This window comes from Salinicola sp. RZ23 (assembly GCF_003206675.1).
In the GTDB taxonomy this organism is placed as follows: domain Bacteria; phylum Pseudomonadota; class Gammaproteobacteria; order Pseudomonadales; family Halomonadaceae; genus Salinicola; species Salinicola endophyticus.
On sequence record NZ_PZJK01000017.1, the window covers coordinates 1 to 114,094 of the forward strand.

Sequence of the window (114,094 nt, forward strand, 5' to 3'; positions counted from 1 at the left end):
AGCTTCGATCCGGGCTCGGCGTTCGATCGTCTGGGCGCAGGGCAAACGGATACTACCCAGATCGGCTACACAGTCAGCGATGGTCAGGGAGGCACGGCTACCTCGACGCTGACCGTCACAGTGACCGGCACCAACAATGCCCCGGTGGCAGTCGCTGATACCGGCAGCACGGGCGAGAATGACACCCTCAATGTCGCCGCCGCCCAGGGTGTCCTGGCCAACGACAGCGATGTCGACGGCGGCACGCTGAATGTCAGCGCGGTCAATGGCAACGATGCCAATGTGGGCACCGCCATCGCCGGCTCCAACGGCGGTACCTTCACGCTGAACGCGGATGGTTCCTACAGCTTCAATCCGGGAACGGCGTTCGATCACCTGGCCGCGGATCAGCAAGACACCACNNCAGCGATGGTCAGGGAGGCTCCGATACTGCCACCTTGACCGTGACAGTCACCGGTACCAACGATGCCCCGGTGGCACGGCCGGATGCTGCTGAGGTCACGGCCAAGCCGGACTTTGTCTATATCGCGACCGCAGAGGGTACGCTCGAAACCTGGAACTTGACCACGGGCAGCCAGACCAGCGTCGCGATCAGGGATGACGCCGGCAGTGCTATCCGCAATCTGGGGGATATTTCCAGCAGCGGCACGCCGGGTACGTTGTACGGTGTGGCTTTCACCGACTCGTCGAACGCTTCGACTCTCTACAGCATTCATGCCACGACGGGAGTGGCAACCGCGTTGGGATCCGTGTCAGGTCTCTCTCAGATCAACTCGCTGGCATCCATGCCGGATGGCAAGCTGGTTGCCGCCAGCGCTGTCACACCAGGGCTGTTCTCGATCGATCCGACAACGATGACCGCTACCAAGATTGCCGCGACCGGCTTCACCGCGGGCGGCGATCTTCAATATATCGGTAGTGACCACCTCTATGTCTCCGACTCGAGCGGACGGGTGCTCGAGGTGGCGCTGAACGCTGATGGCAGCATTCAGACCGATGTACAAGGCAATGCTTCCACGACCGTGGTGGCAAGCATGGGTAGCGATGTCTATGGGTTGGCACAGGGCGCCAGCGGTGACTTGCTGATCGTGACGACCGATGGTCGTGCCACTCCCATGAACGTGGAAACACATGCGCTCGGCACGCCGACCACACTCACGGCACTGAATGGCGGCACTATCTACGGCAGTGCCAGTGTCATCGATCCCGGTTCGACGTTGGCCAGCGGTAACGTTCTGGCCAACGACAGCGATCCGGAGAGCGATCCGCTGACGGTGACCAGCGTTGCCAATACGCAAGCGGGCACACAGTCCAGCGTTGCCAGTGGCGAGAGTGTGACCCTTCAGGGCGTCTATGGCACGCTCACGCTCGAGGCGGACGGTAGCTACAGTTATGCTCTGGATGCCAACCGTCAGGCGACCCGCGGGCTGCCTGAAGATGGCCGGAGCAGTGACGAGTTCACCTACACCATCAGCGATGGCCAGGGCGGTACCGACACATCCACCCTGACCGTGACGGTCATCGGCACCAACGATGCACCGGTCATCTCTGGGGTCGACACCGGCTCGGTGATTGAAGACACCAACGTCAACGCCGCGGGCAATCTGACGACCAAGGGCTCCTTGGCGGTCAGCGACGCTGACGATGGTCAGAGTGCCTTCGTGCCGGGCAATGCCAGTGCCGCCGCCGGCACACTGGGTACGCTTGCCATCACGGCCGGTGGCAACTGGAGTTACAGCGTTGCCAATAGCGCCGTGCAGTATCTGAAGGCCGGTGAGACCAAGGTCGAGAACTTCACCGTGACCACCCTCGATGGCACCGCGAAGACGATCTCGGTGACCATCGCGGGTACCAACGAGCTGCCTGAGGCAAGGGATGTCAGTGTCACCGGTACCGAAGATCCCTCCCCGCTGATTGCTGTCGACCTGTCCGGTACGGACGTGGATGGTTCGATCGCGAGCTTCCAGATCACATCGCTCGGGTCCAATGGCAAGTTCTACAGCGATGCAGCCGGCACTCAGCTGTTGACGACCGGAGCGACTCTCGCAGCCAGTGACAATGGGGCGACGGTCTACTTCAAGCCCGATGGCAACTGGTCGGGTACCACCTCGCTCAAGTACACGGCGACCGACGACCAGGGTGGCCAGGATTCGACGCCGGCGACGGCCACGATCAATGTCACGGCAGTGGCCGATGCGCCCTCGCTGACGCTGAGCGGCAACAGCGCCAACGGTAGCGGGTTGCTCAAGGAGACCTTTACCGGTCTACCCTTGGGCACCAGCGGCGACGGCGCCAATCCGGCGACACTACAGTCGACGATCGACGCGGCCGACACGCCGGCGACCAGTGGTAACACCACTGACGCCGCCAATGGCGATGTGCCCGTGGGAACCGCGACTCATATCTCCGGCCTGATGTATCTGGAGGCGGGCAAGACCTACACCTTCAGTGGAGTCGGCGATGACAGTATTCGTCTGCTGGTCGGCGGCAACGTGGTCGCCCAGGCGACCTGGGGGGAAACCAATGGCACTGGTGAGCCCAAGGGCGCTTACTCGGGCTCCTTCGTGCCAAGCGTGAACGGTTACTACACGCTCGATCTCTACCAGCACAATCAGAATGGTCCGGGGCACTACAGCCTCAATGTCGGTGTCGACGGCGGCGCGCCGGTACCGCTCAATACCACCAACTATGTGCTGATGCAGGATGTCAGCGCACTCGACGCCGCCAACGTCAACCACTCCGGGTTGCTCGGCAGCGATGGCCATGGCAACGGCTACTACCAGCTCTACGCCATGAACGAAGGCGATGAGGACTCGGTCATCCACCTGTCCAAGATCGCCGCGGCGTTGACCGATACCGACGGCTCGGAGACGCTTGGCGCTGTCACGCTGAGCGGGATTCCGGCAGGTGCCACCCTGAGCGATGGCAGCCATACCTTCGTCGGCAGCAGCGGCAGTGCCAGCGTGGATCTGAGCGGCTGGAACCTCGATACGCTGACGCTCAAGCCGGCGGCCAACTACAACGGCACGATCGATCTGACGGCTGCGGTCACCTCGACCGAGAAAAGCAACGATGACAGCGCCACGACCAGCGTGGCGATTCCGGTCACCGTGCATGCGATCAACGACGCCCCGGTAATCGTGGATCAAGGCTACAGTGCCACGGTTTCCGAAGAGGGCCTGCCGGGTGGTGTACCCGATACACAGGGCACCTCCGATACCACGGATTCCGCGACCGCCAGCGGTCGCGTGGTCGCCACCGATGTCGATGGCGACACGCTGACCTATACGCTGACGGCGCCCACCACGGCATTGACCTCGGGGGGCACCGCGATCACCTGGAGTGGCAGCGACAGCGGCACGCTCATCGGGTCGGCCGGCGGCAAGGAGGTGATTCGCGCCACCATCGATGCCAATGGCCAGTATCAGGTCACGCTGAAAGCCGGGGTCGACCATCCACAGAGCGGCGAAGATACCCTGAGCTTCGACCTCGGGGTCAAGGTCAGCGATGGCAGCCTGAGTGCCAATAGCCGTATCGGCGTCACCGTGGAAGACGACTCGCCGGTCGCAAAAACGATCCCGATTGACATCTCTCAGGGGGTAATCAACACCAACGTACTGCTGGTGGTGGATACCTCGTCCAGCATGAACGACAGGGTCGTGGTGGATGGCGTCGAGCAGACGCGGCTACAGGTTCTGCAGCAGTCGATTCGAGAGATGCTCGGTCGTTACGACGACATTGGCAACGTCAAGGTGGCGCTGGCGCCGTTCTCGGACCAGCTCGACAGCTCACCCAAGCAGTGGATGACGGTCGCCGATGCCCTCAAGGTGGTCGATGCGCTGCAGGCCAATGGCGGCACCAACTACGACTATGCGCTGAGCAATGCCCAGCATGCCTGGAACGGCAGTGGCAAGCTGACCGGTGATGTGCAGAACGTGTCGTACTTTTTCTCCGACGGTGCGCCGACGCTCTCCAGTCAGTACCCGACCAACTATACGCCGGTCGGCAATGATCACTACGTCTACAACGACGGCTCAACGACGGACGTTGGGCTCGGCGATGGTATCGATGCCAATGAAGAGGCGGCCTGGAAGGCGTTCCTGGGCAACAATTCCATCGACTCGCTGGCGCTGGGGATCGGCGGTGACGTCAGTCAGACCTATCTCAATCCCGTGGCCTACGATGGCCGCACCGGTGACGACACCAACGCGGTGATCATCCGAGACCTCAATGGGCTCGACGATGTCGTCGCGGGGACGGTGCAGATGCCGCTGCTGCAGGACGGGCTGCTGAGCGGTAGTGCGCACGGGCTGTCGCTGATGGGCGGGGATGGTGGCTTCGTCAAGAGCTTGGCGGTCGATGGTGTGATCTTCACCTTCGACAAGAGCAGCGGCGCCGTCACTGCCTCGTCGAGCGCTGCCACCTATACCTACGACAGCAGTTCGCACAAGCTTGGCGTCACCACGGAGCTGGGTGGCAAGCTGGTCATGGACATGGACGATGGCAGCTACCGCTACACAGCGAAGCTGGGCAGCTACGGTACCGACGCCATTCGCTATACCCTGAGCGATGCCGATGGCGACACCGCCAGCGGGGTGATGAACATCAACGTCAAGAACGGCGTGACCTCGGCGCAGGACGATCACATCATCACCAATATCCTGAGCCCGAGCCTGAGCATCGGCGCCGATGTGCTGCTCGCCAATGACGCCATCGCGGCGGGTACCACGGCGACCACCGACGGGTTGACGCTGACCACCGGCTGGAAGGATCGTGCATCCGATTTCACTGCGACCAGCGTACAGACCCAGGACAAGCGCAGCGTCGATGCTTTCTCACTGGATCGCAGTAGCTTCTCGACAGTGGGGCAGGCGGCCAACACCGCGGCAACCGTGGTGCGTGGGTACTTGGCGGGGGCTGGCCTGCTCGGCTTTGGCAGCAACGCCAACGATCTCATGACGTTGACCCTGCGCGCCGGTGAATCCCTGACCCTGGCGACCAATGTCGCCGGCAGTGTGGAACTGGCCTACAAGGGCTCGAATGACCATTACTTCACTGGGCTGGCCAATGGCGGCACTTTCACCAACACGAGCGGTGCCGACAAGAGCTATACCGTTGCGGTCATGAACGTGAAGGATAGTGGCTCCGGGGTGCTGGACGGTTATGGCGCGGAGACCTACGACCTGTCGATGAAGGTCGGTTATGCCAACGCCGCTGACATGACCACGACGCTGAGGACTGACTACACGCTCACCGATAGCGATGGCACTACCGACACGGCGGCGGTGACTGTCGACTACCATCGCGGGCAGACGCTGACCGGCACCGACGGCAACGACACGCTGATGGCCAACGACAGTGGCACGACGCTCCAGGGTGGCAAGGGTGACGATGTGCTGGTCGGCGGCAAGGGCAACGACACCCTCGTCGGTGGCGAAGGCAACGACGTTCTCATGGGGGGCGATGGCAACGACATCCTCACTGGTGGCGACGGCAATGACATCCTGCGCGGCGGCGAGGGCAACGACACCCTGAGCGGCGGTGCCGGGCGTGATACCTTGATCGGGGGTGCCGGCAACGACATCCTCGATGGCGGCCCGGGGGCCGATCGCCTCGAGGGAGGCAAGGGCAACGATATCCTCACTGGGGGCGACGGCAGCGATACCTTCGCCTGGATGCGTGGTGACCAGGGCTCTTCGAGTACCCCGGCGGTCGATCGCATCACCGACTTCAAGGGCGGTGACGGCGGTGACCGGATCGACCTCTCCGACATGCTCGACATCGGCAGTTCGAGTCTCTCCAACGCCGATCTTGCCTCATTGGCGGCGCAGCAACTGCACTTCGTCAAGGGCGAGGCCGGCGGTGCGCCGGGCAACGCCACCAGTGGCGGCTCGACGCTGGAGATCAAGACAGGTGGCCCGGAAGGGGCCGTGACCCAGAAGATCGTCTTCAGCAATGTCGACATGACCAGCCTGGGCGGCTCCGATACCGAGATCATCAAGACGCTGCTGGATCACGGCAACCTGAAGACGAACATGGACGGTTGAGGGGCGACAGCTTGAGACGCACCAGAATGAATAGCCACGACCATGGCATGGCAGGAGAGCACAGGTTTGGTTGATGAACCGACACCCCTTCGTCCCGATCCGCTAGGCGAGAAGGAGAGCGACCCGCTACTGGGGTCGCTCGTGTTCCTGTCGCGCCATCATGGCGTCCCGCGCTCGGGCGACGTGATCAGCGATGGATTGCCGCTGGACGAAGGGCGTCTGACGCTCGCCCTGGTGCCGCGCGCCGCACATCGTGCCGGGCTATCGGCCAAGCTCGTCAGCCAGCGTCCCGATCGGGTCGCCGACATCCTGCTGCCGTGTATCGTCGTGCTCCAGGGGCGCCGTGCTGCCGTGTTGCTCGAGCGCGATGCCGAGCGCCAGCAGGCGACGGTCTATCTCCCCGAGGCGGATGGCACCCAGGAGGTCGATATGGCCTCGCTGTGCGAACAGGCCACCGGGCAGATCATCTATGTGCGCCGCGAGCATCGCTTCGATGCGCGCGCGCCGGAGACGGTCAAGCTGGCCGACGGCCACTGGTTCTGGTCGACGCTCAAGCTCTCCACGCCGATCTATCGCGATGTCCTGATCGCGTCGCTGCTGGTCAATCTGTTCGCCCTGGCCGCGCCGCTGTTCACCATGAACGTCTATGACAAGGTGGTGCCCAACCTGGCCTTCGACACCCTCTGGGTGCTGGCGACCGGGATGGGCATCATCGTCGGTTTCGACCTGTTGATGCGCCAGGTACGCGCCTGGTTTCTGGACACCGCGGGCAAGAAGTCGGAAGTGCTGCTGTCTTCCAAGATATTTGCCAAGGTAATGAATCTGCGCATGGATGCCCGTCCGGTCTCCGTGGGGGCTTTCGTCAAGCACCTGCAGGAGTTCGACTCGGTGCGCGACTTCTTCACCTCGATGACCATGACGACCCTGGTGGACCTGCCATTCGCGCTGCTGTTCCTGCTGGTGGTATGGATCATCGGAGGCCCCCTGGTCCTGGTGCCGCTGGTCGCGCTGATCATTCTGATCGGCTACTCGATCGCCATTCAGTGGCCGCTGAAGCGCTCGATCGAGCTGGGCTCGCGCCTGGCCACCGAGAAGCACGCGCGGCTGGTCGAGAGCGTGGCCGGGCTGGAGAGCATCAAGCTCGCCAACGCCCAGGGCGAAACCCAGCGACGCTACGAGCGCGCCGTCGGCGAGATCGCCAAGTGGGGCGTCAAGAGTCGCAACCTCTCGACCTCGGTCTCGTCGTTGACCACCACGATCAACCAGCTCTCTACGGTGTGTCTGGTGGTGCTCGGGGTCTACTTGATCGGTGAAGGCAAGCTCTCGATGGGCGGTCTGATCGCTGGCGTCATGCTCACCGGGCGCGCGCTGCAGCCGCTGGCGCAGATGGCGCTGCTGATCACCCGTTTCGGTCAGACCCGCAGCGCCATGGCGGCGATCGACCAGATCATGCAGTTGCCCGACGAGGTCGAAGCGGACAAGAACTATGTCCATCGTGACCGCCTCAACATGCGGATCGAGTTCGATCATGTCGGCTTTCGCTACGGCGACGACTCCCCCGAGGTGCTCAGCGACGTCTCGTTCACCATCGAGCCGGGAGAGCGAGTCGCGATCATCGGCCGCATGGGCGCGGGCAAGAGTACCGTGCAGCGGCTGATGAGCGGCCTCTACCGCGCCTCCGAAGGCAGCGTGCGTATCGATGGTCTCGATATCAATCAGGTCCATCCGGCGGACATACGCCGGCATATCGGTTTCGCCGGTCAGGACAGCACGCTGTTCTTCGGCTCGATCCGCGACAACCTCATTCTCGGCCAGCCTTATGCCAGTGATGAAGCCATCCATCGCGCGGCTGACATCAGCGGGGTGTCCGATTTCACCCGGCGCGATCCGGACGGGCTCGACCGTCAGGTGGGTGAGGGCGGGCGGCTGCTGTCGAGCGGCCAGCGCCAGTCGGTGCTGCTGGCCCGGGCCATCCTCAGCAATCCGGCGCTGCTGCTGCTGGACGAGCCCGGCTCGTACATGGACAACCGCGCCGAAGCGCTGCTGCGGCGCACACTGCGGGAGCTACCGCGCAGCCAGACCCTGGTGCTGGTGACGCACAAGAGTGCGATGCTCGAGGTCGCCGAGCGCATCATCGTGCTCGACAGCGGCCGCGTGATCGCCGACGGGCCCAAGCCGACGGTGCTCAAGGCGCTCAACGAGGGACGTGTGCAGGCGCCATCCGAGGCGGCCTCGGCGCGGACGTCGGAGGCCAAGCATGGCGGGTAAGGTGCTCAAGTGGCCGCGGCCGACGGCCAAGGAGCTGGAGCTGGCCGACGACGCCAGCGCTGCGACCCTGCTGGCCACGCCCTGGCGTTCACGCATCCTGATCTGGGTGCTGCTGGCGTTCTTCGTCGCCTTCCTGGTGTGGGCGGGGCTCTCGAGTATCGAGGTGGTGACCCGCGGCATGGGGCAGGTAGTGCCCTCGTCGCGGCTGCAGACGATCCAGAACCTCGAGGGCGGCATCGTACGCGATATCTACGTGCAGGAAGGGGATCTCGTCGATGCCGGTCAGCCGCTGGCGCGCATCGACCCGACCCGGGCCAGCTCCGATCTCGCCGAGCGCGAGTCGACCCTGTCCGGGCTGCAGGCGACGGTGGCGCAGTATCAGGCCGAGATGGCGTCGGTGACGGTGAAGCCCAAGGCCGAAGACTGGCGCGATCAGGTTGCGGTGTCGACCCAACCGCTGCCGGTCAGCGACACCTTCCGGAAGACCAACCCGGACATCTACTCCGCCGCCGAGAATGCTTACAGCGCACGCCTCAGCAGTCTGCGCTCCCAGCTCGACCAGGCCTCGGCGCAGATCGAACAGCGTCAGCAGGAGTTGCAGGAGTTGCGCTCCAAGGCGCAGTCGCTCTCGCGCAGCTACCAGCTCTCGCGCCAGCAGCTCGGCATTACGGCACCACTGGTCAAGGAGGGCGTGGTGTCGCGGGTGGACCTGCTCAATCTGCAGCGCCAGGTCAACGACCAGCGCGGCGATCTGGAGTCTGCGCAGCTTTCCATTCCGGCCAAGCAGTCGGAGTTGCAGGAGGCGATCAGCAAGCGGCGCGACGTGGCGCAGCAGTTCCGCTCACGCAGTGCCGACGCCCTGAGCGAGGCGCGCGGCAAGCTGGACAGTCTGCAGCAGGGGCGCGCCAGCTTGCAGGACCGGGTCGACCGCACCCTGATCACCTCACCGGTGCGTGGCAAGGTGCAGTCGATCAACGTCAACACCATCGGCGGTGTGGTCGAGCCCGGCGCGAGCCTGATGCAGATCGTGCCGATCGAGGACAAGCTGTTGGTGGAGGCCAAGGTGGCACCGCGGGATATCGGCTTCATCCAGCCGGGGCAGCCGGCCACGGTCAAGCTCTCGGCCTACGACTTCACCATCTACGGTGGGCTCAAGGGCAAGGTGCTGCGGATCAGCCCGGACACCGAAGAGGACGACAAGGGCAACATCTACTACGTGGTCACCGTGCGTACCGACAGCAACCATCTCGGCAAGAACAGCGACGACCTACCGATCATTCCCGGCATGCAGGCCACGGTGGACATCATCACCGGCCGCCAGACCATCCTGCAGTATCTGCTCAAGCCGATTCTGCGGGCCCAGCAGAGCGCGATGCGTGAACGCTGAGGGGCCAGGAAGGGAACATTACAACGGAGAGACATGATTACCATGAGGCAATGGATCCTAGGCATCGGGGTGGCCGCGCTGGCGGGCAGCGTGCAGGCGCAGAGCCTGACTGAGGCCGTGACCCAAGCGGTCATGCAGTACCCCACCACGCGCACCGAGATGGCGCGTTACCAGCAGAATCTGGAGGACGCTCGGGCGCAGCGTGGGGCCTATCTGCCGTCGCTGAGTCTCGAGGGACGTGTCGGTTACGGTGCCAACGAGAGCGAGAGCAGTGGCGTCTCCCGCGATAGTGACGCGCACAGCTATCGGCGTGCGCAGCTGACGCTGTCGCAACTGATCTGGGATGGCAACACCACCGTCGAGCGGATTCGCCAGGCCGACGAAGAGAGCAACTACCAGCGCTGGCAGGTGGCGGCGGTGGCCAATCAGGTCGGGCTGACCACGATCCAGGCCTATCTCGATGTGCTGCGCAGCCAGCGGCTGGTGGAGCTGGCCCAGCGAAATGTCGATACGCACCAGCGCATCGCCGCCGATATCCGCCGCCGCTCCGAGCTGGGCGCGGGCACGGCCGCCGACACCATCCAGGTGGACGGCCGCATGTCTCAGGCGCAGGCGAGCCTGATCGCTGCCCGCAACAACCTCGACGATGCGACCTCGGCTTTCCTGCGCTACGTCGGTGAGACGCCGCGTAACCTGATGCTGCCGCCAGCGGTCGACATGAGCCGGGTACCGCAGTCCTTTGATGCCGCCATGGCCATGGCCACGGCGCAGAATCCACTGGTCGTCGCGGCCTCTCACTCGATCGCCGCGGCCCATCATGAAGTGGCCGCCAAACGCGGGGATTTCCTGCCCACCTTCCGCGCCGAGGCGAGCCGCCTGGCCAGCCGCGATTATGATTTCAAGGGCGACAGTGCCGACGACTGGAACGCCGATCTGGTGATGTCGTGGAATCTCTATCGCGGCGGTATCGACCTGGCCCAGTTGCACTCCCGGGAGGATGCCCTGCGCGCAGTGCGTTACGACAGCGACCGCTCGCTGCGCGAGGTTCGCGACGAGCTGCGACTGGCCTGGAACGCGCGCGACTACGTCTCCAGTCAGTTGCCATTTCTGAGCCGCTACGTCGAAGCCAGCCAGCAGACTCGGATCAACTACCGCAAGCAGTTCGATATCGGCCGGCGCACGCTGCTCGATCTGCTCGACAGCGAAACCGAACTCTACGACGCCGAGCGCTCCCAGGTAGATGCCGAATTCTCGCTGCGCCGCGCCAACTATCGGCTGCTCGCCGCCACGGGTCAGCTGCTCGATACGCTCCAGGTGGATGTCGGCCTGATCGCCGATGCCGGGGAAAGCTATCCGAGCACCACCCCGCCGGGGCCCCAGGGTTGAACAAGGAGAGGATGCTATGAGCCTGTTTCGGCGCTCGGTTGCCATCATGGTGGGGTTGCTGCTGCTGTTCTCGGCGGGCATTTTCGCCATCGAGGTCCGTCAGACCCGCGCCTCGCTGGCCGAGCGCCAGCAGGCCGATGTCGACAATATGGCCCAGGCGCTGAGTCTGTCGCTGGTACCGTTCGTCGAGATCGGTGACTGGACCAGTGCAGAAACCCTGATGCGCGCCGCCGCCGATGGCGGCGCGATGCGCCTGTTGCGACTGGAGGCGGTGGGGCGTGATCAGCCGCTGGTGATCTCCACCGATCGGGTCAGCAACACGCCGGCGTGGTTCCAGCGGGCGGTGTCGCTGCCCAACGCGGTCAGCGAGCGGGAGATCAGCGGTGGCTGGTCGGCGCTGGGCAGTATCCGGGTGGTCTCCGACAGCGCTGGCGCCTATGACCAGTTATGGTCGCTGGCGTTGAGCCTGCTCAGCTGGTTGGCGGTCGGCATGCTCGTGGTGGTGGTGCTCTGCGTGATCGGTGTCAAACGGCTGCTGGGTCCGCTCAACCGACTCTCGCGGCGCATCTCCGACATGCAGATCGACGGTTTCGACGAGCCGCTGCCGCCGAGCCGTGTCCATGAATTGCGGGGGATCACCGAGGCGGTCAATCGGCTCGGGGAGCGTCTCAATCAGCAGTTCGATCAGCAGGCCGATCAGGTCGTACGGCTACAGCGCATGACCGAGCAGGATGCGGTCTCGCAGCTCGGCAATCGCGCCTATCTGACCCGGGTTCTCGATGAGTGGCTGTCGGCCCCCGAGGGCGGCGCCCTGGTGATTCTGCGCATCGACCATCTCCAGGAGCTCTATCGGCGCGACGGTTTCGAGGCGCGCGACCAGGCGATCCGGGCGATCGGTCACGGTCTCAGGGGCGCGCAGCTGGGCGGGCGCGAGGTTCAGGCAGCGCGGCTCTCGGCCGAGGAGTTTGCGCTGGTGCTCCCCGACTGCGGTGACGATGTGCGCGAGCGTTGGCTGGCGGACACGCTCGACCGGGTGGACGATCTGGTCGATGCCAATCCGCTTTCCGAGACGCAGCAACACTATACGCGTGCCGGGGTGGTGTTGCGCGACGCGGGCATGAACCGCGAGGGTGTGCTGGCACGGGCCGACAGTGCCCTGCGCGATGCGATCGAGCTGGGCCAGCGCTGGGTGGTGGTGCGCCCGGAGAACACCCTCGCCGCGCGTGGGCGTCAAGAGTGGCGGCAGGTGATCGAGCGCGCGCTGGTGGAGCGCGACTTGAGCCTGGTGGCACAGCCGGTACTGCTGGCCGATGGCAGCGAGCTGCATCGGGAAGTGTTCGTGCGCCTCAACGAGGGCGACAAGCAGCACCCCGCTTACGTCTTCCTGCCGGTGCTCAATCATTTCCGCCTGGGCGCACGGCTCGACCGCAGCGTGCTCGACACCCTCGATGGCCTGGTCGGCAAGATCGCGGGGCGCCTGGCGGTCAACCTTACCGCGGATTCGCTGGCCGACCCCGAGGCGTATCGCGCCCTGGTCGCCTGGCTCGAAATGCATCCGCGGGTTGTTGCCATGCTCGATCTGGAGGTCAGTGAGGAGATCGCCCTGGAGCATCTCGACGTGGTACAGCAGCTGTTCCGCCTCGCCCACCGGCTGGGTGCCCGGTGTGGGGTCGATCGCTTCGCGCGCAACCTCCAGGCGATGGCCTATCTGTCGCGGCTGCGGCCCGACTACGTCAAGATCGACCAGGGGTTCTTCGTGCGAGACGAGGTCGATACCGAGTTCCTGCGCAGTCTGTGCATGGCGGCGCACCAGGTGGAGTCGCGGGTCATCGTGACTCGTGTCGAATCCGACGAGCAGCGTCAGCGGGTCAGCGAGGTGGGGGCCGACGGCTATCAGGGATACCTGGCGCCGACCGCTCCGCTCGCACTGGACTGAGCCGTGGTGACAAGGTGGGCGGTTTGGCGCCATCGGCGCAGTGAGCGGCGAAGCCGGGGCATGGCGTGCGCGCTCCGCCGGCCCGGTAGCGTGGCCGCCTGGCTGGTTCTGGCGTGCCTGGTGGCGCTGCTCGGCGGCCAGACCGCGGTCGAGGCGTTGCCGCGACTGCCGCCGAAGTCGGAGGTCGTCAGGCTCTACGGCGCGGCGGGCTGGCAGCGGATCCAGCAGTGGCCGGTGCTGATCGATCGGCTGCAGGGGCGGTCGGTCGGTACCCAGCTCAAGGGTGTCAACGACTTCTTCAATCAGCTGCGTTTCCTCGATGACATCGACGTCTGGCACGTCAAGGACTACTGGGCCACGCCGTTCGAATTCCTGGGAGTCGGTGCCGGCGACTGCGAAGATTTCGCCATGGCCAAGTATCTGACGCTGCGCGAGCTGGGGGTGCCGGAAGACCAACTGCGGTTGCACTACGTCAAATATATTCCCTACGACCAGTTCCATATGGTCGTGACCTGGGCACCCACACCGACCACGCCGCCGGTGGTGCTCGACAATATCGACAAACGGATCGAGCCGGCGTCGCAGCGCAACGATCTGCTGCCGATCTACAGCTTCAACGGTAGTCATCTGTGGATCAGCAAACTCAACGGCAGCGGGCGCCAGGTCGGTGACGCCAGCCGCCTGAGCCTGTGGCAGAACTGGCAGCAGCGCCTGGAGCAGGGCACGCTGCGCGATCCGCGGCACTGACCCCCGCCTGGTGCTGGAGCCAACGCATGTTTTTAGGGAGAAAACGATGAACAAGGGAACGAATCGGTCTTGCTGGGCCAGCCTGGCGCTGGTCTCTGCCGCGGGCCTGCTGAGCGCCTGTGCCGCGCCGCAGGTCGGCCACGATGTCGTGGTCGAACGTCCGTCGGTGCAGGGGCCGGTGATGGTCAGTGCCGACCAGCTGTTCGATGCCGCGGATCATGATGGCAACGGCTATCTGACCCCGCTCGACGTCGAGCCGCTGGGGCTCGGCGGCAACTGGCATACACTGGATCTCAATGGTGATGGTCGCCTCTCACGCCAGGAGTTTCGGGCTCAATTCGCCACGCCACTCGTGCAGTCGGCGCTGACGCTGCCCAATGACTTGCGCACCACCCGGCCGGTAGTGGATGACAGTTACCGCCTGCCCCCGCAGCCGTCGTCCGAGCGTTATCAGCCCGCGTCGAGCGATGCGCCACCGCCGGCGACCATCAGCGTGCCGGACAATGCACCCATCGACTTGCCGGTGCTGATCGACAACGACTCGGCAGCGGGCGGTCTGGATGGCGCTGGCATGGATGATGGCGCTGGGATGGATGAGGGCGCTGGGATGGATGAGGGCGCCACCAGCGGCAGTGCCAACTGATCCCGAGCCGGGTCCGTTGGCCAGTGGCGTGCTATAGGGCTGTCGTAGACGGGCAGTCAGCGGCTACGCTATCGCAGGACGGCGACAAGATGCCGGTCAGCGATGGGAAAAAAGATGTTCGAATGGATCAGGAGGCGGCTGCAACCCATGTCTGCGACGATAACACGCTCGGCAGAAGACCAGGCGGCGGTGGACGAGGCCGCGGCGCAACTGGCGCTCTACCACTTCCAGCGCTGCCCTTTCTGTGTGCGCGTGCGTCACCAGATCGAACGCCTGGGCGTGCCGATCGAGCTGCGCGATATTCAGCGCGACCCCGACCATCGACGCGACCTGATCGCCGGCGGCGGGCGCGGTATGGTGCCGTGTCTGCGCATCGTCCACGATGACGGCCAGGTCGAGTGGATGTACGAGTCAGCGGATATCAATCGTTACCTCGAGCAGCGTTTCGGTGGCTGAGAGGGTGCTTACAAAATGCCTGCGCTCGGCAATACTGCGTTGAAATCGACCTCAAAGTACTCATTTACCCCGTGTAAACTCCGTCTTTTCGGCCGATTTCGACTTGCCTTGCCTTAGCTCGCCGAATTTGTAAACACCCTCTGAGTGCGCAATCGGGCGGTGACGCGGCGCCTCGGCTTTCCGTAAAATGAGCGATCTTCATTCATTGTTCCAGGAGTGACCGCATGGCACAGGCCAGCGCCCGCCACATTCTCGTCGACAGCGAGCAGCAGTGTCTCGAGCTCAAGCAGCAGATCGAAGCCGGTAGCGACTTCGCGGAAGTCGCACGCCAGCACTCCAAGTGCCCCTCTGGCCGCCAGGGTGGTGAGCTGGGTACTTTCGGCCGTGGCCAGATGGTCAAGGAGTTCGATGAGGTCGTCTTCAACGGCGCCCTCAATGAAGTGCATGGCCCGGTGAAGACCCAGTTCGGCTATCATCTGCTGGAAGTCACCTCGCGCGGCTGATCACGGCGCGTTCCGCCGGGCGAGGTGCCTCTCCCGGCGGCGATGTGGCGGCGATGGAGCGGCACAAAACGTTACGCGTATTTCCCCTTGATGACGGCCAGACCGGACTATCTTCAGAGAACGTGAGGCAGCGAGCGAGTCGCGGCCCGCGGGGTGAAAGGGAAGTCCCACGTCAGCGAGGTGAATGTCATGACACAGCGTTCGAAAGCCGACAAGGCGGAAGGTACCGTCGATAAGGTCGCCGGCAAGGTCAAGGAAGTGGCAGGCAAGGCCACCAAGGATCGCGAGCTGGAGGGCAAGGGCAAGGCCCAGCAGTCCAAGGGGCATCTCAAGTCCGCCAAGGGCGATCTCAAGGACGCCGCCAAACCGCGTCACTGATCCGCCCCAGCATCAGCACGGCCCCGACATCTGTCGGGGCCGTTGCGTTTCTGGAAGGTGTTCGTGAAAGGTCTATGTGACAGGCAGGCGTTGCGCCGGGTGCCCGCGCGTCAGAGACGGTTGTCGCTGTTGTAGATGGCCAGGTCCAGCTCCTTTTCGCTCTTGCCGACCAGCGTGGTGACCATCAGGTCGCCGGCCACGTTGACGCTGGTGCGCGCCATGTCGAGGATACGGTCGACCCCGGCGACCACGCCGATCGCTTCCAGCGGCAGGCCGATCTGGGCCAGCACGATGGAGAGCATGATCAGTCCCGCGCCGGGTACCCCGGCGGTACCGATCGAGGCCAGGGTGCCGGTGAGGATGATCATGCCGTAATCGGTCATCGACAGATCGACCCCCACCAACTGGGCGACGAACAGCGCCGCGACCCCCTGATAGATGGCGGTGCCGTCCATGTTGATGGTGGCGCCCACCGGCAGCACGAAGCTGGAGACCCCTTCGGAGACGCCGAGATTCTTCTGCGCGCAGCGGATCGAGACCGGCAGGGTGCCCGACGACGAGGCCGAGGAGAACGCCACCACCAGTGCATCGACGATCCCGCGCAGGTAGCGGCTCGGGTTGAGCCGGCCGAGCAGCGCGATCATGCCGCTGTAGACCACCAGCACGTGCACCACGCAGGCCAGATAGACCACACCGATCACCTTGGCCAGCGGCAGCAGCACGTCCAGCCCGTACTGCCCCGAGACATTGGCGATCAGGCCGAACACGCCGAACGGCGCGAACGCCATGACGATCGCGGTCAGCTTGTACATCGCTTCGGCGAAGCTCTCGAACACCCGCACCACCGGCTCGCCCTTGTCGCCGATCAGCATCAGCGAGATGCCCAGACCGATGGCGAAGACGATGATCTGCAGGATGTTGCCTTCGATCATCGCCTGCAGCGGGTTCTTGGGTACCAGACCGACCAGGATATCGATCAGCGAGGGCGCTTCACCCGCCTGCGGTGCCGCGCTCATCGAGGCGTCGGCGCCGACACCGGGCTGGAACAGGGTCGCCGCGACCAGGCCGATGGCGATGGCGAAGGCGGTGGTGATCAGATAGAGGGCGATGGTGCGGGCACCCACGCGGCCCATCTTCTGCGGGTCGCGCATGCCGGTGATCCCCACTACCAGGGTGGAGAACACCAGCGGCACGATCAGCATCTTGATGCCGTTGATGAAGATGTCGCCGAGGGGCTTGAACAGGCTGGCGTCCTTGCCCATCAGGGCGCCGGCGAGGATACCCAGCAGCAGACCGGCGATGATCTTCTGCCATAACGGAGTACGTCGCCACAGGTTGGGGCGGGACGGGGTCGTTGTCATTTACGTGTTCCTTGCGCAGGCCAGATTGTCGGAGGCAAAAGCGCGCATTCTACCCATCCCGCAGGCGTTTGCGATCCGACCATTCACAACCGGGATGAGGTATAACACGATTACGACCAAAGTCGCGTATGGCGTCCGCTGCCGCCACGCGGCGCCTGGCGGCAGCGGCGTCTTCACACCTCGCGGTAGAGCTCGCCGCCTTCCCGCTGGAATCGCTCCGCCTGCTGCTGCAAGCCGGCCTCCCGCTCGGCGGCTGATGCCTGGTCACCGAAGCGTTCGCGCACCTCCTGGGTGATCTTCATCGAGCAGAACTTGGGCCCGCACATGGAGCAGAAGTGCGCCACCTTGGCGGATGCCTTGGGCAGGGTCTCGTCGTGGAAGGCCCGCGCCGTGTCCGGATCGAGGCCGAGATTGAACTGATCCTCCCAGCGGAACTCGAAGCGCGCCTTGGAGAGGGCGTTGTCGCGGCGCTGCGCGCCGGGATGACCCTTGGCCAGGTCGGCGGCGTGGGCGGCGATCTTGTAGGTGATGATGCCGGTCTTGACGTCATCCTTGTTGGGTAGGCCCAGGTGCTCCTTGGGGGTGACATAGCAGAGCATGGCGCAGCCGTACCAGCCGATCTGTGCCGCACCAATGCCGGAGGTGATGTGGTCGTAGCCCGGGGCGATATCGGTGGTCAGCGGGCCCAGGGTGTAGAACGGCGCCTCGTCGCAGCAGGCGAGCTGCTTGTCCATGTTCTCCTTGATCAGTTGCATCGGCACGTGGCCGGGGCCTTCGATCATCACCTGGACATCATGCTGCCAGGCGATCCGGGTGAGCTCGCCCAGGGTCTCCAGCTCGGCGAACTGGGCGGCGTCGTTGGCATCGGCGATCGACCCCGGACGCAGGCCATCGCCCAGCGAGAAGGCGACGTCGTACGCCTGCATGATCGCGCAGATCTCTTCGAAGTGGGTATAGAGAAAGCTCTCCTGATGGTGGTGCAGGCACCACTTGGCCATGATCGAACCGCCGCGGGAGACGATGCCGGTGACGCGCCTGGCGGTCAGCGGCACGTGGTGCAGGCGCACCCCGGCGTGAATGGTGAAGTAGTCCACGCCCTGTTCCGCCTGCTCGATCAGGGTGTCGCGGAAGATCTCCCAGGTCAGGTTCTCGGCCACGCCATCGACCTTCTCCAGCGCCTGGTAGATGGGCACGGTGCCGATCGGTACCGGCGAGTTGCGCAGGATCCACTCGCGGGTCTCGTGGATGTTCTGTCCGGTGGAGAGGTCCATGATGGTGTCCGCCCCCCAGCGGATGCCCCAGGTCATCTTGTCGACCTCCTCCTCGATCGACGAGGTCACCGCCGAGTTGCCCAGGTTGCCGTTGATCTTCACCAGGAAGTTTCGCCCGATGATCATCGGCTCGCTCTCCGGGTGGTTGATGTTGGCAGGGATGATGGCGCGCCCGGAGGCCACCTCCTGGCGTACGAACTCCGGGGTGATCTCCGCCGGCAGATGGGCGCCGAACGCCTCGCCGGGGTGCTGGTGATCCAGGCCGGGGTCGGCGGTCGTGCCCTGGCTTTCGCGCCGGCGCTGGTTCTCGCGAATGGCGATGAACTCCATCTCCGGGGTGACGATGCCGCGGCGAGCGTAGTGGAGCTGGGTCACGTTGGCACCCGGGCGGGCGCGGCGCGGGGTGCGTGCGAGCTGAAAACGCAGGGTCGAGAGTCGCGGATCCTCGGCGCGGCGTTTTCCGTAGGCGGAGCTGGGGCCGTCGAGCCACTCGGTATCGCCGCGCTCGTCGATCCAGGCACGGCGTACCTCCGGCAGCCCGCGACGAATATCGATCGGGATCTCCGGATCGGTATAGGGACCGGAGGTATCGTAGACCGCGAGCGGGGCATTGGGCTCGAAGCCATCGCGGGTCGGCGTCGGTGACAGCGCGATCTCGCGCATCGGCACGCGAATGTCCGGGCGTGAGCCGGCGACGTAGATCTTGGTCGAGGCGGGCAGCGGGGCGATGGCGGCGCTGTCGACCCTGGCCGTATCCGAGAGGAACTGGGGAGATTTCATGTCGAGCGTGCTCCAGTGCATGACTCAAGTCAGGCCGGCGCACAGCGTAGGCGGGGGGAGGTTGGGTGGAGCGCGAGCACGGACCGAGGACACCGACCTCCGCTTGATCCCTACGCCGGTACTAGCCGGATCAGGTTCGTCGGGATCCGCCGTGGCGCAAGGCCCGGGAGGGCACTGCGCAGGACGATCTCAGCCGGTTCCACCGGCACCCCGTCAAGCGTCGATGCTGCCGCCCGGCGAGTGGCCGGACGCAGACATCTCGGCCAGTCTGGGGTAGCGCAGAGGGTGGGTCAAGCTGGCGCGTTGGCCCGCGCCAGCCTGCCACCGGGCTGTGGCGCAGCCACGCCGGTGGTGAGCGGAAAGCTTAGCGGCAGGCCGCGCAGCGAGCGCATGGCCAGGTAGGCGAAACACTCGGCCTCGATTGCGTCCCCGCGCCAGCCGACGGTATCGGCAAGCTGCACCTCGGCACCGGTGCGGTGGGCGAGTTCGCGCATCAGCGTGGGGTTGCGGCGCCCGCCGCCGCACACCACGATCCGTTCGGGCCGTTGCGGCAGCAGGGACATCGCCCGGTCCACGGCAGCGGCGGTGAAGGCGGTCAGGGTGGCGGCGCCATCTTCCAGCGCCAGCCCCGCGGCCATCTCCGCCTGGAAGTCGAAGCGATCCAGTGATTTGGGGTAGGGCGCGGCGAGATAGGGGTGCTCGAGCAGCGCCTGAAGCCGCGGCTCATCCACCTGCCCGCGGGCGGCGATGAGACCGTCGCGATCCATCGCCGCGCCGGTATGCTGGCGCACCCAGTCATCGATCGGCGCGTTGGCGGGGCCGGTATCGAAGGCGATCAGACGCCCCTGGTCGGACGGCTCACCATCCCACCAGGAGAGATTGGCGACGCCGCCGAGGTTGAGCACCAGGCTGTCGGCACCGGCGCCCAGGCGCTCGAGCAGTGCCCGGTGATAGACCGCCGACAGCGGTGCCCCCTGGCCGCCACTCTCGACGTCCGCGCTGCGAAAGTCATAGACCACGTCGCTGCCAACCAGGCGCGCCATCAGCTCGCCATCGCCCAACTGGCGGGTGGCGCCACGGCGGCCGGCGACCGGGGGCCGGTGGAGTACGGTCTGACCGTGGAAACCGACCGCACCGAGCTGTTCGGGGCGGAAACCATGGCGGGCCAGGAAGTCGAGCACGGCAACGGATTGCGCTTCGGTCAGCGCGGCCTCGGCGCGGCGGAAGATCGCCGGCTCGGGGCCCTCGAAGTTCCATTCCCGGGCGGCCTCCAGGGCCTCGGCCAGCAGCGGGCGGATATCCTGGGCGTAGGGCACCAGCTCGTAGGGACCGAACTCATCGATGGTCTCGCCATCGCTGCGCAGCATGGCGATATCGATATTGCCATCGAGCACGGTGCCGGTCATGAGACCGAGGCTCCAGCCGGATTCCATGTCGGCGTCTCCTGTGGGTATGAAGAGGGTCTGACCAGGGTGTGGCGATCACGTGACGTCTGGACGGCGTGGCGCCAGCGGGTCTGGCGCAGACTCTACCGGTTGCGGCCGGTGGCGCAAAGCACCGGGGAGGCGAGCGCCCTGGCTCAGTCGGCGATGGCCTCGCGCACGAGCTGAATGAAGTGCTGCGCCTGCGGCGTCAGGTGGTGGCGCGCATGGGTCAGCCATACCTCGGAGCGCGCATCGGCATCACTGATCGGACGGTAGCGCACGTTGTCGATGTGGATATGGCGAAACGACTCGGGCAGCAGCGAGACCCCCAGCCCGCTGGCGACCAGGCTGATGATGGTATTGGGGCCGCCGACCTCCTGGACCAGACGCGGCGTCAGCCCGCGCTGGGCGAACAGCACGTTGAACTGATCGAGCAGACCGGTACCGGCGGCGGGCGAGAAGTAGACGAAGGGCTGGGTGGCCAGTTCGGCCAGACTCAGCGGGGTATCGCTCGCGCCCAGCTCGCTCTGGGCATTGACCACCGCCACCAGCGGTTCGCGGATCAGGGTGAAGGCGGAAAGCTCCGGTGGCAGCGTGGCTCGGCGCATGATGCCGATATCCAGATCACCCTCCAGCAGCGGTGTGATCTGGCGCTGGCTGTTGAGCTCGTGCATGCGCAGGTCGACATCGGGATAGCGCTGGCGATAGTGCATCAGCGTTCGCGGCAGCAGCGAGGTCAGCGGCACCGAGGTGGTGAAGCCGATACGCAGCTGGCCGCTCTCGCCGCGGCCGAGGCGAGAGACCAGGCGTGAGGCACGCTCGGCGCGGGCGAGCACCTCCCGCGCCTCGTCGAGGAACAGCGTGCCTGCGGCGGTCAGCGCCACGCGACGGTTGGTGCGCACCAGCAGTCGGCCGCCCAGCTCCTCCTCCAGCGCCTTGATCTGCTGACTCAGCGGCGGCTGGGAGATGCCCAGGCGGGCTGCGGCACGGCTGAAGTGCAGCTCCTCGGCCACCGCCACGAAGTAGCGCAGGGTTCGCAGTTCCATGGTGTCGTCCGTCGTAATGATATGCATAGCGTATCAAAAACTACGAATCATATATTCGAAATAATGCCAAGGCCGGCTTATGCTGAGGCCTGCACCGGCGCGCGGCAGGAACCGCGCGGCCGCTTTCACCAGGAGTCTTGACTTGCCCCGCCACCGCACCACCGCGCCGCTGCGCGATGCCACTACCGATCTCACTAGCGATGCCAACCGGACACTGAACGACGGCGCCGAGCACCTTGAAGCGGCGCCGGCCGAGCAGGCCTTCATCGAGCGCGGCCGGCGCGGCTATCGACCCACCATGCTGGCGCTGTTCCTGGGCGCCTTCTCGACCTTCGTGCTGCTCTACTGTGTGCAGCCGATCATGCCCATTCTCTCCGAGGCCTTCGGTATCGACGCTGCCACCAGCAGTCTGTCGCTCTCGGTGGCCACCGGCATGCTGGCGATCGGCCTGCTGATCACCGGGCCGATCTCGGATGCGGTGGGGCGCAAGTCGATCATGTCGGTGGCGCTGCTGGCGGCCTCGACCTTCACGCTGCTGGCGGCGGTGATGCCGAGCTGGTCCGGGGTGCTGGTGATGCGGGCGCTGGCGGGGCTGTCGCTGTCGGGGCTCTGCGCGGTGGCGATGACCTATCTCAACGAGGAGATCCATCCACGCTATGTGGGGCTGTCGATGGGACTCTACATCAGCGGCAACAGCATCGGCGGGATGAGCGGACGCCTGATCAGCGGCGTGATGGTGGACTGGGTGCCGTGGCGCTGGACGCTGGCGATCATCGGCCTGGTCGCACTGCTCGCCGCGCTTTTGTTCATGCGTTGGTTACCGCCGTCGCGGCACTTCACGCCACGGCCGTTCAACGCCCGCAGCGTGCTCTCCGGCTTTACGGTGCACTTCAAGGACCGCGGGCTGCCGTTGCTGTTCCTCGAGGCCTTTCTGCTCATGGGCGGCTTCGTCACCCTCTACAACTACATCGCCTACCGCCTGCTGGCGGAGCCCTATCAGGTCAGCCAGGCGCTGGTCGGGCTACTCTCCATCGCCTATCTCTCGGGTACCTACAGCTCGGCCTGGGCGGGTTCGCTGGCCGACCGCCTGGGGCGTCAGCGGATCTTCTGGCTGTTCATCGTGATGATGCTGGTGGGGCTGGCGATCACCCTGTTCGAGCCGATCAGTCTGATTCTGGTCGGCATCCTGATTTTTACCTTCGGGTTCTTCGCTGCCCATTCGCTGGCCAGTGGCTGGGTCGGGCAGCGTGCCCGGCAGGCCAAGGGGCAGGCGTCATCGCTCTATCTCTTCAGCTACTACCTGGGTTCCAGCGTCGCCGGCACCCTGGGCGGCGCCTTCTGGTACTGGGGCGGCTGGCACGGCGTGGCGCTGTTCATCGGGGGACTGCTGCTCGTGGCGTTGATGGTCGGGGTGTTCGCGCTACGTCACCTGGAAGCGCCTAGCGCGACCGGGTGATACCCACGCCGAGCGCCGATCGATGACCGGCGCTCGGTTGTCTGGGTTGGTTGTCTGGATTAGATGCCTGGATTGGCTGTCTGGCTTGGGTGGTCACCGATGCGGAGCGCTCTCGGTGAAGCTCAGGCGCCGAAACTCACTCTTCGACGTTCATTTGGCGAACAGCTGGCTCATGTCCTTGAAGGCCTTGAACTCGAGCGCGTTGCCGCAGGGGTCGAGCAGGAACATGGTGGCCTGTTCGCCGACCTGCCCCTTGAAGCGCACATAGGGCTCGATCACGAACTCGGTACCGAAGCCCTTCAGACGCTCGGCCAGGGCTTCCCACTCCGGCCAGCTCAGCACGATGCCGAAGTGCGGCACCGGTACGTCGTGGCCGTCGACCGGGTTGGTGTGTGCCGCCTGCTGAGAAGGCGTCTGCGGATGCTCGTGGATCACCAACTGGTGGCCGTAGAAGTCGAAATCCACCCACTGCTCGCTGGAACGACCTTCGCTCAGGCCGAAGGTCTCGCCGTAGAACTTGCGCGCGGCGGGCAGGTCGTGAACCGGAATGGCGAGGTGGAAGGGGGACAGTGCCATGGTGTGCGCTCCTCGTGTTGTGTGTCGCCACAGTTTGATGGCGAAAAAAATCGATGGAAAGCGGATAATATTGCAGTCTGATATCGATAATTTTGGATTCATGGCGACATCATGCTGCGCGAACTCAAGACCTTCCTGGCGGTCGTGCGCCACGGCACCTTTTCGGCCGCCGGTGGTGCGGTGGGGCTGACCCAGTCCGCGGTGAGCGCGCAGATCCGCAACCTGGAGGCGGACATCGGCGAGCCGTTGTTCGAACGTACCGGGCGGGCTGTGCGCCTCAACGCAGCAGGTCGGCGCCTGCTGCCACAGGCCGAAAGCATGCTCGAGTTGGCCGCGCGCATTCGCGCTTCCAGCGGCGACGAGTTGAGCGGCGACTGGCATCTCGGCGCCATCGCTAGCGTCCAGAGTGGGCGTCTGCCGGCGATTCTCGCGACACTGGCAGCACGCGCCCCGGGGGTGATGACGCGGGTGGTGCCCGGGGTGTCGCTGGCGCTGCTCGATCAGGTCGACAAGGGCGATCTGGACATGGCGCTGATCGTCAAACCGCCGTTCGCCCTGCCGCGGGACCTCCACGCCTGCCTCATCGCCCGCGAGCCCTTTGTGCTGATCGCCCCACTGACCAGTCAGGAGACGACCCTGGAGGATCTGCTGACGCGGCATCCTCTGGTGCTCTACGACCGGGGCTCGTTCGGCGGACGTCAGGTAGTGCGCTTTCTCGAGCGTCAGGGGCTGCGCCCGGAGATCCGTCTCGAGCTCGACGAGATCGACGCCATCGCGCGGCTGGTGGCCTGTGGCCTGGGCGTGGCGCTGATTCCGCGTACCGGCATGTGGTGTTTGCAGTCGCCGCTGCCGGTGCGCGTGCTGCCGCTGGGCGAACGGGGCTTTCACCGGGAGCTGGTGATGGTGTCGCGCCTGCCGCCGGAGCAGTCCGCGCTGGTGGCGCTGATCGAAGAGGCACTGCTGGGGAAGGCCGCGCATGCGGTTGTCGACGACCCTATGCAATGATTGGGCTGAAATCATTCGCTTTTTTCGCGGCATGTGTGGCCTAGACTCCCTTCTAACATCAGTCAGGAGCCTCTCATGTCTACCACCACACCACGCGGCGTCATCGCCCAGCACCCGGCCATCCGCGACGATATCGGCGATCTGACGACTCGGCGCCCACTGCCGGGGCCGCACCTGTCGCAGCTCGATCCCTTTCTGTTTCTCAATCATCACGGCCCGCAGGTCTATCCGGCCAACAACCGGGGCCTGCCGTTCGGCCCGCATCCGCATCGCGGCTTCGAGACGGTGACCTTCATCCTCGAAGGCTCGCTGGCCCACGCCGACAGCGCCGATCATCAGAGCGTGATCCACGCCGGCGGCGTGCAGTGGATGACCGCCGGCAGCGGCATCGTCCATGCCGAGATCTCCCCTCCCGAGTTCCTGCGTGACGGTGGGCCGCTGGAGATTCTGCAGCTGTGGATCAACCTGCCGGCTCATCTGAAGATGAGCGAGCCGCGCTATATCGGTCTGCAGCAAGCATCGATTCCGGCGATTGCCCTGGCCGGTGGCGGGGAGCTCAACCTGATAGCCGGTGAGTTCGAGGGTCAACGCGGGCCTGTCGAGAGCCTGACCGATGTGTTCATGTCGACGCTGACGCTAACGGCAGGCGCTTCCCCTACGTTGCCGGTTCCGACAGGGCGGCAGGTCTTTCTCTATCTGGTGGACGGCGAAGCCAGCGTCGGCGGCGAAGACGTCAAAGCGCAGCACCTGATCGAGCTGGAGACGCAGGGCGATCGCGTCGAGTTGACGGCAACCACCGGGTCGCGGCTGATTTTCGGCCATGCGGCGGTGATCGATGAGCCCGTCGTCTCCCATGGCCCGTTCGTGATGAACACCCGGGAGGAGATCGTGGCGGCCATCGATGACTACCAGGCCGGGCGCTTCGGCGGGCTGGCGTGATTGGCATGGCGGGCGACCCGCGGGCTGTCTAGGCTCGAAGAAGGGTAAGACCGAGGGTCGGCATCGCTTGCCGATCCTGCGTCAGGTTGCGGTCGAGTGCCGGGTTTCGGTCGTACGCCAGATTCAAGCGTCTATCGCGCTTCAATCCGTTTCAGGAGACAGCAATGAAAGTGGGTTTTGTGGGTCTAGGGGCCATGGGCCAGGGGATGGCAGCGCAACTGCTCAAGGCCGGCCACACGGTGACGGTGTGGAATCGCTCTCCCGCGCCGGCGGAGACGCTGGTGGCAGAGGGGGCCACGGCGGCCAAGTCGGCTCGGGCGCTGGCCGCCAAGTGCGACGTGCTGATCAGCATGCTGCCCGACGATCACAGCGTGCACGAGGTGCTGGTGGCATCCAAGGCGCTCGAGGCGCTGCCCAAGGACAGCGTGCACATCAACATGGCCACGGTCTCTCCGGGCCTGGCACGGGCACTGGGGGCGCTGCACGACGGTCTCGGCTCCCACTATGTCTCGGCACCGGTGCTGGGGCGTCCGGATGTGGCCGCCGCGGGCAAGCTCAACATCATCGTGTCCGGCGCACCGGCGGTGCAGGAGCGGGTGACGCCGGTACTGGAGGCACTGGGGCAGCGGCTGTGGCCGGTGGGCGATGCGCCAGAGCGCGCCTGCGTGGTCAAGATCGCGGCCAACTTCATGCTGGCCACGGCGATCGAGTCGATGGGCGAGGCCTCGGCGCTGACGCGTGCCTACGGTATCGATGCCGATACCTTTCTGGAGATCGTCACCAGCACGCTGTTCGCCGCGCCGGCCTATCAGGGCTACAGCAAGATGATTCGCGAGGCGCGCTACACCCCCGCGGGCATGAAGATGGCGTGGGGCTTCAAGGATGTGAGTCTGGCGCTGGCGGCGTCGCAGGAGCGCCAGGTGCCATTACCGTTCGCCGGCGTGCTGCGTGACAGCCTGCTCGATGCCATGGCCCATGGTGACGCCGACAAGGACTGGGCGGCGCTGGCCGAGACCGCAGCGCGCCGCAGTAATCTCGACGCGCGCTAGGTACTGGCTGAAAAGCGCGGGGCTCGCCCATGCCCCCGGCGGAGCCCAGGCCAGGAACGGCGCGTCAGTGCTGGCGCTTCAGTGCTTGCGATAGAGCCGAAAGCGGCGGTAGCCGGGCACGTTCTGCTCCTCCTCGGGGGTCTTCTTCCAGCGCTTGTATTCCCACTGATACTGCACCGGGTCGAGGCCGATGGCGGCCTCGACGCAGGCGTTGACGCCGGTCGCCGAGATCGTCTCGTCGCTGGCGTAGACGCGCTCGTCGGCGGCCAGAAAATGGATCGCGAACCCTCGCCCTCCCGGCAGCCGCCGCGCCACCCCGGTGACCACCCGCGCCTGGGTGCGGGCCACCAGCTTGGGCAGCAGGGTCGCGGTGTAGGCCTGGCGGCCGAAGAAGTCGGCGAAGACGCCGCTGCCCCAGTTCGGCTCCTGGTCCGGCAGAATGCCGATCGCTTCAGCGCGTTTCAGCGCCTTGAGCAGGGCAGCCACGCCGCGCGGGTTGGTGGGTACCAGCTCGGCACCCATACGCTCGCGGCCGTGACGAATCACCGGGTCGAGATCGGCGATCTTGGGCGGTTCGTACATGGCGGTGAACGGGAAGTGGCTGGAGAGCCAGAAGTTGAGCACCTCCCAGTTACCGAAGTGGGGCGCCAGCACGATCACGCCGCGGTTCTCCGCCCGCGCGTCATCGAGCAGTTCGCGCCCGTGTACCTCGATGATCGCCTCATCGACGCGGCGTGGCGCGCCGATCCAGGCAAAGCCGAGTTCGAGCATGGTGGCCGCCGAGTGGTGCAGGCTCTGCCGTACGCGCTGGCGGCGATCGGCCTGGGTCGCGTCGGGGAAGGCGACCTCCAGGTTGCGCCGCGAGACGTGGCGCTCGCGCCGCGAAACGGCGTAAAGCACCCGGCTGGCGATGCCCGCCAGGCGCCACAGCGTGGCCAGGCGCCAGCCCGACAGCAGACGCCAGAGCCCATGAATGGCCGTGGCCTTGAACGATCTCTTCATCCGGATAGCAGTCGATCTTCTCGGCGAGTGTCGCCGTGCATTTTGCCTGTGGCATCGCCTGGGTTCTAGGGCCTGGCGAGAATACCCACGCGAGCCGCAACGCAAAAAACCCAGCCGGCGGCTGCCGGCTGGGTGGTCTGGGCGGGCTGTGTGAGCCGGGCTCAGTACTGGGTGACGTTGGCCACGTTGCCGACACCGTTCTGCATGGTCTGGGCAAAGTTCTGCCAGCCGCCGGACTGGGTGTGGTTGACGCGGTTGGAGAAGCCATCCTGGCTGACGTAGGAGTCGTGGCCGTAACCGGACTGCGACACGACTGCCTGGTTGAAGCCGCCATCCTGCAGGATATCGCTATCCAGCTGGTCGCCCTGCTGGTTCACGTTTGCCCGGTTCGCCCAGCCTTCCTGAAGGATGTAGCTGTCGTTGAGATCACCGTTCTGCATCACGTGAGCGCCGTTGTAGGCGTGCCCCCAGTGACCTTCCTGGCTGACGATCGAGTCATTGCGATAGCCAGCCTGGCTGACCTTGGCCAGGTTGCCGTCGTCCTGCTGGCTGATGACCGATTCGTTATCGGTGCCGCTCTGCTGACGCACGCGGGCCAGGTTGCCATCGTCCTGCTGGGTGACGCGCGACCACTGGTTACCGCTCTGCACGACGTTGGCGTTGTTGCTGTCGCCGGTCTGGTCGATGAACGACTCGGCGGCGTTGCTGGCATTGCCGTTGAAGCCGGCCATGGCGTCGATTGCGTCACGCGAGGACTGGAAGGTGCTGGACGGGTTGGTGTTGCCGCCCGGGCTCTGCTGCGTTGCGTCTGCCATCACGGCTGCGCTCATGGCCATGGCGATGGAAGCTGCGAGTACCGACATTTTAATTTTCATGATTTTCCCCTGGTTCTCTGAGTACTGCCTTGCGTTCCCCTGTACGACTGCCGAGGCAGCCATCAGTAGGTCACTATGGTGGCCGTTGCGCCGCTACCCGACCGGGACATCTGGTCGACGGTGATGGCTCGGTGGCCTGTTCCCGACTGTTGAATATTCACGGCGCCGTTGGCGCCGCGCTGAGTGATCTTGGCGTCGTAGCCGCTGCCCCGCTGCAGCAGCTTGGCATCGAGCGAGTGCCCGGTCTGATCGATGGCGCCGTCGTTGAAGCCGCCGCGCTGGTCGATGAGCGCATCGTTGGCGTAGCCGGACTGGCGGATGCTGGCCATATTGGCCGCTTCTCGACGGGCATTCTGCTGCACGATGCGGGCGCGATTGTCGCTGCCGAATTGCACCACCGAGGCACGATTGGTACCGATCGAAGCACTGGCGTCGTTACGCGATTCTTGCTGGAAGAGAATATGTTTCTCGTAACGATCGCGGGACGAATCGCCGTCGACTTCACTCGCCTCGGATGCCAGCGAGATCGCCGGTGCTGCGGTCAGTATCAGCAAGGAAGAAGCGCTGAGAAGGGGGCGAATGATAGAGGCTGGAGAACGCATGGTGACACCCTCGGTCGACTTGCTTTCCCGTACGAATTGGCGTGAACCTGTAGGGGTAATATTGCTGCAAGTCGGCAAGCGATACATCGGGATGCGGAGGGATTCAGCGGTATGATAATCCTGATGCCAACGATGGCGGTGGTTGGGGGTAATTTATGGTTAATGATAATAAAAAAGCCGCCAGGTGGCGGCTGTCAATACTGTGTCATAAAAAACAGATAGCAGAAGGGAGGTTGAGGACTTTCATGATGCATTATAGGTGTCGATTTTCTTGGTTAGCCCTGTTGCTGACGCTTGGTGATGAGTCGCAGCAGATGCCTGTCCTGATTTACATCATAGGCACGCTCTCGTTCAGGTAGTCGGCGAGTACGGTCTTCTCCATTGGTACGCCGTCGGCGAGATTCCAGAGCCGGTCTTGCACGCCTTCGGCAATCAGATGGATGACCGCGGACTCGATCGCCGACATCACCGCCATCTGCACCGGTTCGTTGGTGGTCAATCCGGCCTCCGCCTCGAGCAGACGGCGGAAATCGATGAAGCGAAAGACGCCGGCGCGGATCTCCTTGGAGTAGATGGTCTTGGTGGTGGTGACATTGGCCAGCACCTCACCGCTGGAGATCTCCACCGCGCGCAGATTGATCGTCACCTGATCGACCTGATACTGCCCCGAAGCGCCGATGCCGAAGTACTCGGCGCCCAGCCCGCCGGTACGCACGTTGGATTCGTAGGCGATGATTCCGCCCTCCAGCAGCACCGAGGCGGAGCGTAGCGAGGGCAGGTTGTCCGGTTGGTTGAAGCGCTCCTGCTCGGCGCGGATGATGCGCCGCTCGGTCAGCAGGTTCTGCAGGCCGACCCGCTCCAGCGGCGTGAACCAGCCCGAATCGGCCAGCGCACCGGTCAGCATCGCGGCGGCGCCCTGGGTGACGGCGGTAGAGAAGGTGCTGGCGGGGGCTGGCCGGTACTGCCCGGTCTGATCGCGAAAATCGTAGACCGCGGCGAGAATCTTGCCGGAGGGGCGGGGTAGCGCCTTGAGATCCTGCCAGGTGGCCCCGCGGGGCGTCAGTGTGGGCGGTTTGCCCTCGAGACCGTCGACATTGGCGACCATACCGGCGCAGCCGGAGAGCATGGCGGCAGTCGCCACCGCAGCGATGAGCTTGTACATGTTGTGGTTCCCCTGCGTCGTGTCGCGATGGCTCAGAATCCGCCAGCCGACAGCCCGCCCACGTTGATATTGGTAATGTCCCCGGTGGCCTTGTCGGTGACCGTGATCACCAGTTGCCCACCTTCGTCGCTGACCACGACCCCGAAATCGTTGCTGTCATAGGAGCCGGTGCTGACGTCACCCGAGCTCACATCCGAGAGCAGCTGCGAGATCAGCCGGCTCTGCAGGCTCTGCACCAGACGGTCGGTGGGCGACAGGCTCCCGAAGTCGTCGAGGCTGGGGTCCTTGTGGGTATCCTGGGCCTGAGCCTTGCCGAGCAGATAGCTGCCGTTGAACGGGTCGCCGCCGAATGACGGGTTGATCGGGCGATAGATCAGCTCGCCGGCACTGCTCGTCGAGGTGACCGAGAGTGCGCCCAGCGCCAGGGCGAGAGAGAGCGGAACGAGGTTGCGCATGTCACAACTCCTCATCTGAGAGGTCGAGGCTGGGTTGGAGCGATTGCGCGATGCGACGGCGCAGTATCGCCTCCTGGACGACACGCACCGCGTCGTCGGCGTAGCGATCCGCTTCGCTGATCCGTGGCGAAAGCTGGGTGCTGAAATAGGTCTGATTACGCTCGGATATCCAGAGCTGGCTGCCCCAGCGCGGGTCCGGGCGCTCGGTGACGGTGAGTTCGGCGCTGGCGACGATCGGGTCGCGCATGGCCGCCTGGGAAAAGCTGCGGTAGAAGGTGCGACCCGCCATGGTCAGGGTGCGATCGATGATGATGCCGGAGAGCTCCGGGCGCTGCAGGTTGAACTGCTTGTCGAGCGCACGTTGCGGGTTCTTCTCATCGATGTTGACGGTGGGGGTATCGGGAGCCTTGGCGGCGCCCGGTTCGACCCCATCCTGGGCCAGACCATCAGTACTCAGCGCGAGCAGCACCAGCAGGCCCAGGAGACGAGCTCCGGGAGCGTGACGATAGGCGTTCATGGCGCCGGCTCAATGCTTGGTTCGCGGGCGTGACAGGTTGGGCAGCGCGCCCAGATGATCGCGCGCCCAGCACACCACCTGGACCCGGTTCTGTGCGCCGATCTTCTTGAAGATGTTGTAGATGTGCGTCTTGACCGTGTGCTCGCTCAGAAACAGCTTCTCGGCGATCTGCGCGTTGGTGGCACCCAGTCCGACCAGCCCCACCACCTGGCGCTCGCGGTGGGTCAGATACCCCTCCATGCGGTAGGCATCCACGCTTTGGCGGCGCAGCTTGTCGATCAGCAGGCTCATCAGGTTGCGCGAGAGCCAGATCTGCCCCTGTAGAATCTGCTTCAGGCCCTTGGCCATCAGCTCCGGCGTATCCTGCTGGAAGAACACGCCACGGATATGTGACAGCGAGACGGCGTCCAGCGCATGGGTGTCGTTCTTGGCGTTGAAGGCGCAGATCTGCACCTCGCCGTCACCCTGGTCGGCCAGGCTCTCTTCCCACTTCTGGAACAGGATCGGATCGACCTGGCTCAGATCGATCAGGACGATGTCGAAGCTGGCGCCAGAGACCTTGTGCGGCTCCTGCGGGCCCGCCAGTCGATAGCTCATTCCGGTATGGGACGAGAGACTCATCGCGAGCAGGGTCGATTGCGCCGTCTCGCTGGTCACGATCAGCATCGAGGCTTCTGGGTTTGACATGATATTCCCCTGGCGTACGTCGCCTAGACGGTAAATATTCTGGTTATTGTGCGAGGCTGACTTTTTGTGTTTCGAATTGTTGCACCGGCTTTCAGGAATATAAAGTTCTGCCGATTAGTATTTTTCTAGTACTTTTCGGTCTAAGTAAACTTTTTATCCTTGAGATACAGTCGCTTGAGATTTTCCTGAAGTAAATTAAGGCAACCGCACAGGGTCGACCTTGGTCGAAATTTGAGGTTTCCCTCCGTTAGCATTTTGTTACCAGTACAAATTAAGCGCCTAACTGTTTCAATGCGTATCAAGCTGGCGCGCCAGCGTGACTCGCTGGGGCGGGGTAGGAGGGGGTTCCGCCATGTCCAAGCCACGCCCCAAGCCATGTCCCGGACTAGAGCGGCGAGCTGAGCGGATGAGGCGGCAGCTGATCAGTCGATACGCGTGACACGCGAGCAATGGCCAAGCGCGGCGTCATCGTCGCGTGACCGTGATAGCCGCCGTGCTGGGGTGATGAAGGGCTTGGGGAAAGCAGGGGCGGGGTCGGGGGCGGTCGGCCTGACGCGGTTTTCCAGGCGGCCGGATTCCGCCAGCGCGGGGATGCGCTGGCGGGCCGAGGGGCGCGACGGTCGTGCTGTCAGTCGATCAGCAGGTCGTCTGCGGCATGTCGGTCGGGGTGTTCGATACGCGGCTCGCGGCCGCCACGCAGGATCGAGTTGCCTTCGTAGAGCGTGCGCTGGTCGATTCCGGGGGGATCGAGCCAGTCGGACTCGTGCATCTGCCCGCTCTTGCCGTAGACGCACAGGGCGTTGGCATAGGTGACCTGGCGCACCACCTGCTCGTCGATACCGCTGGCGAGCGCCAGGCGAGCGGTCTTGGCGACCCCGAGACAGTCGGAGATCCCCCAGTCGCAGGCGCTGTCGACGATGATCCGATCGCCGCCGTAGTGGCGCAGCAGTTCGACCATGCGCGCATTGCCCATCTTGGTCGAGGGATAGATCGAGAAGCCGGCCCAGTAGCCTCGGTCCAGCGTCTCGCGTACGGTCTCTTCGTTGTTGTGGTCGATCACCACCCAACTGGGGTCCAGGCCCATCTCCTCGCACACATCCATGGAGCGCGAGGTACCGCGCTTCTTGTCACGATGCGGCGTATGCACCATCACCGGCAGTGCTAGTTCCTTGGCCAGGGCGAGCTGGGCGCGGAAATACTTCTCTTCCAGTGGCGTCTGCTCGTCGTAACCGATCTCGCCGATCGCCACCACGCCCTCCTTCATGGCAAAGCGCGGCAGCCACTCCATCACGCCCTCCGCCAGCGCTTCGTTGTTGGCCTCCTTCGAGTTCAATCCGATGGTGCAGTAGTGGCGGATGCCGAACTGTCCGGCGCGGAAGCGCTCCCAGCCCACCAGTGACGACAGGTAGTCGACATAGGTACCGACGAAGGTGCGCGGCTGGCCGACCCAGAATGCCGGTTCGATCAGGGCGACCACGCCGGCGGCGGCCATCGCTTCGTAATCGTCGGTGGTGCGCGAGATCATGTGCGCATGCGGGTCGATATACATCGTTCAGATTGCCTCGTAGTGGTGGAAGTTGCCCCAGCCGACCCGGCCGGTATCGATGAGGGCGGCGGTCTCGGGGGCGGAGGCCAGCAGATGACGGGCCGATGGCGTATCGGTCTGGGAGAGCGCCAGCCCCGCGGCCAGCCGCTCGGCCGGTGATCCTGCCATGGCGCGCTGCAGCGCGGCGTAGGCGCCGAGTGCATCGACACAGGGGCCGACACAGCGCCACAGCTCGGGGGTGACCGCGCGACCGGCGGCCCAGCGCTCGTCGGCGTAGTCGAGCAGAATGCGCGCCAGCTCCGGGTTGTTGCGTTGGTCGATGCCGACGATCGGTGCCAGCCGGCTACCGATGAACAGTGCCTTGAGCACCATGTGGTTCCAGCGGTGAAGGTCGAAATGGTCGCGGGGATAGGGGTTGCCGTGGACGATCGCTTCGAAGACGGCGCGCATGTTGGAGCGCAGCCCGGCCCCGACCTGAGCGCTCAAGGCGGCCGGCTCGGGGTAGAACGAGAGGCCACGATAGAGGGTGATCAGCTCGCGGGCGTCGGCGGTGCGCACGAGATCTTCGAACAGCGCCGCGAACGGGCGCGGACCGTGAAATGTCAGCAGCCCGGCGATCCGCGCCGCGCCATCCAGGCTCCAGTCGAGCGGCGACCAGCCCGGCAGCAGGGCGTGCGCCGCCGTCAGGTCCTGGGGGGTCAACTCGAGATCCGCCTTGCCCAGGCGCCGTGGCACCTGTCCCAGGAAAAGGTGCAGCGTGCGCTCGTCGGCGCTCGTCTGCAGGTGGTCGAGCGCGGTGATAAACCAGGTCTCCTGCGCCGCAGCCTGGCGCACGACCCAGCGGCACAGCAGGGCAGTGGCCGAAAGCGATGACGCTGCCGTCGCTCGGCCGGGGAGGGTCTCGGTCATGGGCATCCTGTTGACTCTGGTTTGTGACTATGGCGTAGGTGAAGGCGGGCAGTCGTACATCGTTTCACGTCGATGTCGACAATCACTTTATCGATTGTCGCGGCGAGCCCCTACCTCAATTATCTGGCGAATTGGTGCCGAAAGGAGGCAGCCGCTGACCATGTTTTTTGCCTAATGATGTGAACCGAGGGGGTCGTCTTGGCATGCCTTTCTTCATCCCGAAGACCCAATTTCGCTCGCCTAGGCGGTTGTCGATTGAGCCCGGGTCGATGGGCTGATATGCAGTCTCGATCGCGGCCTTGCCGAGCGCACTGACAGGTGAGTGAGCGCTCGCAGGCAGTATCGGCATATCGGGTGTTGCCGCCATCGACAGGCACGAATATCGGACCATGGCAGCGGTGGGGATGCCCTCGAGAGAGAGTGAAGATGCACAAGACACTGGTCATATTGGTCGTCGGTCTTAGCCCCCATCTGGTAGGCGAACACACGCCCCATCTGCAGCGCCTGGCGCGACGGGGCGGCCTGCGCCCGCTGGAGACGGTCACCCCGGCGGTCACTTGCAGCGTGCAGGCCACACTGCTCACGGGGCTGGCGCCGGCAGCGCATGGCGCGGTCGCCAACGGCTGGTATTTTCGCGATCTCGCCGAGGTCTGGCTGTGGCGGCAATCCAACCGTCTGGTGGCGGGGGAGAAGGTGTGGGAGGCGGGGCGGCGGCGCCATGCCGACTTCACCTGCGCCAAGCTGTTCTGGTGGTACAACATGTACGCTTCGGTGGACTGGAGCGCGACTCCGCGGCCGCGCTATCCCGCCGACGGGCGCAAGCTGCCGGATCACTACACCTATCCCCCCGAACTGCACGATGAGCTCGACGCCAGGTTGGGCACCTTTCCGCTGTTCTCCTTCTGGGGGCCGCTGGCCAACATCGACTCCAGCCGCTGGATCAGCGATGCGACCCGTCATGTGATGGCAACGCGCAACCCCACGCTGACGCTGACCTATCTGCCGCATCTCGACTACAACCTGCAGCGCCTCGGGCCGGATCTCGATCACCCCGATCTGCAGCGCGACCTGCGCCAGGTCGATGCCCTGTGCGGCGAGCTGATCGCAGAGGCCGAGCGCGATGGACGCCGCGTGATCGTGGTCTCCGAGTACGGTATTACCCCGGTGAAGGAAGCCGTCCACATCAATCGGGCCCTGCGCCAGGCCGGCTACCTCGCGGTGAGGCGCGAGGGCGAGCAGGAGCAGCTAGACCCCGGCGCCTCGCGCGCTTTTGCGGTCGCCGATCATCAGGTGGCTCACGTCTATGTGCGCGACCCGCAGGATCTGCCCCAGGTCAGGGCGCTGCTCGAAGGGCTGGAGGGTGTCGACGCGGTGTGGGGCGACAGCGAGAAGCGTCGGGAGGGGCTCGATCACCCTAATGCGGGCGAGCTGGTGGTGATCAGCCAGCCCGACCGCTGGTTCAGCTACTACTTCTGGCTCGACGAGGCGCGGGCGCCGGACTATGCACGCACCGTCGATATTCACCGCAAGCCGGGCTATGACCCGGTAGAGCTGTTCTTCGATCCGGCGCTGCGCGCGCCCAAGCTGGCGGCGGGCTGGCGGGTGTTCAAACGCAAGCTGGGCATGCGTCAGCTACTGGACGTGATCTCGTCGACGCAGACGACGCTGGTCAAGGGCTCCCACGGCCGGGTGACCGACGACCCAGGGATGGGGCCGCTGGTGATCTCCTCCGAGGCCGAGCTGCTGCCGGCGGGGGCGGTCAAGGCGAGCGAGTTCAAGGCGCTGATGCTGGCGCATGTGTTCGGCGCCGATGCCAGCCTTGCGGATGAGCGCGAGTCGGCGGCGACCACGACCTGAGCCCGGCGCCGTGCGCCGGTAGAGGAGATGGTCAGCGCTTCGGCCAGGGGCGGCTCGGGCCGGGCGCGGTGAGCCACCGCGCCCGGCTCAAGTGCCGGCGGAGAGTCGCTGCAACTGCAGTGTGGCGGCCCAGGCGCTCGCCGCGAGCAGGGCCAGCAGCGGATGACCCAGGGCGGCGATCAGCACCGCATCGAACAGTGAGATCGCGGCAATCAGGCCGACCACTGCTCGCGGTACGTCGCCGGGTGAGCGCCGGCGCAGCCAGGCGAGGCAACGCACCCCCCAGGCGAGATAGCCGAGCCAGAGCAAACCGGCCAGCAGCGTGGGGCCCGGCAGCAGCAGCACTGCCGCCAGCGTGAGCAGCAGCGGTACCGCCAGCACCCCCAGGGGCCATAGCGCGCCCAGACGATCGTAAGCCTCCTGCCGTGCCGCATAGGTCAGGCCGACGACATGGCAGGCCAGCCCCAGCGCCCCCAGCCATACCAGTGCGCCGAGCTGGCCCCCCAGCGCGAGCGCCGCGACCAGGTAGCAGAGCAGGCGACAGCTACCCATGACCAGCGGGCTCCAGCCCACGCCCTTGTGCCGCAGGTCGTAGAGCAGCACCGCCGCGGCCAGCGCCAGGCCCGCCTTGCCGGCCGCGGCGCCGGTGGTGAACAGCAGCAGCACGGCCGTGGCCAGCAGCGCCAGGCCAATCAGCGCGACCGGGGTGCGCCCGACCTCGCCACTGGGGATGGGGCGGCTGCTCCGCTCCCGGGCGTCAAGGGGGGCGTCGCAGGCGTCGTTGAGATACATGCCACCGAGATAGCACAGTGTCAGCGCCGTCAGCACCACCAGGCCGGCCTCGAACGATCCGCTCGCCCCGGCCAGCAGCGCGCCGGCCAGGGCATTGCTCCATACCGTGGGCAGGTTGGAGACGCGGCCCAGCCTCAGCCAGACGTCAGCGCGTCGGCGTCGATGGTGACGCCCAGCTGCTGGCGAACCCACTCGAGCTCCTTCACCACCGCCACTTCCAGCCGCTGGCGGCGCACTGCTTCGGGTAGTACCTGCCACGTGTAGGTCTCCACTTCCAGGTGCGCCGAGATCGGCTGACGGCGATGCAGGGCCAGGATCTCGGCGAGAAAGTCACGGGTGGTCGAGAAGGGGGGAATGTCGGCGACGAAGATCGGCACGTGAAAGTGCACGCGCCACTCCTCGCCATCGGCCCGCTGAGGATCCGCGAGCGCCTCGGGGAGATCGCTGTAGCGAGACAGCCCCGTCGCGCTGCGCGCCACCACCTGGTGCAGATAGGTCGGTTCGCAGAAGGTCGTCAGCCCCTCGCGGGTGGCCGAGTCGAGCGCCCGCACGCGCAGTGCGGCACTCAACTGCAGCTTGTGGATGGGGATACCCGCGTCGCGCAGGGCCGCGACGCTGGCCGTGGGATCCTCGAACTCGACCGCCGCATGGCAGACGTCGTAGCACACTCCAAGGTGGCGCGGCAGCGCCGCCCGGGCCTGGGCCAGGGAGAGCCCGCTCAACTCGGCCAGGCGGGCGGCGGCGCTGTCGCAGAACAGATAGTCACGGAAGAACGCCAGTGTCCCCTCGATGGTCTCGAGGAAGCAGCAGGGCTCCGGCTCCAGGGCGATGGCCACGCTGACGCCGGTACGCTTGAGCAACCCCACGCAGTGCGCCACGCACTTGAGCAGGTTGTCGGCCATGGCCGCCTCGGCGCCTGCTGCCAGCGGCCCATAGGTGCCGGGAACGGTGCTCAGGCTGAGGCTATCGCCGGGCTGGGCCAGCTCCGTCATCAGGTCGGCGAGCCAGCAGGTGTAGTCGAGCCGCGCCCGCTGTTTCCAGTCCGGCTGGTAGACCGCGGCCTTCACCGGCACCCCGTGGAAGGGGCCGAAGGGGAAGCCGTTCATGGTGACCAGACGGTAGTCATGGCGCGCCAGGATCGCCTTGAGCTCGGCGCGGGCGTCCGGTGCGCGCAGCTCCTCCAGCGCCTGGGCGGAGAGGCGCAGACCGAGCCCGAAGGAGACATCCGGCGCCAGCGTGCGGCGCACATAGGCCACCGGCCCCTCGAGTGCGCGGCGCACCTCATCCCAGGTCTGGGTCGGATGCACGTTGAGGCAGTAGGTCAACTGACCCAGGTCGTCAGGCAGCTGCATGGTGGGCGGCCTCCGTGTGTAGCCACTCGATCGCTGAGACGACCAGGGCGTGATCCATCGAATGGACGTCGACAGCGCGTCCGACCGCGGCCAGCAGGGTGACGGTCAACTCACCTCCCAGGTGCTCCTGGAACTCGCGCAGACCGGCGAGCAGGGCCGGCTGGCCGAGGGCGTCGAGCTCCAGCAGTTGCGGGTGATAGCGCGGCAGACCGAGGCGCTCGAGCAGCTGCATCACCCGTCGTTCGCCGCTCGCCGGGAGATGTCCGGCGAGCACGGAGTAGCGGGTGTCGAGGGCGATGCCGATCGCCACCGCCTCGCCGTGGCTGACGCCGTGATGGGTCAGCGCTTCCAGTTTGTGGGCCGACCAATGGCCGAAATCCAGCGGGCGTGACGAGCCCTGTTCGAAAGGGTCGCCAGCATGGCCGATCTGGTGCAGGTGCAGCTCGGCGCTGCGCTGGATCATGTAGGCCTCGGCGCGGGGATCGAAGGTCGCCAGCGCCTCGGCATTGGCCTCGAGCCAGTCGAAGAAGGCGGCGTCACGGATCAGGGCCACCTTGATCGCTTCGGCGATCCCGGCCAGGCGCTGGCGGCGCGGCAGCGTGGCCAGGAAGTCGAGATCGTTGAGTACCGCCCAGGGCGGGGCAAAGGTGCCGGTGAAGTTCTTGGTGCCGCGGAAGTTGACCGCATTCTTCACCCCGACGCCGCTGTCGTTCTGCGCCAGCACCGTGGTCGGCAGACGAATCAGGCGCACGCCGCGATGGGCCACGGCGGCGGCCAGGCCCACCGCGTCGAGTACGGCACCGCCGCCGATGGCGATGACATAGGCGTGGCGATCGACAGCGTGCTGGCGCAGCTCGTCCAGCCGGCTCTCCACCGTCGCCAGACTCGCCTTGATCGCTTCCCCCGCGGCCACCGTGATCGGTGGGGCGATCAGCGTCATGCGTGCGGCGTGGGCCTCGAAGTAGCGCGCCAGACGCCTGGCCAGATCCGGCCAGGCGGCGGCCACGCCGGCATCCACATAGACCAGGCAGCGGTGGCGCTGTTCCGGCTCCCGGCGTGCAACCACCTCCGCCAGGAGCGGATTGTCGGGGGAGAGCAGTTCGCGGGTGAAGGCCACCGGGTAGTCGTAGGTGACCTGGAAGTGCTGCCAGTGGATCACACTGGCCTCGACGCCGCGATCGGTGAAGCGTGAAGCGTCGCTCGGCGGCAGCGACGAGGCATCGATGGCGCTGCCGCCACCGGGAGAGAGGGAGACTGCGGGGCGGTTCATGGGGCGGTGCCTGCGTAGAGGGTCGACACGACATCGGCGGGCCGTCTAGTCCTCAAGGGCGGCCTCGCCGGGTTCGCGCCTAGCTTCCGTGCTCGACCCGAGGCGGGACAAGAATGGTTCTTCTGCTACGCAGGATGAGCCGCGCATGGTGCCACGGCATGAGAGGGCGCCAGCGAGCGCCCGCCGAGTCAGCCGCGCTTGGCCGGTGCGGTGGGCGAGGGCTCGACCTTGGACTCCTCGACATCATCGAGCCGGTCGGCGCGACGCAGCACCGGGAAGGCCCACATCCACAGCCCGACGATCCCCAGGGTACCGACAGCGCCGATCACCGCCGCCGGCACGGTGCCGAACCAGGCCGCGGTGACCCCGGATTCGAACTCTCCCAGCTCGTTGGAGGCGCCGATGAACAGCATGTTGACCGCATTGACCCGGCCGCGCATCTCGTCCGGGGTGGCCAGCTGCAGCAGCGTCAGGCGTACGTAGACGCTGATCATGTCGGCGGCGCCGGCGATCAGCAGGGCGCCGAACGAGAGCCAGAACCAGTGCGACAGTGCGAACACCAGGTTGGCCAGGCCGAACACCGCCACCGCCGCGAACATCGTCAGCCCCGCATGGCGGTTGATGGCGCGCACCCCCAGATAGAGTCCCATCAGCAGGGCGCCGATGGCGATGGCACTGCGCAGGGCGCCCAGCCCCTCGGGGCCGACGTGCAGGATCTCGTGGGCGTAGACCGGCAGCAGTGCCACGATGCCGCCGAACAGCACCGCGAACAGATCCAGCGAGATCACCCCGAGGATCACCGGCTTGCTGCGGATATAGCGGATGCCGGCGGTAAAGCGCTGCCAGGCGGTGTCATCCCGCGGCTGGCGTTCGGTGGCATAGCGCACCGGCACCCCGAACAGGCCGAGCTGGGCGATCACGAAACACGCCAGCACCACGCTGTAGGTGAGCGCCGCGCCGAAGGTATAGAGCAGCCCGCCGAGCAGCGGGCCGCCGATCACCCCGATCTTCATGATCGAGGAGTTGAGTGCGATCGCCTTGCCCAGTTGCGCCCGGGGCACGATCTGCGGCAGCAGGCTCTGCAGGGTGGGGCCGGTGAAGGCCCGCGCTGCGCCGAACAGCACCAGCACCGCGTAGAAGGGCAGCGCGCTCTCCGGGCGCTGCAGCGAGAGCGCGATCAGACAGGCGCTGCACACCCCCTGGGCCAGCCAGCTGAGCTGCAGGATGCGCTTGCGGTCGAAGCGGTCGACCACATCGCCCGCCGGCAGCAGCAGGACCACCATGGGCAGGAACTGGGCCAGGCCGACATAGCCCAGTGTCAGCGGGTCGCGGGTGATGTCGTAGACCTGCCACGCCACCACGATGGCCTGGATCTGCATCGCGAACACCGCCGCCAGGCGCGAGACCAGAAAGGCGGCGAACCCGGGCTGACGGTAGACCGCGGCGTCCGTCTCCGGGTGGTCATCATCGGCAGTGGGGCGATCGATGCGTGACGGGTCGGCTGAGGATGAGGCGGGAGTGTCGGCGGTGGGCATGGTGTCCTTGGCGGTCGAGGCTAGGCACTGTCTGAAAAGTCCTGCGCTCGCCCATGCGGCGTTGACCATCGGCTCACTGAGCAACGTTCAGAACGTCCGCAGGACGGCCCGGAGGGTGAGCGGAGCGAGTAACAGGCGCATTGACACCCCGTAGACGGGAGCGTCAGCCCGGTCCGTTGTCGCCGATTTTGCCTTCGCTCGTCGACTTTTCAGACAGCACCGAGGAGGAGATCGATCTAGCTAGCGCGCTAACAGAGTAGTATACGCAGATTCTTCTCGACGTGCGCCGACGTTCGCTTGGTGAGGGGGGAGGATAATCCTGGCTAATGCCAGCGCCAACATGTCGGCGAGCTCCCGCCATACGTGGATTTTTCACCGCTATTCGGCTTTTTCGGCTGCCGGGTGCGGCGTATAGTGCGCTCGCCCGGGCACTGCCCGTAGGCGCGCTTTCCAAGGCTTTTTCTTCCTAGGCTTCTTCTGTCGCCGGTGGCGTACCCCACGCCACCGGACCGGAACCGGTTGCGAGGTGGTTTGGTCGATGTCTCCGCAGTTGCTCTCCATGGCGCTGGCGCCGCTTCTGGGTCTGTTCATTCTGGGTATCGGCAACGGCTTTCTCGCCTCGCTGATCACCCTGCGCCTGGACGCCGCCGGCGAGTCGGTGACCACCATCGGCTGGGTGTCGGCGGCCTACTACATCGGCCTGGCGATCGGGGCGCTGTTCAACGACCGCCTGCTGCTGCGCATCGGTCATATTCGTGCTTACGCCTGCTTTGCGTCGCTGGTGGCGGTGACCGTGCTGCTGCAGGGGCTGTGGCTCAATGCGGGGCTGTGGTTCACCCTGCGCATGATCGGTGGCTGGGCCACCCTGGGCGTCTATCTGGTGATCGAGAGCTGGCTGCTGACGGCGGCGGATACCCGCGTGCGCGGGCGCCTGCTGGCGCTCTACATGATCTCGCTCTACGGCGCCGGGGTGATCGGCCAGCTGCTGCTCGGCGTGGCTGACAGCGCCGGCGCCAGCCAGCCGTTCATGATCATTGCCATCCTGGCGTCGCTGTCGGTGTTGCCGTTGGGCATGATCCCGCGGGTATCGCCGCTGATCGAGCACGCCGAGCCGCTCTCGCCGTGGCGTCTGATCACGGTCACGCCCACCGGCGTGATGGGGTGTTTCGGCTCGGGGCTGGCGATCTCGGCGATCTACAGCCTGCTGCCGCTCTATCTGCAGCGCAGCGGCTTCGATGTGCAGAAGATCGGCCAGATGATGGCAGTACTGATTCTCGGCGGCATGTTGCTGCAGTACCCCATCGGACGCTGGTCGGATCGCCACGACCGTCAGATCGTGCTGATCCTGATCGGAGTGGCGATGACCGCGCTGTGTCTGGGTATGCTGCTGCTGCCGTCGCTACCGTGGCTGCTGGCGGCGGCGCTGTTTCTGCTCGGGGGCGGGGTATTCGCACTCTATCCGGTGGCGGTGAGCCACGCCGCCGACCGCGCCCCGGCCGGCGCGCTGGTGCGCATGAGCCAGGGGCTGCTGCTGATCAACGCTCTCGGTGCCACCCTCAGCCCGCCGCTGATCACGCCGCTGATGACGCATGTCGGCGATGCCGGGCTGTTCGTCGCGCTGCTCGGTCTGGGGAGTTGTCTGGTCGTGTTCTTCGTGTGGCGGCGCAGCCGTCGCCCGGCGCCGGCGCCGGTGGCACCGTTCACCTCCAATCCGCCGCAATCGGTGGTGGGGGCCGAGCTTGCGGTGACCGCGGCGCTGGTGCAGGGGGCGACCGAACACGAGCAGCATGAGGACCTGTCCCAGGTGGTACCTGAGGTGGAGACCGCAGTACCTGAAGTGGAAACAGCCGTGCCTGAGGTGGAAACGGCGAGACCGGAGGCGGAAACCGCCGGGTCGGCGGCGGGATCGGCTGACGCGGAGACCGCAACGCGGCGCTGAGGACGCCAGCTCCGCATCCTGAGGGCTGAGCGAAAGATCAGCGCGCCGGGTCGACCCGCCCGCCGAGCGAGGCGTTTCGCCGGAACCAGCCGGCGATGCTGGTGCGTGGCAGGCGGGTCGGCAGCACCTCGTGGGGTATGCGGTCGGAGAGGAAACAGACGAAGGTGCCGGCGCGGGGGACCACCCGAGCGACTTCGCGCTCGCTGTCGTGCTCGTCGTAGAGCGCCATCTCGCCGCCGCCATCGCTGGGCCAGTCGGGATTGAGATAGAGCACGGTGGAGACGATTCGGTTGGCGCGTCCACGAAAGCTGTCGTAGTGCTTGCGATAGAAGGCGCCGGGCGGGTACTGGGCGAAGTGCGCCTCGAACTCGAACAGCCCCAGATAGAGGGCGATATTGATCTGCTGCTGCAGTTCTGCCATCAGCGCCAGATAGCGGCGCTGGGCGAGACTCTCGCGATCGAGCCAGTGAATGGCGTCACCGCGGATGTCGCGGCGCAGGGTGCGTTCGTCACCGCGGCCGATGGCGGCTTCCTGGAGCTGCTGACGCGCCTCGAGCCGGGTGAGTTCGGCGTGCAGGTCCTGGCACAGACCGACGTCCAGAAACGTCTCCCCGGCGTACCAGCCGCGCGCGACCAGAGCGTCGATCAGCGGGGTCAGCTGCTGCTCGTCCCAGTAGGCGTGGTGAGTCTGGGTTTGGGACATCTCGGGGCCTCCGATGGCGGGTAACGCGTGGCTGGGAACCCGTGCCTGCGACAGCGCAACGGGAGATGGCTGCCGGGGCGGCGTGGGCCAGCGCTCAGCGGGTGGTGCGGCGCCCGCGCTGCGGATGATAGCGCAGCTCACCGCCCGCTGGCGGCTGTTCTAGCGAGACCGGGCTGGCGAAGCCCACCGTCAGCAGCTCCACCAGCATCATCGCCGAGAGTCCCCAGATGATGCGCCCATCGACCTCGTAGCTCGGCACGTACCACTCGCGGTCGTCGACCGGGATGACGTCGGTATGAGTGCGCCGGTCGTCGAGGAAATGCGCCAAGGGTACCTCGAAGATCGCCGCGATCTCGCCGGGTTCCGGGGTCAGCGTCAGATCCGGGGGGATGATACCGACATACGGTGTGACCCGCAGACCGTGCAGCGAGAGCAGGTCTCCTAGGCGGCCGACGATCTCCACCTCGGCCGGCGCCAGGGCGATCTCCTCCTGGCTCTCGCGCAGCGCCGTGGCCAGCAGGTCGCGATCCTCGGGCTCGCGCTTACCGCCGGGAAAGGCGACCTGGCCGGCGTGGGAGGAGAGATGATCGGTACGCTGGGTGAACAGCAGCGTCGGCTCGCGGCGGTCCACCAGCGGCAGCAGTACGGCGGCCTGGGGGAAGGCCGCGTCGAGCTGGCGGGGTCGGTGCGCTTGCAGGCGCTCGCGAAGTGTCTCTAACATGCGGTGCTGATCCTACAGGGCCTGCTCCGGGTCAGCGCAGCGTCGAGTCGCGCTGAACGGGCATGGGCAGGGCTCGATGAATGCATTGCGAGGCGTCGATGAATTACTGCAGTCAGTGTGGCAACCCGGTGCGTTTCGCGATCCCCGAGGGGGACGATCGCCCGCGCTTTCAGTGCGACGCCTGCGGCACCATCCATTATCAGAATCCCCGCATCGTAGCCGGTACGCTGCCGGTCTCGGGCTCGCGGGTGCTGCTGTGTCGCCGCGCGATCGCCCCGCGTAAAGGTTTCTGGACCCTGCCGGCCGGTTTCATGGAGAACGGCGAGACGGTCGAGCAGGCCGCGCTGCGCGAGACCCGCGAGGAGGCGAGCGCGGTGGTCGATGCGCCCTCACTTTACACGCTGATCAGTCTGCCGCACATCGATCAGGTCTACATGATCTTCCGCGGCGAGCTCGACGGTGGCTACGCCGCCGGGCCCGAGAGCCTCGAGGTGGCGCTGTTCGAGGAGAGCGAGATTCCCTGGGGCGAACTCGCCTTTCCCACCATCGAGCGTACCCTGCGCCACTTCTTCAGCGATCGGGTGCACGGTCATTTCCCGCTGCACTCGGGCCAGATCGGCCTCGAGGAGCGCGAGCGCTTCTTCGGCTCGGCCTGACGCACCCTTCCACGCGTACTGCTTAAGCGGTGCTCTAGTCTCCCGGTCCACCTCAGTCTTCCGGCCCACCTCGCGTATCGGCAACGATGCGCGAGGTGGGCCGCCTGGAGCGATGATGGCATAATGGCCGCCGCGCCGGTGACGCCCTTGGCGGGCTGTCTCCCTGCGTTCATGTCACCTTGGTCGAGCGGGAAGCGTTTGCGATGTGGAAATGGGTCATCCTGGTCTTGGTCGTCATGCTCGGACTGTTGCAGTACCGGCTCTGGTTCGGTGAAGGCGGGATTCGCGAGTTCAATGATATCCAGGCGCGTGCCGATGTCCTCGATGGCACGACCCAGACCCTGAAGGCGCGCAACGACCGTCTGGCGGCCGAGGTGGTCGACCTCAAGACCGGTCTCGACGCGATCGAGGAGCGTGCCCGCAGCGATATCGGCATGGTGCGCAAGGACGAGCAGTTCTTCTGGGTGCCCAACGTCGACGGCAGCCATGGCCCGGCCGCCGAGACGGGGGTGATCACGCCATGACGCTGTGGTTGATCGTTCCCGCCGCCGGTCGCGGCAGTCGCATGCAGGCCGACCGACCCAAGCAGTATCTGCCGCTACACGGACGCAGCGTGCTCGCGCGCACGCTGGCGCGGCTGCATCAGGCCTTCCCCGAGGCGGCACTGCGCCTGTGTCTCGATCCCGATGATGCCTACTTCGATCCAGATGACGTGCCCTTCAGCGAGTGGCAGCGTGTCGAGGGCGGCAGCGAGCGCGTCGACAGCGTGCGCCGCGCGCTCTCGACCCTCGCCGGCAAGGCCGCCGACGATGACTGGGTGCTGGTCCACGACGCCGCACGCCCGTGTGTACGGCGGGAGGATCTCGCCGCGCTCTCCCAAGCGCTGGAGCATGAAGCCATCGGGGCATTGCTCGCCGCACCGGTGGCGGACACCATGAAGCGCGCCGACGCCCGCGGCCGGGTCAGCCACACCGAGCCCCGCGATGGCCTGTGGCACGCGCTGACGCCCCAGGCGTTTCGCTACGACCTGCTGCGCCAGGCGCTGGATGCGGCTTTGGCCACCGGCACCGCGGTCACCGACGAGGCCTCGGCGATCGAGGCCATGGGGCTGTCGCCGCTGCTGGTGCCCGGCGGCCGCGACAATCTCAAGATCACGCGCCCGGAGGATCTGATCCTGGCGGCGCGCATTCTTTCGCTGCAGAGCGAGACCGACAGCGCATCACAGGGAGTCGAGGCATGACGCTCAGAATTGGCCACGGGTTCGACGTGCACCGCTTCGGCGAGGGCGATCATCTGATGATCGGCGGGGTACGCATTCCCTTCGACCACGGCTTTGTCGCCCACTCCGACGGCGACGTGCTGCTGCACGCGATCAGCGATGCACTGCTGGGTGCCTGCGCCCTGGGCGATATCGGCCACCATTTTCCGGATACCGATCCGGCCTGGGCGGGCGCCGACAGCCGCGAGCTGCTGCGCCAGGTGGTGGCACTGATCCGCGCGCGTGGCTACCGGGTGGGCAATCTCGATGCCACCATCCTCGCCCAGGCACCGAAGATGGCGCCCTGGATCGAGCCCATGCGCGCGGCGATCGCCGCCGACCTGGAGACCGCGGCGGATAGCGTCAACGTCAAGGCGACCACCACCGAGCGTCTGGGGTTCACCGGCCGCGGCGAGGGCATCGCGGCAGAAGCGGTGGTACTGCTGCTGGCTGCGTCGACGTGAGCCCTGCCGTGCCGGTCTGGCCGCCAGGCTGGGCCCATGTCGAGACGGCGCCGAGCGTCGAGGGCAGCTATCGTGACAGCGCCGAGGCGTTTCAGGTCGAGGAGGTGCTCGACTTCACGCCGGAAGGGGAGGGCGAGCATCTCTGGGTGTGGATCGAGAAGCGTGGCGTGACCACGCCCGATGCTGCCCGCAGCCTGGCCCGGCAGGCCCAGATCGCGGTGCGGGACGTCGGCTTCAGCGGGCTCAAGGATCGCGACGCGGTGACCCGGCAGTGGATGTCGCTGGCGCTGCCGGGGCGCACCCTGGCTCCGGGTTGGGAGGCGCCACTGGCCGAGCGCGGTATCCATGTGCTGCGTGCGGTGCGCCATCCGCGCAAGCTCAAGCGCGGCGTACATCGCGCCAACCGTTTCCGCCTGCGCGTGAGTGGGCCGGCGGCGAGTTCGGACGACGTGCGCCAGCGCTGGGAGCGGCTGGTCGCCCAGGGTGTGCCCAACTACTTTGGCCCCCAGCGCTTCGGCCCGGAAGGGCGCAATCTGCAGCGCGCCCTGGCGCTGTTCGCCCGCGGCTGGCGCAAGCGTGAGGACCCGCAGGGGCTGCTGCTCTCCACCGCGCGCAGCTATCTTTTCAATCAGGTGCTGGCGGCGCGGGTGGCCGACGGCAGCTGGTGCCGGCCGCTGGCCGGCGATGTGCTCAACCTGGAAGGCAGCGCCAGCCGCTTTCTGGCCGAGGCAGCCGAGCCCGAACTCGAGGCGCGTGCGGTGGCCGGCGATCTGCACCCCACCGGCCCGCTATGGGGGCAGGGCGAGCCGCACAGTCGTGGCGAGGTGGCCTTGCTCGAGCAGCGCGAGGCGGCGGCGTGCGCTGCGCTGCGCGATGGCCTGGCGGCGGCCGGCGCGCGGCATGAGCGGCGCGCGCTGCGGATACTGCCGGCGGCGGCGAGCTGGAGCGCGGCCGAGGCGGAGCGCGCGGCCTGGCTCGAGTTCAGCCTGCCGCGGGGGGCCTTTGCCACCGCCGTGCTGCGCGAGTTGATGCGTCATCCGACCCTCGTCTGAGGCGCTGCATGGCGAACCCGACGAGTCGAATCCGACAAGCCCGATCCGAGAGGAGTGAGCGAGATGCGTAGACTGTTGCTATCCAATGACGATGGCGTGCACGCGCCGGGGCTCAAGGCGCTCTATGAGGCGCTCGGCGGGCATGCGCGGCTGCGCGTGGTGGCGCCGGATCGCGACCGCAGCGGCGCCAGCAACTCGCTGACGCTGACGCGACCGCTGGCGCTCGAAGCGCTCGACGGCGGCTTCTACAGCGTCGACGGCACCCCCGCGGACTGTGTCTATCTAGGGGTCAACGGCGTGTGGGAGGAGAAGCCCGATCTGGTCATCTCGGGGATCAACCACGGCGCCAACCTGGGCGACGACGTGCTCTACTCGGGCACCGTCGCTGCCGCCATGGAGGGGCGCAACCTGGGGATGCCGGCGATCGCCATTTCGCTCTGCGGCCAGCGCCACTTCGACACTGCGGGGCGCATCGCGGCGAGCCTGATCGGCGGCGCGGAGTCACTGTCACTGCCGCCGCGCAGCCTGCTCAACGTCAACGTGCCGGATCTGCCGTGGGAAGAGATCCGCGGCTTTCGCGTCACGCGCCTTGGCTATCGTGGACCGGCGTCCAACCCGATCCACATGAAGGATCCGCGCGGGCGTGATCGCTACTGGATCGCGGCGGTCTCGGAGAATGCCGACGACGGCCCCGATACCGATTTCGCCGCGATCGAGGGTGGCTTCGTCTCGATCACTCCGCTGCAGACCGATCTCACGCGTCACTCGACGCTGGACGATGTACAGGGCTGGCTGGATGGACTGTCACACGCCTGAAGAACTCAGCGGCGTGGGCATGACGTCGCAACGAACCCGCAATCGCATGGTCGAACGTCTGATGGCCGCCGGCATTCGTCAGCCGCGGGTGCTGGAGGCGCTGGCCGAGGCGCCGCGCCACCTGTTTCTCGACGAAGCGCTGGCCCACCGCGCCTACGAGGACACCTCGCTGCCGCTGGGGCTGGGGCAGACCCTGTCGCAGCCCTGGGTGGTGGCGCGGATGAGCGAACTGATCGTGCAGGCCGCACCCGAGCGGGTGCTCGAGATCGGTACCGGTTCGGGCTACCAGACGCTGATTCTGGCGCGGCTGGTGGCACGGGTGTGGAGCGTCGAGCGCATCGCTGCATTGCAGAATCGGGCGCGCCAGCGCCTGGCGCGGCTCGGCGCGGGCAATGTGCGTCTGCGCCATGCCGATGGCGGGCTGGGCTGGCCGCAGGCGGCGCCGTTCGATGCCATTCTACTCACCGCCTGCGCCAGCCAATTGCCGCAGGCGCTGCTCGAACAACTGAAGGATGGCGGCGTGCTGATCGCGCCGCTGGCGGATAGCGATGGGCGTCAATGGCTGACACGGGTACGCCGTCGCGGCCAGGCGTTCGATCATCAACGTCTCGAGGAGGTGCGTTTCGTGCCACTGCTGGAAGGAGTCATCCGTTGAAACGCAGCGTGACGACGGTCTTGAAAGGAATGGGGATGGGTGCCGCGGACGCGGTGCCCGGGGTGTCGGGTGGCACCATCGCGCTGATCGTGGGCATCTACGAAGAGCTGATCGAGACCATCCGGCGCTTCGGGCCGGGCGCCCTGGGCGTCTGGCGCGAGGGTGGTCTGGGCGCGCTGATCGGCTATCTCAACCTGCGCTTCCTGCTGCCGCTGGTGTTGGGTATCGGGATCAGTCTGGTGACCATTGCGCATCTGGTCACCTGGCTGATGGCACACCATGCGCTGCTGCTCAATGCCTTCTTCTTCGGCCTGGTGCTGGCCTCGGCCTGGGTGGTGATGCGCCAGGCCGGCGCCTGGCACTGGCGTTATCTACTGCCGCTGCTGATGGGGCTGGTGGTCGCCGTTTATCTGCCGCAGCTGCTGCCGGACATGAGCCAGGCGGGCAACTTCACGCTGTTCTGCGCCGGTGCGATCGCCATCAGCGCGATGCTGCTTCCCGGGGTCTCCGGCAGCTTCCTGCTGCTGGTGATGGGGCTCTACGGCACCGTGATGAGCGGGGTGAAGAGCTTCGATCTGGGGCTGATAGGTATCTTCGGTGCCGGCTGCCTGGTCGGGCTGCTGACCTTCTCGCGCCTGCTCTCCTGGTTGCTGCGCCACTATCACGGCATGACCATGATGACCATCGTCGGCTTCATTCTCGGCTCGCTGCCACAGCTGTGGCCGTGGCGCCAGATGATGAGCTACCGCCTCGCCGCCGACGGCCAGCAGGTCGCGCTGAGCTACCGCTACCTGATGCCCGCCGATTTCACCGCGGTGACCGGTGAGCCCTCGCAGTGGCTCGCGGCGTCGGCATTGATCGTGCTGGGTGTGGTGGTGGTAATGTGCTTGGGAGAGCGCAAACCTTCCGACCCGCACGCACCGTCAGGAAAAAAGGGACTTTCTTCATGAACAAGCGTCGCATCGCGCTACTTCTGGGACTGCTGCCGGCGGTTGCCGTCGGGGTCGTGGGCTGTACTACTTCGAGTGGACGCCCCCAGGTCCAGGATCTGTCGGTCAGTCGCAACAGCCAGCCGAGTTCCACCTATACCGTCAAGGCCGGCGATACCATCTACGGTATCGCCTGGCAGAACCGGGTCGACTTCCGCGATCTGGCCCAGATGAACGGCATCTCGCCCCCTTACCGACTGCAGCCCGGCCAGCAGTTACGGCTGAAGCCGAATGCCAGCGTCGATGCCAGCCAGGGCCAGAGTCTGGCCTCTTCCCAAGGCGCGGCCACCGCCACGCCTCTGGGCGGCAAGGCGCAGGCGAGTGCCGCTGGTGCCGGCGACAACCCCTCCTGGCTGCTGCCGGCGGGCGGTGGCGCTAGCGCTGGACAGCAGGCCGGGGCGAGCGGTTCGGCCTCGGCACCGGGCCCGGTGATCGATCAGCGCGCCGCCAGCGCCGGCCAAAGCGTTGCCGCCAATGCTGGCCAGAGCCGCGCGTCGCAGGGTGATTCTGGCTCAGACTCTGGCTCCGCCGCGACGCCGGCGCGTCAGTCCGCGACGGGGTCGGCTGCGGCTGACACGGCTTCGTCATCTTCTTCTGCTTCCATGCAGCGGAAGGATACCCGCACGGCGGCCGGCAACGATGCCGGTACCGAGGTGGCGGGTGAGCCCAGCGGGGCGCCGGACCGTTCGGATCGGACCTACAAGCCGGTCGAGAATGTGGCCTGGCAGTGGCCCGCCGAGGGCCGTCTGGTCGGCCGTTTCGATGATGATTCCAGTATCACCCCCGGCATTGATATTGCCGGTCAAAAGGGGCAACCTGTTAAGGCAGCCGGGCCAGGGATTGTGGTGTATGCCGGCGATGGCGTGAGGGGATATGGCAATCTCATCATCCTCAAGCACAACGACCGCTTCTTGAGTGCCTACGCACATAACGACACGTTGCGCGTGAAAGAGAACGATGTCGTCAAGGCCGGAGAAACGATAGCCACCATGGGGCAGACGGATGCTGACCAGGTCGAGCTACATTTCGAGATTCGCGTCAACGGCCAGCCTCAAGACCCGCTTAAATACCTACCCAAACGCTGAACGGGCGTCAGCGCGACATATCGCTGCAACGGCCAACGTTGCCAAGCTGGAAGACTCTTCGGTCACCGCCGCCAGACTGACCGCCCCTTGCCGGGGCGCGGTCGGCGGCGGCGACGCACCGCCGGGCCGGCCGGCAGCAGCGTGGCCCGCTCGAGCAATAACGCAGTAAGCAGAAGTCGTAATCAAGGACGTAAAAGTAGAGCAAGGATTGCGCGGTCGCCTGGGGCGGCTAGACCCCATGGCGAAGGTACTCAGGAAGCCCAGATTGGGGGTAGTGACATGAGCATGCTTGAACGGGATATTCAGGATGTTGAGCTCGACGGTGCCGGCCAGCAGGCCGATACCGATGACACGGATGGCAAGGACGACGAAAGCGCGTTCGAGAAGGCGCTCAGTCGCGAGGAGAACAACTACCACCATAGTCTCGATGCGACCCAGATCTATCTCAATGAGATCGGGTTCTCGCCGCTGCTGACACCGGAAGAGGAAGTGCACTTCGGGCGCCTGGCGCAGAAGGGTGATCCGGCTGGTCGTCAGCGCATGATCGAATCCAACCTGCGCCTGGTGGTGAAGATCGCCAGACGCTATCTCAACCGCGGACTGTCGCTGCTCGATCTGATCGAGGAGGGCAATCTCGGTCTGATCCGAGCGGTGGAGAAGTTCGATCCGGAGCGTGGTTTCCGCTTCTCGACCTACGCGACCTGGTGGATTCGCCAGACCATCGAGCGTGCGCTGATGAACCAGACGCGCACCATCCGTCTGCCCATTCACGTGGTCAAGGAGCTCAACATCTACCTGCGCGCCGCGCGCGAGCTGACGCAGAAGCTCGACCACGAGGCCACTGCCGAGGAGATCGCGGAGTTCCTCGACAAGCCGGTGGCCACGGTCAAGAAGATGCTGGGGCTCAACGAGCGTGTCTCTTCGGTCGACTACCCGATGGGCGGCGAGAGCGACAAGCCGCTGATCGATACCCTGGCCGACGAGAACGAAGTGGGTCCGGAGTCCAATCTGGTCGATGACGACGTCAAGGCGCACGTCGATGAGTGGCTCGCCGAGCTCAGCGACAAGCAGCGCGAGGTCGTGGTGCGTCGCTTCGGGCTGCGCGGGCACGAAGCGGCGACCCTCGAAGAGGTCGGCGAGGAGATCGGGCTGACCCGCGAGCGAGTGCGTCAGATCCAGGTCGAGGCGCTGAAGAAACTGCGCCGGATGCTCGAGAAGCAGGGATTGTCGATGGACTCCATCTTCGAGTGATGCGCCGGCCGGGGAGAAACGCGCAAAAGCGCGTCATCTCCGGTCGAACGCTTGATCCCCATGCATACATGCGGCATTGTATGTAAACCTCGCGACGAGGCGCCGGCAGGATGACCGGCGCCTCGTCGTTCGTCAGAACGATTGCTGACGCCGGCGCGCCCGCGCCGTGCAGTGGCAACCGGCTCGCACCAGTCAATACCGGGTGTCTGGGCCGTCTTGGGGCGTGGTGCCGGGCCCAGTCGCCCGCCGCCGTTCCCCGATTCCCGCCAGCGCTCAACGATAGGAACCGTCTCGATGTCGCCCTCTGCTCCGTCGTCATCCCGTTTATCCCTGCGCCATGCGCTGCCGCTGCTGCTGGCCGCTTCGTTCGCACCGTCGGTACAGGCGGCCGATCTGCTCACCATCACCCAGGATGCCCTGGCCAACTCGTCGAGCCTGAACGCTTCGCGCTCCACCTTCCGCAGCACGGAAGCGGGGCAGGACGTGCAGCGGGGCGATCTGCTGCCGCAGATCAGCGCCACCGGCAGTCTCTACCGCAGCGACTCGCTCGAGAGCCAGCATGCCGCCGGCGGTGCGGGTGGTGGCGCGGCGGCGGGTGGCTCTACCTCGGGCCAGGACTACAACGGCAGCAGCCTCGGGGTCAACGTGACCCAGGTGCTGTTCGATGCCTCCAACTGGTACCAGTACCAGCAGAGCAAGAAGCAGGTGGGGCAGCAGGCGCTGCAGCTCGAGATCGACCAGCAGCAGCTGCTCTATGATGTCTCCAGTGCCTACTTCGAGATTCTGCGCGCCAAGGAGGTGCTCGACTCGCGCGAAGCACAGTCCAAGGCGATCGGGCGCCAGCTGGAGCAGGCCAAGGAGCAGTTCAACGTCGGCCTGGTGGCGATCACCGACGTCAATGAGGCCAAGGCTGCCTACGACTCGGCGCGTGCCCAGTTGATCTCCGCACGCAGCGACCTGCAGGTGAGCTTCGAAGCGCTGGAGCGCCTGACCGGCAAGCAGTACGACAGCATCGACGGCCTCGCCGACGATCTGCCCATCGCCTCGCCCAAGCCCGCTACCCGCGACGACTGGGTCAACCTGGCGATGACCAGCAGCCCGTCGATCCGCTACGCCGAGGCTGGGGTCGACGTCGCCAAGTCGAGCGTGGACATCGCCCGCGCCGGCCATCTGCCGACGCTGAACGCCTATGCCGATTACGCTTATTCGGACAACGACATCGATGCTCTGCGTGGGCACAACGAGAACGTCGAGGTGGGCGTGCAGGCGAAGCTGCCGATCTACTCCGGCGGCTCGACCAGCGCCTCGGTAAGACAGAACACCTACTCGCTGGAGTCGACCCAGTACGACTTCGAGGATCAGCGCCGCTACACCACCCAGCAGGTGCGCTCGTTGTTCACGCAGGTGGTGAACGACGTCGAGTCGGTCGATGCCCAGCGCGAAGCGATCGTATCCAGCCGCAGCGCACTGGAAGCCACCCGTGCCGGTTACGACGTGGGTACGCGCAATATCGTCGACGTACTCAACGCCGAGCAGTCGCTGTATGAGTCGATCTCCAACTACGCCGATGCGCGCTACACCTACGTCACCGATCTGCTCCAGCTGCGTCAGCAGGCCGGGGTGTTGAGCCTCGATGTGATCCGCGGTACCAACCAGTGGCTGCGCGACAGCAAGCGGGTCTCGCTCAAGCTGGCCGATACGCCGAGTACCGGCTCGCCGACCGACGATATCGGTGCCCGGCCGACACCGCCGGCGCCCTGATCTCAGCGATTACGCCGCCGACGCCGCTACTCGTTAGCGGCGTTTGTGTTTATGCCGCCGGCGTCCCGCGTTGGTGCCAAACGCGCTACCATGGCGGTTGCCGGCCGTACGCTGCCGGTGTCGTATCACCTTTTGGGAGAAGGACGAAGCCACCATGGCAAGACCCCTGCGCGCCGAGATCGATCTCGCGGCGCTCTGTCGCAACTATCGGGCGGCGAGCGCCCTGGCCCCACAGAGTCGGTCGATGGCGGTGCTCAAGGCGGATGCCTATGGTCACGGCGCGCTCGCCTGCGCCCGTGCGCTGACCGGGTTGGCGCCTGCCTTTGCGGTGGCGACGATCGAGGAGGCGGTGGCGCTGCGTGACGGTGGCATCGAGACCCCGATCCTGCTACTCGAGGGCATCTTCGAAGCGGCCGAGCTGACCACGGTCGAGGCGCTCTCGCTGTGGCAGGTGGTGCACAGCGAGTGGCAGCTGGAAGCGGTGCTGGCCTATCGGCCGCGCCGGCCGTTACCGGTATGGCTCAAGTTCGATGCCGGCATGCATCGCCTGGGGTTCTCGGCGGACGAGCTTCGTCGCCACTGGGCGCGCCTGCGCCAGGCCCCTGAGCGGGTCACCGACCTGCATCTGATCAGCCACTTCTCCAGTGCCGATCTCGCCGACGACAGCGCCTTCCAGAACCAGCACGCCCAGGTCCGGGCCCTGGGCGAGGCGCTGGGTGCGCCGCTGTGTCTGGCCAACTCACCGGCCACGCTGCAGCATCCGCGGGCGCATGGTGCCTGGAACCGGCCGGGGGTCATGCTCTACGGCAGCAATCCGCTGGAGGGAGCACTGCCGGCGCAGGTGAACCTCGAGCCGGTGATGACGCTGCGCTCGCGCCTGATCGCCGTGCGTACCCTGGAGGCGGGCGAGGTGGTGGGCTATGGCGGGCGCTTTCGTACCCGCCGACGCAGCCGGATCGGCGTGGTCGCCGCCGGCTATGGCGACGGCTACGATCGCCACGCCCGCGATGGTACCCCGGTGCTGGTGAACGGCCAGCGCTGCCCCATCGCCGGGCGGGTGTCGATGGACATGCTCACCGTCGACATCACCGAGGTTGCCGCTGCCGACGTCGGCAGCGAGGTGGTGCTGTGGGGGCGAGGGCTCGATGTCGACGAGGTAGCTGGGCACTGCGATACCATCGCCTACACCCTGCTCACCGGGGTCCTGCCACGGGTGCCGCGCGTCTATCTGCCGGCGACAGCTGCGGCGCAGGCGAGCTGAGCGACGGCCTTTGGCCTGGGCGGCCAGCGCGCCGTCCGTTATCACTGTGAATCTGGAAGCGTTATGGCCAAGAAAGTCTATCCCGCCAATCATGCCCATCCCCGCTATTGGGGGACCTGGCTCGCCATCGCGCTGATGAAGGCGAGCGCCTTCCTGCCGTGGCGTCTCAAGCTGGCCGTGGGTCGTGGCATTGGTCTGTTGAGCTGGCGCCTGGCCAAGCGGCGCCGGCACATCACCGATACCAATCTGGCGCTCTGTTTCCCCGAGTGGGACAGCGACAAGCGCGAGGAGATGGTCAAGCGCACCTTCGTGGCCAATGGTATCGGCATCCTCGAGACTGCCACCGGCTGGTGTCGCAATCCCGAACACCTGCGCCAGCGCATCGCCTTCCGTGGCATCGAGCACATGGAACGGGCGCGCGCCCAGGGCAAGGGGGTACTGGTGATCGGTATCCACTTCTCGACCCTCGATCTGGGCGGGGCGCTGCACTCGCTGTTCTTTCCCGCGGACGTGGTCTATCGCCCCCATGACAACCCGGTATTCGAGAACTTCATGACTCGGGCGCGGCGAGATATCTTCGGCGCCGCGATCGATCGCCACGATCTGCGCGGCGTGGTGCGCCGGATCAAGTCGGGCCACGTGGTGTGGTACTCGCCGGACCAGGACTTCGGCCGTGATGCCAGTGTGTTCGCGCCCTTCTTCGGGGTCGAGGCGGCGACGCTCAAGCTCACCGCCAAGATTGCGCGCATGACCGGCGCCCCGGTGATGCCGTTCATATTCCACCGCAATCCCGATGACCGCACCTACACCCTGGAGTACCTGCCGGCATTCGAGAACTTTCCCAGCGACGATGAAATCGCCGATGCGACTCTGGTCAACGCCTTCATCGAGCAGGCGATCCGGCGTCATCCGGAGCAGTACCTGTGGCTGCATCGACGTTTCAAGACGCGCCCACCGGGGGAACCCTCGGTCTACTAGGTGCGGTCTGAAAGGTCGACGAGCCCTTCGGGCCGTCCTGCGGACGTTCTGAACGTTGTTCAGTGAGCCGATGTTTAACGCCGCATGGGCGAGCGCACTACCTTTCAGGCGGTGCCTAGGAAGCTGGTTGCAAACCGATACCCCTCCCACCTTGACGAAAAGCGCTTCACCAACAAGGCTTAAGGCACCCTCAAGGATTGCGAGGGGCAGGGCGTCGCGGGGCATGCTGCCGCGCGGCACTTATCAGGCCAGCACAGGAAGTAAAGCCATGCTCAGTTATGCCGTGATTTTTCTCATCGTCGCCATCATTGCCGGCGTTCTCGGCTTCGGCGGGGTCGCCGGGATCGCGGCGACGATTGCCAAGGTGCTATTCGTCATTTTCCTGATTCTGTTCGTGGTGTCGCTGATTCGCGGCCGAGGCCGCTAGACGCCAACCCGACGACACGACACGCGCAGACGCAAACGCCCGCCNNGCGGGCGTTTGCGTTGCTGAGGGAGTGCGAATTCGCCCGCCCCGTTCGGGCGGGCGATGCGCGCATCAGGCGTCGATGCGCTTGTACTTCATGCGCTTGGGCGTATCGCTGCCGACCCGCTTCTGATGGTCGGCCTCGTAGTCGGTGTAGTTGCCCTCGAAGAACACCACGCTGGAGTCGCCCTCGTAGGCGAGGATGTGGGTGGCGATACGGTCGAGGAACCAACGGTCGTGGGAGATCACCAAGGCACAGCCGGGGAAGGCTAGCAATGCTTCCTCGAGGGCTCGCAGGGTCTCGATATCGAGATCGTTGGAGGGTTCGTCGAGCAGCAGCAGGTTGGCACCCTGCTTGAGCGTCTGCGCCAGCTGCAGGCGACCGCGCTCACCGCCGGAGAGCTCGCTGAGCCGCTTCTGCTGGTCGGTGCCCTTGAAGTTGAAGCGCCCCACGTAGGCCCGCGACGAGACTTCATAGCCGTTGATGCTGAGCATGTCATGCCCATCGGAGACGGCCTGCCACACGGTCTGGGTGTTGTCGAAGTGGTCGCGCAGCTGCTCGACATAGGCGATATCGACGGTCTCGCCCACCACCACCTCGCCGCTGTCCGGCTGCTCCTTACCGGAGATCAACTTGAACAGGGTCGACTTGCCGGCACCGTTGCCGCCGACGATTCCCACGATCGCCCCCGCCGGGATCTGGAACGACAGGTTGTCGAACAGCAGCTTGTCGTCGAAGCGCTTGGCGACGTCGTGGAACTCGATGACCTTGTCGCCCAGGCGCGGACCGGGCGGAATGTAGATCTCGTTGGTCTCGTTGCGCTTCTGGTAGTCGCCGGACTGCAGTTCGTCGAAACGGTTGAGACGCGCCTTGCTCTTGGCCTGACGCCCTTTGGGGTTCTGCCGTACCCACTCCAGCTCCTGCTTGATCGCGCGCTGGCGACCCGCCTCGGCCTTGGCCTCCTGCTCGAGCCGCTTCTCCTTGGACTCGAGCCACTGGGAGTAGTTGCCCTCGAACGGGATGCCGTGGCCACGGTCGAGTTCGAGAATCCAGCCGGCGACGTTATCGAGGAAGTAGCGGTCGTGGGTGATCGCCACCACGGTACCGGGGTAGTCGTGGAGGAAACGCTCCAGCCACGCCACCGATTCGGCGTCGAGGTGGTTGGTCGGCTCGTCGAGCAGCAGCATGTCCGGGCTCGACAGCAGCAGCCGGCACAGTGCCACGCGGCGGCGTTCCCCCCCGGAGAGATGACCTACGCGGGCATCCCAGGGCGGCAGACGCAGCGCCTCGGCGGCGACCTCGAGCTTGCGCTCGATGTTGTGCGCATCGGCGGCCTCGATGATGTTCTCCAGGCGTGCCTGCTCGGCGGCCAGGGCATCGAAGTCGGCATCCGGCTCGGCGTAGGCGGCGTAGACGCCCTCCAGCTTCTCCTGCGCAGCCTTGACCTCGCCCAGCGCCTCTTCGACCGTCTCGCGCACGCTCTTGGTGTCGTCGAGCTCGGGCTCCTGCGGCAGGTAGCCGATATTGATGCCCGGCATCGGCCGCGCTTCGCCGTTGTACTCGGTATCGACGCCGGCCATGATGCGCAGCAGCGTCGACTTGCCGGCGCCGTTGAGGCCGAGTACGCCGATCTTGGCACCGGGGAAGAAGGAGAGCGAGATATCCTTGAGGATCTCGCGTTTCGGGGGGACGACCTTGCCCACCCGGTTCATGGTGAAAACGTATTGCGCCATGGGAATCCGGTTCGGTTGAGTATCGCGGTCAATGAGATCGGGTCATGGTCGCTGGCAGCCCCGGGTCGGTGGGCATCGCGGGGTCACGCGCGTCTGGGTGCGCAACCGGCGGCACCGGCCTGCGGGGTGGCGACACGGACAGAGCAGGGTATATGACTAGCGGCGCGATTGCGACCGCTGGTCGATAACGCGAACGGACGCCTGGGCGCCCGTCGTTACGGCTCCGAGGATGAGTGATGCGCTCACTCTTCCTCTTCTTCGTCGTCGAAATCAGCGTACCAGTCGTCCTCGATCGCGCGTTTCAGGCGGCGCTCTTCCAGCAGCGCCTCGACCTGGCGGCGTGCCTTCAGGGTATCGGCCTTGCTGCTGCGGGGACGCTCGAATTGCTCGTCGTTGACGGCGTCGTAAAGCTCCTGATCCTCGGCGTAATCTTCACGGCTCATCGTTTGACCCTCCGATGTGACGGCATCTTGATGATGCTCGAGGGCTATATATCCCCGAATGCGCCGCAAGACAAGCCTTTGGCCGTTTGAAAAAACCTATCGCTGCAGTGGGTCAAGATAGTCGGCCGGGATCGCGCCGCAGGACCGCCTCGGCTCAGGCCGGATCGCGCTCGGCCTTGAGCGCTTCCAGCTCCTGCAGCGCCTCGACCAGCCCGGTCACGTCCTTCTGCACCCCCACGAAGTAGGTCAGCTGATCCTCCTCGTCGTAGACCGGCGTGATCGACAGCTCGTTCCAGAACTGGGAGCCGTCCTTGCGGTAGTTGCGCAGCACCTCGCGGCACGGGCGGCCCTCGCGAAGCGCCGTGCGCACGCGGTCGATCGCGGGCTGGTCGCGGTCGCCATTCTGCAGGAAACGGCAGTCGCGATAGAGAATCTCGTCGATGCTGTAGCCGGTGAGGCGCTCGAAGCCCTCGTTGACGTAGATCAGGATATTCTCGTCACCCTCCTGCTCGGCGACGACGATCCCATCGTCCGAGGCGTTGACGATGCGCTCGAGCAGGGCCGGGCTGATCATGGGGGGACGTTTGGGGTTACTGGCCATCCTTGTCTCCAGGCTGGACATGCGACGGTTTGTAGGGACGATACAAGCGGTCATGATGCCATGGCGCCGTTGGATTACAACGCTTTGACATCGGCCGGCGCGGGCGCGTCACGGCGCTTCACGCCTCGACTTCGGCCAGCGCATGAGCGCTGCCGGCGGCGGCCAGTGCCAGCAGGGCAAGCAGCAGCAGCAGCGGGGCACTGCCGAGCCACTGGGCGAGCACCCCGAGCAGCAGGCCGACGATCAGCATCAGCACCCCGGTGAAGGTATTGGAGAAGGCGACGTAGAGCGCCCGGGTGTCACTGTCGGAGAGGTCCACCACATAGGTCTTGCGCCCCAGGCGAATACCCGCATGGGCGATCATCAGCAGCCCGTACACCACGGCATAGGGCCACACGCTGGTGCGTGCGGCCTCCGGCAGCAGCACGCAGGCGGCGCCGGCGACACAGCACAGCGCGGCGCCGATGGCAGCGTTGCGCATCACGCGCCGGCTGGAGCGATCGGCCAGGCGGCCCCAGATCGGCCCGCCGATCATGCCGGCGACCCCTGAGGTGAGTACCAGGATGCCCAGGCTGGCCAGGTCGGTGCCGCTGTTCTGCTGGCCCAGCAAGGCCAGGTAGGGCAGCGCCAGGGCGCTCGACAGCAGCAGGGCACGGGACAGGTTGAAATGCAGGAAGCGGCGGTCGCGGCGCAGCAGCGAGACCCCCTGCTTGACGCTGTCCCAGGCGTTGGCACCGCCTTCGGTGGCCCCGGGCGCCTCGCGGATCGCCGCCGCGCACAGGGCGTTGAGCGCCCAGCCCAGGGCGGCGGCGAACAGCAGCACTGCCAGCGCCCAGGTGCCGGGGCGGTCGCCCATCAGCATCAGCCCGATACCCACGAGCAGCGTCAGTGCGCCGGCAGCGCTGGCGCTCCAGCCCATCAGTGTGCCGCGACGCTGCTTGGCGATGGTCTTGCCCATCACATCCTTGGTCGCCACCGAGGAGAGCCCACGCCCCAGCGAGAGCCCGGTCAGTGCGATCAGCACCAGCGCGCCACCCCAGCTGCCGTGGCCGAACAGTGCCAGCAGTCCGAGCAGCACCGCGCCCACGGCCTGGGCCACGCCGCCGGCCACCCACACCCATTTGCGAATCTCGCGCAGGCGGATATAGCCCGCGATCAGCAGTTGCGGCAGCAGGGCTCCGGCCTCGCGGATCGGCACCAGCAGGCCGACCATCCACACCGGCGCGCCGATCGCTCCCATCAGCCAGGGCAGAATCAGGCGCGCGTTGGAGAGCTCGTCGGCGAGCTTGTTGCCCAGCGCTGCCACCAGATGGCGGAAGAAGTTGCCCGGCTGTTCACGGCAGGCGGCATCGGAGATATCGCGACACATGCGGCTGTCGTCATCGCCGGTGACGCTTTCGAAGAGGCGGGTGAGGCTGTCGTTGTCGCCACCGCGAGTGCTTGAATCTCTTGCCGTCATGGAAAACGTCCTTGTTTCCGGTTGGGTGATAGGGTGGGGCCAGCTTGCCTGTCCAGGCGGCGGCTCGCTGGCCAGGTGACTTGAGTCCGGCGCGGCGATCCGCGCATCATGCGCGCCAGTGCAACCGTCGCCGAGGAGAGTCGCATGGCCCGCATCCGCATTCATTATTGTACCCAATGCCAGTGGCTGCTACGTGCCGGCTGGTACGCCCAGGAGCTGTTGCAGACCTTCGGCGAAGATCTCGAACAGGTGGCGCTGGCCCCCAGCCACGGCGGCCACTTCGAAGTGCTCTACGATGAGCAGACACTCTGGGAGCGCAAGCGCGACGGTGGCTTCCCTGAGATCAAGGAGCTCAAGCGCCGGGTTCGCGATCGGCTCGACCCGCAGCGCGATCTGGGACACACCGACCGCGCCAGCNNCTGGCGCGGTCGGCCTACCACCAGTGCTTGCGCTTGAGCAGCCACATCACACCACCACCGACCACGGCGGTGATCGCGACGAAGACCGCAAAGCCGTAGTGGCTGTTGGCGCCGGGGATACCGCCGACGTTGATCCCCAGCAGGCCAGTCAAAAAGCTCAGCGGCAGGAACACCGTGGTGACGATCGCCAGCATGTACATGCGCTGGTTGAGCCGCTCGTTGTGCTCGTTGAGCAGCTGCTCCTGCAGGATCAGCGCGCGCTCCTGCATGGCGTGGAAGTCCTCGACGTAGCGCGATAGCTGGTTGGCGCTTTCGCGTATCGAGACCCGGGTATCCTCATCGAAGCTGTCCGAGCCGTGGGCGATCTGTTCGAGGCAGTCGCGCTGCGGTCCCATGAAACGGCGCAGGGTGATCAGCGATCGGCGCAGTTGCGACAGGTCGTCGGGATCGACCTCGCTGTCGCTCAGTTGATCCTCTTCCAGCTTGCCCAGGCGGTCGTCGAGCTGGTGGGCCACGTCACCGACGTTGTCGACCAGGGTCTCCGTCAGCCAGGCGAGCAGGTCGGGCACCGACAGCGCGCCCTCGCCGCGATCGATGCGATCACGTACCTCGCTGACCGATTTCAGCGGACGCCGGCGCAGCGTGATCAGGCGGTTGGCGGAGATCCAGATGCGCAGCGAGATCAGATCCTCCGGGGCGGCGCCGGGGTTGAGGTTGATCCCGCGCAGCGTACTCACGGCACCGTAGCGGAACTTGGCGACCCGGGGGCGGGTGTCCTCCTCGAGCAGCGCCTCGATCGCCGCTTCGTCGAGCCCGGCGATCTCCTCGAGATAGGTGCCCACATCGGCATGGCGAAAGTCGAGATGCATCCATAGTGGCCGTTCCGGCGACTGCCAGGCCTCGCGCAGCTGCCGCACGCTGAGCAGCGAGCCGCCGCCGTTGCCGTTCAATTCATAGGCTGCGACCAGCGCCGTATCGCCTTCCATCTGCATCTTGTTGGCCTCTCGTTGGGGCGCCCGGTGCCTCCTCGGGCTTGGATCGCGTGTGACTGACAAGGTGTCGGCATGCTCGAAGCCACTGACTGACTGGCTAGGCTAGCACGCCGCTGGCGGCGCGCCAGGCGACAGACTGCGCTCAACGCTGGCTATCGGCGTCTTCCGTGAGCATCGGCTCGAGCTTGGTCCAGACATTGGCCAGGATGATCGGTTGGGCCTCGGCCGTGGGATGGATGCCATCCGCCTGCAGCATGTTGTCGAGATCGACGCCTTCGAGCAGGAATGGCACCAGCGGTAGCCCATATTCGTCGGCGAGCTGGGTGAAGACGTTGCGGAAGGCGTTGGTATAGGCGGGCCCGTAGTTGGGCGGCACCTCGATGCCCAGCAGCAGCACGCGGGCGCCCTCGGCCCGGCTGCGCTCGATCATCTTGGCCAGATTGACCTTCATCTGCTGGGGCGAGAGGCCGCGCAGGCCGTCGTTGCCGCCGAGTTCGATCAGGACGATATCCGGGCGATGCTGGGTGAGCAGATCGGGCAGCCGCGCCGCGCCGCCGGAGGTGGTCTCACCGGAGATACTGGCGTTGACGACCGGATAGCCCTTGCCCAACTTGCGTTCGAGCAGGTTGACCCAGCCTGCCTGCGGGTCGATGCCATAGGCCGCGCTGAGACTGTCGCCCATCACCAGCAGCGTATGCGCCTGCGCGGCGCCGGGCAGTAGTGTCAGCGCCATGGTCAGCGCCAGCAGTAGGCCCAGTGCGCGCTGCATGAGCGCGCGCAGCCACGCCCGTGTCGAACCGGGCATCCAGAAACCAGGCAACATGTCTCACTCCTTGGGAGAATCGGCGACAGCGGATTTTACCCGACCACGAGCTCGGCAAAACGACGATAAGCGGCCTCACGATCCGGGCGCCATGGCGCGGGCCAGGCGTCGAGCGGTGAGGGAGCGATCGAGATCGCCATGTTGCCGTTGCAACCACGACTCCGGCAAGCGTCATGATCACGATGGCACCAGGCATCACAACCCGGATGTCGGCAAGCGCTGTGAAGAGAGGGGCAAGGCATTCCAGGGTCGGCGGGTGCACCTGGCCGGCTCGGGGGAAGCGTGCCAGAGTGGAGGGCATCGGCGGCCACGCCGCGGCACGCCGTTACCGCCCAGCAGGACGCGCCACTACACAGGAAATCCCGTTCCATGTCCGACACCCGCGAGACGCACGCCGCCCCGGCATCCGCGACCCCGACGCTCGAGGCCCGCGGCCTCGGCAAGCAGGTCGCCAGTGGCGACCGCCAGTTGACCATCCTCGACCATCTCGACCTGTGCGTCATGCCCGGCGAGAGCGTGGCCATCCTGGGGAGTTCCGGGGCGGGTAAATCGACCCTGCTGGCGCTGCTGGCGGGTCTGGACACCCCCAGCCATGGTGAACTCGAGCTGTTCGGTACCGCACTGCCGGCGCTCGACGAGGATGGCCGCGCCGCCCTGCGTGCCGGTCGTGTGGGCTTCGTGTTCCAGAACTTCCAGCTTCTGCCCACCCTGACCGCGCTGGAGAACGTGATGCTGCCGCTGGAGCTGACCCCCGGCCGCGGGCTGGAGTCGCGGGCCCGCGACTGGCTGGGGCGGGTCGGGCTCGGCGAGCGTCTCCATCATCTGCCCAAGCAGCTCTCCGGTGGCGAGCAGCAGCGGGTCGCCGTGGCGCGCGCCTTCGTCACCCAGCCCGAGCTGGTATTCGCCGACGAGCCCACCGGGAATCTCGACCGCGATACCGGGAGTGCGATCATCGAGTCGCTGTTCGCGCTCAACCGCGAGGCCGGTACCACGCTGGTGCTGGTCACCCATGACCCCCATCTGGCGCGTCGCTGCCAGCGCTGCCTGCGTCTCGACGGCGGCCGTCTGGTGGCCCTCGAGCGTGACGAGGTCCTGGCATGAGCGCTGCCGGCTCGCTGCTGGGACTGTCGCTCAAGGGACTTCGGCGCGATCTGCGTGCTGGCGATGTTCGCGCGCTGTTCGTCGCCCTGGTACTGGCCGTGGCCACCACGACCATGATCGGCTTCTTTCTCGACCGCCTGGATCGCGGCCTGACCCGCCAGGCCGGGCAGCTGATGGGCGGCGACATCAAGCTCGAACAGAGCGACCCTTTCGCTGATGACCTGCGCACGACGCTGCGTGGGGCAGGGCTGACGCTCTCCGACCAGGTCGACACCGTCTCCATGGTCAGCCGCGGCGACGCCTTTCAACTGGCCAGTCTCAAGGTGGTCGACGCTGCCTATCCGCTCTACGGCAAGCTGCGCGTCGATCTCGGTGAGGGTATCGTCGAGCGCGCCGCGGGGCCGGCGCCGGGCAGCGTATGGATCGCGCCGCGACTCGCTCAGTTGCTCGGCGTGGCGATCGGCGAGCAGGTACAGGTGGGCCAGCGTGAGCTGACGGTGTCCGGGTTGATCGACCGCGAGCCGGATCAGTCGGCGGGGTTCGCCAGCCTGAGCCCGCGGCTGATGATGCGTCTGGCCGATCTCGATGCCACCGGGCTGGTCCGCCCGGGCTCGCGGATCGAGTACGAACTGCTGGCCAAGGGCCCGCCAGCGGCGGTGGCGGCGGTGGGCGATCTACTCACGCGGCTGCGTCAGCAGGGCGTGGAGATCGAGGACGTGCGTGACGATCGGCCACAGCTCGGCAGTGCCCTGACCCGGGCGCAGAAGTACCTGAGTCTTTCCGGGCTGGCGGCGGTGCTGCTCGCCGGGGTAGCGGTGGCCATGGCCACCCGACGCTATGTCGACCGCCACCTGGATACCGCCGCGCTGCTGCGCTGCTTCGGTGCCAGCCAGCGCCAGCTGGCGCAGCTGTTCGCCTGGCAGTTGACCTGGCTGGCGCTGGCGGCCTCGGTGGTCGGCGCGCTGCTGGGCCTGGCAGGCCAGGCGGTGCTGTTGGCACTGCTGGCGCGCTTTCTGCCGCTGACGCTGCCGGCCCCGGGCATGCTACCGCTGCTGCTGGGCGTGTTGACCGCACTGGCGGTGCTGGTGGGGTTCGCCGGGCCGACACTGCTGCGCCTACAGCGGGTCAGTGCGCTCAAGGTGCTGCGCCGCGAGCTCGATCCGCTGCCCGCCTCGGCGTGGCTGGTGGTCGCGGTGGCCAGTCTGGTGTTCGGCGCGCTGCTATGGCTCTACTCCGGCGATCTCGGGCTCGCCGCGGCGCTGCTGGTGGGCGGGCTCCTCGCGCTGGTCGTGCTATGGGGGCTGGGCTGGCTGCTGCTGGCGCTGGTGCTGCGCCTGGCCGCTAACCTTGGCACGCGCGGGGGCGATCTCAGCCGCGCCCTGCGCCTGGGGGCGAGCCAGCTGGCGCGGCGGCGTCAGGCAAGCCTCGGCCAGTTGCTGGCGTTCGCTGTCACCTTCGCGGCAATGGCGATCATCACCCTGGTCCGCGGCGATCTGCTGAGCGCCTGGCAGACCCAGTTACCGGCAGATACGCCCAACTACTTCGCGATCAATATCCAGCCCGGCGAACGCGAGGGCTTCAGCGCCATCCTCGATCAGGTCGCCGATACCCGCAGCGCGCTCTACCCGATGGTGCGCGGGCGCCTGACTGCCATCGACGGCCGCCCCGCGCGCGAAGCGGTGCCCGAGGCGCATCGCGACGACAACGCGCTCAAGCGCGAGCTCAACTTGACCTGGCGCGCGGCGCTGCCCGAGAGCAATCGGTTGGTCGCTGGGCGCTGGTTCGACGCCGACACCCCGGTGGCCGCAGGCAGCGTGCCGATCTCCGTCGAGCGTGGCCTCGCCGAACGGCTCGGCGTGGGGCTGGGCGACCGCCTGACCTTCACCATCGGCAGCGACAGTGTCACCGGCGAGATCACCAGCCTGCGCGATCTCGACTGGGACAGCTTCCGCCCCAACTTCTTCGTGATCTTTCCGCCCGGCGTACTCGAACGCTACGGGCACAGCTATATCACCGCCTTCCACCTGGATGCCGCCGCCCACGGCGACGTGCTGGGGCGGCTGGTCGCGGCCTATCCCGGCGTCTCGCTGCTCAATGTGGATGCCATTCTCGCGCGGGTGCGCGAGCTGCTGGCCCAGGTCACCCGCGCGGTGGAACTGGTGCTGGGCTTCGTCCTGCTCGCCGGGATCAGCGTGCTCTATGCCGCGCTCACCGCCAGCCAGTCCCTGCGCGCACATGAGAGCGGCTTGTTGCGGGTGTTCGGCGCCGGACAGCGTCTTCTCTCGCGGGTTCAGGGGGTGGAGTTCGCGCTGCTCGGCTTCACCAGCGGGCTGATGGCGGCGCTGCTGGCCGAGGGCGCTGCACTGGGTGTCTACGCCGGCTGGCTCGATCTCGCCCCGCGGCTGCATCTATGGCTGTGGCTGTTGCTGCCGTTCGGCGGCGCGCTGATCATCGGCGTGATCGGCCATCTGCTGTCGCGCGGGGTACGCCGGCAGGCGCCGGTGCAGAGCCTGGGACTGCTGGGCGAGGGTTGAGCGCCAGAGAGACGGGGAGAGGCGTGCCGGCGGGCGCGCCGCGGCGAGATGCCGAGCGGCGTATGCTCGGCGCAGAGACGTCGTGCACTGAATCCCCCGGAGAAGTGGGGGCCTGTCGATACGAAATACGAGTGAGAGACCTGGGTGATAACCCTGAGCGATGACCTGATCGAGAGAGACGAGCGATGAGCAATGCACTGAGCGATGCAATGACCCATGCCGACTGGCAGCGTCTGGCCAGCGAGCTGAGGATCGAGACCCGCGCCTTCATCGACGATGCCTTCGTCGACGCGCAGAGCGGCGAGACCTTCGCCAGCATCAATCCGGCCACCGGCGACACCCTCGCCGAGGTCGCCAGCTGCGATGCCGCCGACGCCGAGAAAGCAGTGGCCCGGGCGCGGCGTGCCTTCGACGAGGGGGAGTGGTCGCGGCGCTCGCCCGGGGCGCGCAAGGCGGTGCTGCTGCGCTTCGCCGAGCTGATGCAGACGCACAAGCAGGAGCTGGCGCTGCTCGATACCCTCGACATGGGCAAGCCGATCGGCAGCTCTCTAGGGGACATGGGGGGCGCCATTGCCTGTCTGCGCCATCATGCCGAGTCGATCGACAAGCTCTACGGCGAAGTCGCCCCCACCGGCGACGATGCGCTGGGGCTGGTGCTGCGCGAGCCGCTAGGTGTCGTCGCCTCGATCGTGCCGTGGAACTTCCCGCTGATGATGACCGCGTGGAAGATCGCGCCGGCCTTGGCCGCCGGCAACAGCGTGATCCTCAAGCCCTCGGAGAAGTCGCCACTCTCCGCGCTGCGTCTGGCGGCGTTGGCACGCGAGGCCGGACTGCCCGCCGGGGTCTTCCAGGTTCTCCCCGGTTTCGGCCACACCGTGGGCAAGGCGCTGGCGCTGTCGATGGGGGTCGACTGTCTCGCCTTCACCGGCTCCACCGCGGTGGGCAAGCAGCTGATGCAGTACGCCGGTCAATCCAATCTCAAGCGCGTCTATCTCGAGTGCGGCGGCAAGAGCCCCAATCTGGTCTTCGCCGACTGCAAGGATCTCGACGCGGTGGCTCGCCACGCCGCCGAGGCGATCTTCCACAACCAGGGCGAGGTGTGCATTGCCGCCTCCCGGCTGCTGGTCGACAACCGCATCCGCGAGACCTTCGTCGACAAGCTGCTGGCGGCGGCCGAGCACATGCAGCCCGGCGACCCGCTCGATCCGGCGAGCTTCATGGGCGCCATGGTCGATCGCACCCAGTATCAGCGCGTGCTCGACTACATCCGCCGCGGCATCGACGAGGGGGCCACCCTGCGCAGCGGCGGGAGTGCGTCGGAGGGGCCGGGGCTGTTCATCCCGCCGACGATCTTCGACGGCGTCACGCCGAGCATGGCGATCGGCCGTGAGGAGATCTTCGGTCCGGTGCTGTCGGTCTTCGGCTTCGACACCGAGGAGGAGGCGGTCGCGCTGGCCAACGACAGCGACTACGGCCTGGCGGCGGGGGTCTGGAGCCAGGATATCGACCGCATCATGCGGGTCTCGCGGCGACTGCAGTCGGGGCAGGTCTACGTCAACAACTGGGCCGGCATGGACCAGACCGTCCCCTTCGGTGGCGTCAAGCAGTCGGGCAACGGCCGTGACAAGTCCCACCACTCGCTGGAGGAGTACTCCGACCTCAAGACCGTCTGGATCTCGTTGACCCCCTGAGGCGCGGTGCCGGCCGAGCGTTCCGCTGGCGGCGCAGCGCGTCGTCAGCGGCCACCCGCGATGTGCGACACGCGCTGGCACCAGGGCGGCGCCGGGCGCGCATGGTGTAGGCAAACTCCAGCGTGCCAGAGGGCCGTGCTTCACCTGGAGAAGACGGTAGGCCGACAGCGGATGTCGTATCCGGTGACGTTTTACCCAGGCTAAAGCCAAGGTGAGAAATTATGCGCGCGCGCATGACGGACTTTCATAGGAAAGGCCGCCGGCGCTGGGGTATCATCGCGCCACGTTTTCATGATCGGAGTCCGCCGGGCGCGGTTCCGATCGTCCCCTCCCCGAGCCGAGGATACCCGCCGATGTTCACGCGAGACATGCAGATTGCCGGATTCGACGACGCCCTGTGGAAAGCGATGCAGCAGGAGGTCGCGCGTCAGGAAGCACACATCGAACTGATCGCTTCCGAGAACTACGCCAGCCCGCGCGTGATGCAGGCCCAGGGCGCGCAGCTGACCAACAAGTACGCGGAAGGCTATCCCGGCAAGCGTTACTACGGTGGCTGCGAGCATGTCGACGTGATCGAGCAGATGGCGATCGACTATGCCAAGGAGCTGTTCGGCGCCAGCTACGCCAACGTCCAGCCGCACTCCGGCTCCCAGGCCAACGGCGCCGTATTCCAGGCGCTGGTCAAGCCGGGCGACACCATTCTCGGCATGAGCCTCGACGCCGGCGGCCACCTCACCCATGGCGCCAAGCCGAGCTTCTCCGGCAAGCACTACAACGCCGTGCAGTACGGTATCGATGAGAGCGGCCGGATCGATTACGACGAAGTCGCCAAGCTGGCCAAGGAACATCAGCCGAAGATGATCATCGCCGGCTTCTCGGCCTACTCCCAGATCATCGACTGGGCCAAGTTCCGCGAGATCGCCGACAGCGTGGGTGCCTACCTGCTGGTCGACATGGCGCACGTCGCCGGCCTGGTCGCCGCTGGTGTCTACCCGAGCCCGCTGGCCCATGCCCACGTGGTCACCACCACCACGCACAAGACCCTGCGTGGCCCGCGCGGCGGCCTGATCCTCTCCGCCGAGAACGATGCCGAGATCGAGAAGAAGCTGCAGGCTGCGGTCTTCCCCGGCGGCCAGGGTGGCCCGCTGATGCACGTCATCGCGGCCAAGGCCGTCTGCTTCAAGGAAGCCATGGACCCCGAGTTCAAGAGCTACCAGCAGCAGGTGGTCAAGAACGCCCAGGCGATGGCCGGCGTGTTCATCGAGCGCGGCTATGAAGTCGTCTCCGGTGGCACCGAAGACCATCTGTTCCTGCTCTCGCTGGTCAAGCAGGGCCTGACCGGCAAGGACGCGGATGCGGCGCTGGGGCGTGCGCACATCACCGTCAACAAGAATGCCGTACCGAACGATCCGCAGAGCCCGTTCGTCACCTCTGGCCTGCGTATCGGTACTCCGGCGGTGACCACCCGAGGCTTCGGGGAGCGCGAGTGCAGCGATCTCGCCGGCTGGATCTGCGATATCCTCGACGCCATGCAGCAGGGCGACTCGAGCGAGGTCGAGAACGCGGTCAAGGGCCAGGTCGAAGCCGTCTGCGGCCGGTTGCCGGTCTATCGCTGAGCTCAAGCGATACGCTTTACGACGCCCCTCCTTCGAGGGGCGTTTTCGTTTGGCGGTCACTCGTCGACGGTGTTGCCCGCCGTCGTTTCAGTCGTCCCTTCCTACAACTTTGGTCTTGTTCATGACCATGGTCTAAGAGCATTATCCCGTGGCATGTCTGAGGCTATGTCGGACATAGTCTCCAGTGAGTTGAACATCCATGCCGACAGACGCGCAAACCGCCGTAGCCGCCGCGGCTCAAGAGCCCCGTGCCGATATCGCCGACGCGCTGGCGGCGTCGATCTTCGGCGGTGAGTACGCCAGCGGCGAGATGATTCCGCGCGAAGTCGATCTCTGCACGCGCTTCGGGGTCAGCCGCAGCACCGTGCGCAGCGCGCTGCAGAAACTGGTGAATGCCGGTCTAGTCACGCGTATCTCGGGGCAGGGTACGCGGGTGCGTGAGCTGGCCGCCTGGCATCTGCTCGATCCTCAGGTGAGTGCCTGGATGGCGCGCTATGCGCGGCCCAACCCCGAACTGCAGCGTGAGGTCTTCGCCTTTCGCGTGGCGGTGGAGCCGTTCGTCGCCGGATTGGCAGCGACCCATGCGACCGCCGCCGATCTGCTGGCGATCGAAAGCGCCCACGCGGGCATGCTGGCCGCGCTGGAGGCGCCGGATCTGTGCTGGCAGGGGATGAGTCACGACGACTACGATGTCGCCTTCCACGAGGCGGTGTTCGCCGCGTCGCACAATCTCATCTGGGCGCAGATTTCGCACGTGCTCAAGCCCGCCATTGCCATGATCGTCGCCCGCTCCAATCACAGTGCCGACGAGCTCGACGACAGCATGGCGCGCCACGCCCGCGTGCTGGAAGCGATCCGCCTGCGTCAGCCCGAAGAGGCCGTCGAGGCGGCGCGGGCGGTGCTCGAGCGAACCGGCCGCGATCTCGGCATGGAGGAGCTGGTGCAACATCCCCGCGTGATCGGCCTGCCGCAGGCGTCCTCTTGACGCTCGTGGGGCAGCCGCACACGTGTATCTGTGGTGCCGAGTGCCTCGGTGCCGCTGCAGTGACTGCCCATGGCGCAAGACTCCGTGCGCACAACTCTCATTGCGCATGCATATCTCATTACACAGACTTGGCGAATAGGTGAGCCGTGAAGATTACCCGTTTGAAGACCTGGCAGGTGCCGCCGCGCTGGCTGTTTCTCAAGATCGAAACCGACGAAGGCTGCTACGGCTGGGGTGAGCCGGTGGTCGAGGGGCGTGCCGCGACCGTCGAGGCGGCGGTCCACGAACTTGCCGACTACCTGGTCGGTCAGGACCCGCACCGTATCGAGCACCTGTGGAACACCCTGTACCGTGCCGGGTTCTACCGCGGCGGCCCGATCCTGATGAGCGCCATCGCCGGTATCGACCAGGCGCTGTGGGATCTGAAGGGGCGCGATCTCGGCGTGCCCGTGCATCAACTGCTCGGCGGCAAGGTGCGCGATCGCATGCGCATGTACGCCTGGACCGGTGGTGACAAGCCGAGTGATGTCGGCGCTGGCGCCAAGGCGCTGGTCGAGAAGGGTTTCACCGCGTTCAAGATGAACGGCACCGCCGAGATGGCGATCGTCGATTCGCATGCCAAGGTTGATGAGGCGGTGGCCCGGGTGGCCGAGGCGCGCGATGCCGTCGGCCCCGATGTGGGCATCGGCATCGACTTCCACGGGCGTGTCCATCGGCCCATGGCCAAGGCGCTGCTGCGCGAACTCGAGCCCTATCACCCGATGTTCGTCGAAGAGCCGGTGCTGCCCGAGCACCTGCCCAGCCTCAAGCATATCGCCGGCGGCCTGGGCTATCCGCTCGCCACCGGTGAACGTCTGCACACCCGCTATCAGTTCCGCGATCTGCTCGCCGAGGGCATGGTCGATATCGTGCAGCCGGATCTCTCCCACTGCGGCGGGATCAGTGAAGGCATGAAGATCGCCACCCTGGCCTCCTGCTTCGACGTCGCCCTGGCCCCGCACTGCCCGCTGGGGCCGCTGACCCTGGCGGCTTCACTGCATGTGGACGCGGTCAACCACAATGCGTTCATCCAGGAGCAGAGCATGGGCATTCACTATAACCAGGGCAACGATGTGCTCGACTACCTGGTGGACAAGTCCGCGCTATCGATTCATGACGGCTTCTGTGCGATCCCCGACGGCCCGGGGCTGGGGGTGGAGATCGACGAGTCGTTCGTCGAGGAGCGCGCCAAGATCGGGCATCGCTGGCGCAATCCGGTATGGACGCACGAGGATGGCTCCATCGCCGAGTGGTGACGGAGCGCCGTGTAGACGGCGCTCCCGGTCTTCCGTCTGCCCGGCAGGCGGTCCGCGGTGGATCGGCGTTTCGCCAGGGGTGTCAGCTGGTGGCGGCCCGGTTCTCCTTGCGCTCGACGCTGACCAGCGGATGGCGCTCGAGGTGGGGCAGGGCCAGGCCGTCCTCCGCGAACAGGTGCGCGCGGGTGGGGGCGAAGCCGAAACGCACGCTGTCGCGCACGCGGTGGGAGACCTCGCCGTCGGTGACCAGAATCCACTCTTCGCCGAAGCACTGCACGTAGAGCGAGGTGACCCCGCCGAGACGCTCGATGACCACGATCTCGCCCGTCAGCGGGCCGTTGTCATCCAGAACCAGGTGTTCAGGGCGGATGCCCAGAGTGGCAATGTCGCCGGCCTGGCAGCCATTGCCGTCCACCGGTATACGTGATTCGCCACCGCCGGGCAGGCGCACCAGGACGCCCTGGGGGGCGACGTCGTGTACCTCGACGTCGGTGAAGTTCATCTTCGGCGAGCCGATGAAGCCGGCGACGAAGCGGTTGCGCGGATGGTGATAGAGCGCCATCGGCGAGCCTACCTGCTCGACGATGCCGCCCTGCAGCACCACGATCTTGTCGGCCATGGTCATGGCCTCGATCTGATCGTGGGTGACGTAGATCATGGTGGCATCGAGCTCTTCGTGCAGGCGCGCCAGCTCGATGCGCATCTGCACCCGCAGGGCGGCGTCGAGGTTCGACAGCGGCTCGTCGAACAGAAAGATGCTGGGGTTGCGCACGATCGCGCGGCCGATCGCCACGCGCTGACGTTGGCCGCCGGAGAGCGCCTTGGGCTTGCGCTCGAGCAGGTTCTCGAGCTGTAGGATGCGCGCCGCTTCGAGCACTTTCTGACGGCGTTGCTCCTTGTCCACGCCGGCCAGGCGCAGGCTGAAGCCCATGTTGTCCTCGACGGTCATGTGCGGGTAGAGCGCATAGCTCTGGAACACCATCGCCAGGCCGCGTTCGGCCGGGCCGACCTCGTTCATGCGCTGGCCGTCGATCAAAATGTCGCCGCTGGAGACGCTCTCCAGCCCGGCGATCATGCGCAACAGGGTCGACTTGCCGCAGCCCGAGGGGCCGACGAAGACCACGAACTCGCGATCCTTGACCTCCAGGTCGACGCCCTTGATGACCTGCGTGCCGGCGAAGTCCTTGACGATGTCGTTGAGTTGTAGCGTTGCCATGGTGGTTTCCTGATGGCCATGGGCGCCGTCACGAGTGACGGCTACCAGAGGGTGTAGCCGCCATCCACCACGACGATGGAGCCGGTCATGAAGCTCGAGGCGTTGCTGGCCATGTAGACGATAGTGGGGCCGAGCTCTGCCGGTGTGGCAGCACGCTGCATGGGCGCATCGTCGATCCAGCGCGGCTTGAAGCGTGGGTCGTCGACTGGCGCCATCGCGGTCTTGACGTAACCGGGGGCCAGCGCGTTGACGCGGATGCCGTAGGGCGCCCACTCGGCGGCCAACGACTTGGTCAATTGGTGCACGGCGGCCTTGGAGGCGTTGTAGGCGGGCTGCATCTGCGGGCGATTGACGATCATCGCCGAGATCGAGCCGATGTTGATGATCACGCCACCGCGCGACTGCATTCTCCGGCCGGCGGCCTGGGCGCAGTACCACAGGCCGTGGACATTGATATCGAAGATATCGCGCCAGCGCTCGGGGGTGACCTCCAGCGCCGGAGCATGCTGGCAGGCGCCGGCGTTGTTGAGGAAGATATCGACCGGGCCGAGGCCGGCTTCCACCTCGTCGAGCAGCGCATCCGCCGCCTCGGGTTGGGTAATGTCGACCTCCACGGCCATGGCATGGTGGCCGGCATCGGTCAGCGCCCTGACCACTTCCAGGCTGCGCTCATGTCCACGGGCGGCGATGGCGACCTTCGCGCCGGCCTCGGCCAGCGCCTGGGCGAACGCCTCGCCGAGCCCGCCGTTGCCGCCGGTGACCACGGCGACCTTGCCGCTCAGATCGAACTGCGACATCACATTCATGCGTCTCTCCCTGTGGGGTGTCGGAGTGGCTGGGACTTCTGCCGTCGCGGCCCCTTGGATGGTGCTCATTTGACGGCGCCCAGGGTCAGCCCCTTGACCAGCCAGCGCTTGACCAGCAGCCCGGCGATCGCCATCGGGCAGACCACGATGGTGCCGATCGCCAGCAGCTTGCCCCAGTCGATGCCGGTCTGGGTCAGCAACTGCGCCGCGGCGATGGGGATGGTCTGGGTGCCGGGGCCGGAGAAGGTCTGAGCGAAGGCGTAGTCGTTCCAGGCGAAGATGAAACAGAGGATGGCGGTGGTCACCAGCCCCGGGGTCATCAGTGGCAGCACCACGAGTCGAAATGCCTGGAACTTGGTGGCGCCGTCGATCATCGCCGCCTCTTCGAGATCGGGCGGCAGGTCGTCGAAGAACGCGGTCATCAGCCAGATGGCGAAGGGCAGATTGAAGCTCAGATAAGCGACGATCAGGCCGATGTGGGTGTCCAGCAGGTAGAGATAACGAAACAGCAGATACAGCGGCACGATGACGGCGGCGATCGGCGCCATGCGCGTGCTGATGATCCAGAACGCCAGGTGCTGCTTGCCCTTGATCCGGATCCGCGACAGCCCGAAGCCGGCCATGCAGCCGAGGACCACGGCGATCAACGTCGAGGTTCCGGCGATCAGCAGGCTGTTCGTCAGATAGGGCCAGAGGCTGTTGCCACCGCTGAACAGCGTCGCGTAGTGCTCGAGGGTCGGGGTGAACAACAGCCGTGGCGTATTGGCGGTGATGATGCTGTTGGGCTTGAACGAAGAGAGCACCATCCACAGGATCGGGACCAGCGTCCACAGCAGCAGTAGCGTCAGCAGGGCGATCTTCAAGGTGAAGGGGAGCCAGCGCTTGGCGGGGGTCATGAGGCATTCTCCCGGCGTTTGAGCAGCTTCGTGAACGCATTGGCGACCAGAATCGAGAACACCAGCATGGTAATGCCGACGGCGGCGGCGTAGCCCAGGTCGAAGAAGCGGAAAGCGATGTCGTAGAGCCTGATGGGAATGATCTTGGTGGAGTCCGCAGGCCCGCCGTTGGTGGTGATGAAGATGATCGCGAAGAAGCGAATCGCATCCATGGCGCGGATCAGCAGGGCCACCAGCAGGATGTTGGAGATCGACGGCAGGATGATATAGAGCAGTTTCTGGCGATAATTGGCGCCGTCCATCTCGGCCGCTTCCAGGGTGTCTTCCGGCACCGAGGTGAGCCCGGCCAGCACGATCAGCGCCACCAGCGGCGTCCACTCCCACACATCCATCAGGATCACCGCGGCCATCGCCGAGCCGACGCTGCCGAGGATATTGCCGTCGAACAGGCCGGTTTCATTGAGTATCCAGGCATACAGGCCGTGGCTGGGGTCGAGCATGAAGCGTCCGAGCAGACCGACGATCACCGGGGCGATGAACATCGGAATCAGCAGCAGGGAGATGATGATGTTGCTGCCTCGCCTCAGGCTGTAGACCAGCAGCGCCATCACTGTGCCGATGAGCATCTCCAGGCCCACCGTGGCCAGGAAGTAGACCAGACTGATCAGCCAGCTGGCGCGGATGTCCGGGTCGGTGAACACCCGCTGCCAGTTGTCGAGGCCAGAAAACGTCATGCTCAGCCCGCCCATCAGGCTGACGTCGTTGAAGCTCATCCAGATGATCGAGAAGAACGGCACCAGCGTGATCAGGGCGAGCAGGACGAGCGCTGGCGACATCATCGCCAGCTCGAACCTCTGCCGCCGTGGTGCGGGCCTTGCGGTCACCAGCGCCATGCGTCACGCCCCCACGATGCGATCGATGCGTTGCTTGGCGCTCTGCATGGTTTCCTCGGGAGACATCTGCCCTGCGAGCATCTTGGAGAGCTCGGTGAAGATCACCGTGTCGACCTCGTTCCACTGGGGAATCTTGGGTCGCAGGCCGATGTGATCGTCTTGCCAGGCGATCAGCATGGTATCCGCGGTGAGCATGTTGGGCATGTCGGTGGGCGGTTTGCTGGCCGCCTTGACCTCGGGCATGTCGTAGACCGACTGACGTGTCGGCGTGCCGCCGCCGACCTTGCTCTTCAGCCCCATCAACTGGGTCTGCGGCGAGGTCGCCCAGACCAGGAACAGCCACGCTGCCTTCTGCTTCTCGGGCGAGGCGTTGGCGTTGATGCCGATCCCGGTGCCGCCCCACAGATTGGCACTGCGTGCGGGGCCCTTGGGCAGCGGGGCATAGCCGATATTGCCCTTGAGATCCGAGCTCTCCAACGAGCCGGCGAACTCGTGCCACTCCGGCATCATCGCGAACTCGCCGTTCTGGAAGGCGTTGGCAACGCCGGTCCAGTCCCAGCTGGTGCTGCCGGGGTGGGCGACCTTCAACAGCTTCTGGTAGAAGCGCGCTGCTTCGAGCGAGGCATCGCTGGTCAACTGGCAGGCGCCGGGCGAGTCGGTGCCGTAAAGGCCGATCTGCTGGCCGTTGGCGAAGTAGCTACCGCCGTAGGCGAACAGCACGTTGGAGAAGTCGCACATCAGCGAATCGTACTGCTGAGCCTGGTGACCGGTGCCGTACTTGACCTCGCTGGCGTTGCCGTCACTGAACCACGCGGCGATCTGATAGTACTGTTCCCAGGTGGTGTCGTCCGTGGGCATCGGGTCGAAGCCGAGATCCTGCTGCATCTGGTCGCGGTACTTCTCGAACAGATCGCGGCGGTAGATCCAGATCATCGTCGGGCAATCGTAGGGCAGGGCGTACAGGGACTCGTCGTTCTCGAAACGGCCGGCGGCGGTCAGCTGCGAGGGAATGAAGTCCTCGATGCCCTTGGGGACGACCGGTTGCTGGCCATCCTTGATGAACGTATTGAGATCCACCAGACCACGATGATAGGGCGCCAGCACCTGATAGGGGTCGGCATAGATCACATCGTAGGCGCTGCGTCCGGCGCCGAAGTCCAGCGCGACCTTCTGTACCAGCGCTCCCAGCTGCATCTCGGTGATGTTGACGGTGATTCCGGTGAGCGCCTTGAAGGCGTCCAGGTTGGCGGCGATCGCCGTCGTCGGCGGGGTGTTCTCGGAGATGAACTGGATGGTGGTGCCGCTGGCCTGTTTCCAGGCTTCATCGCTGGCCATCCCCTGGGCAAGGGCCGTGCGCAGCGCGCCGGCGCCCATCAGCGACAGGCCGGCGAGCCCGCCCATTCCCTTCAATATGTCGCGACGCTTGAACTGGGTCATTGTTGTTTGCCTCTGGTGGATTGCGTGCTGGTATTAGGTGTCATTCAGGTATCGAGCGTGATCTGCAGCTTGACGTCCTGGGGTCGAGCGCTGGCGGCGCGTTCGAAGGCTTCGATGCTCTGCTCGAAATCGAAGGTCTCGCTGATCAGCGGCTTGAGATCGACCTTGCCCGAGGCGATCAGGTCGATCGCCCGGTCATAGACATTGGCGTAGCGGAATACCGTCTCGATGCGCAGCTCCTTGGCCTGGGCCGAGACGATATCGAAGGTGACCGGCTCCACCGGCATGCCGACCAGCACGATCGTGCCGGCGGGTCGGGCACAGGCCAGCACGTCGTCATAGACCCGGGGGCTGCCACTGGCTTCGAACACCACGTCGGCGCCCCAGTCCTGGCCGCAGCGCTCGGCGACCGCGTCACGCAGCGACTCGCGTGAGACGTTGACGGGGGTAATGCCGGCGTAGCGCCCGGCGATCGCCAGCTTCTCCTCGACCAGATCGGAGACCAGTACCTCGCTGGCCCCGCCCGCCAGTGCCGCCAGCGCGACCATCAGGCCGATCGGCCCGGCGCCGGTGACGACGCAGACGTCCCCCGGCTGCATGCGCGCCTTGATCACTGCCTGCATGCCGATGGCGAACGGCTCGATCATCGCCCCTTCCGCGAAGGAGACCGCGTCGGGCAGGGCGAAGGTGAAGGCTGCCGGATGAATGACCTCCGGGGTCAGGCAGCCGTGCACCGGCGGGGTGGCCCAGAAGCGTACGCTGGGGTCGACGTTGTAGATGCCCAGCTTGGAGGCGCGCGAGGTGGGATCGGGAATGCCGGGTTCCATGCATACCCGTTCACCGACCTGAAGATGGTGGACGTTACTACCGACCGCGGTGACCACTCCGGATGCCTCATGGCCGAGCACCATGGGCGCATCCACCACGAACGGGCCGATACGGCCATGGGTATAGTAGTGGACGTCGCTGCCGCAGATGCCCACGGTATGTATCTGTACGCGTACGTCATCGGGGCCGAGCTGATCCGGCAGTTCGATCTCACGCAGCGACAGCTCGCGTTTTTTCTCCAGCACCAGGGCTCTGGCTTTCATGGCGCGCTTCTCAGGTCGTAGGGAAAACGGGCGAGAACCGACCTTCTATCGGCCCGGTTCGACTCGCCACCGGCTTGGCAGTGACGCTACGCGTTAGGCGGGAAAAGCGGCTAGGCTGTAATTTTCGAGGGGCTGATACTTTTTTGCAGGGCTTGCTGTGGTATCTTCTATTTTATTGTTTTTAAAGGATTTGAAGGGCTGATTCGGTGAGTGGGCGGTCGCTGTTGAACGGGCGATCGTGACCAAAGTATAAAAGTCTGCCGCTCCCATTCCTTTCAGGATAGGCAGGGGGCGACAGAGGCGCCGCTAGCGGCCCATGGGGCGGGCGCCTATCGCCAGTCGAGCGATATGACCGGCTGTCTGCTGTGGGTCATTCATCGATGGACGTCATGCACCGTATTGGCTGACCGAGGCACTGATACCGATGATCGCTGCGCCGCTCAATGATGCTCCGCTGGGTGCCCCTGTCTTCGAAAGCATCAGCCAGGATCCGAAATTCAGCTTCTATTGGCACTGCCACGACTTCCCCGCGCCGCTCGCACGCTGGAATTATCATCCTGAATACGAACTGCATCTCATCCGCTATTCGCAGGGGCACTGTTTCGTCGGCGACTATATCGGTCGCTTCGCGCCGGGCAATCTGGTGCTGGTCGGGCCCAATATTCCGCATGCCTGGTTCAGCGACCCCGATGAAGCCCGGCCGCTGATCGAAGGGCGCGACGTCGTGCTGCAGTTCAAGGGCGAGTGGCTTGAGCACATGATGGTGCTCTGTCCCGAGCTCAATTGCCTGTCGCCGCTGATCGAGGACTCGGCGCGGGGCGTGGAGTTCAGCGGTGAGGAAGCGGCCCGCTGCAGTGAATTGCTGATCAAGATGGGGGAGCAGGACAATGCCGGCAGGCTGCTCAGCATGCTGGCGATTCTGCGCAGCCTGTCGCAGAGCGATTATCGGACACTCTCCGGGCGTGGCTATGGCCCCGGGGCCAGCAGTGTCTCCTCGGCGCAGGTCGACGCCGTCCTGCGCTACATCCACGATCACTTCCACGAAGCGCTGCGCATGTCGACGCTGGCCGCCCAGCATGGCATGTCTCCCTCGGGCTTTTCGCGCTTCTTCAAGCAGGCGACGGGGGATACCTTCGTGGCCTTTCTACGGCGAATCCGCATCGGCCATGCCTGCCGACTCCTGCTCGAAGGCAGGCACTCCATCGCCGATATCTGCTTTCAGGTCGGCTACAACAACCTCTCCAATTTCAATCGACACTTTCGTGAACAGAAGGGGATGACCCCCAGCCAGTACCAGCATGAGGCCATGGGCTCGGTGTCGAAGCGCGCCAGACGAATCGCGTGATGGCGCCTGGCGCTGCCGTCTTCACTGGAGGTGGTCGGCTGGTGTCGGATCTTGGGGCGCGCGGACGTCGGGCATGGCCGACCAAAGTATGAAGGCGCCGCGGGGGGGATTGCTGAATCCTATGTACGACATACTAACTGGCATTGTCCTACACNNAGGACAATGCCGGCGTGATAACCGGGCGGCAACGAGGAGAGAGAGATGAAAGAGACACGCAAGTTCGCGCTCGAGACGGCGCTGCGCGAGCGCCCGCTGGTGGCGATCCTGCGCGGTATCACGCCGGAAGAGGTCGACGGCGTCTTCGATGCGCTGGTCGCGGCGGGTTTCAAGCTGATCGAGATTCCGCTCAATTCGCCCCGCGCCTGGGAGAGTATCGCGGCCATCAGCAAACGCTGTCCGGCGGATGTGGTGATCGGTGCCGGGACGGTACTGGACCCGGCGGATGCCGAGCGCCTCGCCGGCCTGGACGCGCCACTGCTGATTACCCCCAACAGCGATCCCGAGGTGATCCGTGCCGGGGTCGCTCATGGTCTGGCGCCGATGATCGGCTGCATGACGCCGACCGAGGCACTGGCCGCGGCCAAGGCGGGCGCGACGGCGCTCAAGCTGTTCCCGGCGGCGCGTCTGGGCACTGCCTACTTCAAGGATATCCGCGCCATTCTGCCCAAAGGGCTGCCGGTACTGGCGGTCGGTGGGATCGAGCAGAGCAACATGGCCGAGTGGCATGCCCATGGGGTGGCCGGGTTCGGCTTCGGCAGCAATCTCTACAAGCCCGGGCGCCGTGCCGCGGAGGTGGGCGAGATCGCGCGGGCGCTGGTCGCCGAGTGGCAGCGGCTGCGCGAGGTGGCGCATCAGGCCGAGCAGCTCGAGCGCGAGGCCGACGCATGAGCCAGCGGCTGATCGTCGTCGACTGGGGGACCAGCAACTTCCGCGCCTTTCTGGTCGACGCCGCCAGCGGTCGCACGCTCGATACGCGGCGTTCGAGCTCCGGCCTGCGTGCACTGGCGCGGGAGGAGTTTCCGCACTACTGCGCCGCACAGGTGAGTGACTGGCGCGCCGGCGAGGTGGGCGAGCCGGTGCCGATCTATCTCGCCGGCATGGTCGGTTCGCAGCGTGGTTGGTTCGAGGCACCGCAGCTGGAGCTGCCGGTGACTGCCGCCGATCTCGCCGACCGTGTGGTCGCGGCGCCTGGCCTCGACAACACCTGGATCGTGCCGGGGGTGAAGCAGGTCACGCCGACGCATGTCGACGTCATGCGGGGAGAGGAGGTGCAGGCGTTCGGCGCCCTGGCGCTGGCTGGTTTCGACAGCGCCGACTGCTGTCTGCCGGGCACCCACAGCAAGTGGGCGCGCCTCGAACAGGGGCGTCTGACCGACTTCACCACACTGATGACCGGCGAGCTCTACCATGCAGTGCGTTTCCATACTCTCCCAGGGGAACCTGCCCGCGACGACGCGGCGTTCGATGCTGCCGCGTTCGAGCTGGGTCTCTCCCGCGCCGGCCACGCCGGCGGTGTGCTGCACGCCCTGTTCGAAGGGCGCAGCCGGCATCTCTATGCCGGCCTGTCCGCAGCCCAGGTGGGCAGCTTTCTCTCCGGGGTGCTGATCGGCGAGGAGGTGCACGCCATGCGCGTGGCCCGGCCGGGTCTCGAGCGGGTCCTGCTGGTCGGCGCCGAGAGCCTGCGTCAGAGCTATACCCTGGCGCTGGCGCAGACGGGGCTGACGGTCGAGGCGATCGACAGTGACGCCGCCACCATCGCCGGTGTACTCGCCATTGCGGCGCGGCACGCGCGGTGCCGAGCCTGATTCGCACCATCGCGGTGCATTGTCCTGAGATGCGGGGCGCGAAAGTGCCCCATTCTGCGTCACCGCAGCCCGGATGGTGCCGTGCCGCTGGTGTTGGCACGATCCGTGCTACCTTCAAGCGGTAGGGTCACCGAGGTTGACCGATCGTGAACGCGGATAGGGGGATGCGATGAGTGACGCGACTGGCGGGCCGCAGCGGCCCCCCCTGCTGGTTTTCACCGATCTCGATGGATCGCTGCTCGATCATCACAGTTACGACTGGCAGCCCGCCGCGCCCTGGCTCGAACGCCTGGCGGCGGCCGGGGTGCCGGTGATTCCCACCACCAGCAAGACCCGCGCAGAGCTGCTGGCACTGCGCCGGGAGCTGGCACTCGAACATACCCCCTTCATCGCCGAGAACGGCGCCGTCATCGGCCTGCCGCCGGCCTGGCAACATGCACGCCTGGATCGCGATCCGGCCTCGCCGGAGGGGCTGGTGGTGAAGACCCCGAGCCTGGATGTCGATTTCATCCGCCGGCGCCTGGACGTGGTGCGCGAGCGCCTGGGGCTGCGGTTCCGGCGCATGGGCGAGATGACGCTCGAGGAGGTGCGCGAACTGACCGCGCTCAGCGCCGAAGGCGCACGCCAGGCGATGGCGCGCGAAGGCAGTGAGCCGCTGGTGTGGGAAGACGATGACACCCAACTGCAACGGCTGCGTGAGACGCTCCACAGCGACGGTCTGCAGCTCACCCGCGGCGGTCGCTTCTGGCATGTGATGGGGGCGGTCGACAAGGGGCATGCGGTGCGCTGGCTGTTGGCGCGCTTCGAGGCGCTGCGTGGCCACCGCCCGCCGACACTGGGGCTCGGCGACGGGCCCAACGATCTGACGCTGCTCGCCGCCACCGACATGGCGGTGATCATCAGTGCGGATCACGGCCAGCCAATGTCGCTGACCCATGCGCGGCTCTATCGCACCCAGGCGCCGGGCCCGCAGGGTTGGGCCGAAGGGCTCGCCCACTGGTGGGAGCGGCAGGCGCCAGCGTGAACTGCCGAGAACGCTCGGTTGCCCCTGCGCGTAGGCCGACACCGGTTCGGCGTGCTCCGAGATTGGCTTCTCAAGCGTCTCCGGCGACCGGTTCGACGGGTCTATTTCAGCGCTTTCATAATAACGAGGACGTGGCATGAGCGATTTCTACCAGAACGGTATCATCACCAACTTCCACAACCTCACCCGACGTTCGGTAGAGGCGCTGGAGAACGACCTCAAGGGCTTCTCGCGCCAGCGCCCGATGGGGTTGATCCTGCCGTCGCTCTACTCGGAGCTGGAGGGGCCGGCGCTGTCGCATATCGTCGATGAGCTGTGTCAGGTTCCCTATCTCAGCGAGATCGTGATCGGGCTCGACCGCGCCGATCGCGAGCAGTTTCTCAAGGCGCGGGAGTTCTTTGCCCGCCTGCCGCAGCATCACCGCATCCTGTGGAACGACGGCCCGCGACTGCGGGCGCTGCACCAGGAGCTGGCGGCGGAGGGGTTGGCACCGCTGGAGCCGGGCAAGGGCTGCAACGTCTGGTACTGCTCGGGCTATGTGCGCGCCTCCGGCAAGGCGGAGGCGGTGGCGCTGCACGACTGCGATATCGTCACCTACGATCGCGGGCTGCTGGCGCGGCTGATCTATCCGGTGGCCAATCCGCGCTTTCACTACGAATTCTGCAAGGGCTACTACTCGCGGATTGCTGCCGGCAAACTGAACGGCCGGGTCTCGCGGCTGATGGTCACGCCGTTGATCCGTGCCTTCAAGATGATCTACGGCCCGCTGCCCTATCTCGACTACCTCGACAGCTACCGTTACCCGCTCTCCGGTGAGTTCTCGATGCGTGCCGACGTGCTCGACGGGATCCGCATCCCCAGCGACTGGGGCCTGGAGATCGGGGTGCTGTCGGAGGTGCATCGCAACTTCTCGACCAAGCGGCTGTGTCAGGTGGATATCGCCGACGCCTATGACCACAAGCATCAGCCGATCTCCGAGGCGGACCCGAGCGGCGGGCTCAACCGCATGAGCATGGACATCGCCAAGGCGATGTACCGCAAGCTGGCGACCCTGGGCGTGGAGATGAGCGTCGAGAGCTTCCGTACCGTCAAGGCCACCTATTACCGCACCGCGCTGGATCTGATCGAGGCCTATGATCATGACGCAGCGATGAACGGGCTCAAGCTCGACCGCCACAGCGAGGAGGCGGCGGTGGAGCTGTTCGCCGACAACATCATGCAGGCCGGCGCGGCGTTTTTCGAATCCCCCCGCGACAAGCCGTTCATTCCCAGCTGGAACCGGGTCCAGGCGGCGATCCCCGACCTCCAGGACCGGCTCTTCGAAGCCGTCGAGCGTGACAATGCCGGCGACGTGTGAATACCACGACGTCTGAGAGCGGCGGGAGTGGACGCTGGCGGGGGATGCGCGATCCGTCGTGCATGGCAGGCCGCGGCAGGCTCAACCGTTGGCGGCGGTCGGCGGGATGTCGGCTTGACGATGTCGACTGCGCTTGGCCTGCAGCAGCGCCAGGTCGGCACGGCGAAAGGCCAGGGTGAGGGTGTCGTCCGCCCTCAGCTCGGCGATACCGATGGTCGCCGAGAGCGGGTGCTGGGTGCCCGGCACCCGAAGGCCTGCTATGTGATGTTTCAACCTGGCACTCGTCTCGCGCGCGGTGTCGAGATCGCTGTTCACCAGCAGCAGAAACTCGTCGCCGCCGAAGCGCCCGAACAGTTGGTGCGGTGCCAACCTGCCCATCACGGCATGGCATAACAGCATCAGGGTCTGATCGCCGACGTCGTGGCCGTGGTCGTCGTTGATCCGCTTGAAGTGATCCATGTCCAGCACCAGCAGCGCCAGTGGCCGGCCGCTACGCCGGGCTTCGGCATGCATCTGCTCTGCCTTGTCGAAGAAGGCGCGCCGGGTGAAGACGCCGGTGAGTGGATCGCGCGCTGCCAATTCGCTGAGCTGGCGGTTGCGCGCCGCCAGCGCCGGGACGGCAAAGCCGAAATAGCCGCTGGTGGCGATCACGCAGATCGCGAACTGATAGGTCATCGACTGCTCGACCAGACTCAGCTCGGCCACCCACAGTGCGGTCGTCAGAGCGAACAAGGCCAGGCTCAGTGCGCTGCGAAAGGCGCTCTCGGTATACACGATCCACATCAGCGGGATGATCAGAAAGAACACCGCGAAGGCGACGTCGGGGTCGTGCGTCTTGGCATCGACGAGGGTCACGCCGCTGAGCAGGAGCAGGCACAGCAGCAGCTTGCCGATGAAGGTCGCACTCGGACGACGGGGCAACTGGAAATCGAGCCCACCGAGCCAGGCCGAGATGGCGACGTAGCGCCAGCTCAGTACTGCCAGGAACAGCGGTGCGAGAACGATGACGCCCGCCATGTCGCCGATCCACCAGGGAAGCCAGATCGAATCCAGTTCGGTCCAGTCCAGCAGGCCTGTCATCTCCAGCGAGAGGATGCCGGTGAGGGTGGCGGCCAGCGCCGAGAGACAGGCGGTCACGAGAAACAGCGGCACCAGAGTCGGGGTGGTGATCTCGGCCTGCCGATGGAGCGCGCTTCTGAGTGCCCAGGCGCCGAGGCCATAGGCGCTGCAGTGAGCGAGACCGAAGGCCAGGCCTGCCGTCAGCAGCTCTTGCGTGCTCTGGTGCATGACGTAGAGCTGGTCGACCCAGAAGGTGGCCAGCAGACAACTGACTAGCAGGCTGGGTAGCGCACGCCAGCCAAGTACGATCAAGGCGGCGAAGCTCAGGCCGGCCGGCGGAAACCAGAGGCTGGCATGCGGGGCATACTCCATCAGCGCCGAGAGCCGCCACAGTGCAAGCCACGCCAGCACCAGCAGGAGGTGGCGGAGCCCCTGGCGGACGATGCGGGAAACGAGTCGCCAGCATCTTGGCGTTGCGTTCGACAGTAACCGCATGCGTCACCTTACCTTGGCGCTCTGCCGATTCGTGGCGGCTGGACCGTTACACTATATCCATTGTGTTAATGAAAGTTAAATAAGGTAAAGCCATAAGGCCGATAGTCAGGGCGCTCAAGGGTTCTGTCACGATCTCCCCAGAGCGCTGGCGACGTCGCTCGGTTACGCGTAGGGTGGAGTCGAGCACCGGCGCAAAGCCACAGAGACCGGTGACAATAACGCCAACAATGACCCTACGCAGGGCCACGTCCTATCCCCGAGAGGAGATTCGCCGTGCCTGATGCATCTTTCGACCCGCACGCGCTGACACCTGCGCAAGAGGTCTCGCCAGAGGTCGCGTCACCCACGCCCACCGGCCGTCGCGGCGTACCGTCGCCAGATAGGGGAGCGATGTGCTCTCCGGCAGCGAGTGTGCTCGATGTCGGACACACCGCGCCGTTCGCGCTGGCAGCACCCGATGACCGCATCAGCGTCTATGCGTCCTGGGCCGAGATTCCTTGGCATGGCGCGCGGGCGCCGTGCTCGCCGCGCTTCGACACCTCGGCGCCGGGATATCTGCAGCGGCGCGAATCTGTCTCCGGTGCGCTACTCTGGCAGCTCGATGTTCCCGACTGGGCGCGTGCGCGTATCATTACCACGCCGGCCGTGGGCGTGGCTGCTTATACCGACCGACCTCTCCCTGCGTCTTCTTCCCACTGCGGGGAGATGACGCCTGCCAGTGGTCTGCTCGCCTTCGATCTGCATAGCGGTGCGCCGCTGTGGCATCAGCGCTATGCCGGCGGTGGTCTGCCGTTTCCGCTGCTGCACGCCGGCGAGGTCTATGTCGGTGGCGGCGATCGCGCCATCCACGCCCTGTCGCTGCACGATGGCCACCAGACCGGATGCATCGGCATGGGGGCGCCGGTGGATCTGGCCACGGCGCTGCTCGACGATCAAGGGCGGCTGTTCCTGAGTGACACCGAACCGGCCCGGCTCTTGCGTATCGACCCCTTGACGCGCGCGGTGCTGTGGATGGCCGAGCTGCCCGAGGCCGTCGCCGCCAGCCCTGGGGCGCCTCCGGCGGTGGAGGCGGAGCGCGTGGCGATGACCCTGGCGGTGCGTGATATCGGTGCGACGCGGGTCACGCTGTGCCTGTTCGGCTTCGATGCGGCGAGCGGCGAGCGCGTCTGGGAGGTGACGCTGGGCGAGCGTGACGCGACCCATCCTCCCGCGCTGGCGGCGCCGCTGGCGGACAGCGAACGCTTTTACGTCATCAGCGCGCGTGGCGAGCTGGTAGTGATCGATGCGCTGGAGGGCCGCGAACGCCAGCGCCTGGCGCTGGGTGACCCTGCACTGGCGGCAGCCAGCCTCGAGCGTATCGGCGATCACCTGGTGATCACGGCGCCGGGCGGCAACGTTCAGGTGGTGCCGCTGGCACTGCTTGCGTGAGGGCCTTGGATGAGTCGGACTCAATGGCGTAGCCAGCCATAGCAGGCGATGCCCAGCAGGGTCATCGCGAAGGAGCCGAGCACGTGCACCAGGGTGCCGGTGATGGCCCACAGCCAGCGTCCGCCTTGAATGGCGGTGACCATCTCGGCGGAGAAGGTAGAGAAGGTGGTCAGTGCGCCGAGCAGGCCGGTGACTGCAAACAGTTTCCACTCGACGCTGAGCGACGAGTCCTGAAAGAAGCTCAGGGCCATGCCGATCAGCCACGCTCCCAGCAGGTTGGCGATCAGCGTGCCCGGGGGAATGTGCAGGAAGTAGCCATTGTAGTGCGCGCCCAGCCACCAGCGCAGATTGGCGCCAATGGCGGCGCCCAGACTGATGGCGGCGATCGAAATCCACATGTGTTGCGCTCCTCGTCGATCTCGGCAGACGAAAAGTATCCTGCGGGCGGTAGGCGCGGGAGCGTGAAGCCTGCGCAGGACACACCTCGGGTGCGTTGGCAGGCATCATCAGCGGACTGCGGTTCGCGGCCGGGGCGGCGGAGCCCATGCCGCGGGAGGAATGCCATCTCCCGGGGGCTACTCTAGCCAGCCGTGACAGCCGCGGCAAGTCACGGCTGGACCAGCCACAGGCTGCGGTAGGGTCGCAGGATCTCGCGCTCTTCGGGGTGCGGATTCCAGCGCTTGCCATCCTTCAGCACGTCGTACCACTCGCCGCTCGCCAGCGCCTCGATCTCCAGCGGCTGACGCTTGTCGCTGATGTTGTAGATCGCCAGCAGCCGGCGGCCGCTGGCAAGCGGGCCGCGCTCGATGGCAAACAGTCCCGGCCCGGTGTCGAGCACGCGCTGCGGCGCCTCGGGGTGGAAGCAGGGCTCGCTGGCGCGGATATTGAGCCGGCGCTTGAGCGAGGTGAAGGCTTCGCGGGTGGGCGTGCTGCGGCTGTCGATCAGCTCGTCGAGCTCCTCCTTGACCCAGTGATGGCGGTTGATCGAGCGCAGCCGACCGCTGCGCTCGACCCCTTCGTGGTCGTTGAGCGTCGCGGTCAGGGAGTGCAGATAGACCCCTGGGATGCCCTGCAGCGCGAGCATCAGGTTCTGGCTGCACAGAAAGCGCTCGACCTGCCACGCATCGGGACCGCGGCGGGTGCCCTTCATGGCGTCGAAGTAAGTGATGTTGATCTCGTAGGGCGAGTCGCTGCCATCGGCGTTGGTCTTCATGCTGACGTAGCCGCCGAAGCGGTGCATCAGTTCGAGCAGAAGCGAGACCTCATGGGGCGGCAGCAGCCCCTCCAGCGCGCGCACCCCGATGCCGTCGTGGCTGGCGGTGAAGTTGAAGTAGGTGCAGCCGGCGGGCAGCGGCGGCAGCGAGCGTGCCCAGTCCGCCAGCGCGCTGGCATCGCCGCTGGTCAGGGTATGCAGCAGCAGCGGCGGCAGCGTGAACTGATAGATCATGTGGGCTTCGTCGGGCGTCGCCGTGTCGCTGGCGGGAACGTCGTCGCTCTCGGCGGCCGATGCGCCAGCCGGCGTGCTCTCCAGGCCGAAGTAGCTCATGTTCTCGGCGTGGGGCACGTTGGTTTCGGTGATCAGCAGCGTGCCCGGTGCCACGTAATCGAGGATCGCCCGCAGCAGGCGGACGATGGCGTGGGTCTGCGGCAGATGGATACAGCGGGTGCCGACCTCTTTCCACAGATAGGCGATGGCATCGAGGCGGATGATCCGCGCCCCTTGCTGGACATAGAACAGCAGGATGCCGACGAACTCGAGCAGTACGTCCGGGTTGGCGAAGTTGAGGTCGATCTGGTCCTCGGAGAAGGTCGCCCACAGGTGGCGCGTGCCGCGTCGGGTCGAGACCGGCACCAGCAGCGGCGAACTGCGCGGGCGCGTGACCTGGGAGAGATCGGTCTGCGGGTCCATCTCGATGAAGTAGTCGCGCCCGGGCTGGGTACCCGCCAGATAGTCGGTGAACCACAGCGAGTCGCGTGAGACATGGTTGATCACCAGGTCCACCATCAGATCGCTGCGTGAGGACAGGCGGCGGATGTCCTGCCACTCGCCCAGTTTGGGGTCGACCTCGCGGTAGTGGATCACCGCGAACCCATCATCGCTGCTCCAGGGGAAGAAGGGCAGGATGTGCAGGCCGCTGAAAACGCCGTTGAGACGGGTGGCGAGAAAGTCGTCGAGCACTTCCAGCGGCGGACGCTCACCGTCGATCAGGCTGTCACCGTAAGTGATCAGGATCTGGTCGCGTTCGCTCCAGGTTGGACGCGGCTGGTGGTCGAGTGCACCGTCGTGGTGCGCCAGCAGGGTGGTCAGGCGCCGCAGGACCTCGTCCCGACGCGGTCCGTAGACCTCCTCGAGCCTGGCGCCGGCGCGGGCGAGAAAGGCGTCTTCGGACAGGGCAGGGTAGTTGGCGGCGCGACTGGGCATGGGCGGTTCCTGACGTGACGGCGAAACGGGTCCTTGACGTTATCCTTGCAGAACTCGGGCCAACAGGGAAAGAAACATGAAAATCACCGTGTTTCCGGTATCTTGTGCAAACCGTTACACTGCGCGGATAAGCCGATGACGGATGCCAGCCGCGCCCGGCACGTCTGCCATCACCGATGGATAGTCTACAGTCGATAGTCAAAGTCGCGGACAGGCCCCGGCGCTGTCCGCGCCGACGAGTGAACCACCGATGCATTGTCCTTTTTGCGGTACCCACGATACCAAGGTGACCGACTCGCGCCTGGTCGCCGAGGGGGATCAGGTGCGTCGGCGTCGCCAGTGTGCCGCCTGCGGTGAGCGCTTCACCACCTACGAGACCGCCGAGCTGGTGATGCCCCGTGTGATCAAGGCGGACGGCTCGCGCGAGAGTTTCGACGAGCAGAAGATGCGCGCCGGCATGTCGCTGGCACTGGAGAAGCGCCCGGTCAGCGTTGAGTCGTTCGAGGCGGCGGTGGAGCGGATCCGCCAGCGTCTGCGCGCGCGCGGTGACCGTGAGGTGGAAGCGCGGGAGGTCGGCGAGGAGGTGATGGAGATGCTCAAGCGGCTCGATCACGTGGCCTATATCCGTTTCGCTTCGGTCTATCGCCGCTTTCAGGATCTCGATGAGTTCCGCGCCGAGATCGACCGCCTGGCCCAGGAGCCGAAGTCGCCGAGCGACGCCAAGCGCTGATCGATCCTCCCCGACCACCCTGGCCGGCAGCGGCTGCCGGCCTTGCTACTTCCGCGAGAAATGCCGATGTCCGATGCCCCCTCTGTCACGCCCTCCGATCTCGAGCCAGCCGATGCCGCCGAGGCGGCGGATATCGCCTGGATGAGTCGTGCTCTGCGCCTGGCGCGGCGCGGCCACTACACCTGTGACCCCAATCCGCGGGTCGGCTGCGTGATCGTCAACGCTGGCAAGAGGGTGGGCGAGGGTTTCCATCGCCGTGCCGGTGAGGCCCACGCCGAGATCAATGCCCTCGCCGAGGCCGGTGAGGCCGCCCGTGGTGCCACGGCTTACGTCACCCTGGAACCCTGCTCGCACACCGGGCGCACCGGTCCCTGCAGCCAGGCGCTGATCGCGGCCGGGGTGGCGCGGGTGGTGGCGGCGATGGAGGACCCCAACCCGGCGGTCTCCGGGCGCGGCTTCGCCCAACTGCGCGAGGCCGGCATCGCGGTGGAGGTGGGTCTGCTCGAACCGTCGGCGCAGGCGCTCAACCCGGGGTTCGTGCGGCGCATGCAGCAGGGGCTGCCGCGGGTCACGCTGAAGATGGCAATGAGCCTGGATGGGCGTACCGCCATGGCCAGCGGCGAGTCGCAGTGGATCACCGGACCCGCGGCGCGGCGCCAGGTCCAGCGTCTGCGCGCCGGCGCCAGTGCGATTCTCACCGGGGTCGAGTCGATCATTTTCGACGATGCCCGGCTCACCCTGCGCGCCGATCAGCTCGAGCTCGACGAGGCTGACGAGATCGTGCGCCGCCAGCCGCTGCGGGTGGTGCTCGACAGCCATCTGCGCCTGCCGCTGGCGGCGGCTTGCCTGAGCCAGCCGGGGCGCACCCTGGTGCTCACCGTCGCCGGCGCTGAAGACGCCCGGCGTGAACGTCTCGAAGCCGCCGGGGCGGAGGTGGTGACGCTACCTGCCGACCGCGCCGGGCGGGTCGACGTCGAGGCGGCGCTGCGCCATCTGGCGACACGGGAAGCGTGCAACGAGGTGCTGGTGGAAACCGGCGCCACCCTGGCCGGCGCGCTGCTCGATGCCGGCTGGATCGATCGTCTCGAGCTGTTCGTGGCGCCGACGCTGCTGGGCAGTGGCGCGCGCCCGCTGTTCGCGCTGCCCGGGATCGACAGCATGCAGCAGCAGCGTCGGCTCGAGATCGACGAGATCCGTGCCGTGGGCGACGACTGGTGGATCCGGGCGCGGCCGCGGGCACGCGACTGAGCCCTGGTGTCGCCTCTCGGCGACGGCGTTGCGACGCGACGACAGTGGCGTCGGCGCCGCCCGACAGGTAGTCTGTGCCGTCATCGAACCCAAGCGCGCGGCGCGCACGATCAAGGTGATGGCGATAGAGCTATGACGACAGGGGAATCGGGCCGGCTGGCCAGCATCGAGGCGCTCGTCGAAGACATTCGGCAGGGCAAGATGGTCATCCTGATGGATGACGAGGATCGCGAGAACGAAGGCGATATCATCATGGCCGCCGAGTGCGTCGAGGCGAGCCACATCAATTTCATGGCGCGCCACGCGCGTGGCCTGATCTGTCAGCCGATGACCCGGGAGCGCTGTCAGCAGCTCAAGCTGCCGTTGATGGTCGACGCCAACGGCTCCGGCTACGGCACCAAGTTCACGCTCTCGATCGAGGCCGCCAGTGGCGTCTCCACCGGTATCTCCGCCGCTGATCGTGCGCTCACCGTGCGGGCCGCCGCGGCGCGTGATGCGCGTCCCGAGGACCTGGTCCAGCCGGGCCATATCTTTCCGCTGATGGCCGAGCCGGGCGGCGTGCTGCGGCGTGCCGGCCATACCGAGGCGGCCTGTGACCTGGCGGCAATGGCCGGCTTCGAGCCCACCGGGGTGATCTGCGAGATCATGAACGACGACGGCAGCATGTCGCGGCGCCCCGAGCTCGAGCGCTTTGCCGCCGAGCATGACATCAAGATCGGCACCATCGCCGATCTGATCCACTACCGCATGCTCAACGAGCGTACGGTGGATGCCGTCGAACGTCAGAGTGTCACCACCGCCTTTGGCGAGATGGCACTGCACGTCTTCCACGACCGGATTCAGCACACCCACCATCTGGCCCTGGTCAAGGGCGAGCCCGAGACATCGCGGCCGACCACGGTGCGGGTACATGCCGGCGACACCCTGGGTGACCTGCTGGCGCTGTGCAAGGGCGACGGGCACTGGACCGCCTATACCGCGCTGGAAGCGGTCAGCCAGGCCGAGGCCGGGGTCTTCGTGCTGCTCGACGATGCCAGCCCGCGTGGCGATCTCAAGACCCAGCTCGATGTGCTGCTGGGGCACCGCCCGGCGCCGCGCTCCAGCGCCGCCGATGGCAGCGGCAATTTCCTGTCGATCGGCACCGGCGCGCAGATCCTGCGTCAGCTCGGCGTCGGTAAGATGCGCCTGCTGAGCTCGCCTTGGCGCTTCTCGGCGCTCTCCGGGTTCGACCTCGAGGTGGTCGAGCTGGTCAGCGGTGACGCCTGAATCCATGGCGTGCATGGCGACACTGGCCGTGCTGCCCCGGCGGATGACGTCCGGGGCGATGATGCCGCCGCGCATGTCGCCCGCTGGCGTCGAGCCATGCCCGCGTCGGCCGGGACATGGTAAGATGGCCGGCTTCGCGCGCCGAGCGCCTCGTTCTGGCGCCGGCCACTCACTCTTTTTTAGCGTACGCCTGAGGGGATCCCCCGATCCGCTCCAGGCGCAGTGACTCCGGAACCCGACAATGCAACCGATCGCGCAACTGGAAGGTCAGTTCACCGATGTCGATGGGCGCTACGCCATCGTCGTCGGCCGTTTCAATCATCATGTCGTCGACAGTCTCGTCGAAGGGGCGGTCGACAGCCTGATGCGTCACGGCGTGAGTGAAGAGAACATCGAACTGATCCATGTGCCCGGCGCGTGGGAACTGCCGCTGGCGGTCAAGCGTGTGCTCACGGTGTCGCGCCCGGATGCGGTGATTGCCCTGGGGGCGGTGATCCGCGGTGGCACGCCGCACTTCGAATATGTCGCCGGCAACTGCAACTCGTCGCTCTCTGCGCTGCAGCTTGCCCACGACACGCCCATCGCCAACGGCGTCCTGACGGTCAACTCGATCGATCAGGCGATCGAGCGCGCCGGCACCAAGGCCGGCAACAAGGGCACCGAGGCGGCGATGGCGGCGATGGAGATGGTCTCGCTGCTCAAGCGTCTGGGAGGTGAGGCATGAGCGCGCCGTCGCGTCAGCCGAGCAAGGCCCAGGAGTCGCGCCGTGCGGCTCGCGAGCTGGCCGTGCAGGGGCTCTACCAGTGGCAGATGACCGGCAAGTCGATCAGCGCGGTGGAAGCCGAATTTCGCGCCCAGATTGCCGACGAGGATCTCGAGGATCACGAGAACTGGCACAAGGTGATGGAGATCGCCGACGCCGCCCTGTTCCATGACCTGCTGCACAACGCCGCCGACCACCAGCGCGAGCTCGATGCCGCCATCGCACCGCTGCTCGACCGTCGGCTGGAAGATCTCGACCGCATCGAGCTGGCGATCCTGCGGCTGGGCGCCTACGAACTGTCGCGGCGCCCGGAGGTACCCTATCGCGTGGTGATCAACGAAGGGGTAGAGCTGGCCAAGATCTTTGGCGCCACCGATGGCCACAAGTACGTCAACGGCATCCTCGACAAGCTGGCCTCGCGCCTGCGGGGTGCCGAGGTCGCTGCTCGCCGCCGTTGACATGAGCCGCGCTGCGTTGAGCGAATTCGCGTTGATCGCCCGCTATCTGGCGCGCCCCGCCAGCGGCCGGGCGGATATCGTCGTCGATAACGGTGACGACTGCGCGGTGATCGCCCCGACCTCTGGCCATCAGCTGGCGATCAGCGTCGATACTTCGGTCGTGGACGTGCATTTTCCCGCCGCTGCGCCGCCGGCGGCGATCGGTCACCGCGCGCTGGCAGTGGCGCTGAGTGACCTGGCGGCGATGGGCGCGCGGGCACGCTGGTGCACCCTGGCGCTGACCCTGCCGGAGATCGATCCCGACTGGCTCGCTGGCCTGGGCGAGGGCTTTCACGCCCTTGCCGAGCGCTGCGGCTGTGCGCTGATCGGCGGTGACGTGACCCGCGGTAGCCTGAGCCTCAGCGTGACCGTACATGGCGAGCTGCCTACGGGCAGCGCGCTGACCCGCGCTGGCGCACAGGTCGGCGACTGGATCGCGGTGACCGGCTATCCGGGGCGGGCGGCCGAGGGGCTGGCCCGCTGGCAGCAGGGCGAGCGCGATCTGGCGCACCCGCTGCTCGATGCCTACCTGCGGCCGCAGCCAAGGCTGGCGGCCGGCGAGGCGCTGCGTGGGCTGGCCAGTGCGGCCATCGACGTCTCCGACGGGCTGCTGGCGGATCTCGGCCATCTGCTGCGTGCCTCCGGCGTAGGTGCGCAGCTCGATCTGGAGGCGCTGCCGTTGGCGACACCGCTACGTGCCACCCTGGACAGCGACCAGGTCCAGCGCCGCGTGCTCGCCGGCGGTGACGACTACGAGCTGCTGGTGACACTGCCGCCGGCAGCGCTGGCGGCAGCGCAGCAGCAGCTCGCCGCGCTGCATCTACCGCTGACGCCGATCGGCCGCATCGTCGCCGGCGAGGGCGTCGGTGGACTGCCCGAGGCGTTCGCCGGGCTCGGCGGCTGGGATCATTTCGCGGAGAGACGCGCATGAACCGGGCCCCCAAGAGCGTCTGGCGTCGCCCAACCCACTTCCTGGCCTTCGGGCTCGGCAGTGGCGCCGTTCCCTTCGCACCGGGCACCTTCGGGACCCTGGCGGCGATCCCGTTCTACTGGCTGCTCTCGGGGCTGCCGCTGGGGCTTTACCTGGGGGTGATGGGGATCACCACGCTGCTCGGTATCTGGCTGTGCGGCAAGACTTCGCGGGATCTCGGCGTGCACGATCACTCCGGTATCGTGTGGGATGAGTTCGTCGGCTACTGGCTGACCATGGCCGCAGTACCGTTCTCATGGGAATCGGCGCTCTGGGGGTTCGTGGTGTTTCGGGTGTTCGACATCATCAAGCCGTGGCCGATCCGCTGGGTCGACCGCCGCGTGGCCGGGGGAATCGGCATCATGTTCGACGACATCCTGGCCGCGGTCTATGCCTGGAGCGTGATGCACCTTTGGTTCTGGTTGCACTGAAAGCGCGGCGTGCTGGATGTCGAACACAGCCTGAGTCGGCGCCGCCGAGTCGATACTGACAGCGACCTACTCAACAGCTGACAGACTGCAATAAATGAGCGGCGCCCCGGGTTGCGTGCAAGGCCTGAGAAGGTACCGCCGAGTCGGGATCTACAGCGACTCCCTCAATCAACTCTGACAAGGAGCGCGGAATGCGCAAGTGGATCGGCGTGGGTGCCGCTATCGTGATCGTCGTGGGCGGGGGCTATCTCGGCGCCCAGGCCTACTCCAGCCATCGCTTCGAGCAGGAGATGTCGCAGCTCGTGGCGCGCCTGGACGCCAGTCCGCAGTGGCAGGTCGAGCGCAAAGATGTGGATAGTGGCTGGTTCCATTCCAGCGGCCGCGTAGAGGCACGCTACCTCGACGACGAGATCGAGCCGCTGGTGGTCGAGGCACCCTACCAGGCCGACCACGGCCTGTTCGAGACCAGCTTCTCCGGCGAGGGGCAGGTGCATATCGGCGATGACCGCACGCTGTTCGGCGATCTGCTCGAGAGCGAAGGGCCGCTGACCTGGAATGGCCGCTTCCTGACCCGTGAGCAGCGCATGGAGGTCGCCGTCGCACTGCCCGGCTTCTCCCAGCAGTGGACAGTGCCGGCCGGTGAGATTGGCGGCGAGTTCCGCCCGGCGCGGCCGATGCAGGTCGACTTTAGCGGTCTGACGCTCAATCTCGAGCAGCACGGGGATCGGGTCACCCTGAATGGCCAGGCGCCGCGGCTGCAGCTGCAGGATGACCAGGCCAACATGCTGCTGGAGAACGTGGCCATCGAGGGCGCCTTCCAGGGCGACCGCCAGGCCTTCGATCAGTCGCTCGCGGTCACCCTGCCCACCGTCACCGTCGTTTCGCCGGATGGCGCCAAGCTGGTGTCGCACGACTCGCGCTACGCCCTCAAGGCCAAGCTCGACGCCAAAGAGATGACGATGCATCTCGAAACCCGGCTCGGCGACGCGACGATGGATGATCAACAGCTCGGCAGTGGTGAGCTGGCGATGACCCTGGATCATATCGATGGCGATGCCTATCGCGCCCTGGCGGCGGCGCTCGAAGCGCACACCAGCGAGATCCAGGCTGCCGCGGCCTCCGACGATCAGGCGGCGATGGCGCAGTCGCTGGCACCGCTCGAGCCACAGGTGGCAGCGATCCTGGCCGGCTCACCGCGCTGGGCCGTGGACAAGCTGGCGTTGAAGAGCCCGCTGATGGGCATCGACATGCAGGGCAGTGGTGAGCTCAAGTTCGACGGTGACGGGATGGATGACTGGAATCTCGATGCCATGGACTCCGAGGTGCTCGGTCGCGAAGTTCTCGAACGCCTCGTCGGTCACTTCGAACTCAAGGGCGCGCCACCGATCCTGCTGATGTCGCTGGGTCTGCCGATGAGCGGTGGTCCGCTGCGCGTCGCACTCGAGGATGGCGTGATGACCCTCAATGACCAGAGTGTGCCGCTGGTACCGGGCGCCACACCCGCTCAGCCGTAAGCGCCTGGCGCCCCGATCCGGGGGCGCGGCGTCGATACCCCTGCGAAGGCCGAGCCGCGTGCTCGGCCTTCGTGTTTCCGCCGCTGACGCTGGGGCGTCAGGGCGCCGGCCGTCTCCCTGGCGGCGGGCGTCTCGCCTCTATCGACTACCGAACAGGAGCGGCGTGGGCGGGGTGTCCACTTGAACTCGCGTGCCGCTGCCCACATCCCACAGATATCGGGCCGCTTTGGCCATGGACGGATACAGGATGAACGATGAGCGAACACGATTGGAACGCCGATAGCCATATCGACGTGGGCGGCGACGCGACCCAGGGCGACGAGACGCCGCAGCAGGGGCCGTCGGCCAGCGGTGCCGTGGTGCCGTCGGGCGACTACCTGCCGGAGCGCATCTACCTGCTGCCGATTCACAACCGCCCGTTCTTTCCGGCTCAGGTGCAGCCGCTGATCATCCAGCGTCAGCGTTGGGAAGAGACCATGCAGCGGGTCGCCAACACCCCGCATCACATGGTCGGTGTCGCCTTCATCGGCGATGTCAGCATGGAGGAGCTGAGCCCCGGTAGCTTCCCCGAGATCGGTACCGCGGTGAAGGTGCACCGTACCCAGAGCGAGGAGCATCAGATCCAGTTCATCGCCCAGGGCATGCGGCGCTTCCGGATCCATCGCTGGCTCTCCAAGACTCCGCCCTATCTGGTCGAGGTCTCCTATCCGCGGGAGCCGGTCGATGCCGAGGCCGAAGAGGCGCGTGCCTATGCCATGTCGCTGATCAATGGCATCAAGGAGCTGCTGCCGATCAATCCGCTCTACGGTGAGGAGCTGAAGAGCTATCTCAATCGCTTCAGTCCCCACGAGCCGGGCCCGCTGACCGACTTCGCCGCGGCGATCACCTCGGCCAAGGGGCGTGAACTGCAGCAGGTGCTGGAAACGCTGCCGATCATGGATCGCATGCAGCGGGTGCTGCCGCTGTTGCGCAAGGAGATCGAGGTCGCTCAGCTGCAGAATCAGATCAGCGAGCAGGTCAACTCGCAGATGTAGGAGCGCCAGCGCGAGTTCTTCCTGCGTGAGCAGCTCAAGGTGATCCAGAAAGAGCTGGGCATCTCCAAGGATGACCGCGAAAGCGACGTCGACACCTTCCGCGGGCGTCTGGAGCACCTGCAGGTACCGGAGCGGGTGCAGACGCGCATCGACGATGAGCTCGACAAGCTCTCGATGCTCGAGACCGGCTCGCCGGAGTATGGCACCACGCGTAACTACCTCGACTGGCTCACCTCGCTGCCCTGGGGAATCACCTCCGAGGATCAGCTCGACCTCAAGCGCGCCCGTGAGGTGCTCGACCGCGACCACGACGGTCTGGCCGACGTCAAGGAGCGCATCATCGAGTTCCTCGCCGAGGGCTCGTTCAAGGGGGACGTAGGGGGCTCGATCGTGCTGCTGGTCGGCCCGCCGGGGGTCGGCAAGACCTCGGTCGGGCGCTCCATCGCCGAAGCCTTGGGGCGTGAGTTCTACCGCTTCTCGGTCGGTGGCATGCGCGACGAGGCGGAGATCAAGGGCCACCGGCGCACCTATATCGGCGCCATGCCCGGCAAACTGGCCCAGGCGCTCAAGGAGGTCGAGGTCGAGAATCCGGTGATCATGCTCGACGAGATCGACAAGATGGGGCAGTCGTTCCAGGGCGATCCGGCATCGGCGCTGCTGGAGGTGCTCGATCCCGAGCAGAACGTCGACTTCCTCGATCACTATCTCGACGTGCGCCTGGATCTCTCCAAGGTCCTGTTCGTGTGTACCGCCAACCAGCTCGATACCATCCCCGGGCCGCTGCTCGACCGCATGGAGCAGATTCGCCTCTCCGGCTATATCGCCGAGGAGAAGGTGGCGATCGCCAAGCACCATCTGTGGCCGAAACTGTTGAAGCGCGATCGTATTCCCAAGAAGCGCATCAATCTGACCGACGCCGCGCTCAAGCAGGTGATCGAAGGCTATGCCCGGGAAGCCGGGGTGCGCCAGTTGGAGAAGCAGCTCCACCGTATCGTGCGCAAGGCTGCGGTCAAGCTGCTGGAGCAGGATCAGGAGACGGTCAAGGTCTCGGTCAACAACCTCGAGGAGTTCCTCGGCGCACCGCTGTTCCGCAAGGAGAAGGTGCTCAAGGGCGTGGGGGTGGTCACGGGCCTGGCGTGGACCGCCATGGGCGGCGCCACGTTGCCCATCGAGGCGACCAAGGTGCATGCGCTGACGCGCGGCTTCAAGCTCACCGGCAAGCTCGGTGAGGTGATGCAGGAGTCGGCCAATATCGCCTACAGCTACACCCTGGGGCATCTGGGCGAGTACGGCGCCGATGCCGACTTCTTCAACGAGGCCTTCATCCATGTCCACGTGCCCGAGGGGGCCACGCCCAAGGATGGCCCCTCGGCCGGCGTGACCATGACCACGGCACTGATGTCGTTGGCGAAGAATCAGAGCATCGACCGGCCGCTGGCGATGACCGGCGAGCTGACCCTGACCGGCCAGGTGCTGCCGGTGGGCGGTATCCGCGAGAAGGTGATCGCCGCACGGCGCAGCGAGATCTTCGAGCTGATCCTGCCGGAGGCCAACCAGCGCGATTACGACGAGCTACCTGACTACCTCAAGGCAGGCATGACGGTGCATTTCGCCAAGGTCTATCAGGATGTCGCCAAGGTGGTGTTCGGGCGCTGACAAGCGCCCGCACTGCTAGACTCTGAATGACCGTGACACTTGAGGAACGACCATGACCCATCTCTCTCGCCGCTATCGCTACGCCACCCAGGTCGTCTGGGCCATGCTGGCCATGGCGCTGCTGAGCGCGTGCAGCTATCACCCGGCGCGAATCGAGCCGGAGCCGGCGGTGATCATCGGCGATGGCGATCATGGCCACGGCAACGGCAATTTCTGCCCGCCGGGTCAGGCCAAGAAGGGCAACTGCTGACCCGAGCACCGGTCTCTTGGCAGGTGTGCGGCGGCGCCTTGGCGCCGCCGCTTTTCGTGGATCGATGAGCCGCGTCCCGCGTTTCCGACTCATCCTCCTCCGTTCCTGCTCGTCATCCCCCGTCTTTAATCATCATCCCCATAGTACTGCACGCCGAGCTGGATCAGCTCGCGGCCCTGGGCCTTGCGATGCAGGTTGGTGTCGCGCAGTGAATAGACGCAGCCGCAGTACTCCTGCTGATAGAAGCGCTCGCGCTTGCTGATCTCGATCATGCGCTGCGAGCCGCCTTTCTTGCGCCAGTTGTAGTCCCAGTAGGCCATGCCCTCATAGGGGGCGGCGGCGCGATGGCCGCAGTCGTTGATCTGCGCCATGTTCTTCCAGCGCGAGATGCCCAGGGAGCTGGAGATGAGCGAATAGCCGTGCTCATGGGCATAGAGCGCGGTGCGCTCGAAACGCATGTCGAAGCACATGGTGCAGCGAATGCCGCGCTCCGGTTCGTACTCCATGCCCTTGGCGCGGGCGAACCAGTTGTCGATGTCGTAGTCGGCGTCGATGAAGGCGATGCCGTTCTCCTCGGCAAAGCGGATGTTCTCCTCCTTGCGCAGCAGATACTCCTTCTTGGGATGGATATTGGGGTTGTAGAAGAAGATCGCGTAGTCGATGCCGGAGGCCTGCAGCGCCTCCATCACCTCGCCGGAGCAGGGCGCGCAGCAGGAGTGGAGCAGCAGCTTGTCGTGGCCTGAAGGCAGCGTCAGCGTGTCGCGTTGGTCGAGGGTGGACATGGTGAAACCGGGTCGTAGAGAGAGGGGAGTCGTCAGATCGAGATGGTGAGTCGCCGCCGGGGCCGCGTCAATGTCGACCCGCGTTAATGCTGCGCCGCCCGCCGGGCGGCGCGAGGGGACAGCCGCGCGTCAGGAAAGCGCTGAATAAATCGCCGAACGAGATGAAGGGCAAGGCGCACGGAACGCAGAAAGCGAGACATAACGTGGGGTTAGGCGAGCTTTCGAGTACCGCGCAACGTGGCCATTCGCTCGTGCAGGCATTTATGCAGTGGTTCCTCAGTCGCGGTCGATGGTCAGGCCGCCCCAGGACTGGCACACCGGCATCAGTTCCAGGCGGTTGATGTTGAGATGCGCCGGCAGGGTCGCGGCGTGGAAGACCTGTTCGGCCACATCCTCCGGCTGGATCGGCTCGACCCCGCCGTAGAGGTTGTCATGGGCGTTCTGGTCGCCCTTCATGCGGACCAGGGTGAATTCGGTTTCGGCCATGCCCGGGGCGATGTCGGTGACGCGCACGCCGGTGCCCTTGAGATCGCAGCGCAGGTTGTAGGAGAACTGGTTGACGAAGGCCTTGGAAGCGCCATAGACGTGGCTGCCGGGATAGGGCCACAGGGCCGCGGTGGAGCTGATGTTGATGATCGCGGCGCCGCGGCCGACTTCGATCAGTGTCGGCAGCAACAGCCGCGTGACATTGACCAGGCCGGTGATGTTGGTGTCGATGACCGTCTGCCAGTCATCCAGATTGGCTTCCTGGGCGGGGCCGGCACCCAGCGCCAGACCGGCGTTGTTGACCAGTACCTTGACCGACTTGAACGGCTCAGGCAGGGCGTCGATCACCTGGGCGACTGCGTCACGCTCGCGCACGTCGAGGGTGGCGGTATGCACCGGCACCTTGTCGGCCAGGTGCTGCTCCACCTCCTCGAGCCGCTCGCGACGGCGGCCGGTGAGCACCAGTGCCCAGCCGGCCTCGGCGAAGCGCTCGGCGCAGGCGCGGCCGAAGCCGGAGGTGGCACCGGTGATGAAAGCGACAGGGGGATGGCTCATGTTGACTCCTTGAACGGTCGACTTATCGACAATGAGTCGGCGGCGCGGCGGCCGACGCTGGATAGCACCTCAAAATAGCACCTCAAGATAGCGGGACGCTTGGGCCGGGGAAAGGGGTAGCGGCGTTGTCGGTGATCGCCGACAGGTCGTTGGGCTTTGTGTAAAACCCGGTGATTCCCGGTCGCTATATACGCGCTGCTTTGCAGTTTGATTACACTTTGAGGGTGCGCTGGGGCACAATCCCTGCCGCCGTGCACGCACGCCGACCGACGCCCCCGGCAAGAGTCCTCTAGAGACTCGTCCGTTCATCGCTGACTCCGACCTCTACCCGATCATCTCCGGCGCTCGCTTGGATCACCGTGTCGCATTTCGCTCCCTTTCCGACGAAGGGGACATTCATCGGCCTGCTACCCGGTCACTGGGGAGGAGGAATTCATGCATGCACTCAAGAAACGCCGTTACCACGGTCTCGAATGGTTGCGCTTTCTCATGGCGTTGTGGATGGTCGCTTACCATTTCGGCGGCATCTACAGCGACATGCCCGACCTGCTGCGCAGTGTCATCGGCATGGGCTTTTTCGCTACCAGTACCTTTTTCATGCTATCGGGTTTTCTGCTCGCCCATGTCGCGCTGGATGACACTGGGGGCATGAAGATGGGCGGGCCGGCCTTCGTCGCGCGGCGGCTGTGCAACCTCTATCCGATTCATGTCATCACGCTGCTGCTGGCACTGGGGCTGCTGCTGTTCCAGTACCCGATCCGGCCCGAGGGCGTGCACGTCTACTTCAATTCGCACCCCTATCTGCCGCTCAGCGACGAGGCGCGGGCGGCCTTCGCCGGGCGCATCTCCTGGCCCAGCGCGCTCGGCCACATCGCGCTTCAACTGACCCTGCTGCAGGCCTGGGAGCCGCGCTTTCTGTGGCTCAACGGGGCCTCGTGGTCGATCTCCGCGCTGCTCTTCTTCTACGCCTGCTTTCCACTGCTGGCACCGCGCCTGATGCGCCTGCAGCGCTGGGGGCTGGCGCTATTGGTAGTCTGGGGGCTGTATGCCGCGGGCCCGCTGGTGGCGACCCTGAGTGGTGCCTTCGACTATGTCACCGTCGGCATGCTGCACCGCAATCCGCTGTTCCGGCTGCCGGAGTTCCTGACCGGCATCCTGCTCTATCGTGCCCTGCAGACGGCCGGACTGGCCGAGTTGCTGCGCCGCTTGCGCTATCCATTGCTGGCGCTGGGGCTGTGTGGGGTGCCGGTGGGGGTGTGGCTGCTCAAGCTCGATGGCCTGCATCTCTACTATCTGACCCATAACGGCCTGCTGTTGCCGTTTCAGGCACTGGTGCTGCTCAGTGCCACGGCCTTCGCCTCGCCCGCCAGCGCGGCGAACCGTGCTCGGCTACAGCACCTGGGCGAGGCGGCGCTGTGCATCTTCGCCCTGCACACGCCGCTGATCGGTCCCTTTGCCCGTGCCACGCGCTGGCTGCTGCTGCGTTGGCACGAGGGCTGGGTCGCGGCGAGCGGCAACGCGGCGCTGAAGTTCGCCATCCCGCTGTGGACGATGGCCATTCATCTGACACTGATCGTGGTGCTGGCGCTGATCATGCAGCGCTATGTGGTCAAGCCGCTGCGCGGGTGGCTGGAGCGGCGGCTGCCGGCGGCGTGGCAGCCACAGCCACGCCCCGGCGCTGGCGATCAGCCGACCGCACTGCGCCAAGTTGCGCTATCCTAGCCGTTTTCGGGTCGATTGGCGTCTGCCTCCCGCGGGCGCTTCTGGTCCCGCGAATCCATCGTCAAGGAACGCCGCATGAAGGGAAGCATACGTGTAGGTCTGGTCGGCTACGGGATGGCCAGCAAGCGGTTCCATGCGCCGCTGATCGCCGCCCAGGAGGGGCTGTCGCTGGTCGCCATCGCCAGTCGCGACAGCGCGAAAGTCCGGGTCGACTGGCCCGACGTGCCGGTCGAGGCGTCACCCGAAGCGCTGTTTGCGCGTGACGACATCGACCTGGTGGTGATTCCCACCCCCAATGCCACGCACTACCCGCTGGTCAGTCAGGCGCTCGCCGCCGGCAAGCACGTGGTGGTCGACAAGCCGTTCACGGTCAGCGTGGACGAGGCGGAGAAGCTCTGCCTGCAGGCGATCGAGGCCAAGCGACTGCTCTCGGTGTTTCATAACCGCCGCTGGGACGGTGACTTCCTGACCGTGCGCAACCTGATCGATAGCCAGGCGCTGGGCCGGGTGGTGCACTTCGAGTCGCATTTCGACCGCTACCGTCCGGAGATCCCCACGCGCTGGCGCGAGTCGCCGGGGCCGGGGGCCGGGTTGTGGTTCGATCTCGGTTCGCATCTGCTGGATCAGGCGCTGGTGCTGTTCGGCCGGCCGCAGTCGATCTGGCTGGATCTCGCCGAGCAGCGCGATGGGGCCCAGGTCGATGACTATTTCCATGCCGTGCTGCATTACGACCAGCGCCGCGTGGTGCTGCACGCCGGGGCGCTGGTGGCGGCGGCGGGGGCACGCTTCACCGTGCACGGCAGCCGCGCCAGCTATATCAAGCATGGCCTCGATCCGCAGGAGGACATGCTCAAGCGCGGCGACCGCCTGCCGACGCCCCACTGGGGCGAGGATTGGCGCCACGGCATGCTCACCATCGGCCAGGTGCGCGAAGGCGGGCAGCCGGAGCTGCATGAGGTGCCGACGCTGCCGGGCGACTATCTCGCCTATTACACCGGGGTGCGCGACGCCATTCTCGGCCGCGCGCCGCTGCCGGTGACGGCGGAAGCGGCGCTCGAGGTGATGCGGCTGCTCGAGGCCGGAGTGGAGAGCGCCCGCAGCGGTCAGGCGGTCGCCATCGGCGGCGCCTGAACCCCGCGAACGCGGGTGGCGTTCAGGTGATGACGCCGATCTGCCACGGCACGAACTCCTGCTGCCCATAGCCGTGGCGTTCGCTCTGGCTGGGGTCGCCGGAGGCGAGGGTGAGCAGCCGCTGGAAGATCTGCTCGCCCAGGGTGTCGAGATCGGTCTCGCCATCCACCAGGGTGCCGCAGTTGATGTCCATGTCGTCACGCTGGCGCTGCCACAGGGCGCTGTTGGTGGCCAGCTTCAATGAGGGGACCGGGGCGCAGCCGAAGGCGCTGCCGCGGCCGGTGGTGAAGGCGATCAGGTTGCAGCCGGAGGCGACCTGGCCGGTCACCGAGACCGGATCGAAGCCGGGGGAGTCCATGAAGGCCAGTCCCCGTTCGCGCATCGGTTCGGCGTACTCCAGCACCTCGACCAGCGGTACCGTGCCGGCCTTGGCCACCGCCCCCAGCGACTTCTCGAGAATCGTGGTCAGTCCGCCCGCCTTGTTGCCGGCGGAGGGGTTGTTGTCCAGCGAGGCGCCGCGTACCCGGCAGTAGGCTTCCCACCAGTGAATGCGCGCGATCAGCTTGTCGGCCACCGCCGGGCTGACCGCGCGGCGTGTGAGCAGGTGCTCGGCGCCGTAGATCTCGGGGGTCTCCGCGAGCACCGCGCTGCCGCCGTGGGCGACCAGACGATCCACCGCCGCGCCCAGGGCCGGATTGGCAGTGATGCCGGAGTAGCCGTCGGAGCCGCCGCACTGCAGCGCCACGCGCAGGTGCTCGGCGCCGCAGGGCACGCGCTCGACCTGGTTGGCCTCGGCGAGCAGCCCCTCGATATGGCGGATGCCCTCGGCAATGGCGCGGGTGGTGCCACCGATCTGCTGGATGGTGTAGGGGTAGAGGCGTGGGCCCGGCTGCAACCCCTGGGACTCGATCAGCGCCTCGATCTGGTTGGTCTCGCAGCCGAGCCCGATCACCAGCACGGCGGCGAAATTGACGTGGCGGGCGTAGCCGGCGAGGGTCCGCTGCAGCATGGCCAGCGCTTCACCGTCGGCGGCCACCGCGCAGCCGACCCCGTGGGTCAGCGCGACGACGCCGTCGACGTTGGGGTAGGGCGCCATCGCCTCGGGGTGGACATCGCGGCGGAAGTGGTCGGCGATCGCGTGGGCCACGGTGGCAGAGCAGTTGACCGAGGTCAGAATGCCGATGTAGTTGCGCGTAGCCACCCGCCCGTCGGGGCGCGGGATACCCATGAAGGTCGCCGGTTCGGCAACCGGCACTACCGGCACCACTTCGCTGCCGATGGCGTAGTCCTTCGCCGGGGTGTCTCCGGCGTTCGGGTCCTGAGCCCCGCCCTCCAGGTTGCCGATACTCAGATTGTGCACGTGAACGTGGTCGCCGGCGGCGATATCGGCGCTGGCGATGCCGATGATCTGGCCGTAGCGGCGTAGGCTCTCGCCGGCGGCGATAGGCCGCAGGGCGATCTTGTGCGCGGCGGGCACGGCAGTGCTCAGCACCACGCCCGGGCTCACCTCGGTGCCGGCCGGCAGGGGCTGGCGGGCGATGACGACATCGTCACGTTCGTGCAGGCGGATGACCGACGCCGGCGCGTCGGTGGCTTGCGCAATCAGGGCCACGGTCTTCTCCTCGTTATCGTGCCACTTTCGTCTATTCGACCTATGGCAAAAAAGCGTGTCTGATCAGGGAATTGCAATGTCACGGCCTCAGGCGAACCCTATCGCCGGCCGGCATTGAGCGCTACTGAGAGTTGCTGATCGTGGGATAATCGGTACGCATTGGGCCAAAGTCTTAGGCTTTGGTACGAGAACTGCCTGTGCTCGCCGACTTTGCGTAGACACCCTGGCGTGCTGCGCGGGGGCGGATGCCTATCAGGCATGGCGGCGCGGTCCTTTAGCCGGCGAGCGCGCGGCCGGCGCGGATCCACAACGCAAGGGGAACCCATGACGCCCACCCTGGACGAGCTGATGTCGCGCCTGCGCCTGCGCCAGCTGCGGCTACTGATGGCACTGGACGAGTGCGGATCGATACACAAGGCGGCGGAGCGGGTGGCGATCTCCCAGCCGGGCGCCACCCGCGCGCTCAGCGAGATCGAGGCGACGCTCGGCACCACGCTCTTCGTGCGCAGCGCGCGCGGACTGGAGGCGACCGACATGGGCCGCTGCCTGGTGCGTTATGCCCGGTTGATCCAGACCGACGTCGCCCATCTGCGCGAGGAGATGATCGGCATTCAGCAGGGCTATGGCGGGCATCTGGCGGTGGGCGGCACCATGGGCGCGATCGCTACCCTGGTCGATGCGATTGCGCGGGTGCGCGCCGAGCAGCCGTCGCTGTCACTGGAGATCGTCGAGGACACCAGCGAGGGGCTTTTGCGTCTGCTCGATCAGGGGCGGCTGGACGTGGCGCTGTGCCGCTCCCACTTCGGCCGCCAGCCGGCGGACTACCATCGTCAGGGGAGCTTTCCCGAGCCGCTGTGGGTGGTGGCCAACCCGCGTCATGCGCTGGCCAGCGAGGTGCAGCCCGACTTTGCCCATCTGGCCGCGCAGCCCTGGATCGTCTATCCGGTGAGCATGCCACGCCTGCTCGAGCAGGAGTTCGTGGCGGCGGGGCTGGCGCAGCCGGTCAAGTCGCTCGAGATCTCCTCGACCTACGCCATCCTGGCGATGCTCGAACGCGACGACGGCGTGCTGGCGCTGCTGCCGGAGCGGATCGCCCGCGACCCGGTGGCGCGGGGCGCGATCTCACGCATCGACTATCAGGTGCTGACCCAGAACCCGCCCTTCGAACTGCTGTGGCGGCGCGATCGGGCGCTGTCGCCGGCTGCCAGTCGCTTTATCGCCTGCTATCGGGCCTGCGCGGAAGAGGGCGCAAGGGAGAGCGCGGAAGAAGGCGCAAGAGGAAGAGCGCGGCAAGGGGCGCCATGAAGGGCGCGGTGGAGTGAGTGGTCGCGTGTTCGGTGGCCTGAACGGCATGGCCGCGGCCTCGCAGAGCAAGCCACCCGGCCATTGACGGGTGGCTTTCTGCGTCCAGGGGCGGTGTCACACGGAAGGCGCGAGGAGGGAGATCCCCCGGTCTCTGGCTGACTTACCACCAGCTCTCGCTATCGCGCTCGCTGCGCAGCTTGTCACGGGCGATGAACAGCGCGGCGATGGCCCGTGCCTCATGAAAATCCTCGCGCGCCAGGAGGCTCGAGATATCCTCGATGGGAAACGCCTCCACCGCCAGGGGTTCCGGCTCGTCGCCGGCCAGGCGCTTGGGGTAGAGGTCGCTGGCCAGCATCACCTGCATGCGGTGATCCATGTAGTTGGGCGCCAGCGACAGTTCGATCAGCGGCTCGATGCGCCTGGCACCCATGCCGCACTCCTCCATCAGCTCGCGATTGGCGGCGGTCACGATGTCCTCGCCCGGGTCGACCAGCCCCTTGGGCAAGGTGAGCGCATAGTCGTCGAAACCGGCGGCATACTCGTGGATCAGCAGGACGTGATCCGGGTCCGGCATGGCGATGATCATGACCGCGCCACGCCCCTTGCCCTTGAGCCGTTCGAAGGTGCGCTCGGCGCCGTTGGAGAAGCGTAGATCGAGCGATTCGATCGCGAACAGCTGGCTGCTGGCCACCTCTCGGCGCGCCAGTATGCTGGGCTTGGCGGGGGGAGTCGGCGGAAAGTCGGTGGGCGCCATGCGGCCTCCAGGTCAAAGGGCAGGTACTCAGCGTACAATAATCAGGGCGGCACGCCTTGGAAACCCGTTCTCGGCGCGTGCCGATAGCGCCAGGTACCAGGGTTGAAGCGGTGCCTGCCTGACCCCACCTAGAGTCGATCGAGGAGAGAGACCAATGACGTCAACGGTTCGAATCGACAAGTGGCTTTGGGCGGCGCGCTTCTTCAAGACGCGTCAGCTGGCGAAGAAGGCGATCGAGGGCGGCAAGATTCGCTACGACGGCCAGCGGGTCAAGACCAGCAAGCAGGTCGAACTCGGCGCGCGGCTCGAGGTCCCGCAGGGCTGGGACACCCTCGAGGTGACGGTGGAGGCGCTGTCGGATCAGCGTCGCGGAGCCCCCGAAGCGCGACTGCTCTACCGCGAGACCGAGGCCAGCGTGGCTCGTCGCGAGAGCGAGGCCCAGCAGCGCAAGCTGGCCAACCAGGCCATGCAGCCCCCCATCAAGCGCCCCGACAAGCGCGAGCGACGCAATATCCAGCGCTTCCAGCGCCAGCGTACCGAGGAGTGAGACAGGTCAGCGGACGGTTTCCTGTGGCCGTCGCTTCCTGATGCCTTGGCCTTTCTTCCCCGGTTGTCGGCCTGCGTGGGTGCGCCTGTGATGGCCGCCACGCGATGCCGGCAGCCTGTTCCGATTTCCGTTCTGGCGGGACCCGTCGCGGTCCCCGGCAAGAGATTTCAGCGATGAGTGATCAGATTCAGCGGTTTTTATTCGACGACACCAATGTGCGTGGCGAGATCGTCCAGCTGCAGGCGGCCTACGGCGAGGTGTTGGCCCGTCATGACTACCCGGCGGCGATTTCGCGCCTGATGGGCGAGCTGCTCAGCGCGGTGGCGCTGCTGACCGAGACGGTCAAGCTCGATGGCACTGTCAGTCTCGAGGTGCGCGGGCGCCAGGGCGTCGAGGTGCTGATGGCGGAGTCCAACCCGGGTGGCGAGCTGCGCGGTATCGCCCGCTTCGATGAAGCGCGGGACTTCGACCCCGCCGCCAGCCTGCGCGAGCTGGTCGGCGAGGGGCAGATCGTGATCACCCTCGACCCCAAGGAGGGGCAGCGCTATCAGGGGATCGTCGCGCTCGAGCACGCCGATCTGGCGGGCTGTCTCGAGGCTTACTTCAGCCAGTCCGAGCAGCTTGCCACGCGGCTGTGGCTGAGCGCCGACGGCTCGCGCAGCGCGGGTCTACTGCTGCAGCAACTGCCCGATGATCATTCGAACAAGGACCCGGATGCCTGGGATCGGGTGGTACACCTGGCTTCGACCATCACCGCCGAGGAGCTGCTGGGTCTCGGGCGCCAGGAAGTGCTCTACCGGCTATTCCACGAGGAGACCACCCGGGTCTTCACGCCCAAGGCGCTGGCGTTCGGCTGCACCTGCTCGCGCGAGCGGGTGGCCAATGCCCTGCACACGCTGGGTGCCGATGAGCTGCGCGAGATCCTCGAGCAGGAGCGCGCGGTCGAGACCCAGTGCCATTTTTGTCATACCCGTTACCACTTCAGCGCCGCCGACGTCGAGGCGATCATCGAGTCACCCCAGGCGCCACCGCCCACCGTGCACTGATCCGCGACTCAAAGCCTGCGATCAAAGGCGAATTGACGTGCGCCCGGGGCGATTTGCGCCCCGGGCGCTTTTTGCCATAATGGCGCTCCTTTTTGCGCCCGCCGAGCGTTGAAGTCGCCGATCTCCGTGACCAGCGTCGTTAACGTAGCGTGGTGAAGCGTGACTCCAGGTCCGGCATGCCGGGGCAGAGTCACGATCCACTGCTGTCGCGGGCTTCTTGCCGTGAAACGTGACGACGAAGGCCTCAGAGCCCAGGACTGGATAATGACCACCTCTCAAGCCCCCCGCCAGGCAGCCCAGGACGCAACCTCCCCCCAGGCACATGTCGACCTCTCCGTGGCCGCGCTGGTCGAATCTGCCCTGGTGCGCGGCGAGGGGGTGCTGGCCGCCAACGGCGCCTTGGTCGTGGAGACCGGCGCGCGCACGGGGCGTTCGACCCTCGATCGCTTCATCGTCGACGAGCCCTCGACCTCGTCGATGATCGAGTGGGGGGCTGTCAACCGTCCGGTCGGGGGTGAGGTGTTCGACGCCCTGTGGGGGCGGGTCGAAGCGTATCTGGCCGCGCGCGAGCGTTTCGTCTCGTCGCTGCATGTCGGCGCCGATCCGCAGCACTACCTGCCGGTACGCGTGGTGACCGAACTGGCGTGGCAATCTCTCTACTGCCGCAACCTGTTCGTGCGCCCCGAGAGCGACGTGGCCGAGACCCACGCGGCGGACAAGCCGGAGTGGACGCTGATGAGTGCCCCCGGCTTCGTCTGTGAACCGGGCCGTGACGGCACCCGCTCCGAAGCCACGGTGATGATCAACTTCGCCCAGCGCAAGGTGCTGGTGGCGGGCATGCGCTATGCCGGCGAGATGAAGAAGGCGATGTTCTCGGTCCAGAACTTCCTGCTGCCGGCACAGGACGTGCTGCCGATGCACTGCAGCGCCAACGTCGGTGAAGATGGCGAGACCACGCTGTTCTTCGGACTCTCCGGCACCGGCAAGACGACCCTCTCCGCCGACCCCGAGCGCTATCTGATCGGTGACGACGAGCACGGCTGGGGCGAGGGCACGGTGTTCAACTTCGAAGGTGGCTGCTACGCCAAGACCATCGATCTGTCGCGTCAGAACGAGCCGATCATCTGGGATGCGATCCGTTTCGGCAGTGTGCTCGAGAACGTCAAGCTGGATGCGGCGCGGGTCCCCGATTACGCCGATGTCAGCCTGACCCAGAACGGGCGTGCCGCCTATCCGCTGGAGTTCGTCGACAAGCGGGTGCTGGCCAACCGCGCCGGCGAGCCCAGCGCCATCGTCTTCCTGACCTGCGACATGAGCGGCGTGCTGCCGCCGGTGTCGCTGCTCTCCAAGGAAGCCGCTGCCTACCACTTCCTCTCCGGCTACACGGCCAAGGTCGGTTCCACCGAGATGGGCTCCACCAGCCAGCTCGAAGCGACCTTCTCCACCTGCTTCGGCGCGCCGTTCTTCCCGCGCCCGGCGCATGAGTACGCCGAACTGCTAGTCAAGCGTATCGAGGCCTTCGGCTCGCACGTCTATCTGGTCAACACCGGTTGGAGCGGCGGTGCCTACGGTCAGGGCGGCAGTCGCTTCAGCATTCCCACCACCCGGGCGGTGATCGGGGCGATCCAGAGCGGTGCACTGCGCGATGTCGAGACGCGCCACATCGAGGGTCTCAACCTAGAGGTACCGGTGGCGGTGGCCGGCGTCGACGCCAAGCTGCTCGACCCCCGCGAGGCGTGGTCCGATACGGCGGCCTACCAGGCCCAGATGAATGCGCTGATCGACAAGTTCACCCGCAACTTCGACAAGTTCGATGGCGTCGATCCGATGATCGTGGCGGCCGGGCCGCAAGCCCTGTGAGACTTCGCCGGCCGCGCCCGCGGTCGGCTGTCGACGTATCGAAGGGGATGGCCATGGCCATCCCCTTCGCATTGCTGGCCATTCCCTGGCGCGGGTGGCCATCTCCGGGGCTCCGGAGGCTGGCGCGCATCGGTCCGTGCACGGCGGCGCGCAGTAGGAGCCGCCGGCGGCTGTGTGCTACCTTGGCGCGATCTTTTCAGCCGTGATGTGATTCATGTCCAAGATGCAAACTGCAATCGTCTCCGCCATCGCCGAAGAACTCGGTGTCCGACCGCAGCAGGTCGCCGCCGCCGTCGAACTGCTCGACGGCGGCGCCACGGTGCCGTTCGTGGCGCGCTATCGCAAGGAGGCCACCGGCGGACTCGACGATGGCCAGCTGCGCACCCTGGAGGAGCGGCTGCGTTATCTGCGCGAGATGGAAGATCGCCGTAGCGCCATCGTTCAGGCGATCGAGGAGCAGGGGCAGATGACCCCCGAGCTGCACGGCGAGCTGATGGCGGCGACCACCAAGCAGCGTCTGGAAGATCTCTATCTGCCGTATCGCAAGAAGCGCCGCACCAAGGCGCAGATCGCCCGCGAGGCAGGGCTCGAACCGCTGGCGGAGCGTCTGCTGGCCGAGCCCGGCCTGACTCCGGAAGCCGAGGCGGCGGCCTATGTCGATGGCGCCACCGGCGAGACGCGCGGCATCGAGGATGCCAAGGCGGCGCTCGACGGCGCCAAGCAGATCCTGATGGAGCGCTTCAGCGAGGAGGCCGAGCTGGTCGGCCGCCTGCGCGAGCGGCTGTGGGAGGAGGGTCAGCTGCGTGCGCGGGTGGTCAAGGGCAAGGAGCAGGAGGGGGCCAAGTTCTCCGACTACTTCGAGCACGATGAAGGGCTGGCCAAGACGCCGTCGCACCGCGCGCTGGCCATGTTCCGCGGGCGCAACGAGGGCGTGCTGGCGCTGTCGCTGGTGATGCCGGGGGAGGACGAGGCGCCGATCCATCCGGCAGAGGTAGCGATCGCCCGTCAGGTGGGTATCGATCTAGGGGCCGAACTGCCGGCCTCGCGCTGGCTGCGGGAGGTGGTGCGCTGGACCTGGCGGGTCAAGCTCTACACCCATCTCGAGACCGAGCTGATGGGGCGTCTGCGTGAGGGCGCCGAGCAGGAGGCGATCGAGGTGTTCGCCGGCAATCTCAAGGATCTGCTGCTGGCCTCACCGGCTGGCCCCAAGGCGACGCTGGCCCTCGATCCGGGCTTGCGCACCGGCTGCAAGGTGGCGGTGGTGGATGCCACCGGGCGGTTTCTCGAGCACGCGGTGGTCTATCCGCATGCGCCGCAGAAACAGTGGGATGCGGCGCTGGCGACCCTCGCCCAGCTGGTCGAACGTCACGACGTGGCGCTGGTGGCGATCGGTAACGGCACCGCCAGCCGCGAGACCGACAAGCTGGCGGCCGAGCTGGTCAAGCGCGTGGCGCCGCGGCCGCTGGCCAAGGTCATGGTCAGCGAGGCCGGGGCCTCGGTCTACTCCGCGTCGGAGTTGGCGTCCAAGGAGTTTCCGGCGCTGGACGTCTCGATCCGCGGCGCGGTGTCGATCGCGCGCCGGCTTCAGGACCCGCTGGCGGAGCTGGTCAAGATCGATCCCAAGTCGATCGGGGTCGGCCAGTACCAGCACGATGTCTCTCAACTGCGGCTATCGCGCAGCCTGGAGGCGGTGG

99 protein-coding genes, 1 pseudogene and 2 riboswitches (1 of these 102 cut by a window edge) are annotated in these 114,094 nt (G+C 66.2%); of the genes and pseudogenes, 61 read left to right on the forward strand and 39 right to left on the reverse strand.

The window, feature by feature from the left end; all coding sequences use genetic code 11:
• From DOM67_RS16965 to DOM67_RS17015, 11 genes are all read left to right on the forward strand, one after another.
• Positions 1–441, forward strand: a 441-nt coding sequence (locus DOM67_RS16965) for an Ig-like domain-containing protein (RefSeq protein ID WP_198651848.1), incomplete at its 5' end; no start/stop codon positions are given.
• Positions 442–443: 2 nt separating this feature from the next.
• Positions 444–6,047 carry a VCBS domain-containing protein gene (locus DOM67_RS16970; protein ID WP_232825309.1) on the forward strand — a complete coding sequence of 1,868 codons (5,604 nt, stop codon included), beginning with the start codon at positions 444–446 and terminating at the stop codon, positions 6,045–6,047.
• 66 nt (positions 6,048–6,113) lie between these two features.
• Positions 6,114–8,315: a type I secretion system permease/ATPase gene (locus DOM67_RS16975; RefSeq protein WP_232825297.1), complete on the forward strand. Its 2,202-nt coding sequence runs from the start codon at positions 6,114–6,116 to the stop codon at positions 8,313–8,315.
• Positions 8,305–9,702: an HlyD family type I secretion periplasmic adaptor subunit gene (locus DOM67_RS16980; RefSeq protein ID WP_110678111.1), complete on the forward strand. Its 1,398-nt coding sequence runs from the start codon at positions 8,305–8,307 to the stop codon at positions 9,700–9,702. Before DOM67_RS16975 ends, DOM67_RS16980 begins: the two co-directional genes overlap by 11 nt.
• Before the next feature lie 42 nt (positions 9,703–9,744).
• Entirely contained in the window at positions 9,745–11,088 is a 1,344-nt protein-coding gene (locus DOM67_RS16985) for a TolC family outer membrane protein (protein WP_157958893.1), read from the forward strand.
• A 16-nt stretch (positions 11,089–11,104) separates the two neighbouring features.
• Entirely contained in the window at positions 11,105–13,024 is a 1,920-nt protein-coding gene (locus DOM67_RS16990) for an EAL domain-containing protein (protein ID WP_188115163.1), read from the forward strand.
• Between the two features lie 60 nt (positions 13,025–13,084).
• On the forward strand, positions 13,085–13,771 hold the full coding sequence (locus DOM67_RS16995) for a transglutaminase-like cysteine peptidase (protein WP_198651849.1): 687 nt from the start codon (positions 13,085–13,087) through the stop codon (positions 13,769–13,771).
• 46 nt (positions 13,772–13,817) lie between these two features.
• Positions 13,818–14,414, forward strand: a complete 597-nt coding sequence (locus tag DOM67_RS17000) for an EF-hand domain-containing protein (protein WP_110678118.1) — start codon at positions 13,818–13,820, stop codon at positions 14,412–14,414.
• Positions 14,415–14,561: 147 nt separating this feature from the next.
• Complete coding sequence (locus tag DOM67_RS17005; protein WP_232825298.1) at positions 14,562–14,870, forward strand: glutathione S-transferase N-terminal domain-containing protein; 309 nt, start codon at positions 14,562–14,564, stop codon at positions 14,868–14,870.
• 224 nt (positions 14,871–15,094) lie between these two features.
• Positions 15,095–15,373 (forward strand): peptidylprolyl isomerase, encoded by a 279-nt coding sequence (locus DOM67_RS17010; protein ID WP_035475297.1) that lies wholly within the window; start codon positions 15,095–15,097, stop codon positions 15,371–15,373.
• A gap of 189 nt (positions 15,374–15,562) precedes the next feature.
• The gene (locus tag DOM67_RS17015) at positions 15,563–15,751 is read left to right on the forward strand and encodes a CsbD family protein (RefSeq protein ID WP_106418413.1); all 189 of its coding nucleotides are present in this window, start codon (positions 15,563–15,565) and stop codon (positions 15,749–15,751) included.
• A 110-nt stretch (positions 15,752–15,861) separates the two neighbouring features.
• Here DOM67_RS17015 and DOM67_RS17020 read toward each other — a convergent pair whose 3' ends face one another.
• The 4 genes from DOM67_RS17020 to DOM67_RS17035 all read right to left on the reverse strand — a co-directional run bounded on the left by DOM67_RS17020 (position 15,862) and on the right by DOM67_RS17035 (position 21,633).
• Complete coding sequence (locus tag DOM67_RS17020; protein ID WP_110678122.1) at positions 15,862–17,112, reverse strand: dicarboxylate/amino acid:cation symporter; 1,251 nt, start codon at positions 17,110–17,112, stop codon at positions 15,862–15,864.
• A 173-nt stretch (positions 17,113–17,285) separates the two neighbouring features.
• Positions 17,286–19,163: a phosphomethylpyrimidine synthase ThiC gene (gene thiC / locus DOM67_RS17025; RefSeq protein ID WP_198651850.1), complete on the reverse strand. Its 1,878-nt coding sequence runs from the start codon at positions 19,161–19,163 to the stop codon at positions 17,286–17,288.
• Positions 19,164–19,253: 90 nt separating this feature from the next.
• Positions 19,254–19,386: riboswitch (TPP riboswitch) on the reverse strand.
• Between the two features lie 67 nt (positions 19,387–19,453).
• Positions 19,454–20,596, reverse strand: coding sequence for an anhydro-N-acetylmuramic acid kinase (locus DOM67_RS17030; RefSeq protein ID WP_110678126.1), 1,143 nt, complete (start codon positions 20,594–20,596; stop codon positions 19,454–19,456).
• A 146-nt stretch (positions 20,597–20,742) separates the two neighbouring features.
• Positions 20,743–21,633 (reverse strand): LysR substrate-binding domain-containing protein, encoded by an 891-nt coding sequence (locus DOM67_RS17035; protein WP_110678408.1) that lies wholly within the window; start codon positions 21,631–21,633, stop codon positions 20,743–20,745.
• Positions 21,634–21,775: 142 nt separating this feature from the next.
• Between DOM67_RS17035 and DOM67_RS17040 the strand changes: the two genes are divergently transcribed.
• On the forward strand, positions 21,776–23,089 hold the full coding sequence (locus tag DOM67_RS17040) for an MFS transporter (protein ID WP_232825299.1): 1,314 nt from the start codon (positions 21,776–21,778) through the stop codon (positions 23,087–23,089).
• 150 nt (positions 23,090–23,239) lie between these two features.
• Here DOM67_RS17040 and DOM67_RS17045 read toward each other — a convergent pair whose 3' ends face one another.
• Complete coding sequence (locus DOM67_RS17045) at positions 23,240–23,665, reverse strand: VOC family protein (RefSeq protein WP_110678130.1); 426 nt, start codon at positions 23,663–23,665, stop codon at positions 23,240–23,242.
• A gap of 111 nt (positions 23,666–23,776) precedes the next feature.
• On the opposite strand from DOM67_RS17045, the gene DOM67_RS17050 reads away from it, so the two are divergent.
• The 3 genes from DOM67_RS17050 to DOM67_RS17060 all read left to right on the forward strand — a co-directional run bounded on the left by DOM67_RS17050 (position 23,777) and on the right by DOM67_RS17060 (position 26,658).
• Positions 23,777–24,670 (forward strand): LysR family transcriptional regulator, encoded by an 894-nt coding sequence (locus DOM67_RS17050; protein ID WP_110678132.1) that lies wholly within the window; start codon positions 23,777–23,779, stop codon positions 24,668–24,670.
• A 75-nt stretch (positions 24,671–24,745) separates the two neighbouring features.
• Positions 24,746–25,609 (forward strand): pirin family protein, encoded by an 864-nt coding sequence (locus tag DOM67_RS17055; RefSeq protein WP_110678134.1) that lies wholly within the window; start codon positions 24,746–24,748, stop codon positions 25,607–25,609.
• 86 nt (positions 25,610–25,695) lie between these two features.
• Positions 25,696–26,658, forward strand: coding sequence for an NAD(P)-dependent oxidoreductase (locus tag DOM67_RS17060; protein WP_280951077.1), 963 nt, complete (start codon positions 25,696–25,698; stop codon positions 26,656–26,658).
• A gap of 78 nt (positions 26,659–26,736) precedes the next feature.
• Here the strand turns inward: DOM67_RS17060 and DOM67_RS17065 are convergent, their stop codons facing one another.
• The 9 genes from DOM67_RS17065 to DOM67_RS17105 form a co-directional block, all read right to left on the reverse strand.
• The gene (locus DOM67_RS17065; RefSeq protein WP_342588198.1) at positions 26,737–27,666 is read right to left on the reverse strand and encodes a lysophospholipid acyltransferase family protein; all 930 of its coding nucleotides are present in this window, start codon (positions 27,664–27,666) and stop codon (positions 26,737–26,739) included.
• 155 nt (positions 27,667–27,821) lie between these two features.
• Entirely contained in the window at positions 27,822–28,535 is a 714-nt protein-coding gene (locus DOM67_RS17070; protein ID WP_188115166.1) for a hypothetical protein, read from the reverse strand.
• 62 nt (positions 28,536–28,597) lie between these two features.
• A complete protein-coding gene (locus tag DOM67_RS17075; protein ID WP_157958894.1) occupies positions 28,598–29,137 on the reverse strand; it encodes a hypothetical protein in 540 nt (179 codons plus the stop codon).
• Between the two features lie 328 nt (positions 29,138–29,465).
• Entirely contained in the window at positions 29,466–30,299 is an 834-nt protein-coding gene (locus DOM67_RS17080) for a CsgG/HfaB family protein (protein ID WP_110678144.1), read from the reverse strand.
• A gap of 32 nt (positions 30,300–30,331) precedes the next feature.
• The gene (locus DOM67_RS17085) at positions 30,332–30,754 is read right to left on the reverse strand and encodes a curli assembly protein CsgF (RefSeq protein WP_110678146.1); all 423 of its coding nucleotides are present in this window, start codon (positions 30,752–30,754) and stop codon (positions 30,332–30,334) included.
• A 1-nt stretch (position 30,755) separates the two neighbouring features.
• On the reverse strand, positions 30,756–31,271 hold the full coding sequence (locus DOM67_RS17090; RefSeq protein ID WP_110678148.1) for a CsgE family curli-type amyloid fiber assembly protein: 516 nt from the start codon (positions 31,269–31,271) through the stop codon (positions 30,756–30,758).
• 9 nt (positions 31,272–31,280) lie between these two features.
• Complete coding sequence (locus DOM67_RS17095) at positions 31,281–31,958, reverse strand: LuxR C-terminal-related transcriptional regulator (RefSeq protein ID WP_110678150.1); 678 nt, start codon at positions 31,956–31,958, stop codon at positions 31,281–31,283.
• Between the two features lie 628 nt (positions 31,959–32,586).
• Positions 32,587–33,507: a TatD family hydrolase gene (locus DOM67_RS17100; RefSeq protein ID WP_110678152.1), complete on the reverse strand. Its 921-nt coding sequence runs from the start codon at positions 33,505–33,507 to the stop codon at positions 32,587–32,589.
• Between the two features lie 3 nt (positions 33,508–33,510).
• Positions 33,511–34,413, reverse strand: coding sequence for an EboA domain-containing protein (locus tag DOM67_RS17105; RefSeq protein WP_110678154.1), 903 nt, complete (start codon positions 34,411–34,413; stop codon positions 33,511–33,513).
• Positions 34,414–34,839: 426 nt separating this feature from the next.
• Between DOM67_RS17105 and DOM67_RS17110 the strand changes: the two genes are divergently transcribed.
• Entirely contained in the window at positions 34,840–36,270 is a 1,431-nt protein-coding gene (locus DOM67_RS17110) for a nucleotide pyrophosphatase/phosphodiesterase family protein (RefSeq protein WP_110678156.1), read from the forward strand.
• Positions 36,271–36,357: 87 nt separating this feature from the next.
• Here DOM67_RS17110 and DOM67_RS17115 read toward each other — a convergent pair whose 3' ends face one another.
• The 4 genes from DOM67_RS17115 to DOM67_RS17130 all read right to left on the reverse strand — a co-directional run bounded on the left by DOM67_RS17115 (position 36,358) and on the right by DOM67_RS17130 (position 41,219).
• A complete protein-coding gene (locus DOM67_RS17115) occupies positions 36,358–37,254 on the reverse strand; it encodes a UbiA family prenyltransferase (protein WP_198651851.1) in 897 nt (298 codons plus the stop codon).
• Positions 37,197–38,414: a metabolite traffic protein EboE gene (gene eboE, locus DOM67_RS17120; RefSeq protein ID WP_110678158.1), complete on the reverse strand. Its 1,218-nt coding sequence runs from the start codon at positions 38,412–38,414 to the stop codon at positions 37,197–37,199. Before eboE ends, DOM67_RS17115 begins: the two co-directional genes overlap by 58 nt.
• Positions 38,401–39,684 (reverse strand): 3-dehydroquinate synthase, encoded by a 1,284-nt coding sequence (locus DOM67_RS17125; protein WP_110678160.1) that lies wholly within the window; start codon positions 39,682–39,684, stop codon positions 38,401–38,403. Before DOM67_RS17125 ends, eboE begins: the two co-directional genes overlap by 14 nt.
• Positions 39,685–39,872: 188 nt before the next feature.
• Positions 39,873–41,219 (reverse strand): MFS transporter, encoded by a 1,347-nt coding sequence (locus DOM67_RS17130; protein ID WP_110678162.1) that lies wholly within the window; start codon positions 41,217–41,219, stop codon positions 39,873–39,875.
• Between the two features lie 538 nt (positions 41,220–41,757).
• Here DOM67_RS17130 and DOM67_RS17135 point away from each other — a divergent pair.
• Positions 41,758–43,158 carry an MFS transporter gene (locus tag DOM67_RS17135; RefSeq protein WP_110678164.1) on the forward strand — a complete coding sequence of 467 codons (1,401 nt, stop codon included), beginning with the start codon at positions 41,758–41,760 and terminating at the stop codon, positions 43,156–43,158.
• Between the two features lie 37 nt (positions 43,159–43,195).
• On the opposite strand, the gene DOM67_RS17140 is transcribed toward DOM67_RS17135, so the two are convergent.
• Together DOM67_RS17140 and DOM67_RS17145 are read right to left on the reverse strand one after the other, a co-directional pair.
• The gene (locus DOM67_RS17140) at positions 43,196–43,861 is read right to left on the reverse strand and encodes a 2OG-Fe(II) oxygenase (RefSeq protein ID WP_110678166.1); all 666 of its coding nucleotides are present in this window, start codon (positions 43,859–43,861) and stop codon (positions 43,196–43,198) included.
• Between the two features lie 94 nt (positions 43,862–43,955).
• Positions 43,956–44,582, reverse strand: a complete 627-nt coding sequence (locus DOM67_RS17145) for a CoA pyrophosphatase (protein WP_110678168.1) — start codon at positions 44,580–44,582, stop codon at positions 43,956–43,958.
• Positions 44,583–44,680: 98 nt separating this feature from the next.
• Here DOM67_RS17145 and DOM67_RS17150 point away from each other — a divergent pair, with 98 nt between their 5' ends.
• From DOM67_RS17150 to DOM67_RS17215, 14 genes are all read left to right on the forward strand, one after another.
• Positions 44,681–45,238 (forward strand): NUDIX hydrolase, encoded by a 558-nt coding sequence (locus tag DOM67_RS17150; RefSeq protein WP_110678170.1) that lies wholly within the window; start codon positions 44,681–44,683, stop codon positions 45,236–45,238.
• A 203-nt stretch (positions 45,239–45,441) separates the two neighbouring features.
• Positions 45,442–45,762, forward strand: coding sequence for a cell division protein FtsB (gene ftsB, locus DOM67_RS17155; RefSeq protein ID WP_110678172.1), 321 nt, complete (start codon positions 45,442–45,444; stop codon positions 45,760–45,762).
• Positions 45,759–46,478: a 2-C-methyl-D-erythritol 4-phosphate cytidylyltransferase gene (ispD, locus tag DOM67_RS17160; RefSeq protein ID WP_110678174.1), complete on the forward strand. Its 720-nt coding sequence runs from the start codon at positions 45,759–45,761 to the stop codon at positions 46,476–46,478. Before ftsB ends, ispD begins: the two co-directional genes overlap by 4 nt.
• Positions 46,475–46,960 carry a 2-C-methyl-D-erythritol 2,4-cyclodiphosphate synthase gene (ispF, locus tag DOM67_RS17165; protein WP_110678176.1) on the forward strand — a complete coding sequence of 162 codons (486 nt, stop codon included), beginning with the start codon at positions 46,475–46,477 and terminating at the stop codon, positions 46,958–46,960. The genes ispD and ispF overlap by 4 nt, the downstream gene beginning before the upstream one ends.
• A gap of 8 nt (positions 46,961–46,968) precedes the next feature.
• A complete protein-coding gene (locus tag DOM67_RS17170) occupies positions 46,969–48,012 on the forward strand; it encodes a tRNA pseudouridine(13) synthase TruD (RefSeq protein WP_110678178.1) in 1,044 nt (347 codons plus the stop codon).
• 63 nt (positions 48,013–48,075) lie between these two features.
• Entirely contained in the window at positions 48,076–48,828 is a 753-nt protein-coding gene (surE, locus tag DOM67_RS17175; RefSeq protein WP_110678180.1) for a 5'/3'-nucleotidase SurE, read from the forward strand.
• A gap of 19 nt (positions 48,829–48,847) precedes the next feature.
• The gene (locus DOM67_RS17180; RefSeq protein ID WP_232825300.1) at positions 48,848–49,483 is read left to right on the forward strand and encodes a protein-L-isoaspartate(D-aspartate) O-methyltransferase; all 636 of its coding nucleotides are present in this window, start codon (positions 48,848–48,850) and stop codon (positions 49,481–49,483) included.
• 35 nt (positions 49,484–49,518) lie between these two features.
• Positions 49,519–50,433 (forward strand): DUF368 domain-containing protein, encoded by a 915-nt coding sequence (locus DOM67_RS17185; protein ID WP_232825301.1) that lies wholly within the window; start codon positions 49,519–49,521, stop codon positions 50,431–50,433.
• Entirely contained in the window at positions 50,430–51,557 is a 1,128-nt protein-coding gene (locus DOM67_RS17190; protein ID WP_110678186.1) for a peptidoglycan DD-metalloendopeptidase family protein, read from the forward strand. The genes DOM67_RS17185 and DOM67_RS17190 overlap by 4 nt, the downstream gene beginning before the upstream one ends.
• 279 nt (positions 51,558–51,836) lie before the next feature.
• Complete coding sequence (gene rpoS / locus DOM67_RS17195; protein ID WP_110678188.1) at positions 51,837–52,808, forward strand: RNA polymerase sigma factor RpoS; 972 nt, start codon at positions 51,837–51,839, stop codon at positions 52,806–52,808.
• Between the two features lie 294 nt (positions 52,809–53,102).
• Positions 53,103–54,569: a TolC family outer membrane protein gene (locus DOM67_RS17200; RefSeq protein WP_110678190.1), complete on the forward strand. Its 1,467-nt coding sequence runs from the start codon at positions 53,103–53,105 to the stop codon at positions 54,567–54,569.
• Between the two features lie 154 nt (positions 54,570–54,723).
• Positions 54,724–55,830, forward strand: coding sequence for an alanine racemase (gene alr, locus DOM67_RS17205; protein WP_110678192.1), 1,107 nt, complete (start codon positions 54,724–54,726; stop codon positions 55,828–55,830).
• Positions 55,831–55,893: 63 nt separating this feature from the next.
• Positions 55,894–56,808 carry an LpxL/LpxP family Kdo(2)-lipid IV(A) lauroyl/palmitoleoyl acyltransferase gene (lpxL, locus tag DOM67_RS17210; RefSeq protein WP_110678194.1) on the forward strand — a complete coding sequence of 305 codons (915 nt, stop codon included), beginning with the start codon at positions 55,894–55,896 and terminating at the stop codon, positions 56,806–56,808.
• 268 nt (positions 56,809–57,076) lie between these two features.
• A complete protein-coding gene (locus tag DOM67_RS17215; RefSeq protein ID WP_035475241.1) occupies positions 57,077–57,235 on the forward strand; it encodes a DUF1328 domain-containing protein in 159 nt (52 codons plus the stop codon).
• Between the two features lie 111 nt (positions 57,236–57,346).
• On the opposite strand, the gene ettA is transcribed toward DOM67_RS17215, so the two are convergent.
• From ettA to DOM67_RS17235, 4 genes are all read right to left on the reverse strand, one after another.
• Positions 57,347–59,008 (reverse strand): energy-dependent translational throttle protein EttA, encoded by a 1,662-nt coding sequence (ettA, locus tag DOM67_RS17220; protein WP_110678196.1) that lies wholly within the window; start codon positions 59,006–59,008, stop codon positions 57,347–57,349.
• A gap of 242 nt (positions 59,009–59,250) precedes the next feature.
• Positions 59,251–59,451, reverse strand: coding sequence for a hypothetical protein (locus tag DOM67_RS17225; protein WP_106418386.1), 201 nt, complete (start codon positions 59,449–59,451; stop codon positions 59,251–59,253).
• Between the two features lie 154 nt (positions 59,452–59,605).
• On the reverse strand, positions 59,606–60,052 hold the full coding sequence (locus tag DOM67_RS17230) for a PAS domain-containing protein (protein WP_232825302.1): 447 nt from the start codon (positions 60,050–60,052) through the stop codon (positions 59,606–59,608).
• Between the two features lie 118 nt (positions 60,053–60,170).
• Entirely contained in the window at positions 60,171–61,511 is a 1,341-nt protein-coding gene (locus DOM67_RS17235) for an MFS transporter (protein ID WP_110678199.1), read from the reverse strand.
• A gap of 144 nt (positions 61,512–61,655) precedes the next feature.
• On the opposite strand from DOM67_RS17235, the gene DOM67_RS17240 reads away from it, so the two are divergent.
• Positions 61,656–61,967 (forward strand): SelT/SelW/SelH family protein, encoded by a 312-nt coding sequence (locus tag DOM67_RS17240; RefSeq protein ID WP_110678201.1) that lies wholly within the window; start codon positions 61,656–61,658, stop codon positions 61,965–61,967.
• Here DOM67_RS17240 and DOM67_RS17245 read toward each other — a convergent pair.
• Both DOM67_RS17245 and DOM67_RS17250 read right to left on the reverse strand, forming a co-directional pair.
• Complete coding sequence (locus tag DOM67_RS17245; protein ID WP_110678203.1) at positions 61,945–62,922, reverse strand: zinc transporter ZntB; 978 nt, start codon at positions 62,920–62,922, stop codon at positions 61,945–61,947. The two genes, DOM67_RS17240 and DOM67_RS17245, sit on opposite strands and share 23 nt — an antisense overlap.
• A 142-nt stretch (positions 62,923–63,064) precedes the next feature.
• Positions 63,065–63,655, reverse strand: coding sequence for an arylesterase (locus DOM67_RS17250; RefSeq protein WP_280951080.1), 591 nt, complete (start codon positions 63,653–63,655; stop codon positions 63,065–63,067).
• Between the two features lie 459 nt (positions 63,656–64,114).
• On the opposite strand from DOM67_RS17250, the gene DOM67_RS17255 reads away from it, so the two are divergent.
• The 6 genes from DOM67_RS17255 (at position 64,115) to dgoD (ending at position 72,967) form a co-directional block, all read left to right on the forward strand.
• Positions 64,115–64,846 (forward strand): ABC transporter ATP-binding protein, encoded by a 732-nt coding sequence (locus DOM67_RS17255; RefSeq protein WP_110678207.1) that lies wholly within the window; start codon positions 64,115–64,117, stop codon positions 64,844–64,846.
• Positions 64,843–67,380: an FtsX-like permease family protein gene (locus tag DOM67_RS17260; RefSeq protein WP_110678209.1), complete on the forward strand. Its 2,538-nt coding sequence runs from the start codon at positions 64,843–64,845 to the stop codon at positions 67,378–67,380. Before DOM67_RS17255 ends, DOM67_RS17260 begins: the two co-directional genes overlap by 4 nt.
• 185 nt (positions 67,381–67,565) lie before the next feature.
• Positions 67,566–69,071 (forward strand): aldehyde dehydrogenase, encoded by a 1,506-nt coding sequence (locus DOM67_RS17265; RefSeq protein WP_110678211.1) that lies wholly within the window; start codon positions 67,566–67,568, stop codon positions 69,069–69,071.
• A gap of 353 nt (positions 69,072–69,424) precedes the next feature.
• A complete protein-coding gene (gene glyA / locus DOM67_RS17270) occupies positions 69,425–70,687 on the forward strand; it encodes a serine hydroxymethyltransferase (protein ID WP_110678213.1) in 1,263 nt (420 codons plus the stop codon).
• 199 nt (positions 70,688–70,886) lie between these two features.
• Positions 70,887–71,672, forward strand: coding sequence for an FCD domain-containing protein (locus tag DOM67_RS17275; RefSeq protein WP_110678214.1), 786 nt, complete (start codon positions 70,887–70,889; stop codon positions 71,670–71,672).
• Positions 71,673–71,818: 146 nt separating this feature from the next.
• Positions 71,819–72,967: a galactonate dehydratase gene (dgoD, locus tag DOM67_RS17280; protein WP_110678216.1), complete on the forward strand. Its 1,149-nt coding sequence runs from the start codon at positions 71,819–71,821 to the stop codon at positions 72,965–72,967.
• 82 nt (positions 72,968–73,049) lie between these two features.
• On the opposite strand, the gene ugpC is transcribed toward dgoD, so the two are convergent.
• The 6 genes from ugpC to DOM67_RS17310 all read right to left on the reverse strand — a co-directional run bounded on the left by ugpC (position 73,050) and on the right by DOM67_RS17310 (position 79,306).
• A complete protein-coding gene (ugpC, locus tag DOM67_RS17285; protein ID WP_110678218.1) occupies positions 73,050–74,183 on the reverse strand; it encodes a sn-glycerol-3-phosphate ABC transporter ATP-binding protein UgpC in 1,134 nt (377 codons plus the stop codon).
• A 41-nt stretch (positions 74,184–74,224) separates the two neighbouring features.
• Positions 74,225–74,989: an SDR family oxidoreductase gene (locus tag DOM67_RS17290; protein ID WP_110678220.1), complete on the reverse strand. Its 765-nt coding sequence runs from the start codon at positions 74,987–74,989 to the stop codon at positions 74,225–74,227.
• Between the two features lie 65 nt (positions 74,990–75,054).
• Complete coding sequence (locus DOM67_RS17295) at positions 75,055–75,885, reverse strand: carbohydrate ABC transporter permease (protein WP_035475213.1); 831 nt, start codon at positions 75,883–75,885, stop codon at positions 75,055–75,057.
• Positions 75,882–76,721: a sugar ABC transporter permease gene (locus DOM67_RS17300; RefSeq protein WP_232825303.1), complete on the reverse strand. Its 840-nt coding sequence runs from the start codon at positions 76,719–76,721 to the stop codon at positions 75,882–75,884. The genes DOM67_RS17295 and DOM67_RS17300 overlap by 4 nt, the downstream gene beginning before the upstream one ends.
• A 60-nt stretch (positions 76,722–76,781) precedes the next feature.
• The gene (locus DOM67_RS17305) at positions 76,782–78,215 is read right to left on the reverse strand and encodes a sugar ABC transporter substrate-binding protein (RefSeq protein ID WP_110678224.1); all 1,434 of its coding nucleotides are present in this window, start codon (positions 78,213–78,215) and stop codon (positions 76,782–76,784) included.
• Between the two features lie 44 nt (positions 78,216–78,259).
• Positions 78,260–79,306, reverse strand: coding sequence for an NAD(P)-dependent alcohol dehydrogenase (locus DOM67_RS17310; protein ID WP_110678226.1), 1,047 nt, complete (start codon positions 79,304–79,306; stop codon positions 78,260–78,262).
• A gap of 424 nt (positions 79,307–79,730) precedes the next feature.
• On the opposite strand from DOM67_RS17310, the gene DOM67_RS17315 reads away from it, so the two are divergent.
• The 5 genes from DOM67_RS17315 (at position 79,731) to DOM67_RS17335 (ending at position 84,837) form a co-directional block, all read left to right on the forward strand.
• The gene (locus tag DOM67_RS17315) at positions 79,731–80,651 is read left to right on the forward strand and encodes an AraC family transcriptional regulator (RefSeq protein ID WP_110678228.1); all 921 of its coding nucleotides are present in this window, start codon (positions 79,731–79,733) and stop codon (positions 80,649–80,651) included.
• A 201-nt stretch (positions 80,652–80,852) separates the two neighbouring features.
• Positions 80,853–81,539, forward strand: a complete 687-nt coding sequence (locus tag DOM67_RS17320; RefSeq protein WP_110678229.1) for a 2-dehydro-3-deoxy-6-phosphogalactonate aldolase — start codon at positions 80,853–80,855, stop codon at positions 81,537–81,539.
• Positions 81,536–82,456 (forward strand): 2-dehydro-3-deoxygalactonokinase, encoded by a 921-nt coding sequence (locus DOM67_RS17325; protein WP_110678231.1) that lies wholly within the window; start codon positions 81,536–81,538, stop codon positions 82,454–82,456. Before DOM67_RS17320 ends, DOM67_RS17325 begins: the two co-directional genes overlap by 4 nt.
• A gap of 169 nt (positions 82,457–82,625) precedes the next feature.
• Positions 82,626–83,480 carry an HAD-IIB family hydrolase gene (locus tag DOM67_RS17330; protein WP_110678232.1) on the forward strand — a complete coding sequence of 285 codons (855 nt, stop codon included), beginning with the start codon at positions 82,626–82,628 and terminating at the stop codon, positions 83,478–83,480.
• Between the two features lie 136 nt (positions 83,481–83,616).
• The gene (locus DOM67_RS17335) at positions 83,617–84,837 is read left to right on the forward strand and encodes a glycosyl transferase (RefSeq protein WP_110678234.1); all 1,221 of its coding nucleotides are present in this window, start codon (positions 83,617–83,619) and stop codon (positions 84,835–84,837) included.
• Positions 84,838–84,918: 81 nt separating this feature from the next.
• Here the strand turns inward: DOM67_RS17335 and DOM67_RS17340 are convergent, their stop codons facing one another.
• A complete protein-coding gene (locus DOM67_RS17340) occupies positions 84,919–86,391 on the reverse strand; it encodes a diguanylate cyclase (protein WP_110678236.1) in 1,473 nt (490 codons plus the stop codon).
• 273 nt (positions 86,392–86,664) lie between these two features.
• On the opposite strand from DOM67_RS17340, the gene DOM67_RS17345 reads away from it, so the two are divergent.
• Positions 86,665–87,819 carry a PQQ-binding-like beta-propeller repeat protein gene (locus DOM67_RS17345; RefSeq protein WP_157958895.1) on the forward strand — a complete coding sequence of 385 codons (1,155 nt, stop codon included), beginning with the start codon at positions 86,665–86,667 and terminating at the stop codon, positions 87,817–87,819.
• A 20-nt stretch (positions 87,820–87,839) separates the two neighbouring features.
• Here DOM67_RS17345 and crcB read toward each other — a convergent pair whose 3' ends face one another.
• On the reverse strand, positions 87,840–88,217 hold the full coding sequence (gene crcB, locus DOM67_RS17350) for a fluoride efflux transporter CrcB (RefSeq protein WP_110678240.1): 378 nt from the start codon (positions 88,215–88,217) through the stop codon (positions 87,840–87,842).
• 92 nt (positions 88,218–88,309) lie between these two features.
• Positions 88,310–88,397: riboswitch (Fluoride riboswitch) on the reverse strand.
• A gap of 29 nt (positions 88,398–88,426) precedes the next feature.
• Positions 88,427–90,241: a sugar phosphorylase gene (locus DOM67_RS17355; protein ID WP_110678242.1), complete on the reverse strand. Its 1,815-nt coding sequence runs from the start codon at positions 90,239–90,241 to the stop codon at positions 88,427–88,429.
• 250 nt (positions 90,242–90,491) lie between these two features.
• On the opposite strand from DOM67_RS17355, the gene nrdR reads away from it, so the two are divergent.
• The 10 genes and pseudogenes from nrdR (at position 90,492) to DOM67_RS17405 (ending at position 100,600) form a co-directional block, all read left to right on the forward strand.
• On the forward strand, positions 90,492–90,971 hold the full coding sequence (nrdR, locus tag DOM67_RS17360) for a transcriptional regulator NrdR (RefSeq protein WP_110678244.1): 480 nt from the start codon (positions 90,492–90,494) through the stop codon (positions 90,969–90,971).
• A gap of 141 nt (positions 90,972–91,112) precedes the next feature.
• A complete protein-coding gene (gene ribD, locus DOM67_RS17365) occupies positions 91,113–92,219 on the forward strand; it encodes a bifunctional diaminohydroxyphosphoribosylaminopyrimidine deaminase/5-amino-6-(5-phosphoribosylamino)uracil reductase RibD (RefSeq protein ID WP_232825311.1) in 1,107 nt (368 codons plus the stop codon).
• Positions 92,220–92,351: 132 nt separating this feature from the next.
• Positions 92,352–93,485, forward strand: coding sequence for a bifunctional 3,4-dihydroxy-2-butanone-4-phosphate synthase/GTP cyclohydrolase II (gene ribBA / locus DOM67_RS17370; protein WP_110678248.1), 1,134 nt, complete (start codon positions 92,352–92,354; stop codon positions 93,483–93,485).
• Positions 93,486–93,726: 241 nt separating this feature from the next.
• Positions 93,727–94,209 carry a 6,7-dimethyl-8-ribityllumazine synthase gene (gene ribE / locus DOM67_RS17375; RefSeq protein ID WP_035475199.1) on the forward strand — a complete coding sequence of 161 codons (483 nt, stop codon included), beginning with the start codon at positions 93,727–93,729 and terminating at the stop codon, positions 94,207–94,209.
• Positions 94,206–94,706, forward strand: coding sequence for a transcription antitermination factor NusB (gene nusB / locus DOM67_RS17380; RefSeq protein WP_110678250.1), 501 nt, complete (start codon positions 94,206–94,208; stop codon positions 94,704–94,706). The genes ribE and nusB overlap by 4 nt, the downstream gene beginning before the upstream one ends.
• Before the next feature lie 16 nt (positions 94,707–94,722).
• Positions 94,723–95,676, forward strand: a complete 954-nt coding sequence (thiL, locus tag DOM67_RS17385) for a thiamine-phosphate kinase (RefSeq protein WP_232825304.1) — start codon at positions 94,723–94,725, stop codon at positions 95,674–95,676.
• Positions 95,673–96,146, forward strand: a complete 474-nt coding sequence (locus DOM67_RS17390) for a phosphatidylglycerophosphatase A (protein ID WP_110678254.1) — start codon at positions 95,673–95,675, stop codon at positions 96,144–96,146. The genes thiL and DOM67_RS17390 overlap by 4 nt, the downstream gene beginning before the upstream one ends.
• 191 nt (positions 96,147–96,337) lie before the next feature.
• Complete coding sequence (locus DOM67_RS17395; RefSeq protein WP_110678256.1) at positions 96,338–97,660, forward strand: DUF945 family protein; 1,323 nt, start codon at positions 96,338–96,340, stop codon at positions 97,658–97,660.
• A 254-nt stretch (positions 97,661–97,914) separates the two neighbouring features.
• Positions 97,915–100,350, forward strand: a pseudogene (gene lon, locus DOM67_RS17400) (endopeptidase La).
• Between the two features lie 52 nt (positions 100,351–100,402).
• Positions 100,403–100,600 (forward strand): hypothetical protein, encoded by a 198-nt coding sequence (locus DOM67_RS17405; RefSeq protein WP_110678258.1) that lies wholly within the window; start codon positions 100,403–100,405, stop codon positions 100,598–100,600.
• Positions 100,601–100,725: 125 nt separating this feature from the next.
• On the opposite strand, the gene DOM67_RS17410 is transcribed toward DOM67_RS17405, so the two are convergent.
• Together DOM67_RS17410 and DOM67_RS17415 are read right to left on the reverse strand one after the other, a co-directional pair.
• On the reverse strand, positions 100,726–101,382 hold the full coding sequence (locus DOM67_RS17410) for an epoxyqueuosine reductase QueH (protein WP_110678260.1): 657 nt from the start codon (positions 101,380–101,382) through the stop codon (positions 100,726–100,728).
• Positions 101,383–101,658: 276 nt separating this feature from the next.
• The gene (locus DOM67_RS17415) at positions 101,659–102,423 is read right to left on the reverse strand and encodes an SDR family NAD(P)-dependent oxidoreductase (protein WP_110678262.1); all 765 of its coding nucleotides are present in this window, start codon (positions 102,421–102,423) and stop codon (positions 101,659–101,661) included.
• A gap of 435 nt (positions 102,424–102,858) precedes the next feature.
• On the opposite strand from DOM67_RS17415, the gene DOM67_RS17420 reads away from it, so the two are divergent.
• Together DOM67_RS17420 and DOM67_RS17425 are read left to right on the forward strand one after the other, a co-directional pair.
• Positions 102,859–104,145, forward strand: a complete 1,287-nt coding sequence (locus DOM67_RS17420) for an acyltransferase (RefSeq protein ID WP_110678264.1) — start codon at positions 102,859–102,861, stop codon at positions 104,143–104,145.
• Between the two features lie 75 nt (positions 104,146–104,220).
• Positions 104,221–105,276, forward strand: coding sequence for an oxidoreductase (locus tag DOM67_RS17425; protein ID WP_110678266.1), 1,056 nt, complete (start codon positions 104,221–104,223; stop codon positions 105,274–105,276).
• A 22-nt stretch (positions 105,277–105,298) separates the two neighbouring features.
• Here the strand turns inward: DOM67_RS17425 and DOM67_RS17430 are convergent, their stop codons facing one another.
• A complete protein-coding gene (locus tag DOM67_RS17430) occupies positions 105,299–106,888 on the reverse strand; it encodes an altronate dehydratase family protein (RefSeq protein ID WP_110678268.1) in 1,590 nt (529 codons plus the stop codon).
• Between the two features lie 324 nt (positions 106,889–107,212).
• On the opposite strand from DOM67_RS17430, the gene DOM67_RS17435 reads away from it, so the two are divergent.
• Positions 107,213–108,193, forward strand: a complete 981-nt coding sequence (locus DOM67_RS17435; protein ID WP_110678270.1) for a LysR family transcriptional regulator — start codon at positions 107,213–107,215, stop codon at positions 108,191–108,193.
• A 160-nt stretch (positions 108,194–108,353) separates the two neighbouring features.
• Here DOM67_RS17435 and nudE read toward each other — a convergent pair whose 3' ends face one another.
• Positions 108,354–108,947, reverse strand: a complete 594-nt coding sequence (nudE, locus tag DOM67_RS17440) for an ADP compounds hydrolase NudE (protein WP_110678272.1) — start codon at positions 108,945–108,947, stop codon at positions 108,354–108,356.
• A 154-nt stretch (positions 108,948–109,101) separates the two neighbouring features.
• Here nudE and DOM67_RS17445 point away from each other — a divergent pair, with 154 nt between their 5' ends.
• From DOM67_RS17445 to DOM67_RS17460, 4 genes are all read left to right on the forward strand, one after another.
• Complete coding sequence (locus DOM67_RS17445) at positions 109,102–109,494, forward strand: S4 domain-containing protein (protein WP_110678275.1); 393 nt, start codon at positions 109,102–109,104, stop codon at positions 109,492–109,494.
• Between the two features lie 173 nt (positions 109,495–109,667).
• Positions 109,668–110,540, forward strand: coding sequence for an Hsp33 family molecular chaperone HslO (hslO, locus tag DOM67_RS17450; RefSeq protein WP_110678277.1), 873 nt, complete (start codon positions 109,668–109,670; stop codon positions 110,538–110,540).
• Positions 110,541–110,804: 264 nt separating this feature from the next.
• A complete protein-coding gene (locus tag DOM67_RS17455; protein ID WP_110678279.1) occupies positions 110,805–112,400 on the forward strand; it encodes a phosphoenolpyruvate carboxykinase in 1,596 nt (531 codons plus the stop codon).
• Positions 112,401–112,614: 214 nt separating this feature from the next.
• Positions 112,615–114,094, forward strand: the 5' portion of a protein-coding gene (locus DOM67_RS17460) for a Tex family protein (protein WP_198651852.1). Its footprint extends 875 nt past the window's final position; 1,480 of the gene's 2,355 nt are visible here — the first part of the coding sequence; it begins with the start codon at positions 112,615–112,617; the stop codon falls past the right edge of the window.

What these genes read in the sequence shown, in the direction of transcription:
- DOM67_RS16980 (WP_110678111.1), top strand. Translation starts at nt 8,305, where the DNA reads ATGGCGGGTAAGGTGCTCAAGTGGCCGCGGCCGACGGCCAAGGAGCTG.
- DOM67_RS16985 (WP_157958893.1), top strand. Translation starts at nt 9,745, where the DNA reads ATGAGGCAATGGATCCTAGGCATCGGGGTGGCCGCGCTGGCGGGCAGC.
- DOM67_RS16990 (WP_188115163.1), top strand. Translation starts at nt 11,105, where the DNA reads ATGAGCCTGTTTCGGCGCTCGGTTGCCATCATGGTGGGGTTGCTGCTG.
- DOM67_RS16995 (WP_198651849.1), top strand. Translation starts at nt 13,085, where the DNA reads ATGGCGTGCGCGCTCCGCCGGCCCGGTAGCGTGGCCGCCTGGCTGGTT.
- DOM67_RS17000 (WP_110678118.1), top strand. Translation starts at nt 13,818, where the DNA reads ATGAACAAGGGAACGAATCGGTCTTGCTGGGCCAGCCTGGCGCTGGTC.
- DOM67_RS17005 (WP_232825298.1), top strand. Translation starts at nt 14,562, where the DNA reads ATGTCTGCGACGATAACACGCTCGGCAGAAGACCAGGCGGCGGTGGAC.
- DOM67_RS17010 (WP_035475297.1), top strand. Translation starts at nt 15,095, where the DNA reads ATGGCACAGGCCAGCGCCCGCCACATTCTCGTCGACAGCGAGCAGCAG.
- DOM67_RS17015 (WP_106418413.1), top strand. Translation starts at nt 15,563, where the DNA reads ATGACACAGCGTTCGAAAGCCGACAAGGCGGAAGGTACCGTCGATAAG.
- DOM67_RS17020 (WP_110678122.1), bottom strand. Translation starts at nt 17,112, where the DNA reads ATGACAACGACCCCGTCCCGCCCCAACCTGTGGCGACGTACTCCGTTA.
- thiC (WP_198651850.1), bottom strand. Translation starts at nt 19,163, where the DNA reads ATGAAATCTCCCCAGTTCCTCTCGGATACGGCCAGGGTCGACAGCGCC.
- DOM67_RS17030 (WP_110678126.1), bottom strand. Translation starts at nt 20,596, where the DNA reads ATGGAATCCGGCTGGAGCCTCGGTCTCATGACCGGCACCGTGCTCGAT.
- DOM67_RS17035 (WP_110678408.1), bottom strand. Translation starts at nt 21,633, where the DNA reads ATGGAACTGCGAACCCTGCGCTACTTCGTGGCGGTGGCCGAGGAGCTG.
- DOM67_RS17045 (WP_110678130.1), bottom strand. Translation starts at nt 23,665, where the DNA reads ATGGCACTGTCCCCCTTCCACCTCGCCATTCCGGTTCACGACCTGCCC.
- DOM67_RS17050 (WP_110678132.1), top strand. Translation starts at nt 23,777, where the DNA reads ATGCTGCGCGAACTCAAGACCTTCCTGGCGGTCGTGCGCCACGGCACC.
- DOM67_RS17055 (WP_110678134.1), top strand. Translation starts at nt 24,746, where the DNA reads ATGTCTACCACCACACCACGCGGCGTCATCGCCCAGCACCCGGCCATC.
- DOM67_RS17070 (WP_188115166.1), bottom strand. Translation starts at nt 28,535, where the DNA reads ATGAAAATTAAAATGTCGGTACTCGCAGCTTCCATCGCCATGGCCATG.
- DOM67_RS17075 (WP_157958894.1), bottom strand. Translation starts at nt 29,137, where the DNA reads ATGCGTTCTCCAGCCTCTATCATTCGCCCCCTTCTCAGCGCTTCTTCC.
- DOM67_RS17080 (WP_110678144.1), bottom strand. Translation starts at nt 30,299, where the DNA reads ATGTACAAGCTCATCGCTGCGGTGGCGACTGCCGCCATGCTCTCCGGC.
- DOM67_RS17085 (WP_110678146.1), bottom strand. Translation starts at nt 30,754, where the DNA reads ATGCGCAACCTCGTTCCGCTCTCTCTCGCCCTGGCGCTGGGCGCACTC.
- DOM67_RS17090 (WP_110678148.1), bottom strand. Translation starts at nt 31,271, where the DNA reads ATGAACGCCTATCGTCACGCTCCCGGAGCTCGTCTCCTGGGCCTGCTG.
- DOM67_RS17095 (WP_110678150.1), bottom strand. Translation starts at nt 31,958, where the DNA reads ATGTCAAACCCAGAAGCCTCGATGCTGATCGTGACCAGCGAGACGGCG.
- DOM67_RS17100 (WP_110678152.1), bottom strand. Translation starts at nt 33,507, where the DNA reads ATGTATATCGACCCGCATGCGCACATGATCTCGCGCACCACCGACGAT.
- DOM67_RS17105 (WP_110678154.1), bottom strand. Translation starts at nt 34,413, where the DNA reads ATGACCGAGACCCTCCCCGGCCGAGCGACGGCAGCGTCATCGCTTTCG.
- DOM67_RS17110 (WP_110678156.1), top strand. Translation starts at nt 34,840, where the DNA reads ATGCACAAGACACTGGTCATATTGGTCGTCGGTCTTAGCCCCCATCTG.
- eboE (WP_110678158.1), bottom strand. Translation starts at nt 38,414, where the DNA reads ATGCAGCTGCCTGACGACCTGGGTCAGTTGACCTACTGCCTCAACGTG.
- DOM67_RS17125 (WP_110678160.1), bottom strand. Translation starts at nt 39,684, where the DNA reads ATGAACCGCCCCGCAGTCTCCCTCTCTCCCGGTGGCGGCAGCGCCATC.
- DOM67_RS17130 (WP_110678162.1), bottom strand. Translation starts at nt 41,219, where the DNA reads ATGCCCACCGCCGACACTCCCGCCTCATCCTCAGCCGACCCGTCACGC.
- DOM67_RS17135 (WP_110678164.1), top strand. Translation starts at nt 41,758, where the DNA reads ATGTCTCCGCAGTTGCTCTCCATGGCGCTGGCGCCGCTTCTGGGTCTG.
- DOM67_RS17140 (WP_110678166.1), bottom strand. Translation starts at nt 43,861, where the DNA reads ATGTCCCAAACCCAGACTCACCACGCCTACTGGGACGAGCAGCAGCTG.
- DOM67_RS17145 (WP_110678168.1), bottom strand. Translation starts at nt 44,582, where the DNA reads ATGTTAGAGACACTTCGCGAGCGCCTGCAAGCGCACCGACCCCGCCAG.
- DOM67_RS17150 (WP_110678170.1), top strand. Translation starts at nt 44,681, where the DNA reads ATGAATTACTGCAGTCAGTGTGGCAACCCGGTGCGTTTCGCGATCCCC.
- ftsB (WP_110678172.1), top strand. Translation starts at nt 45,442, where the DNA reads ATGTGGAAATGGGTCATCCTGGTCTTGGTCGTCATGCTCGGACTGTTG.
- ispD (WP_110678174.1), top strand. Translation starts at nt 45,759, where the DNA reads ATGACGCTGTGGTTGATCGTTCCCGCCGCCGGTCGCGGCAGTCGCATG.
- ispF (WP_110678176.1), top strand. Translation starts at nt 46,475, where the DNA reads ATGACGCTCAGAATTGGCCACGGGTTCGACGTGCACCGCTTCGGCGAG.
- surE (WP_110678180.1), top strand. Translation starts at nt 48,076, where the DNA reads ATGCGTAGACTGTTGCTATCCAATGACGATGGCGTGCACGCGCCGGGG.
- DOM67_RS17180 (WP_232825300.1), top strand. Translation starts at nt 48,848, where the DNA reads ATGACGTCGCAACGAACCCGCAATCGCATGGTCGAACGTCTGATGGCC.
- DOM67_RS17185 (WP_232825301.1), top strand. Translation starts at nt 49,519, where the DNA reads ATGGGTGCCGCGGACGCGGTGCCCGGGGTGTCGGGTGGCACCATCGCG.
- DOM67_RS17190 (WP_110678186.1), top strand. Translation starts at nt 50,430, where the DNA reads ATGAACAAGCGTCGCATCGCGCTACTTCTGGGACTGCTGCCGGCGGTT.
- rpoS (WP_110678188.1), top strand. Translation starts at nt 51,837, where the DNA reads ATGAGCATGCTTGAACGGGATATTCAGGATGTTGAGCTCGACGGTGCC.
- DOM67_RS17200 (WP_110678190.1), top strand. Translation starts at nt 53,103, where the DNA reads ATGTCGCCCTCTGCTCCGTCGTCATCCCGTTTATCCCTGCGCCATGCG.
- alr (WP_110678192.1), top strand. Translation starts at nt 54,724, where the DNA reads ATGGCAAGACCCCTGCGCGCCGAGATCGATCTCGCGGCGCTCTGTCGC.
- lpxL (WP_110678194.1), top strand. Translation starts at nt 55,894, where the DNA reads ATGGCCAAGAAAGTCTATCCCGCCAATCATGCCCATCCCCGCTATTGG.
- DOM67_RS17215 (WP_035475241.1), top strand. Translation starts at nt 57,077, where the DNA reads ATGCTCAGTTATGCCGTGATTTTTCTCATCGTCGCCATCATTGCCGGC.
- ettA (WP_110678196.1), bottom strand. Translation starts at nt 59,008, where the DNA reads ATGGCGCAATACGTTTTCACCATGAACCGGGTGGGCAAGGTCGTCCCC.
- DOM67_RS17225 (WP_106418386.1), bottom strand. Translation starts at nt 59,451, where the DNA reads ATGAGCCGTGAAGATTACGCCGAGGATCAGGAGCTTTACGACGCCGTC.
- DOM67_RS17230 (WP_232825302.1), bottom strand. Translation starts at nt 60,052, where the DNA reads ATGGCCAGTAACCCCAAACGTCCCCCCATGATCAGCCCGGCCCTGCTC.
- DOM67_RS17235 (WP_110678199.1), bottom strand. Translation starts at nt 61,511, where the DNA reads ATGACGGCAAGAGATTCAAGCACTCGCGGTGGCGACAACGACAGCCTC.
- DOM67_RS17245 (WP_110678203.1), bottom strand. Translation starts at nt 62,922, where the DNA reads ATGCAGATGGAAGGCGATACGGCGCTGGTCGCAGCCTATGAATTGAAC.
- DOM67_RS17250 (WP_280951080.1), bottom strand. Translation starts at nt 63,655, where the DNA reads ATGGCGCTGACACTACTGCCCGGCGCCGCGCAGGCGCATACGCTGCTG.
- DOM67_RS17255 (WP_110678207.1), top strand. Translation starts at nt 64,115, where the DNA reads ATGTCCGACACCCGCGAGACGCACGCCGCCCCGGCATCCGCGACCCCG.
- DOM67_RS17260 (WP_110678209.1), top strand. Translation starts at nt 64,843, where the DNA reads ATGAGCGCTGCCGGCTCGCTGCTGGGACTGTCGCTCAAGGGACTTCGG.
- DOM67_RS17265 (WP_110678211.1), top strand. Translation starts at nt 67,566, where the DNA reads ATGAGCAATGCACTGAGCGATGCAATGACCCATGCCGACTGGCAGCGT.
- glyA (WP_110678213.1), top strand. Translation starts at nt 69,425, where the DNA reads ATGTTCACGCGAGACATGCAGATTGCCGGATTCGACGACGCCCTGTGG.
- DOM67_RS17275 (WP_110678214.1), top strand. Translation starts at nt 70,887, where the DNA reads ATGCCGACAGACGCGCAAACCGCCGTAGCCGCCGCGGCTCAAGAGCCC.
- ugpC (WP_110678218.1), bottom strand. Translation starts at nt 74,183, where the DNA reads ATGGCAACGCTACAACTCAACGACATCGTCAAGGACTTCGCCGGCACG.
- DOM67_RS17290 (WP_110678220.1), bottom strand. Translation starts at nt 74,989, where the DNA reads ATGAATGTGATGTCGCAGTTCGATCTGAGCGGCAAGGTCGCCGTGGTC.
- DOM67_RS17295 (WP_035475213.1), bottom strand. Translation starts at nt 75,885, where the DNA reads ATGACCCCCGCCAAGCGCTGGCTCCCCTTCACCTTGAAGATCGCCCTG.
- DOM67_RS17300 (WP_232825303.1), bottom strand. Translation starts at nt 76,721, where the DNA reads ATGTCGCCAGCGCTCGTCCTGCTCGCCCTGATCACGCTGGTGCCGTTC.
- DOM67_RS17305 (WP_110678224.1), bottom strand. Translation starts at nt 78,215, where the DNA reads ATGACCCAGTTCAAGCGTCGCGACATATTGAAGGGAATGGGCGGGCTC.
- DOM67_RS17310 (WP_110678226.1), bottom strand. Translation starts at nt 79,306, where the DNA reads ATGAAAGCCAGAGCCCTGGTGCTGGAGAAAAAACGCGAGCTGTCGCTG.
- DOM67_RS17315 (WP_110678228.1), top strand. Translation starts at nt 79,731, where the DNA reads ATGATCGCTGCGCCGCTCAATGATGCTCCGCTGGGTGCCCCTGTCTTC.
- DOM67_RS17320 (WP_110678229.1), top strand. Translation starts at nt 80,853, where the DNA reads ATGAAAGAGACACGCAAGTTCGCGCTCGAGACGGCGCTGCGCGAGCGC.
- DOM67_RS17325 (WP_110678231.1), top strand. Translation starts at nt 81,536, where the DNA reads ATGAGCCAGCGGCTGATCGTCGTCGACTGGGGGACCAGCAACTTCCGC.
- DOM67_RS17330 (WP_110678232.1), top strand. Translation starts at nt 82,626, where the DNA reads ATGAGTGACGCGACTGGCGGGCCGCAGCGGCCCCCCCTGCTGGTTTTC.
- DOM67_RS17335 (WP_110678234.1), top strand. Translation starts at nt 83,617, where the DNA reads ATGAGCGATTTCTACCAGAACGGTATCATCACCAACTTCCACAACCTC.
- DOM67_RS17340 (WP_110678236.1), bottom strand. Translation starts at nt 86,391, where the DNA reads ATGCGGTTACTGTCGAACGCAACGCCAAGATGCTGGCGACTCGTTTCC.
- crcB (WP_110678240.1), bottom strand. Translation starts at nt 88,217, where the DNA reads ATGTGGATTTCGATCGCCGCCATCAGTCTGGGCGCCGCCATTGGCGCC.
- DOM67_RS17355 (WP_110678242.1), bottom strand. Translation starts at nt 90,241, where the DNA reads ATGCCCAGTCGCGCCGCCAACTACCCTGCCCTGTCCGAAGACGCCTTT.
- nrdR (WP_110678244.1), top strand. Translation starts at nt 90,492, where the DNA reads ATGCATTGTCCTTTTTGCGGTACCCACGATACCAAGGTGACCGACTCG.
- ribD (WP_232825311.1), top strand. Translation starts at nt 91,113, where the DNA reads ATGAGTCGTGCTCTGCGCCTGGCGCGGCGCGGCCACTACACCTGTGAC.
- ribBA (WP_110678248.1), top strand. Translation starts at nt 92,352, where the DNA reads ATGACGACAGGGGAATCGGGCCGGCTGGCCAGCATCGAGGCGCTCGTC.
- ribE (WP_035475199.1), top strand. Translation starts at nt 93,727, where the DNA reads ATGCAACCGATCGCGCAACTGGAAGGTCAGTTCACCGATGTCGATGGG.
- nusB (WP_110678250.1), top strand. Translation starts at nt 94,206, where the DNA reads ATGAGCGCGCCGTCGCGTCAGCCGAGCAAGGCCCAGGAGTCGCGCCGT.
- DOM67_RS17390 (WP_110678254.1), top strand. Translation starts at nt 95,673, where the DNA reads ATGAACCGGGCCCCCAAGAGCGTCTGGCGTCGCCCAACCCACTTCCTG.
- DOM67_RS17395 (WP_110678256.1), top strand. Translation starts at nt 96,338, where the DNA reads ATGCGCAAGTGGATCGGCGTGGGTGCCGCTATCGTGATCGTCGTGGGC.
- DOM67_RS17405 (WP_110678258.1), top strand. Translation starts at nt 100,403, where the DNA reads ATGACCCATCTCTCTCGCCGCTATCGCTACGCCACCCAGGTCGTCTGG.
- DOM67_RS17410 (WP_110678260.1), bottom strand. Translation starts at nt 101,382, where the DNA reads ATGTCCACCCTCGACCAACGCGACACGCTGACGCTGCCTTCAGGCCAC.
- DOM67_RS17415 (WP_110678262.1), bottom strand. Translation starts at nt 102,423, where the DNA reads ATGAGCCATCCCCCTGTCGCTTTCATCACCGGTGCCACCTCCGGCTTC.
- DOM67_RS17420 (WP_110678264.1), top strand. Translation starts at nt 102,859, where the DNA reads ATGCATGCACTCAAGAAACGCCGTTACCACGGTCTCGAATGGTTGCGC.
- DOM67_RS17425 (WP_110678266.1), top strand. Translation starts at nt 104,221, where the DNA reads ATGAAGGGAAGCATACGTGTAGGTCTGGTCGGCTACGGGATGGCCAGC.
- DOM67_RS17435 (WP_110678270.1), top strand. Translation starts at nt 107,213, where the DNA reads ATGACGCCCACCCTGGACGAGCTGATGTCGCGCCTGCGCCTGCGCCAG.
- nudE (WP_110678272.1), bottom strand. Translation starts at nt 108,947, where the DNA reads ATGGCGCCCACCGACTTTCCGCCGACTCCCCCCGCCAAGCCCAGCATA.
- DOM67_RS17445 (WP_110678275.1), top strand. Translation starts at nt 109,102, where the DNA reads ATGACGTCAACGGTTCGAATCGACAAGTGGCTTTGGGCGGCGCGCTTC.
- hslO (WP_110678277.1), top strand. Translation starts at nt 109,668, where the DNA reads ATGAGTGATCAGATTCAGCGGTTTTTATTCGACGACACCAATGTGCGT.
- DOM67_RS17455 (WP_110678279.1), top strand. Translation starts at nt 110,805, where the DNA reads ATGACCACCTCTCAAGCCCCCCGCCAGGCAGCCCAGGACGCAACCTCC.